The 111,557-nt window shown below is 59.4% G+C and carries 116 protein-coding genes and 1 riboswitch (2 of these 117 only partly in view); of the genes, 70 read left to right on the top strand and 46 right to left on the bottom strand.

What is annotated here, in order from left to right; translation table 11 throughout:
* The 5 genes from rplA to rpoC all read left to right on the top strand — a co-directional run.
* Positions 1-600: the 3' portion of a 50S ribosomal protein L1 gene (gene rplA / locus V6S97_RS05095; RefSeq protein WP_003507704.1), read on the top strand. 96 nt of this gene lie to the left of the window's left edge; the window shows 600 of its 696 coding nt (coding positions 97-696); its start codon lies beyond the left edge, outside the window; its stop codon occupies positions 598-600.
* A 355-nt stretch (positions 601-955) separates the two neighbouring features.
* Positions 956-1,474, top strand: coding sequence for a 50S ribosomal protein L10 (gene rplJ, locus V6S97_RS05090; protein ID WP_003519348.1), 519 nt, complete (start codon positions 956-958; stop codon positions 1,472-1,474).
* A gap of 59 nt (positions 1,475-1,533) precedes the next feature.
* Complete coding sequence (gene rplL, locus V6S97_RS05085) at positions 1,534-1,911, top strand: 50S ribosomal protein L7/L12 (RefSeq protein WP_003507708.1); 378 nt, start codon at positions 1,534-1,536, stop codon at positions 1,909-1,911.
* A 263-nt stretch (positions 1,912-2,174) separates the two neighbouring features.
* On the top strand, positions 2,175-6,311 hold the full coding sequence (gene rpoB / locus V6S97_RS05080; protein WP_003507718.1) for a DNA-directed RNA polymerase subunit beta: 4,137 nt from the start codon (positions 2,175-2,177) through the stop codon (positions 6,309-6,311).
* A 181-nt stretch (positions 6,312-6,492) separates the two neighbouring features.
* Positions 6,493-10,701, top strand: coding sequence for a DNA-directed RNA polymerase subunit beta' (gene rpoC, locus V6S97_RS05075; protein WP_003507719.1), 4,209 nt, complete (start codon positions 6,493-6,495; stop codon positions 10,699-10,701).
* Between the two features lie 154 nt (positions 10,702-10,855).
* On the opposite strand, the gene V6S97_RS05070 is transcribed toward rpoC, so the two are convergent.
* The 3 genes from V6S97_RS05070 to V6S97_RS05060 form a co-directional block, all read right to left on the bottom strand.
* Positions 10,856-11,941, bottom strand: a complete 1,086-nt coding sequence (locus V6S97_RS05070) for a helix-turn-helix transcriptional regulator (RefSeq protein WP_080868446.1) — start codon at positions 11,939-11,941, stop codon at positions 10,856-10,858.
* Positions 11,942-12,039: 98 nt separating this feature from the next.
* A complete protein-coding gene (locus V6S97_RS05065) occupies positions 12,040-12,390 on the bottom strand; it encodes a VOC family protein (protein ID WP_003507721.1) in 351 nt (116 codons plus the stop codon).
* Positions 12,391-12,401: 11 nt separating this feature from the next.
* Entirely contained in the window at positions 12,402-12,695 is a 294-nt protein-coding gene (locus V6S97_RS05060) for a hypothetical protein (protein WP_003507722.1), read from the bottom strand.
* Between the two features lie 526 nt (positions 12,696-13,221).
* Here V6S97_RS05060 and rpsL point away from each other — a divergent pair.
* The 31 genes from rpsL to rplQ all read left to right on the top strand — a co-directional run bounded on the left by rpsL (position 13,222) and on the right by rplQ (position 32,898).
* Positions 13,222-13,593, top strand: a complete 372-nt coding sequence (gene rpsL / locus V6S97_RS05055; RefSeq protein ID WP_003507760.1) for a 30S ribosomal protein S12 — start codon at positions 13,222-13,224, stop codon at positions 13,591-13,593.
* Positions 13,594-13,670: 77 nt separating this feature from the next.
* Positions 13,671-14,141: a 30S ribosomal protein S7 gene (gene rpsG, locus V6S97_RS05050; protein ID WP_003507761.1), complete on the top strand. Its 471-nt coding sequence runs from the start codon at positions 13,671-13,673 to the stop codon at positions 14,139-14,141.
* Between the two features lie 34 nt (positions 14,142-14,175).
* Entirely contained in the window at positions 14,176-16,275 is a 2,100-nt protein-coding gene (gene fusA / locus V6S97_RS05045; RefSeq protein ID WP_003507762.1) for an elongation factor G, read from the top strand.
* Between the two features lie 65 nt (positions 16,276-16,340).
* Entirely contained in the window at positions 16,341-17,516 is a 1,176-nt protein-coding gene (gene tuf / locus V6S97_RS05040; RefSeq protein WP_003507684.1) for an elongation factor Tu, read from the top strand.
* Positions 17,517-17,827: 311 nt separating this feature from the next.
* Complete coding sequence (gene rpsJ, locus V6S97_RS05035) at positions 17,828-18,136, top strand: 30S ribosomal protein S10 (RefSeq protein WP_003507767.1); 309 nt, start codon at positions 17,828-17,830, stop codon at positions 18,134-18,136.
* Positions 18,137-18,340: 204 nt separating this feature from the next.
* The gene (gene rplC / locus V6S97_RS05030) at positions 18,341-18,982 is read left to right on the top strand and encodes a 50S ribosomal protein L3 (protein ID WP_003507769.1); all 642 of its coding nucleotides are present in this window, start codon (positions 18,341-18,343) and stop codon (positions 18,980-18,982) included.
* A gap of 12 nt (positions 18,983-18,994) precedes the next feature.
* Positions 18,995-19,615, top strand: coding sequence for a 50S ribosomal protein L4 (rplD, locus tag V6S97_RS05025; RefSeq protein WP_003495173.1), 621 nt, complete (start codon positions 18,995-18,997; stop codon positions 19,613-19,615).
* The gene (locus V6S97_RS05020) at positions 19,612-19,905 is read left to right on the top strand and encodes a 50S ribosomal protein L23 (RefSeq protein ID WP_003495178.1); all 294 of its coding nucleotides are present in this window, start codon (positions 19,612-19,614) and stop codon (positions 19,903-19,905) included. Before rplD ends, V6S97_RS05020 begins: the two co-directional genes overlap by 4 nt.
* 43 nt (positions 19,906-19,948) lie before the next feature.
* The gene (gene rplB / locus V6S97_RS05015) at positions 19,949-20,785 is read left to right on the top strand and encodes a 50S ribosomal protein L2 (protein WP_003507771.1); all 837 of its coding nucleotides are present in this window, start codon (positions 19,949-19,951) and stop codon (positions 20,783-20,785) included.
* Positions 20,786-20,800: 15 nt separating this feature from the next.
* On the top strand, positions 20,801-21,079 hold the full coding sequence (gene rpsS / locus V6S97_RS05010; protein WP_003507772.1) for a 30S ribosomal protein S19: 279 nt from the start codon (positions 20,801-20,803) through the stop codon (positions 21,077-21,079).
* Between the two features lie 2 nt (positions 21,080-21,081).
* Complete coding sequence (rplV, locus tag V6S97_RS05005; RefSeq protein ID WP_003495184.1) at positions 21,082-21,471, top strand: 50S ribosomal protein L22; 390 nt, start codon at positions 21,082-21,084, stop codon at positions 21,469-21,471.
* Entirely contained in the window at positions 21,471-22,202 is a 732-nt protein-coding gene (rpsC, locus tag V6S97_RS05000; RefSeq protein WP_003507773.1) for a 30S ribosomal protein S3, read from the top strand. The genes rplV and rpsC overlap by 1 nt, the downstream gene beginning before the upstream one ends.
* 38 nt (positions 22,203-22,240) lie before the next feature.
* Entirely contained in the window at positions 22,241-22,654 is a 414-nt protein-coding gene (rplP, locus tag V6S97_RS04995; protein ID WP_003507774.1) for a 50S ribosomal protein L16, read from the top strand.
* Positions 22,655-22,666: 12 nt separating this feature from the next.
* Positions 22,667-22,867 carry a 50S ribosomal protein L29 gene (rpmC, locus tag V6S97_RS04990; protein WP_003495193.1) on the top strand — a complete coding sequence of 67 codons (201 nt, stop codon included), beginning with the start codon at positions 22,667-22,669 and terminating at the stop codon, positions 22,865-22,867.
* A gap of 11 nt (positions 22,868-22,878) precedes the next feature.
* Positions 22,879-23,115: a 30S ribosomal protein S17 gene (gene rpsQ, locus V6S97_RS04985; protein WP_003495195.1), complete on the top strand. Its 237-nt coding sequence runs from the start codon at positions 22,879-22,881 to the stop codon at positions 23,113-23,115.
* Between the two features lie 235 nt (positions 23,116-23,350).
* A complete protein-coding gene (rplN, locus tag V6S97_RS04980; protein WP_003495199.1) occupies positions 23,351-23,719 on the top strand; it encodes a 50S ribosomal protein L14 in 369 nt (122 codons plus the stop codon).
* A gap of 12 nt (positions 23,720-23,731) precedes the next feature.
* The gene (gene rplX / locus V6S97_RS04975) at positions 23,732-24,040 is read left to right on the top strand and encodes a 50S ribosomal protein L24 (protein ID WP_003495200.1); all 309 of its coding nucleotides are present in this window, start codon (positions 23,732-23,734) and stop codon (positions 24,038-24,040) included.
* A complete protein-coding gene (gene rplE / locus V6S97_RS04970; protein ID WP_003507784.1) occupies positions 24,033-24,587 on the top strand; it encodes a 50S ribosomal protein L5 in 555 nt (184 codons plus the stop codon). The genes rplX and rplE overlap by 8 nt, the downstream gene beginning before the upstream one ends.
* 33 nt (positions 24,588-24,620) lie before the next feature.
* Complete coding sequence (gene rpsN / locus V6S97_RS04965) at positions 24,621-24,926, top strand: 30S ribosomal protein S14 (protein ID WP_003507785.1); 306 nt, start codon at positions 24,621-24,623, stop codon at positions 24,924-24,926.
* A gap of 12 nt (positions 24,927-24,938) precedes the next feature.
* Entirely contained in the window at positions 24,939-25,337 is a 399-nt protein-coding gene (rpsH, locus tag V6S97_RS04960; protein WP_003507786.1) for a 30S ribosomal protein S8, read from the top strand.
* A 43-nt stretch (positions 25,338-25,380) separates the two neighbouring features.
* The gene (gene rplF, locus V6S97_RS04955) at positions 25,381-25,914 is read left to right on the top strand and encodes a 50S ribosomal protein L6 (protein ID WP_003495204.1); all 534 of its coding nucleotides are present in this window, start codon (positions 25,381-25,383) and stop codon (positions 25,912-25,914) included.
* 12 nt (positions 25,915-25,926) lie between these two features.
* Entirely contained in the window at positions 25,927-26,289 is a 363-nt protein-coding gene (rplR, locus tag V6S97_RS04950) for a 50S ribosomal protein L18 (protein WP_003507787.1), read from the top strand.
* 119 nt (positions 26,290-26,408) lie between these two features.
* Positions 26,409-26,978: a 30S ribosomal protein S5 gene (gene rpsE, locus V6S97_RS04945; protein ID WP_003495208.1), complete on the top strand. Its 570-nt coding sequence runs from the start codon at positions 26,409-26,411 to the stop codon at positions 26,976-26,978.
* 11 nt (positions 26,979-26,989) lie between these two features.
* On the top strand, positions 26,990-27,196 hold the full coding sequence (rpmD, locus tag V6S97_RS04940) for a 50S ribosomal protein L30 (RefSeq protein WP_003495212.1): 207 nt from the start codon (positions 26,990-26,992) through the stop codon (positions 27,194-27,196).
* A 16-nt stretch (positions 27,197-27,212) separates the two neighbouring features.
* Positions 27,213-27,692: a 50S ribosomal protein L15 gene (rplO, locus tag V6S97_RS04935; protein WP_003507788.1), complete on the top strand. Its 480-nt coding sequence runs from the start codon at positions 27,213-27,215 to the stop codon at positions 27,690-27,692.
* A 331-nt stretch (positions 27,693-28,023) separates the two neighbouring features.
* A complete protein-coding gene (gene secY / locus V6S97_RS04930) occupies positions 28,024-29,364 on the top strand; it encodes a preprotein translocase subunit SecY (protein ID WP_003507789.1) in 1,341 nt (446 codons plus the stop codon).
* Positions 29,361-29,951, top strand: coding sequence for an adenylate kinase (locus V6S97_RS04925; RefSeq protein WP_003507790.1), 591 nt, complete (start codon positions 29,361-29,363; stop codon positions 29,949-29,951). Before secY ends, V6S97_RS04925 begins: the two co-directional genes overlap by 4 nt.
* 299 nt (positions 29,952-30,250) lie before the next feature.
* Positions 30,251-30,619 (top strand): 30S ribosomal protein S13, encoded by a 369-nt coding sequence (gene rpsM / locus V6S97_RS04920; protein WP_003507791.1) that lies wholly within the window; start codon positions 30,251-30,253, stop codon positions 30,617-30,619.
* A gap of 138 nt (positions 30,620-30,757) precedes the next feature.
* Positions 30,758-31,147, top strand: a complete 390-nt coding sequence (gene rpsK, locus V6S97_RS04915; protein ID WP_003495225.1) for a 30S ribosomal protein S11 — start codon at positions 30,758-30,760, stop codon at positions 31,145-31,147.
* A 195-nt stretch (positions 31,148-31,342) separates the two neighbouring features.
* Positions 31,343-32,353, top strand: a complete 1,011-nt coding sequence (locus tag V6S97_RS04910; RefSeq protein ID WP_003495228.1) for a DNA-directed RNA polymerase subunit alpha — start codon at positions 31,343-31,345, stop codon at positions 32,351-32,353.
* A gap of 119 nt (positions 32,354-32,472) precedes the next feature.
* Entirely contained in the window at positions 32,473-32,898 is a 426-nt protein-coding gene (gene rplQ / locus V6S97_RS04905; RefSeq protein ID WP_003495230.1) for a 50S ribosomal protein L17, read from the top strand.
* 152 nt (positions 32,899-33,050) lie between these two features.
* On the opposite strand, the gene V6S97_RS04900 is transcribed toward rplQ, so the two are convergent.
* Positions 33,051-33,569 carry a hypothetical protein gene (locus V6S97_RS04900; protein WP_087744484.1) on the bottom strand — a complete coding sequence of 173 codons (519 nt, stop codon included), beginning with the start codon at positions 33,567-33,569 and terminating at the stop codon, positions 33,051-33,053.
* 5 nt (positions 33,570-33,574) lie between these two features.
* Positions 33,575-34,447 carry a DUF817 domain-containing protein gene (locus tag V6S97_RS04895; protein ID WP_223567985.1) on the bottom strand — a complete coding sequence of 291 codons (873 nt, stop codon included), beginning with the start codon at positions 34,445-34,447 and terminating at the stop codon, positions 33,575-33,577.
* 55 nt (positions 34,448-34,502) lie between these two features.
* Between V6S97_RS04895 and V6S97_RS04890 the strand changes: the two genes are divergently transcribed.
* A complete protein-coding gene (locus V6S97_RS04890; protein WP_060726358.1) occupies positions 34,503-34,931 on the top strand; it encodes a ribosomal maturation YjgA family protein in 429 nt (142 codons plus the stop codon).
* Here V6S97_RS04890 and msrQ read toward each other — a convergent pair.
* Positions 34,885-35,532, bottom strand: a complete 648-nt coding sequence (gene msrQ / locus V6S97_RS04885) for a protein-methionine-sulfoxide reductase heme-binding subunit MsrQ (RefSeq protein WP_099085236.1) — start codon at positions 35,530-35,532, stop codon at positions 34,885-34,887. The two genes, V6S97_RS04890 and msrQ, sit on opposite strands and share 47 nt — an antisense overlap.
* Before the next feature lie 2 nt (positions 35,533-35,534).
* Positions 35,535-36,476: a protein-methionine-sulfoxide reductase catalytic subunit MsrP gene (msrP, locus tag V6S97_RS04880; RefSeq protein WP_334426177.1), complete on the bottom strand. Its 942-nt coding sequence runs from the start codon at positions 36,474-36,476 to the stop codon at positions 35,535-35,537.
* A 312-nt stretch (positions 36,477-36,788) separates the two neighbouring features.
* Here msrP and ilvD point away from each other — a divergent pair, with 312 nt between their 5' ends.
* Positions 36,789-38,624 carry a dihydroxy-acid dehydratase gene (gene ilvD, locus V6S97_RS04875; protein ID WP_003507800.1) on the top strand — a complete coding sequence of 612 codons (1,836 nt, stop codon included), beginning with the start codon at positions 36,789-36,791 and terminating at the stop codon, positions 38,622-38,624.
* A 61-nt stretch (positions 38,625-38,685) separates the two neighbouring features.
* Here ilvD and V6S97_RS04870 read toward each other — a convergent pair whose 3' ends face one another.
* Positions 38,686-39,168: a GNAT family N-acetyltransferase gene (locus V6S97_RS04870; RefSeq protein ID WP_111794216.1), complete on the bottom strand. Its 483-nt coding sequence runs from the start codon at positions 39,166-39,168 to the stop codon at positions 38,686-38,688.
* Between the two features lie 229 nt (positions 39,169-39,397).
* Here V6S97_RS04870 and V6S97_RS04865 point away from each other — a divergent pair, with 229 nt between their 5' ends.
* Entirely contained in the window at positions 39,398-40,399 is a 1,002-nt protein-coding gene (locus tag V6S97_RS04865) for a serine hydrolase domain-containing protein (protein WP_111794215.1), read from the top strand.
* 16 nt (positions 40,400-40,415) lie between these two features.
* On the opposite strand, the gene V6S97_RS04860 is transcribed toward V6S97_RS04865, so the two are convergent.
* Positions 40,416-40,766 (bottom strand): lysozyme inhibitor LprI family protein, encoded by a 351-nt coding sequence (locus V6S97_RS04860; protein ID WP_003507804.1) that lies wholly within the window; start codon positions 40,764-40,766, stop codon positions 40,416-40,418.
* A 186-nt stretch (positions 40,767-40,952) separates the two neighbouring features.
* On the opposite strand from V6S97_RS04860, the gene V6S97_RS04855 reads away from it, so the two are divergent.
* Together V6S97_RS04855 and V6S97_RS04850 are read left to right on the top strand one after the other, a co-directional pair.
* On the top strand, positions 40,953-42,359 hold the full coding sequence (locus tag V6S97_RS04855) for a DegQ family serine endoprotease (RefSeq protein ID WP_060726354.1): 1,407 nt from the start codon (positions 40,953-40,955) through the stop codon (positions 42,357-42,359).
* On the top strand, positions 42,356-43,672 hold the full coding sequence (locus V6S97_RS04850) for a replication-associated recombination protein A (RefSeq protein ID WP_060726353.1): 1,317 nt from the start codon (positions 42,356-42,358) through the stop codon (positions 43,670-43,672). The genes V6S97_RS04855 and V6S97_RS04850 overlap by 4 nt, the downstream gene beginning before the upstream one ends.
* A gap of 112 nt (positions 43,673-43,784) precedes the next feature.
* Here V6S97_RS04850 and V6S97_RS04845 read toward each other — a convergent pair whose 3' ends face one another.
* Complete coding sequence (locus V6S97_RS04845; protein ID WP_060723301.1) at positions 43,785-44,099, bottom strand: DUF1883 domain-containing protein; 315 nt, start codon at positions 44,097-44,099, stop codon at positions 43,785-43,787.
* 242 nt (positions 44,100-44,341) lie between these two features.
* Here V6S97_RS04845 and V6S97_RS04840 point away from each other — a divergent pair, with 242 nt between their 5' ends.
* From V6S97_RS04840 to V6S97_RS04820, 5 genes are all read left to right on the top strand, one after another.
* On the top strand, positions 44,342-46,156 hold the full coding sequence (locus tag V6S97_RS04840; RefSeq protein WP_060723300.1) for a methyl-accepting chemotaxis protein: 1,815 nt from the start codon (positions 44,342-44,344) through the stop codon (positions 46,154-46,156).
* A gap of 339 nt (positions 46,157-46,495) precedes the next feature.
* The gene (locus V6S97_RS04835; protein WP_003507821.1) at positions 46,496-47,779 is read left to right on the top strand and encodes an extensin-like domain-containing protein; all 1,284 of its coding nucleotides are present in this window, start codon (positions 46,496-46,498) and stop codon (positions 47,777-47,779) included.
* Between the two features lie 480 nt (positions 47,780-48,259).
* Complete coding sequence (locus V6S97_RS04830) at positions 48,260-49,081, top strand: sulfite exporter TauE/SafE family protein (RefSeq protein WP_003507823.1); 822 nt, start codon at positions 48,260-48,262, stop codon at positions 49,079-49,081.
* A gap of 105 nt (positions 49,082-49,186) precedes the next feature.
* On the top strand, positions 49,187-50,113 hold the full coding sequence (locus V6S97_RS04825; RefSeq protein WP_060726423.1) for an ABC transporter ATP-binding protein: 927 nt from the start codon (positions 49,187-49,189) through the stop codon (positions 50,111-50,113).
* On the top strand, positions 50,110-50,871 hold the full coding sequence (locus V6S97_RS04820) for an ABC transporter permease (protein WP_003507827.1): 762 nt from the start codon (positions 50,110-50,112) through the stop codon (positions 50,869-50,871). The genes V6S97_RS04825 and V6S97_RS04820 overlap by 4 nt, the downstream gene beginning before the upstream one ends.
* Positions 50,872-50,946: 75 nt before the next feature.
* Here the strand turns inward: V6S97_RS04820 and ribB are convergent, their stop codons facing one another.
* From ribB to V6S97_RS04800, 4 genes are all read right to left on the bottom strand, one after another.
* A complete protein-coding gene (gene ribB / locus V6S97_RS04815) occupies positions 50,947-51,588 on the bottom strand; it encodes a 3,4-dihydroxy-2-butanone-4-phosphate synthase (RefSeq protein ID WP_060726349.1) in 642 nt (213 codons plus the stop codon).
* Positions 51,589-51,708: 120 nt separating this feature from the next.
* Positions 51,709-51,859, bottom strand: a riboswitch (FMN riboswitch).
* A 159-nt stretch (positions 51,860-52,018) separates the two neighbouring features.
* Complete coding sequence (locus tag V6S97_RS04810) at positions 52,019-52,726, bottom strand: TIGR02281 family clan AA aspartic protease (RefSeq protein WP_080866257.1); 708 nt, start codon at positions 52,724-52,726, stop codon at positions 52,019-52,021.
* Entirely contained in the window at positions 52,723-52,914 is a 192-nt protein-coding gene (locus tag V6S97_RS04805; protein ID WP_003507833.1) for a DUF1289 domain-containing protein, read from the bottom strand. The genes V6S97_RS04810 and V6S97_RS04805 overlap by 4 nt, the downstream gene beginning before the upstream one ends.
* Before the next feature lie 19 nt (positions 52,915-52,933).
* Positions 52,934-53,719, bottom strand: a complete 786-nt coding sequence (locus V6S97_RS04800) for an adenosylcobinamide-GDP ribazoletransferase (protein WP_080570344.1) — start codon at positions 53,717-53,719, stop codon at positions 52,934-52,936.
* Between the two features lie 152 nt (positions 53,720-53,871).
* Here V6S97_RS04800 and cobT point away from each other — a divergent pair, with 152 nt between their 5' ends.
* A complete protein-coding gene (gene cobT, locus V6S97_RS04795; protein WP_020012887.1) occupies positions 53,872-54,906 on the top strand; it encodes a nicotinate-nucleotide--dimethylbenzimidazole phosphoribosyltransferase in 1,035 nt (344 codons plus the stop codon).
* Positions 54,907-54,914: 8 nt separating this feature from the next.
* A complete protein-coding gene (locus tag V6S97_RS04790) occupies positions 54,915-55,319 on the top strand; it encodes a diacylglycerol kinase (RefSeq protein WP_003507839.1) in 405 nt (134 codons plus the stop codon).
* 39 nt (positions 55,320-55,358) lie between these two features.
* Here V6S97_RS04790 and pdhS2 read toward each other — a convergent pair whose 3' ends face one another.
* The gene (gene pdhS2, locus V6S97_RS04785; RefSeq protein ID WP_080866256.1) at positions 55,359-56,894 is read right to left on the bottom strand and encodes a two-component system sensor histidine kinase PdhS2; all 1,536 of its coding nucleotides are present in this window, start codon (positions 56,892-56,894) and stop codon (positions 55,359-55,361) included.
* Between the two features lie 107 nt (positions 56,895-57,001).
* Between pdhS2 and V6S97_RS04780 the strand changes: the two genes are divergently transcribed.
* The 4 genes from V6S97_RS04780 (at position 57,002) to V6S97_RS04765 (ending at position 60,035) form a co-directional block, all read left to right on the top strand.
* Positions 57,002-57,595: a thermonuclease family protein gene (locus V6S97_RS04780; RefSeq protein WP_003507843.1), complete on the top strand. Its 594-nt coding sequence runs from the start codon at positions 57,002-57,004 to the stop codon at positions 57,593-57,595.
* Positions 57,588-58,232, top strand: coding sequence for a uracil-DNA glycosylase family protein (locus V6S97_RS04775; protein ID WP_334426169.1), 645 nt, complete (start codon positions 57,588-57,590; stop codon positions 58,230-58,232). The genes V6S97_RS04780 and V6S97_RS04775 overlap by 8 nt, the downstream gene beginning before the upstream one ends.
* Before the next feature lie 70 nt (positions 58,233-58,302).
* A complete protein-coding gene (locus tag V6S97_RS04770) occupies positions 58,303-58,791 on the top strand; it encodes an Lrp/AsnC family transcriptional regulator (RefSeq protein ID WP_003507846.1) in 489 nt (162 codons plus the stop codon).
* 278 nt (positions 58,792-59,069) lie between these two features.
* The gene (locus V6S97_RS04765) at positions 59,070-60,035 is read left to right on the top strand and encodes an aliphatic sulfonate ABC transporter substrate-binding protein (protein WP_111781116.1); all 966 of its coding nucleotides are present in this window, start codon (positions 59,070-59,072) and stop codon (positions 60,033-60,035) included.
* 172 nt (positions 60,036-60,207) lie between these two features.
* On the opposite strand, the gene V6S97_RS04760 is transcribed toward V6S97_RS04765, so the two are convergent.
* The 5 genes from V6S97_RS04760 to V6S97_RS04740 all read right to left on the bottom strand — a co-directional run bounded on the left by V6S97_RS04760 (position 60,208) and on the right by V6S97_RS04740 (position 64,069).
* Entirely contained in the window at positions 60,208-61,032 is an 825-nt protein-coding gene (locus V6S97_RS04760) for a class I SAM-dependent DNA methyltransferase (RefSeq protein WP_111785015.1), read from the bottom strand.
* 84 nt (positions 61,033-61,116) lie between these two features.
* Entirely contained in the window at positions 61,117-61,383 is a 267-nt protein-coding gene (locus V6S97_RS04755) for an usg protein (RefSeq protein WP_060723297.1), read from the bottom strand.
* Positions 61,384-61,552: 169 nt separating this feature from the next.
* Positions 61,553-62,383, bottom strand: a complete 831-nt coding sequence (locus V6S97_RS04750) for an ABC transporter permease (protein ID WP_003507864.1) — start codon at positions 62,381-62,383, stop codon at positions 61,553-61,555.
* Complete coding sequence (locus V6S97_RS04745; protein ID WP_003507866.1) at positions 62,380-63,183, bottom strand: ABC transporter permease; 804 nt, start codon at positions 63,181-63,183, stop codon at positions 62,380-62,382. Before V6S97_RS04745 ends, V6S97_RS04750 begins: the two co-directional genes overlap by 4 nt.
* Positions 63,184-63,295: 112 nt before the next feature.
* On the bottom strand, positions 63,296-64,069 hold the full coding sequence (locus V6S97_RS04740) for an ABC transporter substrate-binding protein (RefSeq protein ID WP_003507867.1): 774 nt from the start codon (positions 64,067-64,069) through the stop codon (positions 63,296-63,298).
* 341 nt (positions 64,070-64,410) lie between these two features.
* On the opposite strand from V6S97_RS04740, the gene V6S97_RS04735 reads away from it, so the two are divergent.
* Positions 64,411-66,702, top strand: a complete 2,292-nt coding sequence (locus tag V6S97_RS04735) for an OmpA family protein (protein ID WP_334426167.1) — start codon at positions 64,411-64,413, stop codon at positions 66,700-66,702.
* 184 nt (positions 66,703-66,886) lie between these two features.
* Here the strand turns inward: V6S97_RS04735 and V6S97_RS04730 are convergent, their stop codons facing one another.
* Both V6S97_RS04730 and V6S97_RS04725 read right to left on the bottom strand, forming a co-directional pair.
* Positions 66,887-67,810 (bottom strand): pseudouridine-5'-phosphate glycosidase, encoded by a 924-nt coding sequence (locus V6S97_RS04730; RefSeq protein WP_060723296.1) that lies wholly within the window; start codon positions 67,808-67,810, stop codon positions 66,887-66,889.
* Between the two features lie 29 nt (positions 67,811-67,839).
* Positions 67,840-68,781 (bottom strand): carbohydrate kinase family protein, encoded by a 942-nt coding sequence (locus V6S97_RS04725; RefSeq protein WP_111794211.1) that lies wholly within the window; start codon positions 68,779-68,781, stop codon positions 67,840-67,842.
* A gap of 246 nt (positions 68,782-69,027) precedes the next feature.
* On the opposite strand from V6S97_RS04725, the gene recA reads away from it, so the two are divergent.
* Positions 69,028-70,119, top strand: coding sequence for a recombinase RecA (gene recA, locus V6S97_RS04720; protein ID WP_020012874.1), 1,092 nt, complete (start codon positions 69,028-69,030; stop codon positions 70,117-70,119).
* Positions 70,120-70,349: 230 nt separating this feature from the next.
* A complete protein-coding gene (gene alaS, locus V6S97_RS04715; protein ID WP_003507879.1) occupies positions 70,350-73,013 on the top strand; it encodes an alanine--tRNA ligase in 2,664 nt (887 codons plus the stop codon).
* Between the two features lie 88 nt (positions 73,014-73,101).
* Here alaS and V6S97_RS04710 read toward each other — a convergent pair whose 3' ends face one another.
* A complete protein-coding gene (locus V6S97_RS04710) occupies positions 73,102-73,728 on the bottom strand; it encodes a glutathione S-transferase family protein (protein WP_003507880.1) in 627 nt (208 codons plus the stop codon).
* 350 nt (positions 73,729-74,078) lie between these two features.
* Complete coding sequence (locus V6S97_RS04705) at positions 74,079-75,293, bottom strand: NADP-dependent isocitrate dehydrogenase (protein WP_003507881.1); 1,215 nt, start codon at positions 75,291-75,293, stop codon at positions 74,079-74,081.
* A gap of 215 nt (positions 75,294-75,508) precedes the next feature.
* Between V6S97_RS04705 and V6S97_RS04700 the strand changes: the two genes are divergently transcribed.
* The 7 genes from V6S97_RS04700 (at position 75,509) to V6S97_RS04670 (ending at position 81,830) form a co-directional block, all read left to right on the top strand.
* Complete coding sequence (locus tag V6S97_RS04700; protein WP_003507882.1) at positions 75,509-76,039, top strand: hypothetical protein; 531 nt, start codon at positions 75,509-75,511, stop codon at positions 76,037-76,039.
* A gap of 116 nt (positions 76,040-76,155) precedes the next feature.
* Complete coding sequence (locus tag V6S97_RS04695; protein WP_003507883.1) at positions 76,156-76,998, top strand: RNA methyltransferase; 843 nt, start codon at positions 76,156-76,158, stop codon at positions 76,996-76,998.
* Positions 76,982-77,803: a glutamate racemase gene (gene murI, locus V6S97_RS04690; protein WP_080866253.1), complete on the top strand. Its 822-nt coding sequence runs from the start codon at positions 76,982-76,984 to the stop codon at positions 77,801-77,803. The genes V6S97_RS04695 and murI overlap by 17 nt, the downstream gene beginning before the upstream one ends.
* 392 nt (positions 77,804-78,195) lie before the next feature.
* The gene (locus V6S97_RS04685; protein ID WP_003507887.1) at positions 78,196-78,435 is read left to right on the top strand and encodes a hypothetical protein; all 240 of its coding nucleotides are present in this window, start codon (positions 78,196-78,198) and stop codon (positions 78,433-78,435) included.
* A gap of 187 nt (positions 78,436-78,622) precedes the next feature.
* Positions 78,623-79,261 (top strand): LysE family translocator, encoded by a 639-nt coding sequence (locus V6S97_RS04680; RefSeq protein ID WP_003507888.1) that lies wholly within the window; start codon positions 78,623-78,625, stop codon positions 79,259-79,261.
* 37 nt (positions 79,262-79,298) lie between these two features.
* On the top strand, positions 79,299-80,186 hold the full coding sequence (locus V6S97_RS04675) for an EamA family transporter (RefSeq protein ID WP_060723274.1): 888 nt from the start codon (positions 79,299-79,301) through the stop codon (positions 80,184-80,186).
* 126 nt (positions 80,187-80,312) lie between these two features.
* Positions 80,313-81,830, top strand: coding sequence for an ATP-binding protein (locus V6S97_RS04670; protein WP_003507892.1), 1,518 nt, complete (start codon positions 80,313-80,315; stop codon positions 81,828-81,830).
* A gap of 39 nt (positions 81,831-81,869) precedes the next feature.
* On the opposite strand, the gene V6S97_RS04665 is transcribed toward V6S97_RS04670, so the two are convergent.
* Positions 81,870-82,853, bottom strand: a complete 984-nt coding sequence (locus V6S97_RS04665; protein ID WP_187772418.1) for a TerC family protein — start codon at positions 82,851-82,853, stop codon at positions 81,870-81,872.
* Positions 82,854-83,305: 452 nt separating this feature from the next.
* Between V6S97_RS04665 and rpsD the strand changes: the two genes are divergently transcribed.
* From rpsD to V6S97_RS04640, 5 genes are all read left to right on the top strand, one after another.
* Positions 83,306-83,923, top strand: a complete 618-nt coding sequence (gene rpsD / locus V6S97_RS04660; protein WP_003507896.1) for a 30S ribosomal protein S4 — start codon at positions 83,306-83,308, stop codon at positions 83,921-83,923.
* Positions 83,924-83,992: 69 nt separating this feature from the next.
* The gene (locus V6S97_RS04655; protein ID WP_003507897.1) at positions 83,993-84,922 is read left to right on the top strand and encodes a glutaminase; all 930 of its coding nucleotides are present in this window, start codon (positions 83,993-83,995) and stop codon (positions 84,920-84,922) included.
* Positions 84,923-84,983: 61 nt separating this feature from the next.
* Complete coding sequence (gene ttcA / locus V6S97_RS04650; protein WP_442886007.1) at positions 84,984-85,910, top strand: tRNA 2-thiocytidine(32) synthetase TtcA; 927 nt, start codon at positions 84,984-84,986, stop codon at positions 85,908-85,910.
* Positions 85,911-85,926: 16 nt separating this feature from the next.
* Positions 85,927-86,754: an inositol monophosphatase family protein gene (locus tag V6S97_RS04645; protein WP_003507900.1), complete on the top strand. Its 828-nt coding sequence runs from the start codon at positions 85,927-85,929 to the stop codon at positions 86,752-86,754.
* Between the two features lie 30 nt (positions 86,755-86,784).
* The gene (locus V6S97_RS04640; RefSeq protein ID WP_060723272.1) at positions 86,785-87,609 is read left to right on the top strand and encodes an inositol monophosphatase family protein; all 825 of its coding nucleotides are present in this window, start codon (positions 86,785-86,787) and stop codon (positions 87,607-87,609) included.
* A 75-nt stretch (positions 87,610-87,684) separates the two neighbouring features.
* On the opposite strand, the gene V6S97_RS04635 is transcribed toward V6S97_RS04640, so the two are convergent.
* The 4 genes from V6S97_RS04635 to V6S97_RS04620 all read right to left on the bottom strand — a co-directional run bounded on the left by V6S97_RS04635 (position 87,685) and on the right by V6S97_RS04620 (position 90,197).
* The gene (locus V6S97_RS04635; RefSeq protein WP_087744188.1) at positions 87,685-88,893 is read right to left on the bottom strand and encodes a multidrug effflux MFS transporter; all 1,209 of its coding nucleotides are present in this window, start codon (positions 88,891-88,893) and stop codon (positions 87,685-87,687) included.
* Between the two features lie 137 nt (positions 88,894-89,030).
* Complete coding sequence (gene grxD / locus V6S97_RS04630) at positions 89,031-89,366, bottom strand: Grx4 family monothiol glutaredoxin (RefSeq protein WP_003507904.1); 336 nt, start codon at positions 89,364-89,366, stop codon at positions 89,031-89,033.
* 154 nt (positions 89,367-89,520) lie between these two features.
* Positions 89,521-89,952 (bottom strand): hypothetical protein, encoded by a 432-nt coding sequence (locus V6S97_RS04625; RefSeq protein WP_003507905.1) that lies wholly within the window; start codon positions 89,950-89,952, stop codon positions 89,521-89,523.
* Entirely contained in the window at positions 89,949-90,197 is a 249-nt protein-coding gene (locus V6S97_RS04620) for a hypothetical protein (protein WP_003507906.1), read from the bottom strand. Before V6S97_RS04620 ends, V6S97_RS04625 begins: the two co-directional genes overlap by 4 nt.
* Before the next feature lie 110 nt (positions 90,198-90,307).
* Between V6S97_RS04620 and V6S97_RS04615 the strand changes: the two genes are divergently transcribed.
* Entirely contained in the window at positions 90,308-91,456 is a 1,149-nt protein-coding gene (locus tag V6S97_RS04615; RefSeq protein ID WP_003507908.1) for a hypothetical protein, read from the top strand.
* A 138-nt stretch (positions 91,457-91,594) separates the two neighbouring features.
* Here V6S97_RS04615 and V6S97_RS04610 read toward each other — a convergent pair whose 3' ends face one another.
* The 3 genes from V6S97_RS04610 to V6S97_RS04600 form a co-directional block, all read right to left on the bottom strand.
* Positions 91,595-91,828 (bottom strand): BolA/IbaG family iron-sulfur metabolism protein, encoded by a 234-nt coding sequence (locus tag V6S97_RS04610; RefSeq protein ID WP_003507909.1) that lies wholly within the window; start codon positions 91,826-91,828, stop codon positions 91,595-91,597.
* Positions 91,829-91,844: 16 nt separating this feature from the next.
* Entirely contained in the window at positions 91,845-94,079 is a 2,235-nt protein-coding gene (purL, locus tag V6S97_RS04605; RefSeq protein ID WP_003507910.1) for a phosphoribosylformylglycinamidine synthase subunit PurL, read from the bottom strand.
* Positions 94,080-94,232: 153 nt separating this feature from the next.
* Entirely contained in the window at positions 94,233-95,651 is a 1,419-nt protein-coding gene (locus tag V6S97_RS04600) for an aminotransferase-like domain-containing protein (protein ID WP_003507913.1), read from the bottom strand.
* A gap of 93 nt (positions 95,652-95,744) precedes the next feature.
* Here V6S97_RS04600 and V6S97_RS04595 point away from each other — a divergent pair, with 93 nt between their 5' ends.
* Positions 95,745-96,050 (top strand): DUF1127 domain-containing protein, encoded by a 306-nt coding sequence (locus V6S97_RS04595; RefSeq protein WP_080866250.1) that lies wholly within the window; start codon positions 95,745-95,747, stop codon positions 96,048-96,050.
* Between the two features lie 358 nt (positions 96,051-96,408).
* Here V6S97_RS04595 and V6S97_RS04590 read toward each other — a convergent pair whose 3' ends face one another.
* The 14 genes from V6S97_RS04590 to bcp all read right to left on the bottom strand — a co-directional run bounded on the left by V6S97_RS04590 (position 96,409) and on the right by bcp (position 109,050).
* Positions 96,409-96,858, bottom strand: a complete 450-nt coding sequence (locus tag V6S97_RS04590; protein WP_003507916.1) for a hypothetical protein — start codon at positions 96,856-96,858, stop codon at positions 96,409-96,411.
* A gap of 33 nt (positions 96,859-96,891) precedes the next feature.
* The gene (purQ, locus tag V6S97_RS04585; protein ID WP_003507917.1) at positions 96,892-97,563 is read right to left on the bottom strand and encodes a phosphoribosylformylglycinamidine synthase subunit PurQ; all 672 of its coding nucleotides are present in this window, start codon (positions 97,561-97,563) and stop codon (positions 96,892-96,894) included.
* 20 nt (positions 97,564-97,583) lie between these two features.
* Entirely contained in the window at positions 97,584-97,826 is a 243-nt protein-coding gene (purS, locus tag V6S97_RS04580; RefSeq protein WP_003507918.1) for a phosphoribosylformylglycinamidine synthase subunit PurS, read from the bottom strand.
* A 36-nt stretch (positions 97,827-97,862) separates the two neighbouring features.
* Positions 97,863-98,627, bottom strand: a complete 765-nt coding sequence (gene purC, locus V6S97_RS04575) for a phosphoribosylaminoimidazolesuccinocarboxamide synthase (RefSeq protein ID WP_003507919.1) — start codon at positions 98,625-98,627, stop codon at positions 97,863-97,865.
* Positions 98,628-98,830: 203 nt separating this feature from the next.
* Positions 98,831-99,394, bottom strand: coding sequence for an alpha/beta hydrolase (locus tag V6S97_RS04570; RefSeq protein ID WP_003507920.1), 564 nt, complete (start codon positions 99,392-99,394; stop codon positions 98,831-98,833).
* An 81-nt stretch (positions 99,395-99,475) separates the two neighbouring features.
* On the bottom strand, positions 99,476-100,783 hold the full coding sequence (gene purB, locus V6S97_RS04565) for an adenylosuccinate lyase (protein ID WP_003507924.1): 1,308 nt from the start codon (positions 100,781-100,783) through the stop codon (positions 99,476-99,478).
* Positions 100,784-100,864: 81 nt separating this feature from the next.
* Positions 100,865-101,371: a hypothetical protein gene (locus tag V6S97_RS04560; protein WP_003507926.1), complete on the bottom strand. Its 507-nt coding sequence runs from the start codon at positions 101,369-101,371 to the stop codon at positions 100,865-100,867.
* A 61-nt stretch (positions 101,372-101,432) separates the two neighbouring features.
* Positions 101,433-102,110, bottom strand: a complete 678-nt coding sequence (gene rpe / locus V6S97_RS04555) for a ribulose-phosphate 3-epimerase (protein ID WP_003507931.1) — start codon at positions 102,108-102,110, stop codon at positions 101,433-101,435.
* Positions 102,111-102,241: 131 nt separating this feature from the next.
* Positions 102,242-103,423: an ABC transporter substrate-binding protein gene (locus V6S97_RS04550; RefSeq protein WP_003507932.1), complete on the bottom strand. Its 1,182-nt coding sequence runs from the start codon at positions 103,421-103,423 to the stop codon at positions 102,242-102,244.
* Positions 103,424-104,196: 773 nt separating this feature from the next.
* Positions 104,197-104,622 (bottom strand): NUDIX domain-containing protein, encoded by a 426-nt coding sequence (locus V6S97_RS04545; RefSeq protein ID WP_003507933.1) that lies wholly within the window; start codon positions 104,620-104,622, stop codon positions 104,197-104,199.
* Positions 104,623-104,630: 8 nt separating this feature from the next.
* On the bottom strand, positions 104,631-106,136 hold the full coding sequence (locus tag V6S97_RS04540; RefSeq protein WP_003507934.1) for a DEAD/DEAH box helicase: 1,506 nt from the start codon (positions 106,134-106,136) through the stop codon (positions 104,631-104,633).
* Between the two features lie 219 nt (positions 106,137-106,355).
* Positions 106,356-107,654, bottom strand: a complete 1,299-nt coding sequence (locus V6S97_RS04535) for a M23 family metallopeptidase (RefSeq protein ID WP_334426156.1) — start codon at positions 107,652-107,654, stop codon at positions 106,356-106,358.
* Positions 107,655-107,740: 86 nt separating this feature from the next.
* Complete coding sequence (locus V6S97_RS04530) at positions 107,741-108,568, bottom strand: ferritin-like domain-containing protein (protein WP_334426155.1); 828 nt, start codon at positions 108,566-108,568, stop codon at positions 107,741-107,743.
* A gap of 14 nt (positions 108,569-108,582) precedes the next feature.
* Positions 108,583-109,050: a thioredoxin-dependent thiol peroxidase gene (gene bcp / locus V6S97_RS04525; protein ID WP_003507937.1), complete on the bottom strand. Its 468-nt coding sequence runs from the start codon at positions 109,048-109,050 to the stop codon at positions 108,583-108,585.
* Positions 109,051-109,284: 234 nt separating this feature from the next.
* On the opposite strand from bcp, the gene V6S97_RS04520 reads away from it, so the two are divergent.
* On the top strand, positions 109,285-111,557 hold the 5' portion of the coding sequence (locus tag V6S97_RS04520) for a YhdP family protein (RefSeq protein ID WP_080866246.1). Its footprint extends 1,111 nt past the window's final position; only the first 2,273 of its 3,384 coding nucleotides appear in the window; the start codon lies at positions 109,285-109,287; its stop codon lies off the right edge, out of view.

The raw sequence follows: 111,557 nt of genomic DNA, 5'->3' as shown, positions 1-111,557 counted from the left end.
CGTGCTGTCGCCAAGTTCGATGAAACCGTTGAAGTTTCGATGAACCTCGGCGTTGACCCGCGCCACGCGGACCAGATGGTTCGTGGCGTTGTCAACCTGCCGAACGGCACGGGCCGTGACGTTCGCGTCGCCGTCTTCGCACGCGGCGCCAAGGCTGATGAAGCCACGGCTGCTGGCGCTGACGTTGTTGGTGCAGAAGAACTGGTTGAAATCGTTCAGGGCGGCAAGATCGACTTCGATCGTTGCATCGCGACCCCGGACATGATGCCGCTCGTCGGCCGTCTCGGCAAGGTACTCGGCCCGCGTGGCATGATGCCGAACCCGAAGGTCGGTACGGTGACCATGGATGTTGCCGGCGCCGTCAAGGCGTCCAAGGGCGGCGCTGTCGAGTTCCGCGTCGAAAAGGCCGGTATCGTACACGCTGGCGTTGGCAAGGCTTCGTTCGACGCCAAGGCTCTTGAGGAAAACATCAAGGCTTTCGCCGATGCCGTCATCAAGGCAAAGCCGGCTGGCGCCAAGGGCAACTATGTCAAGCGCGTCGCCATTTCCTCGACCATGGGTCCGGGCGTCAAGATCGACCCTTCGTCGGTTACGGCTTAATCAATTCTCGCGCTTCCCAAGGGAAGTGTGAATAAAAGAATTTCCGGCTCCCAGGAGCCGGAGATTTCCGGGGAAACCCGGAACTCCTGTCCGAGATTGCGGGTGGCCATTTCCTTCGGGGCCTGGCCTTAATCATTCAACCTGCATGAGACGGGTGAGGCTGGATTTGAGGCATCTGCTGATGCCTGACTGTCCGGTTCGAACCTGGTGTGCCTGTGCCTGAAGCCGTTTGCGGCGACAGAGCGGGGGACAGGATCCTCGAGCGTCGCTCGGGATCTTTGTAAAAAGGTCCCTTGGGGCAAAGGCAAACCCGACGGGTTCACAATCATGTGGTCCCGTCTACTGGAGACAGACAGTGGAAAGAGCGGAAAAACGCGAATTCGTCACGGAGCTGAACGAAGTCTTCAAGGCTTCCGGTTCGGTTGTCGTGGCCCACTATGCTGGTGTCACCGTTGCGCAGATGAACGACTTCCGTTCGAAGATGCGCGCTGCCGGAGGCACCGTCAAGGTCGCGAAGAACCGCCTGGCCAAGATCGCTCTTCAGGGCACGGAGTCGGAAGGGATGACAGATCTCTTCAAGGGCCAGACGCTGATTGCATACAGCGTCGACCCTATGATCGCTCCGAAAGTCGTCATGGATTTCGCAAAGACCAACGACAAGGTCGTTGTTCTCGGTGGTTCCATGGGTGCAACCACGCTCAACGCCGAAGCAGTCAAGTCGCTTGCGACCCTGCCTTCGCTGGACGAGCTGCGCGCAAAGCTGCTGGGCCTTCTCAATGCCCCGGCAACTCGCGTCGCTACGGTTGTCGCCGCACCTGCAAGCCAGCTGGCACGGGTGTTCTCGGCTTACGCCAAGAAGGACGAAGCCGCTTAAGGCGGTTTTTCGCTGTAAATATTCAAACTGGTTCGAACTGAACAAAAGGAACTATCAAAATGGCTGATCTCGCAAAGATCGTAGAAGACCTCTCCACCCTGACCGTTCTGGAAGCTGCAGAACTGTCCAAGCTTCTCGAAGAAAAGTGGGGCGTTTCCGCCGCTGCTCCGGTAGCTGTTGCTGCTGCTGGCGGTGCTGGCGTTGCTGCTGCTGTTGAAGAAGAAAAGACTGAATTCGACGTGATCCTGGTTGACGCTGGCGCCAACAAGATCAACGTCATCAAGGAAGTCCGCGCTATCACGGGCCTCGGCCTGAAGGAAGCCAAGGACCTCGTTGAAGGCGCTCCGAAGGCTGTCAAGGAAGCTGTTTCCAAGGCTGAAGCTGCTGATCTCAAGAAGAAGCTTGAAGAAGCCGGCGCTAAGGTCGACGTTAAGTAATCTTGCGATTGCTGGCGGGAAGGGGCTTCATGCCCCTTTCCGTCGTCATCGTTTTTAAAACTCATTACCCAAAAGCCGCGTGAAAATGGCTTTTGGGTAATGGGTTCTTCAAGAGAATGGTTCCGAACCGGCTCATCTAGGCAATCCGGCCTGATCGATCCGGGATGTGGAACGAGATTGATGACACCCATTGCTTGACGGGATCGACTGGCCATCGGTTCCCGTCCGTTGCAGGCCCGGATGCAATTTTTAAAGGAGCGACGATGGCTCAGACCCTTTCGTTTAACGGTCGCAGGCGCGTACGCAAGTTTTTCGGCAAAATTCCAGAAGTAGCGGAAATGCCGAACCTCATCGAGGTTCAGAAGGCTTCGTACGACCAGTTTCTCATGGTTGACGAGCCCAAGGGTGGCCGTCCCGACGAGGGATTGAATGCCGTATTCAAGTCCGTATTCCCGATCACCGATTTTTCCGGCGCCTCCATGCTCGAATTCGTGTCCTACGAATTCGAAGCGCCGAAGTTCGACGTAGAGGAATGCCGTCAGCGCGATCTGACCTATGCAGCGCCGCTGAAGGTGACGCTGCGCCTCATCGTGTTCGATATCGATGAAGATACGGGCGCGAAGTCCATCAAGGACATCAAGGAACAGTCCGTCTACATGGGCGACATGCCGCTCATGACCAATAACGGTACGTTCATCGTCAACGGCACCGAGCGCGTCATCGTTTCGCAGATGCACCGTTCGCCGGGCGTGTTCTTCGATCACGACAAGGGCAAGAGCCATTCTTCCGGCAAGCTGCTTTTCGCTGCCCGCGTTATCCCGTATCGCGGTTCCTGGCTCGACATCGAATTCGACGCCAAGGACATCGTCTATGCGCGTATCGACCGTCGCCGCAAGCTGCCCGTGACCTCGCTCCTGATGGCGCTCGGCATGGACGGCGAAGAAATCCTGTCGACCTTCTATACCAAGGCTACCTACGAGCGCGCCGGTGACGGCTGGCGTATCCCGTTCCAGCCTGACGCGCTGAAGAATGCCAAGGTCATCACCGACATGATCGACGCCGACACCGGCGAAGTTGTTGTCGAGGGTGGCAAGAAGCTGACCCCGCGCCTTATCCGCCAGCTCGTCGACAAGGGCCTGAAGGCGCTTAAGGCGACTGACGAAGACCTCTACGGCAACTTCCTGGCCGAAGACATCGTCAACTACGAGACGGGTGAAATCTATCTCGAGGCCGGCGACGAAATCGACGAGAAGACGCTTGGCCTGATCCTTCAGTCCGGCTTCGATGAGATTCCGGTTCTCAACATCGACCACGTCAATGTTGGCGCCTACATCCGTAACACGCTCTCCGTTGACAAGAACCAGAACCGCCAGGAAGCGCTGTTCGACATCTACCGCGTCATGCGTCCGGGCGAACCGCCGACCATGGACTCCGCGGAAGCGATGTTCAACTCGCTGTTCTTCGATGCAGAGCGTTACGATCTCTCGGCTGTTGGCCGCGTGAAGATGAACATGCGTCTCGACCTCGATGCGGAAGACACCGTGCGCACGCTGCGCAAGGAAGACATCCTCGCCGTCGTCAAGATGCTGGTCGAACTGCGCGACGGCAAGGGCGAAATCGACGACATCGACAACCTCGGCAACCGCCGTGTTCGTTCGGTCGGCGAGCTGATGGAAAACCAGTATCGTCTGGGCCTTCTGCGCATGGAACGTGCGATCAAGGAACGTATGTCCTCGATCGAAATCGACACCGTGATGCCGCAGGACCTGATCAACGCGAAGCCGGCAGCTGCCGCCGTTCGCGAATTCTTCGGTTCCTCGCAGCTGTCGCAGTTCATGGACCAGGTGAACCCGCTTTCGGAAATCACCCACAAGCGTCGTCTTTCGGCTCTTGGACCGGGTGGTCTGACCCGCGAGCGCGCCGGCTTCGAAGTCCGCGACGTTCACCCGACCCACTACGGCCGTATTTGCCCGATCGAAACGCCGGAAGGCCCGAACATCGGTCTGATCAACTCGCTTGCCACCTTTGCCCGCGTCAACAAGTACGGCTTCATCGAAAGCCCGTACCGCAAGATCATCGACGGCAAGGTGACGACCGACGTTATCTACCTCTCCGCCATGGAAGAGGCCAAGTACTACGTCGCACAGGCCAATGCCGAACTCGATGGCGAAGGCGCCTTCACTGAAGAGTTCGTCGTCTGCCGTCACTCGGGCGAAGTTATGCTCGCACCGCGCGACAACATCAACCTGATGGACGTTTCGCCGAAGCAGCTCGTTTCGGTCGCGGCGGCTCTCATTCCGTTCCTGGAAAACGACGACGCCAACCGCGCTCTCATGGGCTCGAACATGCAGCGTCAGGCCGTTCCGCTTCTGCGGGCGGAAGCGCCGTTCGTCGGCACAGGCATGGAACCGATCGTCGCCCGTGACTCCGGCGCTGCCATCGCAGCTCGCCGCGGCGGTGTCGTCGACCAGGTCGATGCGACGCGTATCGTTATCCGCGCTACGGAAGAACTCGATGCCGGCAAGTCGGGCGTTGATATCTACCGTCTGCAGAAGTTCCAGCGTTCGAACCAGAACACCTGCGTCAACCAGCGTCCGCTGGTCGCCGTCGGCGATCTCATCTCCAAGGGTGACATCATCGCGGACGGTCCGTCGACCGACCTCGGTGACCTGGCGCTCGGCCGTAACGCGCTCGTCGCGTTCATGCCCTGGAACGGCTACAACTACGAAGACTCGATCCTGATGTCGGAACGTATCGTTTCCGACGACGTGTTCACCTCCATCCACATCGAAGAATTCGAAGTGATGGCGCGTGACACGAAGCTTGGTCCGGAAGAAATCACGCGCGACATTCCGAACGTTTCGGAAGAAGCGCTGAAGAACCTCGACGAAGCCGGTATCGTTTACATCGGTGCGGAAGTTCAGCCGGGCGACATCCTCGTCGGCAAGATCACGCCGAAGGGCGAAAGCCCGATGACGCCGGAAGAAAAGCTTCTGCGCGCCATCTTCGGTGAAAAGGCTTCCGACGTTCGCGACACCTCCATGCGCATGCCTCCGGGCACGTTTGGTACCGTTGTGGAAGTCCGCGTCTTCAACCGTCACGGTGTGGAGAAGGACGAGCGCGCGATGGCAATCGAGCGCGAAGAGATCGAACGTCTGGCGAAGGACCGCGACGACGAACAGGCAATCCTTGACCGTAACGTCTACGGCCGCCTGATCGACATGCTGCGTGGCCACGTTTCCATCGCTGGTCCGAAGGGCTTCAAGAAGGGCGTCGAGCTTTCCAACGCCGTCGTCTCCGAATATCCCCGCTCGCAGTGGTGGATGTTTGCAGTCGAAGACGAGAAGGCCCAGTCCGAACTGGAAGCGCTTCGCGGCCAGTACGACGAATCCAAGTCGCGCCTTGAACAGCGCTTCATGGACAAGGTCGAAAAGGTCCAGCGCGGCGATGAAATGCCTCCGGGCGTCATGAAGATGGTCAAGGTCTTCGTTGCTGTGAAGCGCAAGATCCAGCCGGGCGACAAGATGGCCGGCCGTCACGGTAACAAGGGCGTCGTCTCGCGTATCGTTCCTGTCGAGGACATGCCGTTCCTCGAAGACGGCACGCATGTCGACATCTGCTTGAACCCGCTCGGCGTGCCTTCGCGCATGAACGTCGGCCAGATCCTCGAAACCCACCTCGCATGGGCATGCGCAGGTATGGGCAAGAAGATCGGCGAGATGCTCGAAGAGTATCGCAAGACGATGGACATCAGCGAGCTTCGCACCGAGCTCACCGAAATCTATGCGAGTGAATCGCATGATGAGGTGCAGCGCTTTGATGACGAATCGCTGGTCAAGCTTGCCGAAGAAGCCAAGCGCGGTGTTTCCATCGCGACGCCGGTCTTCGACGGTGCGCATGAGCCTGACGTCGCCGCGATGCTGAAGAAGGCAGGTCTGCATGAATCCGGCCAGTCCGTCCTTTATGACGGTCGTACCGGTGAGCCGTTCGACCGCAAGGTCACCGTCGGCTACATGTACATGATCAAGCTGAACCACCTTGTTGACGACAAGATCCACGCTCGCTCGATCGGTCCTTACTCGCTCGTTACCCAGCAGCCGCTGGGCGGCAAGGCGCAGTTCGGCGGACAGCGCTTCGGGGAAATGGAAGTCTGGGCTCTGGAAGCATACGGCGCGGCTTACACGCTGCAGGAAATGCTCACCGTCAAGTCGGACGACGTGGCGGGCCGCACCAAGGTCTACGAGGCGATCGTCCGTGGTGACGACACGTTCGAGGCCGGCATTCCGGAGAGCTTCAACGTTCTCGTCAAGGAAATGCGGTCGCTCGGCCTTTCGGTCGAACTGGAGAACTCGAAGGTCGAGAACCAGTCCGAGGATCAGCTGCCCGACGCAGCGGAATAAAATTGAGAGAGGTGGGCGCCTTTTAGGCGCCTGCCGGTCCCTCCGGCAGCCTGCGGTTGCCGAGGGACACTTTCGCCGCATTGTGCGGTTAATCCGTATTTAAAGCTCTGGACGGTGACCCGGGAAGAAGCCGGTCCAGATGCAAACAGGGGCAGCAGCTAGCCTCTCAAGGAGACAAGGCATGAACCAAGAGGTCATGAATCTTTTCAATCCTCAGGTGCCTGCGCAGCATTTCGATTCCATCCGGATTTCGATCGCTTCGCCGGAAAAAATCCTGTCGTGGTCCTACGGCGAGATCAAGAAGCCGGAAACCATCAACTACCGTACGTTCAAGCCGGAACGCGACGGTCTTTTCTGCGCGCGCATTTTCGGACCGATCAAGGACTACGAATGCCTGTGCGGCAAGTACAAGCGCATGAAGTACAAGGGCATCATCTGCGAAAAGTGCGGCGTTGAAGTGACGCTGTCGCGCGTTCGCCGTGAGCGCATGGGCCATATCGAGCTCGCAGCGCCCGTTGCCCATATCTGGTTCCTGAAGTCGCTTCCCTCGCGTATCTCGACCTTGCTCGACATGACGCTGAAGGATGTCGAACGCGTTCTCTATTTCGAGAACTACATCGTCACCGAACCGGGCCTCACCTCGATGAAGCAGAACCAGCTTCTGTCCGAGGAAGAGTACATGATTGCCGTTGACGAATTCGGCGAAGACCAGTTCACCGCCATGATCGGCGCTGAAGCCATCTACGAGATGCTGGCTTCGATGAACCTCGAAAAGATCGCCGGCGACCTGCGTGCGGAACTTGCTGAGACCACGTCTGATCTCAAGCAGAAGAAGCTGATGAAGCGCCTGAAGATCGTCGAGAACTTCATGGAGAGCGGCAACCGTCCGGAATGGATGATCATGAAGGTCGTTCCGGTCATTCCGCCGGACCTGCGTCCGCTGGTTCCGCTGGATGGCGGTCGTTTCGCGACGTCCGACCTTAACGATCTCTATCGCCGCGTCATCAACCGTAACAACCGTCTGAAGCGCCTGATCGAGCTTCGTGCGCCTGGCATCATCATCCGCAACGAAAAGCGTATGTTGCAGGAATCCGTCGATGCGCTGTTCGACAACGGCCGTCGCGGCCGCGTCATCACGGGTGCCAACAAGCGTCCGCTGAAGTCGCTCTCCGACATGCTCAAGGGCAAGCAGGGCCGCTTCCGCCAGAACCTTCTCGGCAAGCGCGTCGACTATTCCGGTCGTTCGGTCATCGTGACCGGTCCGGAGCTGAAGCTGCACCAGTGCGGCCTGCCGAAGAAGATGGCGCTCGAACTGTTCAAGCCGTTCATCTACGCCCGCCTCGACGCCAAGGGTTACTCCTCGACCGTCAAGCAGGCCAAGAAGCTGGTTGAAAAGGAAAAGCCTGAAGTTTGGGATATCCTCGACGAGGTCATCCGCGAACATCCGGTTCTCCTGAACCGCGCACCGACGCTGCACCGTCTGGGTATCCAGGCTTTCGAACCCATGCTGGTCGAAGGCAAGGCCATCCAGCTGCACCCGCTCGTCTGCACGGCCTTCAACGCCGACTTCGACGGTGACCAGATGGCTGTTCACGTTCCGCTTTCGCTGGAAGCCCAGCTGGAAGCGCGCGTGTTGATGATGTCGACCAACAACATCCTGCATCCGGCAAACGGCCACCCGATCATCGTTCCTTCGCAGGACATGGTTCTCGGCCTGTATTACCTGTCGATCATGAACCAGAACGAGCCGGGCGAAGGCATGGCCTTCTCGGATATCGGCGAACTGCATCACGCGCTTGAAAACAAGGTCGTGACGCTGCATGCCAAGATCCGTGGTCGCTTCAAGACCGTGGATGCCGACGGCAAGCCGGTTTCCAAGATCCATGAAACGACCCCTGGCCGTATGCTGATTGGCGAACTTCTGCCGAAGAACGTCAACGTGCCTTTCGACGTCTGCAACCAGGAAATGACCAAGAAGAACATCTCCAAGATGATCGACACGGTCTACCGTCATTGCGGCCAGAAAGACACGGTCATCTTCTGCGACCGCATCATGCAGCTCGGCTTTGCCCATGCCTGCCGCGCCGGCATTTCGTTCGGCAAGGACGACATGGTCATTCCGGACAGCAAGGTGAAGATCGTCGGTGACACCGAAGCTCTCGTGAAGGAATACGAACAGCAGTATAATGATGGTCTCATCACCCAGGGCGAAAAGTACAACAAGGTTGTCGACGCCTGGGGCAAGGCTACCGAAAAGGTCGCCGAAGAAATGATGGCACGCATCAAGGCTGTCGAGTTCGATCCGGAAACGGGCCGCCAGAAGCCGATGAACTCCATCTACATGATGTCCCACTCGGGCGCCCGTGGTTCTCCGAACCAGATGCGTCAGCTTGGCGGCATGCGCGGCCTGATGGCGAAGCCGTCGGGTGAAATCATCGAGACGCCGATCATCTCGAACTTCAAGGAAGGCCTGACCGTTAACGAGTACTTCAACTCGACCCACGGTGCCCGTAAGGGTCTCGCAGACACCGCCTTGAAGACCGCGAACTCGGGTTATCTTACCCGTCGTCTCGTCGACGTCGCGCAGGATTGCATCGTCAACTCCGTGGATTGCGGTACCGACAAGGGCCTCACCATGACCGCCATCGTCGATGCCGGTCAGGTTGTTGCCTCGCTTGGCGCACGTATCCTCGGCCGTACGGCTCTGGACGATATCGATCATCCGGTTTCCGGCGAGAACATCGTCAAGGCCGGCACGCTTATCGATGAGGCCGATGTGGCCGCCATCGAAAAGGCGGGCATCCAGTCCGTTCGCATCCGCTCTGCTTTGACCTGCGAAGTGCAGATCGGCGTTTGCGGCGTCTGCTACGGTCGTGACCTTGCACGCGGTACGCCTGTCAACATGGGCGAAGCCGTTGGCGTCATCGCCGCACAGTCGATCGGTGAACCGGGCACGCAGCTCACCATGCGTACGTTCCACCTTGGTGGTACGGCGAACGTGGTCGACCAGTCGTTCCTCGAAGCGTCGTATGAAGGCACGATCCAGATCAAGAACCGCAACATCCTGCGGAATTCGGAAGGCGTTCTCATCGCCATGGGCCGTAACATGTCCGTTACGATCCTTGATGAGCGCGGCGCGGAACGTTCCTCGCAGCGTGTCGCTTACGGTTCGAAGATCTTCGTGGATGATGGCGACAAGGTTAAGCGTGGCCAGCGTCTTGCAGAGTGGGACCCCTACACCCGTCCGATGATGACGGAAGTGGAAGGTACCGTTCACTTCGAAGACCTCGTCGACGGTCTCTCCGTTCTGGAAGCGACCGACGAATCCACCGGCATCACCAAGCGTCAGGTCATTGACTGGCGTTCGACGCCGCGCGGTTCGGACTTGAAGCCCGCGATCATCATCAAGGACGCTTCCGGCGCTGTGGCGAAGCTTAGCCGTGGTGGCGAAGCCCGCTTCCATCTGTCCGTGGACGCGATCCTGTCGGTCGAGCCGGGTTCCAAGGTCTCCCAGGGTGACGTGCTTGCACGTTCGCCGCTGGAAAGCGCCAAGACGAAGGACATCACCGGTGGTCTGCCGCGCGTTGCCGAACTGTTCGAAGCACGTCGTCCGAAGGATCACGCCATCATCGCCGAGATCGATGGTACGATCCGCCTCGGCCGCGACTACAAGAACAAGCGTCGCGTGATGATCGAGCCTGCGGAAGACGGCGTCGAGCCGGTCGAATACCTGATCCCGAAGGGCAAGCCCTTCCATCTTCAGGAAGGCGACTACATCGAGAAGGGTGAATACATTCTCGACGGCAATCCGGCACCGCACGACATTCTGGCAATCAAGGGCGTAGAGGCTCTGGCTTCCTACCTCGTGAACGAAATCCAGGAAGTCTACCGACTGCAGGGCGTTGTGATCAACGACAAGCACATCGAGGTGATCGTTCGCCAGATGCTGCAGAAGGTTGAAATCACCGATGCTGGCGACAGCCAGTACATCGTTGGCGACAACGTCGATCGCATCGAGCTTGACGACAACAACGACCGCCTGATCGAAGAAGGCAAGAAGCCTGCCTATGGCGAGCCGGTTCTGCTCGGCATCACCAAGGCTTCGCTGCAGACGCCGTCCTTCATCTCGGCCGCATCCTTCCAGGAAACCACCAAGGTTCTCACGGAAGCTGCGATCGCCGGCAAGACGGACACGCTGCAGGGCCTCAAGGAAAACGTCATCGTCGGCCGTCTCATCCCGGCCGGTACCGGCGGCACCATGACGCAGATCCGCCGCATCGCCACCTCGCGCGACGACCTCATCCTCGAGGAACGCCGCAAGGGTACGGGTGCAGGCTCTGCGAACCAGATGCTGCAGGACATGACGGACCAGGCTCCGGCCGCCGAATAAGGTCAGACAGGGCAGGGGCTTTACGAAGCCCCGCCAAAGGTTCAATGGAAACGCCCGGAGCAATCCGGGCGTTTTTGTTTGTGTGGAAGCCACCGGCGAGTCAGCGCGATTTTACGATTTGTCTTTGAGATTATCTTCAGCCGCGCGGCGAGGGTCAGCTCTGTTCGCGGATGTTATAGCGGGTGAGAACGGAGAGCCGGCGAACGAGATCAGTTTGGCCGGTGCTGCCAGTCTTCGCATAGATCGACTTGGCGTTGCTGCGCACCGTTTCATGGGAAATCTGCAATTGCTTCGCCACGGCGGGAAGCGAGAGCCCCTTCATGATTTCCAGAGCCACGCGGGCCTCGCCCTTGGTGAGATCGTATAGCCCTTTTAACAGTGACGTTGCATCGGTGATGGTGCCCATGGGTTGCGATATCAGCACGATGGCGGAACCTTTCGGGGACAAATCCAGTGCGTTCCTGCGCAACGGTATGACGTGGAGGATGCAGGACCGATCTTCGCCGGTCGGGAGGGGGAAAGAGCCGACATTATCTCCGGCGAGCGCCTTATAGAGCAGCCGGTTTACTCTTTCGTCTGACACCACGATCCTGTCGCGGGCACGGGTGGAAATACATTTCCTGAGAGAGAGAAACATGTCGTTTGCGGAGAGGATACGCCCGCTCGCCTGTAGCACCGCCGCTGGCGCGCCTATGGCGTTCAGCCCGAGCGTCATGGCGTCGGCCTTCTGTCGCTGCAGCCGGGTTGCGAGGGTGAGGCTGCGGGCAATGTGTGGCCTCAGCCGGCCCAGCGCCGCCATGGTTTCCGGCCCGATGACGCCGCTATCGAGTTTGCGTTCGAAAAGCACTGTCATTTCCGGATGATCCGGTGGCGCGATCTGCGTTGCCGCGCCATATCCCAATCCGCGCGGCATCAGGAAGTCACGCACGATCGGCAATCCGGCCCATTCGTCATGGGTGAAGACGTCAAAATCCTGTACGAAGGAAAACTGTCCTTCGCGGATTGCGCGGGTTAGGCGATCGTTGCGCCTGTTCCAGCCGCCTTCCATGAAGGCCTGCATCACGTCCTGCAGATTGGGGGTAAAGAGCCATGCCTCTTCCTCACCCTTGCCCCAGGTAAGCGCACCGCCCCAGAAATCCAGGCGGTTACCGATTGTCTCTATGACCTCAGCCCAGCGATCAGGGAAAAGTGCCGCCTCGTAAATGTCATCGATAATGTCTGCTGAAGATATATTATCCAACCCGCCACCGGAATTTTGCGCCGGTACTATTGTAAGCTCATATTTTGGTATTGTTCAACGGATAAAGAAATAATACTATTGTATTAAAAGTATATAATCTATGAGTGACTTAATATATTGATAAGTTTGCCGAAGGGGTCGCGCACGAAAAGGCGGCGTACGCCCCATGCCTCGACGGCGGGGCCGTATTCGATGGGCAGCCCGGCCTTCAGGATTCTGGCGTGGACCTCCTCGAAATCATCAACCTCGATCGAAAGGTCCGGCACATCATTGCCGGAGCCGCCTTCACTTGCGAAGCTGACCTGTGCTCTTGCTTCGAGCGGGCTGGCATGGGTGACGATCCAGCCGTGATCCATGGCGACGGGCATGCCGAGAATATCGCAATAAAACGCCTTCGCCCGCGCTGGGTCGGGCGTTTCTATATTGGCGACGACCCGTCTTACCGCCATGGATTTGCGCCTCAGGCGAAACGGATGATGGCGACTTCGCCTTCGAGCGCGCCCTGATAGGCGGAAGCGTGCGGCTCTTCATCGGGAACTTCGGTCAGCATGCCGATCTGGTCGAGGTCCGCTTCGATGAAGCCTTCCTCGGAAAGCGCGTTCAGCGTTTCGCGCACGGCGGTATCGTCGTCCGGCGCCCGCAAAATGACGTGGATGTCGATGCCTTCGGAATTGTCGTGCTCATAGGCCTTGCCGATGACGATGAAGACCATCGGCTCTTCGCGTCCGTTGTCGTTGTCGGGGAGGGTGCTCATGACGCGGTTCCTTGATCATTCGTTGCTGTAATGGGGGCCGATGGAATCGGTTCCGCCCGTGGCGGCGCTGCTCCGGCTCGCCACAGGGAATCAATAGACGGATTTTATGAAAAGCCAAAGCGTGGAGGTCGAAATCGCAACCTTCTGCGCCGACTTATGTTAAAGCTGGCTGGAAATGGCCCGGACGCGGGCTTCGTGGCCGCGGGCGCGCGGGCAAAATGCGGATTCGCCCTTGACGAAAGCTGGCTAAAACAGTAGTACGCCCGCCATCGGAGCCTCTGTGGGTGCTGGCCGTTCGGAAAGCTTTTTCCCGAACATCATCTCAAACGGGTCTCCATTGCACGTAGAAGACACGAATGTTGCACGCAAGACGCCTCATCCGGTGTCCTCTGCTCTTGGTGGTCCATCCGTGAAACCGGATCGGGCCACGTTTTGCGCATGAGGATATATGCGTGCATCGTCGCCGGCAACGGCATAGCCGCCACCCGTGAGGGTGGCTTAAGTAGTTTTTGCAAGGGATGGTTATATGCCTACCGTAAACCAGCTGATCCGCAAGCCTCGCCAGGCACAGGTAAAGCGCAACAAGGTTCCTGCTCTTCAGGAAAACCCGCAGAAGCGTGGTGTTTGCACCCGCGTTTACACGACGACCCCGAAGAAGCCGAACTCGGCTCTGCGTAAGGTTGCCAAGATCCGCCTCACCAACGGCTTCGAAGTCATCGGTTACATTCCGGGCGAAGGTCACAACCTTCAGGAACACTCCGTGGTCATGATCCGCGGCGGCCGCGTAAAGGACTTGCCGGGTGTGCGTTACCACATCATCCGCGGTGTTCTCGATACCCAGGGCGTCAAGAACCGCAAGCAGCGCCGCTCCAAGTACGGTGCGAAGCGTCCGAAGTAATTCGGGTTTAACAAATTCCGGCGCTGCGCGAGGTTCTCCGCGTGGTAAAGCGTCAATAACATTGAGAGACAAAAAATATGTCCCGTCGCCATAGTGCAGAAAAGCGTGAGATCAACCCGGACCCGAAGTTCGGCGATCTGGTCGTCACCAAGTTCATGAACGCCATCATGCTTCACGGCAAGAAGTCGGTCGCAGAAAGCATCGTTTACGGCGCGTTCGACGTCGTTCAGGGCAAGACGAAGCAGGAGCCGCTCGGCGTGTTCCACTCCGCCCTCGACAACGTTGCTCCGCACGTTGAAGTGCGTTCGCGCCGCGTTGGTGGTGCCACCTATCAGGTTCCCGTCGACGTTCGCCCCGAGCGCCGTCAGGCTCTCGCTATTCGCTGGCTGATCACGGCTGCCCGCAAGCGCAACGAAACGACCATGGTCGATCGCCTTTCCGGCGAACTCATGGACGCTGCGAACAACCGCGGTTCTGCTGTCAAGAAGCGCGAAGACACGCACAAGATGGCCGACGCCAACCGCGCATTCTCGCATTACCGCTGGTAATCTTAACCGGTCGCATATCGAAAGGCAGTCCATTATGGCTCGCGAATATAAAATCGAAGACTACCGCAATTTCGGTATCATGGCGCATATCGACGCCGGCAAGACGACGACCACCGAGCGTATCCTTTATTACACCGGTAAGTCGCACAAGATCGGTGAAGTTCACGATGGCGCAGCCACGATGGACTGGATGGAACAGGAGCAGGAGCGTGGTATCACCATCACCTCCGCTGCCACCACGACCTTCTGGAAGGGTCGCGACGGCAAGATGCGCCGCTTCAACATCATCGACACCCCCGGCCACGTCGACTTCACCATTGAAGTTGAGCGTTCGCTGCGCGTTCTCGACGGCGCCATCGCGCTGCTTGACGCCAACGCCGGTGTTGAGCCGCAGACGGAAACCGTCTGGCGCCAGGCCGAGAAGTATCATGTTCCGCGCATGATCTTCTGCAACAAGATGGACAAGACCGGCGCTGACTTCTACCGCTCGGTAGAAATGATCAAGACCCGTCTCGGCGCCATCGCCGTTGTCATGCAGCTGCCGATCGGCGCTGAGACCGAGTTCAAGGGCGTTATCGACCTGATCGAGATGAACGCACTCATCTGGCGCGACGAATCGCTCGGCGCTCAGTGGGACGTCGTCGAAATTCCTGAAGACATGAAGGCCAAGGCTGACGAATATCGCGAAAAGCTGATCGAGACCGTTGTCGAGATCGACGAAGAAGCGATGGAAGACTACCTGAACGGCATCATGCCCGACAACGAAAAGATCCGTGCGCTCGTTCGCCGCGGCACCATCGACGTGAAGTTCCACCCGATGTTCTGCGGTACCGCGTTCAAGAACAAGGGCGTTCAGCCGCTTCTCGACGCCGTCGTCGACTACCTGCCTTCGCCGCTGGACATTCCGGCGATCAAGGGCATCGACTTCAAGACCGAAGCCGAAATCGAGCGTCATGCCGATGACAGCGAGCCGCTTTCCATGCTCGCGTTCAAGATCATGAACGACCCCTTCGTCGGTTCGCTGACCTTCGCCCGCATCTACTCCGGCAAGCTCGAAAAGGGCACGTCGGTCATCAACACGGTCAAGGACAAGCGCGAGCGCGTCGGCCGTATGCTGCAGATGCATTCCAACAGCCGTGAAGACATCGAAGAAGCCTTTGCCGGCGACATCGTTGCTCTGGCTGGCCTCAAGGAAACCACCACTGGCGATACGCTCTGCGATCCGCTGAAGCCGGTTATCCTCGAGCGCATGGAATTCCCCGAGCCGGTCATCCAGATCGCGATCGAGCCGAAGACCAAGGGCGACCAGGAAAAGATGGGCCTCGCGCTCAACCGTCTGGCTGCTGAAGATCCTTCGTTCCGCGTCAAGACGGATGAAGAATCCGGTCAGACGATCATCGCAGGCATGGGCGAACTTCACCTCGACATTCTCGTTGACCGTATGCGTCGCGAGTTCAAGGTTGAAGCTACCGTCGGCGCTCCGCAGGTTGCCTACCGCGAAACCATCACGCGTCAGCACGAAGAAGACTACACGCACAAGAAGCAGTCCGGTGGTACCGGTCAGTTCGCTCGCGTGAAGATCATCTTCGAACCGAACCCCGAAGGCGAAGACTTCAAGTTCGAATCGAAGATCGTCGGTGGTGCTGTTCCGAAGGAATACATCCCGGGCGTTCAGAAGGGTATCGAAAGCGTTCTGTCTTCCGGTCCGCTGGCTGGCTTCCCGATGCTCGGCGTCAAGGCGACGCTGGTCGACGGTGCATTCCACGATGTTGACTCGTCGGTTCTCGCCTTCGAAATCGCATCGCGTGCCTGCTTCCGTGAAGCAGCGAAGAAGGCTGGCGCACAGCTTCTCGAGCCGATGATGAAGGTCGAAGTCGTAACGCCGGAAGACTATGTCGGTGACGTTATCGGCGATCTGAACTCCCGTCGTGGTCAGATCCAGGGCCAGGAAAGCCGTGGTATCGCCGTCGTCATCAACGCGCATGTTCCGCTCGCGAACATGTTCAAGTACGTCGACAACCTGCGCTCCATGTCGCAGGGCCGTGCACAGTACTCGATGACGTTCGACCACTATTCGCCGGTTCCGTCGAACGTGGCGCAGGAAATCCAGGCAAAGTACTCCGGTCAGAAGTGATCGGGGTACGCCCCACCGAATTTTGAAGATTATTCCCGTCAAGGGACAAGAATGGAGAGCCACTAATGGCAAAGAGCAAGTTCGAGCGCAATAAGCCGCACGTCAACATTGGCACGATCGGTCACGTTGACCATGGCAAGACGTCGCTGACGGCAGCAATCACGAAGTTCTTCGGCGAGTTCAAGGCGTATGACCAGATCGACGCGGCTCCGGAAGAAAAGGCTCGTGGTATCACGATCTCGACGGCACACGTTGAATACGAGACGCCTGCCCGTCACTACGCGCACGTCGACTGCCCCGGCCACGCCGACTACGTGAAGAACATGATCACCGGTGCTGCCCAGATGGACGGCGCGATCCTGGTTTGCTCTGCAGCTGACGGCCCGATGCCGCAGACGCGCGAGCACATCCTGCTCGCCCGTCAGGTTGGCGTTCCGGCGATCGTCGTGTTCCTCAACAAGGTCGACCAGGTTGACGACGCCGAGCTTCTCGAGCTCGTCGAGCTTGAAGTTCGCGAACTTCTGTCGTCCTACGACTTCCCGGGCGACGACATTCCGATCATCAAGGGTTCGGCACTTGCCGCTCTTGAAGATTCTGACAAGAAGATCGGTGAAGACGCGATCCGCGAGCTGATGGCTGCTGTTGACGCCTACATCCCGACGCCTGAGCGTCCGATCGACCAGCCGTTCCTGATGCCGATCGAAGACGTGTTCTCGATCTCTGGCCGTGGTACGGTTGTGACGGGTCGCGTAGAGCGCGGTATCGTCAAGGTTGGTGAAGAAGTCGAAATCGTCGGCATCCGTCCGACGTCGAAGACGACGGTTACCGGCGTTGAAATGTTCCGCAAGCTGCTCGACCAGGGCCAGGCTGGCGACAACATCGGTGCACTCGTTCGCGGTGTTACCCGTGACGGCGTTGAGCGTGGTCAGATCCTGTGCAAGCCGGGTTCGGTCAAGCCGCACAAGAAGTTCATGGCAGAAGCCTACATCCTGACGAAGGAAGAAGGCGGCCGTCATACGCCGTTCTTCACGAACTACCGTCCGCAGTTCTACTTCCGTACGACTGACGTGACCGGCATCGTGTCGCTTCCGGAAGGCACGGAAATGGTTATGCCTGGCGACAACGTCACCGTTGAAGTCGAGCTGATCGTTCCGATCGCGATGGAAGAAAAGCTGCGCTTTGCTATCCGCGAAGGCGGCCGTACGGTCGGCGCCGGCATCGTGGCTTCGATCGTCGAGTAATTTCGACCATTGAAATTCTGACTGGCGGCGGTGTGAACAACACCGCCGCCGGCCTTTTAGTAAAAAGCCTGGCGGCGTTGCATTTTTAGTGCTTGAAAAATTCGGTGAAAGCGCGTAAACGCGCACTCACAATCACCGCTGGATTCGCAAGCGATTGCGGAGCGCGGTGTTTTTAGCAATACAGACTACCGAAATGATTGGGGTGTAACGCTCATCCCTCTCGATTTTTGAAAATCTGCGGCGCCACGATCAATAGAAGTTCATGTGTTTCCGCGTGCGGAAACGAATAACAAAGAACAAGGACAAGACGAATGAACGGCCAGAATATCCGTATCCGCCTCAAGGCGTTCGATCACCGGATCCTCGATGCCTCTACCCGTGAAATCGTGTCGACCGCAAAGCGCACCGGCGCCAGCGTTCGCGGCCCGGTTCCGCTCCCCACCCGCATCGAAAAGTTTACCGTCAACCGCTCTCCCCACGTTGATAAGAAGAGCCGTGAACAGTTCGAAATGCGGACGCACAAGCGTCTTCTCGATATCGTTGACCCCACCCCGCAGACTGTCGATGCTTTGATGAAGCTCGACCTCGCTGCTGGCGTTGACGTGGAAATCAAGCTCTAAGACCCGGCCCGATCCATCCAAGGTGAGGGCTGAAGTAACAAGGCCGGGCTTCACCCTCGGGTGAAGGCCAATAACAAGGAAGGTACGTGGAGAAATCCAACGACTTCCAAACCGGAGACCGGAAACATCGTGAGATGTCGAAGGGCACTCCTTAACAAAGGCCAGAGAGGGTTTTCCCTTCAAGGCTCGCAAGAGGATGAACCAATGCGTTCAGGTGTGATTGCACAGAAAGTGGGTATGACACGCGTCTATAACGACGCAGGTGAACATATCCCTGTAACAGTATTGCGACTGGATAACGTACAAGTCGTTGCCCAGCGCACGGAAGACAAGAATGGCTACACCGCAGTTCAGCTCGGTGCCGGCCAGTCCAAGGTCAAGAACACGACGAAGGCGCTTCGCGGTCATTTTGCCGCTGCCAACGTCGAGCCGAAAGCCAAGCTCGTCGAGTTCCGGGTTTCCCCCGAGAACCTGATCGACATCGGTGCAACACTGACCGCAAATCATTTTCAGTCCGGCCAGCTGGTCGACGTCACTGGAACCACGATCGGTAAAGGTTTTGCCGGTGCTATGAAGCGTCACAACTTCGGTGGTGGCCGCGCTTCGCACGGTAACTCCGTATCGCACCGTGCACACGGTTCGACCGGTAACAACCAGGATCCGGGCCGCGTCTGGAAGGGCAAGCGCATGGCTGGTCATATGGGCCAGACGCGCGTTACGACCCAGAACCTCGAAGTCGTTTCGACCGATGAAGACCGTGGCCTCATCCTCGTGAAGGGTGCAGTTCCCGGCTCGAAGGGTTCCTGGATCATCGTCCGCGACGCCGTCAAGTCGGCTGCGAAGTAAGGGAGCCTTATCATGGAATTGAACGTCAAAACCCTCGAGGGAAAAGACGCCGGCAAGGTTTCTCTGTCGGATGAGATCTTCGGCCTCGACCCCCGCCAGGACATCCTGGCCCGTATGGTTCGCTGGCAGCTTGCAAAGAAGCAGCAGGGAACCCACAAGTCCAAGAACCGGTCGGAAGTTTCCCGCACCGGCGCGAAGATGTACAAGCAGAAGGGTACGGGCCGCGCTCGTCACCATTCGGCTCGCGCACCGCAGTTCCGCGGCGGCGGCAAGGCCCACGGCCCGGTCGTTCGCAGCCACGCACATGACCTTCCCAAGAAGGTTCGTGCGCTTGCTCTGCGTCACGCCCTGTCTGCAAAGCTGAAGGCTGAAGAACTGATCATCGTCGATCAGCTGGTCGCGTCCGAAGCAAAGACCAAGGCTCTGCTGGGCAGCTTCGCTTCGCTTGGCCTGACCAACGCTCTCGTCATCGGCGGCGCCGAACTTGATGGCAACTTCAAGCTCGCTGCTCAGAACATCCCGAATGTGGACGTTCTGCCGGTACAGGGCATCAATGTTTACGACATCCTGCGCCGTGGCAAGCTGGTGCTTTCCAAGGCTGCTGTAGAGGCTCTGGAGGAGCGGTTCAAATGACGGATCTTCGCCACTACGATGTGATCGTATCTCCTTCGATCACGGAAAAGTCGACGCTGGTATCCGAACAGAACCAGGTCGTATTCAACGTCGCCAAAAGCGCTTCCAAGCCTGAAATCAAGGCTGCCGTGGAAGCTCTCTTCGGCGTCAAAGTCACGGCTGTGAACACGCTTATCCGCAAGGGTAAGACCCGTCGTTTCCGTGGGTTCGCCGGTAAGCTGAAGGACGTCAAGAAAGCCGTCGTTACGCTCGCCGAAGGTCAATCCATCGACGTGTCCACCGGACTCTAAAGGTTAGGCCCAAGCGGGCAAAGACCCAAAAGGGAACAAGAATATGGCATTGAAAAGTTTCAATCCGACCACGCCGAGCCAGCGTCAGCTGGTTATCGTGGACCGCGCTTCGCTCTACAAGGGCAAGCCGGTAAAGGCTCTCACCCAGGGCCTCAGCTCCAAGGGTGGCCGTAACAACCAGGGCCGGATCACCGTCCGTTTCCAGGGTGGCGGTCACAAGCGGACCTACCGTCTGGTTGACTTCAAGCGTCGCAAGTTCGACGTTGAAGGCACCGTTGAACGTTTGGAATACGACCCCAACCGCACCGCGTTCATCGCGCTGGTTACGTATACCGACGGCGAACAGGCTTACATTCTCGCGCCACAGCGTCTCGCTGCCGGTGACAAGGTGATCGCCTCCGACAAGGCAGTGGACGTGAAGCCCGGCAACACCATGCCGCTTCAGTACATTCCTGTTGGTTCGATCATCCACAACGTCGAGATGAAGCCGGGCAAGGGCGGTCAGATCGCTCGCTCCGCCGGTACGTATGTCCAGCTCGTCGGCCGCGATGCCGGTATGGCCATCCTGCGTCTCAACTCGGGCGAACAGCGTCTGGTGCACGGCTCCTGCCTCGCATCGATCGGCGCTGTTTCGAACTCGGATCACGGCAACATCAACGACGGTAAAGCCGGTCGTTCGCGTTGGCGTGGCAAGCGTCCGCACGTTCGCGGCGTCGTCATGAACCCGGTCGACCACCCGCACGGTGGTGGTGAAGGTCGCACGTCGGGTGGTCGCCACCCGGTTACTCCGTGGGGTAAACCCACGAAGGGCAAGCGCACCCGTTCGAACAAGTCGACCGACAAGTTCATCATGCGCTCGCGCCATCAGCGTAAGAAGTAAGAGAGGTAGTCACTAATGGCTCGTTCAGTATGGAAAGGTCCGTTTGTTGACGGCTATCTTCTCACCAAGGCTGAGAAGGTGCGCGAGAGCGGACGTAACGAAGTAATCAAGATCTGGAGCCGTCGCTCCACGATCCTGCCGCAGTTCGTTGGTCTGACGTTCGGCGTCTACAACGGCAGCAAGCATGTGCCCGTCTCCGTCAACGAAGACATGGTCGGACACAAGTTCGGTGAATTCTCTCCGACCCGTACCTATTACGGTCACGGCGCGGACAAGAAGGCAAAGAGGAAGTAATCATGGCGAAGGCTAAGACCGAACGCCGGCTGAAGGACAATGAGGCTCAGGCCATTGCCCGTACGCTCCGCGTCAGCCCCCAGAAACTGAACCTGGTTGCCGCTCTTATCCGTGGCAAGAAGGTTGATCGCGCTCTCGCCGAGCTCGAATTCTCCCGCAAGCGCATTGCAGGCACCGTCAAGAAGACGCTCGAATCTGCAATTGCCAATGCGGAAAACAACCATGACCTCGACGTCGACGCTCTCGTCGTCGCCGAGGCCTATGTTGGCAAGTCCATCACCATGAAGCGTTTCCACGCCCGTGGCCGTGGTCGTGCTTCCCGCATTGAAAAGCCGTTCTCTCACCTCACGATCGTTGTTCGTGAAGTTGAGGAAAAAGGGGAGGCCGCATAATGGGTCAGAAAATCAATCCGATCGGCTTCCGCCTCGGCATCAACCGTACCTGGGACAGCCGCTGGTACGCTGACACCGCAGAATACGGCAAGCTTCTGCATGAAGACCTGAAGATCCGGGCTTACCTGATCAAGGAACTCAAGCAGGCCGGTATCGCCAAGGTCGTCATTGAGCGTCCGCACAAGAAGTGCCGCGTCACGATCCACTCGGCTCGTCCGGGTCTGATCATCGGCAAGAAGGGTGCAGACATCGAGAAGCTTCGCAAGAAGCTTTCCGAAATGACCAACTCCGAAACGCACCTCAACATCGTTGAAGTGCGCAAGCCGGAAATCGACGCGACGCTGGTTGCCCAGTCGATCGCTCAGCAGCTCGAGCGCCGCGTGGCTTTCCGCCGTGCGATGAAGCGTGCTGTTCAGTCCGCAATGCGTCTTGGCGCCGAAGGCATCAAGATCACCTGCGGCGGCCGTCTCGGTGGTGCAGAAATCGCTCGTACCGAATGGTACCGCGAAGGTCGCGTTCCGTTGCACACGCTGCGTGCGGACATTGACTACGGCACAGCCGAAGCTGAAACCGCATTCGGCATCTGCGGCATCAAGGTCTGGATCTTCAAGGGCGAAATCCTTGAGCACGATCCGATGGCTTCTGAGCGTCGCGGTCTCGAAGGCGACGCACAGGGCCCTGCAAGCCGTGAGCGTGGCGATCGTTCCGATCGTCGTCGCGAAAACGCTTGATTGACGCTGGCGAAAGATAAGCTCGGAGAAGTAAGAAAATGTTGCAGCCAAAGCGTACTAAGTACCGTAAGCAGTTCAAGGGACGCATCAAAGGCGTCGCCAAGGGCGGCTTTGACCTGGCATTCGGTGAATTCGGCTTGAAGTCGCAGGAACCGAACCGCGTGAATGCACGCGAGATCGAAGCGGCCCGCCGCGCGATCACGCGTTACATGAAGCGCGCAGGTCGTGTGTGGATCCGCGTATTCCCCGACGTTCCGGTTACGGCCAAGCCGACCGAAGTTCGTATGGGTAAGGGCAAGGGTTCGGTCGATTACTGGGCATGCAAGGTCAAGCCCGGTCGTATGATGTTCGAGATCGACGGTGTTACCGAGGAGATCGCCCGTGAGGCGCTTCGTCTCGGCGCTGCCAAGCTCTCGGTCAAGACGCGCTTCGTACAGCGCATCGCAGAGTAAGGAGCAAGGCACATGAAAGCCGATGAAGTTCGCGGCCTCAGCGCCGACCAGCTCAAGGACAAGCTCGCCGATCTGAAGAAGGAGCAGTTCAACCTGCGCTTCCAGAAGGCGACTGGTCAGCTGGAGAAGTCCTCGCGCATCAACGAAGTCCGCAAGGATATCGCCCGCGTTAAAACCATTGCCCGCCAGAAGGCGGCAGAAGCCAAGGCCTAAGGAAAAATAATATGCCGAAACGCATTCTGCAGGGCGTCGTTGTGTCCGACAAGAACGAGAAGACTGTCGTAGTTCGTGTTGAGCGTCGATTCGCTCACCCGCTGCTTCAGAAGACCGTTCGTCGTTCGAAGAAGTACAAGGCACACGACGAGAACAATCAGTATAAGGTCGGCGATGTCGTTTCCATCGAGGAATGCGCACCGATCTCCAAGGACAAGCGCTGGACGGTCGTATCCGCCCAGGCTTAATTTCATCAGAATCGCGCCAGGTCTCTTGAACTTGGCGCGAATTCCTGTATGAAGCACCGCAAGGACGCTCGTGAATCGAGCGTCTTTTGCTTTGATGCGCACGGAAGGTCCTTCGGGAAACCACCCTGTCACGACATTTCCGCGCAAGACGAAGATATATTCATAAGCTGGGGCAGGGGGCTCGCTCGGGAGAGTTTGCCCAACCGTTCCGGTAACAACAAGAAGGCGACCTGACATGATTCAGATGCAAACAAACCTCGACGTGGCGGATAATTCCGGCGCACGTCGTGTCATGTGCATCAAGGTGCTGGGCGGCTCGAAGCGCAAATATGCTTCTGTTGGCGACATTATTGTCGTTTCCATCAAGGAAGCTATTCCGCGCGGCCGCGTCAAGAAGGGCGACGTGATGAAGGCGGTTGTCGTTCGCACCGCCAAGGACATCCGCCGCGCTGACGGCAGCGTCATCCGTTTCGATAACAACGCAGCCGTTCTTATCGACAACAAGAAAGAGCCGATCGGCACCCGTATCTTCGGACCGGTTCCGCGTGAACTTCGCGCCAAGAACCACATGAAGATCATCTCGCTGGCTCCAGAAGTGCTGTAAGGAGCTATAGCGATGCAGAAAATTCGTAAAGGCGACAAGGTTGTCGTATTGACCGGTAAGGACAAGGGCCGTACCGGCGAAGTAATCCAGGTGATGCCGAAAGAAGACCGTGCCGTTGTGCGTGGCGTAAACATGGTGAAGCGTCACCAGCGCCAGACCCAGGCACAGGAAGCCGGCATCATCAACAAGGAAGCATCCTTGCACATCTCCAACATCGCCATCGTCGACAAGGATGGCAAGCCGACCCGCGTTGGCTTCTCTGTTGTGGATGGCAAGAAGGTCCGCGTGGCCAAGCGTTCGGGAGAAGTGATCGATGGCTGATAAGTACGAGCCGCGTCTCAAGACGGAATACGTTTCCCGTATCCGTGGCGCCATGCAGGAGAAGTTCTCCTACGCCAACGTGATGATGATCCCGAAGCTTGAAAAGATCGTGATCAACATGGGTGTTGGCGAGGCAACTGCCGACTCCAAGAAGCCCACGATTGCTGCCGCCGATCTGGCTGCAATTGCCGGCCAGAAGCCGGTCGTTACCCGCGCTCGCAACTCGATCGCTGGTTTCAAGGTTCGCGAAGGCATGCCGATCGGTGCGAAGGTTACCCTTCGTGGCGCACGCATGTACGAATTCCTTGATCGTCTGGTCAACATCGCGCTGCCGCGCGTTCGCGACTTCCGGGGCCTGAACCCGAAGAGCTTTGACGGCCGTGGCAACTTCGCCATGGGCATCAAGGAACACATTGTGTTCCCTGAGATCAACTACGATAAGGTTGATCAGATGTGGGGCATGGACATCATCGTTTGCACGACGGCGACGTCGGACGACGAAGCTCGGGCTCTGCTGACAGAGTTCAACTTCCCGTTCCGTCACTAACCGTAACGACGAGCGTAGAAAAGGAACTCCGATATGGCGAAAACAAGCGCAGTTGAAAAGAACAAGCGCCGCCGCAAGTCGGTCGCCCAGCAGGCCGCCAAGCGCGCTGCACTGAAGGCGATCGTGATGAACCAGTCCCTTCCGATCGAAGACCGGTTCAAGGCCACTCTGAAGCTCGCTTCGCTGCCGCGTGACGGCTCGAAGACGCGTATCCGCAACCGCTGCGAAGTAACGGGCCGTCCGCGCGCGTTCTATCGCAAGCTCAAGATGTCGCGTATCGCGCTTCGTGAGCTGGGCAATTCCGGCAAGGTGCCGGGCATTGTCAAGTCGAGCTGGTAAGGAGACGGGCACATGACCATGACTGATCCTTTGGGTGATATGCTCACCCGCATCCGCAATGGTGCCGCTCGCCGCAAGTCTGCGGTAAGCACGCCTGCTTCCAGCCTCCGCGCACGCGTTCTCGACGTGCTGCAGGCTGAAGGCTACATTCGCGGTTATTCCAAGGTCGATTTCGAAAACGGCAAGTCCGAATTCACGATCGAGCTGAAGTACTACGAAGGCGCGTCCGTGATCCGTGAGATCGGCCGCGTTTCCAAGCCGGGCCGCCGGGTTTATGTCTCGGTAAAGTCCATTCCGCAGGTCGCGAACGGCCTCGGCATCACCATCCTTTCGACCCCGAAGGGCGTGATGGCCGATCACCAGGCTCGCGAACAGAACGTTGGTGGCGAGGTTCTTTGCTCGGTCTTCTAAGACCCGAGCAAGGATCTCCATAACGAACAGACAGGATTGAATAATGTCTCGTATCGGTAAAAAGCCCGTTCCGGTTCCCGCAGGTGTGACGGCCAATGTCGACGGCCAGAAGGTCACTGCGAAGGGCCCGAAGGGTGAACTGTTTTTCGTCGCTAACGACGACATTCAGCTGAAGCTCGAAGATAACGGCGTTTCCGTAACGCCGGCTAACGGCACCAAGGAAGCTCGTTCGAAGTGGGGCATGTCCCGCACGATGATCGAGAACATCTTCAAGGGTGTTAAGGACGGTTACGAGCGCAAGCTCGAAATCAACGGCGTCGGTTACCGTGCCGCCATGCAGGGCAAGAACCTGCAGCTGGCTCTCGGCTTTTCCCACGACGTGGTTTACGAGCCGCCGGTCGGCATCACCATTGCCGTTCCGAAGCCGACGGAAATCATCGTTTCCGGCATCAACAAGCAGCAGGTTGGCCAGGTAGCCGCGGAAATCCGCGAATACCGCGGTCCCGAGCCCTACAAGGGTAAGGGCGTGAAGTACGCTGAAGAGCGTATTGTCCGCAAAGAAGGCAAGAAGAAGTAAGGATCACGCGAAATGGCTAGCAGGAAAGAAGCACTTGCACGTCGCGCGAGCCGTGTGCGCCGCCAGATCAAGGCGGTTGCCAACGGCCGCCCGCGCCTGTCGGTTCATCGCTCGTCGAAGAACATCTACGCCCAGATCATCGATGACGTTGCTGGCAAGACGCTTGCGTCTGCCTCCACGCTCGAAGCAGATCTGCGCGGCTCGCTCAAGACCGGCGCCGACGTTGCAGCAGCAGCTGTCGTAGGCAAGCTGGTTGCCGAGCGTGGCGTCAAGGCTGGCGTCAAGGATGTCGTATTCGATCGTGGCGCGTTCATCTATCACGGCCGCATCAAGGCCCTGGCAGACGCTGCCCGCGAAAGCGGTCTGAACTTCTGATTTTTTTCCGCCCGGACAACGATCCGGGCGGAATTTCACCGGGCCATGCGGGTCTCTTTATCGAGGCCGGTGGTCTTTTCGTTTGCCGTTCCACCCGTAAAAGAAAAAGGACAAGGACAATGGCACAGGAAAAAAGAGGTTCTCGCGACGATCGCCAGAACCGTGAAGAGCGCGATAGCGAATTCGTCGACAAGCTGGTCGCGATCAACCGCGTTGCAAAGGTTGTTAAGGGTGGCCGTCGCTTCGGCTTCGCCGCTCTCGTCGTCGTTGGCGACCAGAAGGGCCGCGTTGGCTTCGGTCACGGCAAGGCTCGCGAAGTTCCGGAAGCCATCCGTAAGGCTACCGAGAGCGCAAAGCGCGATCTGATCTTCGTTCCGCTGCGCGATGGCCGCACTCTGCATCATGACGTCAATGGCCGTCACGGCGCTGGCAAGGTTCTGCTGCGTTCGGCCAAGGCCGGTACCGGTATCATCGCCGGTGGCCCGATGCGCGCTGTTTTTGAAACGCTGGGTGTTCACGACGTTGTTGCCAAGTCGACCGGTTCTTCGAACCCGTACAACATGGTTCGCGCAACGTTCGACGCTCTGAAGCATCAGGTTCATCCGAAGGACATCGCTGCACAGCGCGGTCTCAAGTATGCGACCCTTCAGGCTCGCCGTGCCGCGTCCGGCAACGCTTCTGAAGAATAAGGAGCTGGATCATGGCCAAGAAGACTACTGAAGCCAAGAAGACTGTTACGGTCGAACAGATCGGCAGCCCTATTCGCCGCCCGGCAATCCAGCGTCAGACGCTGGTCGGTCTGGGTCTCAACAAGATGCATCGTCAGCGCACCCTGGAAGATACTCCTGCGGTTCGCGGCATGATCCGTGCGGTCCAGCATCTCGTTCGCGTCGTTGACGAGAAGTGAGACGGAGTAACCTATCATGAAACTCAATGAAATCAGAGACAACGAAGGCTCCTCCAAGGACCGTATCCGCGTAGGTCGCGGTATCGGTTCTGGCAAGGGCAAGACCGGTGGTCGCGGTGTGAAGGGTCAGAAGGCTCGTTCGGGCGTCGCCATCAACGGTTTTGAAGGCGGTCAGATGCCAATCTACCGTCGTCTGCCGAAGCGCGGTTTCAACAACATCTTCGCTTCCGAATATGTTGTCGTATCGCTCGGCCGCATTCAGACCGCCATCGACGCCAAGAAGCTTGACGCTTCCGCAACGATCGATGCTGCAGCTCTCAAGGCTGCCGGCATCATCCGTCGCGCCAAGGACGGCGTTCGCATTCTCGCCGACGGCGAGCTGAAGGCAAAGGTCGCTTTCGAAGTTGCCGGCGCTTCCAAGCCTGCAATCGAAAAGATCGAAAAGGCCGGCGGCTCGATCAAGCTTCTCGCTGTTGCAGTAGAAGCTTCCGAGTAATATATACACTTCAGACGCCCGGGGCGCATAGTCGCTCCGGGCGTTTGCGCTCCCTGGCCTATGGTGCTTTCGATCTAAATCGATTTATAGAGCATCAGGGCAATCTCTTCGCGGTGTGCTTCCTTGGCCCCGCTTGCGGCAGAAAGTGCTGCAGGGAGAGCCTCACAGTTCTTGAACTTCCGTAGGGGAGGGGATAGGACATAAAAAACAGGGTGAGGCATGATGGCGGTCGAGAGCCGCATTTGTCCGAAGCCCGGTTTTGACCAGTATCTTTTAGACCTTTCCGCATCGGCCGGTTGCGCTGGCTGGCAAGGGTCATTCGGAGAAATTTATGGCTTCAGCAGCGGAACAACTGGCTTCGAACCTGAATTTTTCGACCTTCGCTAAGGCGGAGGATCTGAAAAAGCGTCTCTGGTTTACTCTTGCCGCACTTCTCGTCTACCGTCTCGGCACCCATATTCCGCTTCCGGGCCTGAACCCCGAAGCCTATGCGCAGGCCTTCCGTGGCCAGGCCAACGGTATTCTCGGTCTTTTCAACATGTTTGCGGGTGGCGCTGTCGAGCGCATGGCGATCTTCGCCCTCGGCATCATGCCTTACATCTCCGCTTCGATCATCGTGCAGCTCATGACGTCGGTCGTGCCGTCGCTCGAAGCGTTGAAGAAGGAAGGCGAAGCCGGCCGCAAGATCATCAACCAGTACACCCGCTACGGCACGGTGCTGCTCGGCACGCTGCAGGCCTATGGTATTGCGGTCGGCCTTGAAAGCGGCAACGGCCTTGTGGTCGATCCCGGCTGGTTCTTCCGCGTTTCCACCGTCATCACGCTGCTCGGCGGCACGATGTTCCTGATGTGGCTCGGTGAGCAGATCACTTCGCGTGGTATCGGCAACGGTATTTCGCTGATCATCTTCGCGGGTATTGCCGCAGGCCTGCCCAAGGCGCTCGCCGGCACGCTGGAACTCGGCCGCACCGGTGCGCTTTCGACCCCGCTCATCCTGATGGTTGTCGTGGTCGCCATCGGTGTCATCGCTCTTATCGTCTTCGTGGAGCGCGCCCAGCGCCGTCTGCTCATTCAATATCCGAAGCGACAGGTCGGCAACCGGATGTTCCAGGGCGATACTTCGCATCTGCCGCTGAAGCTCAACACGGCCGGCGTCATTCCCGCGATCTTCGCATCTTCGCTGCTGCTTCTGCCGGCAACGGCTGCTGGTTTTGCCGGCAACACCAACCTGCCGGCCTGGGCGACTTCGATCATCGCGTCGCTGCAGCACGGACAGCCGCTGTTCATGGCGCTCTATGGCCTGCTGATCGCGTTCTTCGCGTTTTTCTATACGGCGATAGTCTTCAATCCGAAGGACACCGCAGATAACCTCAAGAAGCATGGCGGCTTCATTCCGGGCATTCGTCCGGGCGAGCGCACCGCGGAGTACATTGATTACGTCCTGACCCGTATCACCGTGGTCGGCGCGATTTATCTGGTCTTCGTGTGTATCCTTCCTGAGACACTTATCGCACGCACGGGCATTCCATTAGCCCTTGGTGGTACTTCGCTTTTGATCGTTGTCAGTGTAACTCTGGATACGGTTGCGCAGATTCAGGGCCACCTGATCGCGCAGCAATATGAAGGGCTGATCAAGAAGTCGAAGTTGCGTGGAGGAAAGAGGGGACGATGAGACTGATATTTTTGGGTCCGCCGGGTGCGGGCAAGGGAACCCAGGCCAAGCGCCTGACTGATAAGTACGGGATCCCGCAGCTTTCCACCGGTGACATGCTTCGCGCTGCGGTCAGCGCGGGCACCGAAATCGGCAAACGCGCCAAGGCCGTCATGGACGCCGGCGGGCTTGTTTCCGACGATATCGTCAATCAGATCGTTTCCGAACGCATCGAAGCACCGGACTGTGCCAAGGGCTTTATTCTGGACGGCTATCCGCGCACCGTTCCGCAGGCCAAGGCGCTTGCAGACAACATGCGCAAGAAGAATCTGGTCCTAGATGCCGTTATCGAACTCAAGGTCGACGAAGAGGCGTTGATTCGCCGAATCGAAAACCGTGTGGCTGAAACCATTGCCGCCGGCGGCACGGTTCGCTCGGATGACAATCCGGAAGCGTTCCGCAAGCGCCTGACGGAATATCGCGAGAAGACCGCGCCGCTGTCTGCCTATTACAGCGAACAGGGCGAACTCGTAACGCTTGACGGTATGGCTGACGTCGATGCTGTCACCGAGGCCATCGAGCGCGTTCTCGAGAAAGCCTCCGCCTGATCATGGAGCGGATGGGCGAGGCTGTTGTGTTCTTGCCCATATCTCGCTTCCGCATGGCGACTGATCCTTTGGATCACAAAAGAATCTTGGCGGAGCCGGTTGCTTTTTTGCGCTGATTCCGTTAAACACCGCGCCAACTCGCGACATCCCAAGCGACTGGCGCGGATTTCCCTAAGGGAAGGGAGATCCGGGTTCGGTCGTTTTGACTTGTCACGGACATCAATTTTGAACTGGCGGTCTCGGCCGCTCGAATGGAATCACCACTTGCCGGATGGCAACTGGAACCAAGGAGAAAAGACGTGGCACGTATCGCTGGCGTCAACATCCCGACTGCAAAGCGCGTTGTTATTGCGCTGACCTACATTCACGGGATTGGTCCGAAATTCGCGCAGGAAATCATGGACAAGGTCGGTCTTCCGGCTGACAAGCGCGTTCATCAGCTGACGGATGCTGAAGTTCTTCAGATCCGCGAAGCCATCGACCGCGACTACCAGGTCGAAGGCGACCTGCGTCGCGACACGTCGATGAACATCAAGCGTTTGATGGACCTCGGTTGCTACCGCGGCCTGCGTCACCGTCGTGGCCTTCCGGTCCGCGGTCAGCGCACGCACACCAACGCCCGCACCCGTAAGGGTCCGGCGAAGGCTATCGCTGGTAAGAAGAAGTAATTTTCCGGTTCTCCGGAAAGGGGAGGCTGGTGCAGTCCGCGCCAGCCTTTCTGAGTTTGGCGTGAAGCTCGGAGACGGGTCGATCGCCGGTGTAGCCGCTGGTGTTACGGCGGTGAAGAGATCAATGAAAGGTATAAAATGGCCAAGGAAGCCGCACGCGTTCGCCGTCGCGAACGTAAAAATATCACGTCGGGCGTCGCGCACGTCAACTCGACCTTCAACAACACGATGATCACCATCACCGACGCACAGGGCAATGCTATTGCCTGGTCGTCTGCTGGTGCCAAGGGCTTCAAGGGTTCGCGTAAGTCGACCCCGTTCGCTGCCCAGATCGCTGCTGAAGATTGCGCGAAGAAGGCTCAGGAACACGGCATGAAGTCGCTTGAAGTTGAAGTTTGCGGTCCGGGTTCCGGTCGTGAATCGGCACTTCGCGCTCTGCAGGCTGCCGGTTTCATGATCACCTCCATTCGCGACGTGACGCCGATCCCGCACAACGGTTGCCGTCCGCGCAAGAAGCGCCGCGTCTGACGCGACCGTGGTTCGGAAATTCCGCCTTTCCCCAGGTCAGGCGGAATTTTCGTGTATCTGGCGTGTGCGCGTCGATTTCGATCGACGGACTTGCGCTCAAGAACCCACCGATGAACCACTGAATTAGGTTCCTCTCGGTGTTTTCATGCTCGGTCCGTCACGATTGGATGGTGGCGGCGAACGGAAGGTTTAAAGATGATTCAGAAGAACTGGCAGGAACTTATCAAGCCGAACAAGGTCGAGTTCACCTCGTCCAGCCGCACCAAGGCAACGCTCGTTGCCGAGCCGCTGGAACGTGGTTTCGGCCTCACCCTCGGCAACGCGCTGCGTCGCGTTCTGTTGTCTTCTCTGCGCGGCGCCGCTGTTACGGCCGTGCAGATCGACGGTGTCCTGCACGAATTCTCCTCCATCCCCGGCGTTCGGGAAGATGTGACGGATATCGTGCTCAACATCAAGGAAATCGCCATCAAGATGGATGGTGACGATTCCAAGCGCATGGTCGTGCGCAAGCAGGGCCCAGGTGCCGTAACCGCTGGTGACATCCAGACGGTTGGCGACATCGAAATCCTGAACCCCGACCACGTGATCTGCACGCTTGATGATGGCGCTGAAATCCGCATGGAATTCACCGTCAACAACGGCAAGGGTTACGTACCGGCTGAGCGCAACCGCGCGGAAGATGCCCCGATTGGCCTCATTCCGGTGGACAGCCTCTATTCTCCGGTCAAGAAAGTGTCCTACAAGGTGGAAAACACCCGTGAAGGCCAGGTTCTCGACTATGACAAGCTGATCATGACGATCGAGACCAACGGTTCGGTTTCCGGCGAAGACGCCGTTGCCTTCGCCGCTCGTATTCTTCAGGACCAGCTCGGCGTCTTCGTCAACTTCGACGAGCCGCAGAAGGAAGCAGAAGAAGAATCGGTTACCGAACTCGCGTTCAACCCGGCGCTTCTCAAGAAGGTCGACGAGCTGGAGCTGTCGGTTCGTTCGGCTAACTGCCTGAAGAACGACAACATCGTCTATATCGGCGACCTGATCCAGAAGACCGAAGCCGAAATGCTTCGCACGCCGAACTTTGGTCGCAAGTCGCTGAACGAAATCAAGGAAGTTCTCGCTTCCATGGGTCTGCACCTCGGTATGGAAGTACCGGCATGGCCGCCTGAGAACATCGAAGATCTCGCCAAGCGTTACGAAGACCAGTACTAACAATCAAAAAGGCAGACCCTTTAAAGACTGCCTTTCCCCGTCAAACAGCAGGTAAGTCACCTGCATGTGCCAGGAAACGGCAGGTCCGGATAGGAAGCCTGCACTAAAGGAGAATAGCAATGCGCCACGGAAATTCAGGCCGCAAGCTCAATAGAACCGCCAGCCACCGCAAGGCAATGTTTGCCAACATGGCTGCTTCGCTCATCACCCATGAGCAGATCGTAACCACCCTTCCGAAGGCGAAAGAAATCCGTCCGATCGTCGAGCGTCTCGTGACCCTCGGCAAGCGCGGCGACCTGCACGCTCGTCGTCAGGCGATCTCGCAGATCAAGGATCAGGACGCCGTTCGCAAGCTGTTCGACGCGATCGCTTCGCGTTACGCAACCCGCAACGGCGGCTACCTGCGTATCATGAAGGCCGGCTTCCGCCAGGGCGACAACGCGGCTCTCGCCGTCGTTGAATTCGTCGAGCGCGACGTTGATGCCAAGGGCGCAGCCGACAAGGCTCGCGTTGCTGCGGAAGCTGCTGCTGCCGAAGCCGCATAAGTTCTGACGCCTTCAGGGCGTCGTGAGTTAAAAAGCCGGGTGAGAGATCACCCGGCTTTTTTGCGTTCAGATATCAACCGACAGAATGATTAAGGTTTGCGTCGCGGCGAAATGTTGGAGTGGGATAGTTAAATCCATACTTAGCGATGCAGCTACTCGTATCCGCCAACCATCATTAAACCCTCATCAGGCGCGATTAGGGTTGTCGAGTTTGTAAGCTGAACTTGAAAATAGCCGCCGTTGGCTGATGCTCGCTCAAAGAGCGTTTGCAGCTTCTTGTCTTCGATACAGTCCAAACTACTTACAAAATCAGCGACCCAGCGATCCATGGCGTAGTTCGCCCCCAGTACCGGCGCCTCAGCCCAAGGCGCGGATGTTGCTTTGTTTAGAGAAAGCAATCCGTTCCGACGGACCTCATCCATGAAAACGGAGTCGAGCTTGTAAATGGCGACAGCGCATTCAAACCATCTGGTATTGTAGTAGACCGTCTCACCAGCGGGGATGCCGTCCGGGATATCGCTGCGCAAACGATCAGGTGAATCTACACCACAACCGGCCAAAGCGATTATTAGGAATGCGAATATAGGGCCGCCAGTTCTATTGTTGGATTTCAGGCCCACGCGCTTAGTTGTAAAACTTGCGGGACTTGAAAATGCCTTGGAGTAATTCATCTTTCTCACTCCGGAATATGAATACGGGCCTTGATGTGTTTGAGGTGGGCGACGATGGTGAAGGTCATGATGACCAGCAGTGACCATGAACTCCATTTGCCGATATGCACGACGGACCAGGCACCGATCTGATCGGGATATTTCCAGATACCGAAGAAGGTGGAGATGTTTTCCGCCAGCCAGACAAAAAAGCCGATCAGGACGAAGGAGAGAAGCAGAGGCATCTTGCGGTCGCGATCATAGGGGCGGTAAACGACTGTTGCGCGGGAATAGAGGCCGATGGCGCAGGCGGCGATGTACCAGCGGTAATCGCCGATGAAGTGATGGGTGAAGAAGTTGGCGTAGATGGCGATACCGATCAGGGTCGCCATCCAGTAGGCGGGATAGTGGCGAATGCGCACATCCAGCAACCGCCATGCCTGAATGATGTAGCTGCCGACGGCGGCATACATGAAACCGGAAAAGAGCGGTACGCCTAGCACTTTGGTGTAGGCGAAATCCGGATAAGCCCATGACTGGATGGCGCTCGACGTCTTGAACACTTCCAGTGCGAAGCCGACGATATGGAACAGCAGGATGGCCTTGGCCTCGTCAAGCGTTTCGAGCCTGCTCCAGATCATGAAGAACTGGATGCCGAGCGCAATGATCAGCAGCACGTCATATCGGGGAATGCCGAGCACGCCGCCATGCGGCACCACGAAGATGGAGACGAAGAACAAGCCCGCGAACATGCAGGCCCGTGCCTCCTTGATGCCGAAATACAGAAACTCGACGATAAAACGCCTGATGCCCTTGAGTTCGCCCCAGGGATAGGTATCGCAGAGCAGATTGTCCAAGACGGAGAGGCGGCTTGCGGCCGGGCTTGTTGCTGTGCTCATTTCCGTCCCCGATCTCAGTTCGTTACCTTTCATACGAAAACCCGAAGGAAGCCGTATGGGCCTGCCGCGCGTATCCCCATCTTATTTAGCCCGCATCCGGTTTCTGGCGGCGGCGATGGCGGTGATCGTCTGCGGCCTTTGCCTGCGCACCTTCGGTTACGATGTGGGACTGCCGTTCGTGGCGGTAAAATATGGCGGATCAGTGCTCTGGGGTGCGATGGTTTATCTGTTGCTGGCGACCGTCTTTCCCTACCGTTGGCGTGGCTATGAGGTCCATGCCGCCATTATTGCGGCTATCCTCGTGGAACTCGTCCGGCTTGTTCATTTCCCGGCGCTGGATGGGTTTCGCGCAACGACCTCCGGCGCTTTGCTGCTCGGCCGTGTTTTTTCGCTTTGGAATATAGTCTGTTATATCGCGGGAATTGGGGCCGCCGCCATTATGGCCGGACGGGTCTGGCGCGTTTCGCCCTCTTCATCGACATGATCGAGGGCCGTACCAGCCGATAGCCGAGCAGGATCACCATCGTGCTGATATAAAACACAGGCTCCAGCGTGATCGATTTTCGCGCCAGCACGAAATGCAGCACGCCGACGATGAGCACGAGATAGACGAGTTTGTGCAGCGTGTTCCAGCGGTTGCCGAGCTTGCGGATGGACCAGCGGTTGGAGGTGAGCGCGAGGGGCAGGAGCATGGTAAGCCCCGCCATGCCGAGCATGATATAGGGCCGCTTCAGAATATCGCCGGCGATGGAGCTGATGATCAGGCCGCGGTCCAGCACCAGATAGACCGTGAAATGCGCCAGCACGTAATAAAAGGCGATCAGCCCCACCGCCCGGCGATAGGCGATGAGGTTGATGTTGAACAGGTCTCGCAGCGGCGTCACCAGAAGCCCAACGCAGAGGAAGCGTAACGCCCAGATGCCGAGCAGGTGCTCGAAATCCTTGACCGGATTGAAGCCGAGGCCACCGGTAGCGGCGAGGTAAAAATACCAGACGCCCGGACAGAGGCCGATCGCATAAAGCGACCAGATAGCCGCTGGCTGGTAACGCTTCGGCAGCGACGGAAGCGAAAAGGCGAGGGCCATGGTCAGTAATTCGCTTTCAGGTCCATGCCGGTATAGAGGCCTGCTATCTCGTCATAACCGTTGAACATCAGGGTAGGGCGGTTCTGGGTGCCGAAAAAGCCGCCTTCGCCGATGCGCTGCTCAGTCGCCTGGCTCCAGCGCGGATGGTCCACATGCGGATTGACGTTGGAGTAGAAGCCATATTCGCGGGCGTTGGAGTTTTTCCACGTCGTTTCCGGCTGTTTCTCGGTCAGCGAAATCCGGACGATGGATTTGATGCCCTTGAAACCGTATTTCCAGGGAACGACGAGCCGGATGGGCGCACCGTTCTGGTTCGGCAGCGTTTCTCCGTATAGGCCGACGGCCAGAATGGTCAGCGGGTGGCGTGCCTCATCGAGGCGCAAACCCTCGACATAGGGCCAGGACAAAGGCTGGAACAGGCCGCTCTGGCCGGGCATTTCATCCGGCCGCACCACGGTTTCGAAGGAGACGTATTTGGCGCTGCCAAGCGGCTCCACCTTGTCGAGAAGGGCAGCCAAGGGGAAACCGATCCATGGAATGACCATCGACCAGCCCTCGACACAACGCATGCGATAGGTACGCTCTTCGAGCTGATATTTCATCAGCTCTTCGATGCCGAATTCTTGCGGTTTGGAGACAAGGCCATCCACCTTCACGGTCCATGGGGTGGGCTTGAACTTGCCGGAATTTTCCTTAGGGTCGGATTTTCCGACGCCGAATTCGTAAAAATTATTGTAGCTGGTGACGGCGTCGAGCGGGGTGAGCTTTTCATCCAGCTTGTAGGCGCCTGGTTTCGCCGTAAGCGGAGCGGCAATTGCCTCGCGGCCGCCAAGCCCGATTGCCGCAAATCCTGCCGCCGTACCGAGGAAGCCGCGTCGGGACAGGTAGATATTCTTCGGCGTGATTTCTGTAGCCGCGATCAGGGGCGGACGATAGGCGGGCATTTCAACCTCCACAAAAGCCGGGTGCATCGGCGATAAATCGATTATGATAGGCTATACGGCTGCTGCACAGATATGTTTCAGCGCGTCGTGCAAAAACAACGGCCGGGCGGCGGAAATCGCGCATTTGTGATAAGTGGTCGCGTGAATTGCTGCATCGGGAAGCGGCGTACCGTACCGAACCGTACTGTTTTGCCTGAAGGTGACAGTGACAGGGCTTGCGGTTTGCGCTAGAAAAACCGCAAAATTGGGCAGGAGCTATTTTTACCGCCTTTGCGGCAATGCGCTCTTCGCCATGAGATCGAGGAAAACACCATGCCAGCCTATCGCTCAAGAACGACAACCCACGGCCGCAACATGGCGGGCGCGCGCGGCCTTTGGCGCGCCACCGGCATGAAGGACAGCGATTTCGGCAAGCCGATCATCGCTGTCGTCAATTCCTTCACGCAGTTCGTGCCGGGCCATGTGCATCTGAAGGATCTTGGCCAGCTCGTTGCCCGTGAAATCGAGGCGGCAGGCGGCGTCGCCAAGGAATTCAACACCATCGCGGTTGATGACGGCATCGCCATGGGCCATGACGGCATGCTCTATTCGCTGCCGTCGCGCGAAATCATTGCGGATTCCGTGGAATATATGGTCAATGCCCATTGCGCCGATGCGATGGTGTGCATTTCCAACTGCGACAAGATCACGCCCGGCATGCTGAATGCGGCGATGCGCCTCAACATTCCCGCCGTTTTCGTTTCCGGCGGCCCCATGGAAGCGGGCAAGGTCGTTCTGCACGGCAAGACGGTCGCGCTTGATCTGGTCGACGCCATGGTTGCGGCAGCAGATGACAAGATTTCCGACGAGGACGTGAAGGTCATCGAGCGTTCGGCCTGCCCGACCTGCGGTTCCTGCTCCGGCATGTTCACCGCCAATTCGATGAACTGTCTGACCGAGGCTCTGGGTCTGTCATTGCCCGGCAACGGTTCGACACTCGCCACCCATTCGGATCGCCGGCGGCTGTTCGTCGAGGCCGGTCACCTGATCGTTGATCTGGCGCGCCGTTATTACGAGCAGGACGACGAGACCGTTCTGCCGCGCACGATTGCCAACAAGGCGGCGTTCGAAAACGCCATGTCGCTGGATATCGCCATGGGCGGCTCCACCAATACGGTGCTGCATATTCTCGCAGCAGCCCATGAGGGCGGTGTCGATTTCGGCATGGAAGACATCGACCGTCTTTCCCGCAAGGTTCCCTGCCTTTCCAAGGTCGCGCCTGCCAAGCAGGACGTGCACATGGAAGACGTTCACCGTGCGGGTGGCATCATGCGTATTCTCGGTGAGCTGGAACGCGGCGGCCTCATCAACCGCGATACCTATACGGTGCACGAAGCGACGCTTGGCGATGCTATCGACCGCTGGGACATCACTCGCACCAACAGCGAGACGGTGCGTGAATTCTTCAAGGCTGCCCCCGGCGGCGTGCCGACACAGGTGGCTTTCAGCCAGTCCTCGCGTTGGGACGATCTGGATACCGATAGCGACAACGGCGTCATCCGCTCGGTCGAAAAGCCCTTCTCCAAGGATGGCGGTCTGGCCGTGCTTTACGGCAACATCGCGCTCGACGGCTGCATCGTGAAGACGGCAGGCGTTGACGAATCCATCCTGAAATTCACTGGCCCGGCGGTCGTTTACGAAAGCCAGGACGCAGCGGTGAAGGGCATTCTCGGCAACGAGGTCAAGGCGGGCGACGTCGTCGTCATCCGTTATGAAGGACCGAAGGGCGGCCCGGGCATGCAGGAAATGCTCTATCCGACCAGCTACCTGAAATCCAAGGGCCTCGGCAAAGCCTGCGCGCTCATCACCGACGGTCGTTTTTCGGGCGGCACTTCTGGCCTTTCCATCGGCCATGCCTCGCCGGAAGCGGCGCAGGGCGGCGCAATCGGCCTCGTGCGTCAGGGCGACCTGATCGAGATCGATATTCCGAACCGCACCATCAATCTCAGGGTAGCGGATTCGGAACTGGCCTCGCGCCGCGCTGAGCAGGAAGAGCTGGGCTGGAAGCCGGAAGCACCGCGCAAGCGCAATGTCACGACGGCGCTGAAGGCCTATGCGGCCTTTGCGTCCAGCGCGGACAAGGGCGCGGTGCGGATTCTGCCGGAGTAATTTCCGCATTTGTGGTATGCTTTAAAGCCGCCGTTGATTAACGGCGGCTTTTTTGTGCCGATCACTCTTTATCGAGCCGATAAGGTCGAAGCGGCACAACTTTTCTCCGTTGCCTGCAAAGGGCAGTTGCACGGCCGGTCGCAACAAAACCCAGCTTGTCCATCAGACGGTGCGACGCCCTGTTGTCAAATAGGGGATTGGCATGCAGGGTCTTGATGCCCATGTGCTGAAAGGCATAATCGATGACGAGGCGTCCGGCTTCTTCTCCGTAGCCCTTTCCCCAAACACGGTGATCAAGCCAAAGACCGAATTCGCCTGAAAGGCCGATGAGACCGACCAGCCTGCCGTCATCCACCGCCCATACCGGGAGCCGGCGCTCAGCAATGCGCCTGATCAGACGCCGTGCATCATCGGGTTCGAAAGGGTAGGTCGTGCGCAGCAGATTGCGCAATATGAGCGGGTCGTTCGTCAGCCGGGCGAGCGGCGGCGAGTCCGTCATCTTAAAAGGTCGGAGGACAAGGCGTGATGATTTTAAGTGCGGCATCGTTTCCCGTCTTTTGCATTTGTGGCAGGATGATAGTCCTCAAGATCAGAAACTGATTCAAGCGCTTCGCATCTCGATTCCGGAATGCATGGCAACGCCTTGTTTTCATGAAGGTTCCGGAGGGCTATCAAGTTGCGGTATGAAAATCCGGTACTTGAAATGCGGTCACATTGGAGTGATTGGCGGAGTTGCCTCTTTTCATCGCCGTATGGCTTACTAGCTCAGTGACATGAAAAGACGAACCGCACTCGCCCTCATTGCGTCCCTGCCTTTTGCTGAACTTGCCCGCGCGCAAAGCTCCAGCAATGGCATCCGTTTTGATCCGTTACTGAGGGAGGCGGACGCGCTTTCCAGCCTCAGGACGGTCCTAGTCAGCATTGACGGCGAGGAGGTCGCAAGCCGCGCCTATCATGGGGCCAGCGTGAATGGCTCCACCAATATCAAGTCGGCCTCGAAATCGATCATTTCGGCGCTGGTCGGCATGGCGATTGATCGCAAGATCATCGAGAGTGCAGACCAGCCGATTTCGACAGTTCTGCGCGGCGATTTTCCGCCAAGTCCCGATCCCCGGCTGGAACGGATCACCATCGGCAACCTGTTGTCCATGCAGTCAGGTCTGGAGCGCATGTCCGGGCCGAATTACGGCCGCTGGGTCGCCAGCCGCAACTGGGTTCGGATGGCGCTGGGTTCCGGTTTTGCCGGAGAACCGGGCGGCGGCATGCTTTATTCCACCGCCTCCACCCATCTGCTCTCGGCGATATTGACCAGGGCCTCCGGCCGTTCGACGCTTGCTCTGGCACGTGACTGGTTTCGTCCGCTCAAGGGATTTGCGATCGGCGGCTGGGAGCGTGATCCGCAGGGTGTCTATCTCGGCGGTAACCAGATGGCGATGACGGCGCGGTCACTGCTGGCCTTCGGCGAGCTTTATCGGCGTGGCGGGACGACACCGGAGGGCGAGCGACTGATTTCGCAAGGCTGGATCAACCAGTCCTGGCAGCAGCGCACCAATTCGGTCTTTAACGGCGACGGATATGGCTATTGCTGGTTCATCAAGGAGATGGCGGGCGAAACGGTCTATTACGCCTGGGGTTATGGCGGGCAGATGCTCTATATCGTTCCCGCGAGGCGGCTATCCGTCGTGATGACCTCTCGTGAGGATGCACCTTCCGCCAGAACCGGTTATCGCGATCAGTTGCATGGCCTCATGGAAGTCATCATCCGTGCGGTGTAAGGGCAGGCGATAATGGTCAGAGCGGCCTGTTGATGCTCTGGAACGCCTCTCCGAGACGTTTCATGCGCTCCTCATAGGCGGCTGTCAGGCAGGCAACGTCGGCTGAACACTCCTGACGTTTCTTCAGCCATTTGCTCTGTTCGTCGCGCAGCGTGTCGCGTGCACCCATGGCCATCAGCTGGGTGAGGATGTCGAAGGTGGTGGCCATCTTCACATCCTGATCGTTGAGGGCACGGTTGTCGCAGATCGCCTTTTCATCTGCGGCCAGATCGGTCTTTGCGCAGTCGAAGCTTGCAGCAGCGGCCGGCGAAACGAGGGAGGAGGCGAGGAGCAGGCCGCAGGCGAGGAGGGGCTTTTTCAAATCCATGACGTGTCTCTTTGAGAAATGCTGTTGCGGATGAAACCGGAAAGGCGGCTTGCTGGTTCCATTTCGCTGTTGCCATGATTTGGGAAAAGGCGCGACTTGGGAAAAGGATAGCCATCATCTTGCCGCTCTTTGCTTTACAGGCTTTGGCGTTATAACTCCATCATATTGATGACGATGAGGAATCACATGCGAAGCGTGTTGAAGTATCTGTCCACCGGCTTTCTCGCCGCGCTCATTCTCCTGCCCGTGGGCGCTGGCGCACAGGACAACAGGACCGTGCCCTCAAGCCACACGGAAATGCAGCTTTCCTTTGCGCCGCTGGTCAAGCGCACCGCAGGCGCTGTCGTGAATGTCTATGCCGAGCGCGTCGTGCAGCGGCGTCTGTCGCCCTTTGCCGGCGATCCTTTCTTCGAGCAGTTCTTCGGCCAGCAGATGCCGAACCGCACGGAAAAACAGTCGTCGCTTGGCTCCGGCGTGATTGTGACCGCCGGCGGCCTCGTGGTGACCAACAATCACGTCATCGACGGTGCTGATGACATCAAGGTGGCGCTGGCGGATGGGCGTGAGTTCTCCTCCAAGGTGCTGCTGAAAGATGACCGGGTCGATCTCGCCGTTCTGCAGATCGATGCGAAAGAACAGTTCCCGGTGCTGTCGCTTGGCAATTCCGATGCGATTGAAGTTGGTGATCTGGTGCTTGCCATCGGCAACCCCTTCGGTGTCGGCCAGACGGTGACGAGCGGCATTGTCTCGGGTCTCGCCCGCAACCAGGTAACGCAGGGTGATTTCGGCTTCTTCATCCAGACCGACGCCTCCATCAACCCCGGCAATTCCGGCGGCGCGCTGATGAACATGGCGGGTGAGCTGATCGGCATCAATACGGCGATCTTCTCCAAGGGCGGCGGATCGAACGGTATCGGTTTCGCCATCCCCGCCAATCTCGTCCGGGTTTTCGTCGCTGCTGCTGAACGCGGTGACGCGAGCTTCGAGCGTCCCTATATCGGCGCCACCTTCGATCCCGTGACATCAGACGTTGCTGAAGCGCTTGGCCTGCACCGGGCCCGCGGCGCGCTTGTCGTCAGCGTCGTCAAGGGTGGACCGGCCGAAAAGGCGGGCATCGAGCCCGGCGAGGTCGTTACCGCCGTCAATGGCTTCGAGGTGGAGCATCCGGATGCGCTGGGATATCGCGTGACCACCGCCGGTATCGGCAAATCCGCCGAACTAACGGTGGTGGAAAAGGGCAAAGAGAAGAAAGTTACGATTGCGCTCGACACCGCGCCGGAAACCGCGCCGCGTGATGAGCGCCTGATCGAGGGCCGCAATCCCTTTGCCGGCGCGACAGTCGCCAATCTCTCGCCGAAGCTTGCCGATGAATTGCGGATGCCGTCACAGGTGACGGGTGTTGTGATCACCGATGTGAAGCGCGGTTCGCCGGCCTATCGTGTCGGTTTCCAGCCGAAGGATGTGATCCTGTCGCTGAACGGTGCAGACATCGCCTCCACCGCTGCGGTCGAAAAGGCGCTGGATGACAATCCCGGCTTCTGGCGCGTGGAAATCCTGCGTGACGGGCAACGCATTCGGCAGTTCCTGCGATGAGCGACGATCTTTTCGCCCCGCAAGTGCCCGTGGAGGTCGCCAACCGGCGGCCTCTTGCCGATCGCCTGCGTCCGAAGACGCTGGCGGAGGTGACCGGGCAGCCGCATCTGACGGGCGAGGAGGGCGTTCTGCGCCGCATGATCGATAGCGGGTCGTTGGGATCGATGATCTTCTGGGGCCCGCCCGGCACCGGCAAGACCACCGTTGCGCGGCTGCTTTCCGGCGAGGCGGGGTTGGCCTTTGAGCAGATTTCGGCGATCTTTTCCGGTGTCGCCGATCTCAAGAAGGTTTTCGAGGCAGCGCGCACACGTCGGATGAATGGCCGGCAGACGCTGCTTTTCGTTGACGAAATCCATCGTTTCAACCGCGCCCAGCAGGACAGTTTCCTGCCGGTGATGGAAGACGGCACCATCATTCTGGTGGGCGCCACCACCGAAAACCCGTCCTTTGAGCTGAATGCCGCTCTGTTGTCGCGTGCGCGCGTGCTGACGTTCGGCTCGCATGACGAGGAGAGCCTGAGCGAATTATTAAAACGCGCCGAGGAGGCGGAGGGCAAGCCCCTGCCGCTCACCGAGGATGCGCGTGCAAGCCTCATCCGGATGGCCGATGGCGATGGCCGCGCCGTGCTGACGCTTGCCGAAGAGGTCTGGCGCGCGGCGCGCAAGGATGAGACCTTCGATACCGCGGGGCTGACGCGCATCGTGCAGCGTCGCGCCCCGGTTTATGACAAAAGCCAGGACGGCCACTATAATCTCATTTCGGCGCTGCATAAGTCCGTGCGGGGTTCGGACCCGGATGCGGCGCTTTATTATCTCGCCCGCATGTTCGATGCCGGCGAAGACCCGCTCTATCTCGGGCGGCGGCTGGTGCGCATGGCGGTTGAGGATATCGGCCTTGCCGATCCGCAGGCGCTCGTCGTCTGCAATGCCGCCAAGGACGCCTATGATTATCTGGGCTCACCGGAAGGCGAGCTCGCATTGGCTCAGGCTTGCGTCTATCTCGCCACCGCGCCGAAATCGAACGCCGTCTATACGGCTTTCAAGTCGGCGATGCGGGCGGCCAAGGAAAACGGCTCGCTGGTGCCGCCGAAACATATTCTGAACGCGCCGACCAAGCTCATGAAGGGCGAAGGTTACGGCGATGGCTATCGCTACGACCATGACGAGCCGGATGCCTTTTCCGGGCAGGATTATTTCCCGGAGAAAATGGGGCGCACGACCTTTTACGATCCGCCGGACCGGGGTTTCGAAAGGGAAATCCGCAAGCGTCTGGACTGGTGGGCGAAGCTGCGCCGCGAGCGGGGATCGCGTTAGGTTTTTGCGCGGTTTGAGCCGAAACCGTATGGCGGTCGATCTTGAGAAAAAGATTCAGGCCGTTGGCAAAAAGAGTCGCAAAACCGCGGCAACTCACTGTTTTTAAAGAAGATCAGGATGCTTTGCGATGTGGTGCTGCCTGCGGCTGCGCGGGCAGCATCTTGACCGAGGATTCGGCGAGGCCGCTATGGCCTTCGGCGTCGATGACCAGATGCCAGTGTAACGTCTCTGGAATGGCGAGGCGGATCGGCGATTTTTTCGCGACGCCGCCGAGATATTTGAAGTCGAGCAATTCGGTAAAACGCTGGAAATTCGCCCCCGTCATCAGCCGGACATTGTTGACGGCCGACAGGGATACTTCAATGACCGTGCCGGCCCGAAGTTCCTTCAGGTCATAATGCGTATAGCGAAAATTGGGCCGTGCCATCGCGCGCCTCCCTGCAGTGTAATTTCGGTCAAGGAGGATAGGGGTGGCAGGGTTAACGCTGTCTTTAAATGCCGCCGGCCGGTTTGAAAATTCACGCTTTTTGTACCGGTTTGGAATGGCGGTGCGAATTAATGTGAGCATATAAGAATAATACCAACGTATAATATGTGTATTTAATAATAATAAATTTTTTGCCTTTAACATCGGCTGGTCGAAGTGCATCAGCGACGTTGAGGGGGAACATGAAAAACGTAACAATATCTATGCGCCTGTATGCGCTCGTCGCATTGTTTCTGGCAATACTGGCCGCGGCTCTCACATTCAGCCTGTTTGAAAGCTACCACGAAATGGAGCGCGAACGGAAAGCCGGGCTTGCGGCAATGAACGAAACCGCTGTTGCCATTCTCGATCAATATTACCGGCTGGAGCAGGGCGGAAGCCTGACGCGGGAGGCGGCGCAACAGCAGGCCAAGACGACCATTGCGGCAATGCGCTACGGCAATGGCAGCGGCTATTTCTGGATCAACGACATGCATCCGAAAATGGTGATGCATCCGATCAAGCCCGAGATGAACGGCACGGACCTTACCGCCAACAAGGACCCGAACGGCAAGGCGCTGTTCGTCGAGTTCGTGAACACGGTCAAGGCAGGCGGCAAGGGCTTTGTCGATTATTACTGGCCGAAGCCCGGTGCGCCGGAACCGGTCGAGAAATTCTCCCATGTCGCCGGTTTCGCCCCCTGGGGATGGATTGTCGGCACCGGTGTTTATGTTGACGATCTTGAAGCGGTGTTCTGGCGCGACGTCTATTTTAATGGCGGTCTTTGTGTCGTGGCCGGCCTTCTGGTTGTCGGCGTGGCCGCAGCCGTCGTGCGCAGCGTGACCCGGCCGATCGATCTCATCCGCCAGAGCATGCGGCGCATCGCCGATGGTGACGGCGCGGCGGATATCCAGTTCGCCGACCGTCGCAATGAAATCGGCGCGATTGCCAAGACGCTGCTGGTACTGCGCGACAGCGTCAATGAGCGCAGCGCGCTGCAGGCCCGCGAGGCCGACCAGCAACGGGCGCTGGAAGAAGCGCGGCACGGCAACGAGATGGTGCTTCGTTCCGCATCCGAGCGGCAGGCCCATGCCATGGAGCAACTGGGCAATGCGCTCGAAGCGCTTGCCAATGGCGATCTGACCGTTTCGCTTACCGATATCGGCACGGACTATGAAAAGCTGCGCATGGACTTCAACCGTGCCGTCGGCGCATTGCACGGTGCGATCGAGGCCATTGCCAGGACCGGCCATGTCGTCAATGACAGTGCCTCTGATATCAGCGGCGCGACCGGCAATCTTTCCCGCCGGACCGAACAGCAGGCGGCGGCGCTGGAGGAGACGGCAGCCGCTCTCGACGAAATCACCGCCACGGTGCGCACCGCTTCCGAGCGGGCCAACGAGGCCCGGCAGATGGTGCAGGACACGAAAACCAGCGCCGGCCGCTCGGGCGAGATCGTGCGTAATGCCGTCGACGCCATGGGCCGCATCGAGGACTCTTCCAAGCGCATCGGGCAGATCATCTCTGTTATCGACGAGATCGCTTTCCAGACCAATCTTCTGGCGCTGAATGCCGGTGTGGAAGCGGCGCGTGCGGGCGAGGCCGGGCGTGGTTTTGCCGTGGTGGCGCAGGAAGTTCGCGAACTGGCGCAACGTTCTGCCAATGCAGCCAAGGAGATCAAGACCCTCATCAACCGTTCGGCGGAGGAGGTCGGCGGCGGCGTCGCACTCGTGCGCTCGACAGGTGATGCGCTGGAGGAGATCTTGGCGCTGGTCAACCGTGTCGATGGCCATGTCAACTCCATCGCCACGGCCGCGCGCGAACAGGCGACCGGCCTGCAGGAGATCAACACCTCCGTCAACCACATGGACCAGATGACCCAGCAGAACGCCGCCATGGTGGAAGAAACGACGGCGGCCAGCCAGACGCTCGCCGAGGAAAGCCGCCAGCTGCGCTCGCTGCTGTCGCGTTTCGAACTTGGAAATGGGGTTGCGCGCGAGGTTTCACGGGCCGCGTGACATATGCGTTTGGGTAAAGTGGAGGGCGCGGCCATGGCTGCGCCCTTAGATGAATGAGAAGCTTTTCCAGCACTCGACGTCATCCTCGGGCTTGACCCGAGGATTCATTCCTCGTGCGGCTCTTGATCCTCGGGTCAAGCCCGAGGATGTCGGAGGAGAGGTTTCAGCGTTTATGTCGTGACCTTCGACGCGATTTCGGTCGTGCCTTCTTCATTTGCAGCGTCATGCAACAACCAGGTTCGTTATTTCCCGTAACCAATAAGGTTTCGTTTACCTCATTTCTTTAAAATTTATCCTGTATTGCCGCGAATAGCGGCCGCTGAAGGTACAGGTTCTCGTATGGCGTATGTTTCCCTTCCGCGTCGTCTTGTGACGTTGCTGATGATTTCCACGGTCATGGTGTCGTGTTCGGCGGAGGGCCTCGTGCCACCGGCGGAAGTGGACGGCACCACGCGCGTCAGCGCTATCCGCTCCTCGCGGCAGCAGGGTTACAGCGCGCCGGCGGGTGCCGTGTATCAGGCGGAGCGGGTCGGGCAGGGCGGTGACTATCCCGCGGCCGTTTCTCAGCCAATGCCGGAACCTTACGCCTCGCAGGATCCCCTGCTGCAATCGCCGCAGGGCGGGCAGGGTTATTCGACACTCGATTCCCAACATCAGGCGCGCATGGCGGCCAGCGGACATACCACTGTGCCGGCGCAGACCATGCAGAGCCAGACCATGCCCGCGCAGCAGATGACCGGCAACCAGATTGCTGAAGGCGAAGGCGGCGTGAACATGGATTCCATGCTGGGTGTGGAGCCGGTCCGCGGACTTGCCGAAGAACAGGATGCGGAGATTGCCGAGGGTGCTTCCGCGCAGCCGGTGGTGGATGGCATCGGCACGGATAATCCCATGGCCGTGCCTCCGGCTCGTCAGCCGCAACGGGCCAGCCAATCGCGGCTCATCCCGCCGCCGCCGCTCGGCTCCTCCTCGCGCCGCCAGCCGGTGGAGGAAGTCGCCATGCTCATGCCTGATAATCCGATGGCGGGCGGCGGGCCGCAAAGCAACCGCTCGATGCCACCAGGCGTCATGCCATCTTCCGAAGTTGCCTGCCGCTCCGAACTGCGCCGCCTCGGCGTTGCTTTCCGGGACGTTGCGCGCATTGCCGATGGTCCGACCTGCGGTATCGATTATCCGATCGAACTCAGCGGTCTCGCCAGCGGCGTCGCCATCCGCCCGGCCGTGAAGCTCAATTGCCAGGTCACGCTTGCCTTTGCCAAATGGGTGAAGTTCGAACTCGTGCCATCCTCGCGCTTCCGTTATCTCTCCGGCGTTGGTCGCATCACGCCGATGGGCGGCTATTCCTGCCGCAAGATGAATTCGCGTTCCAGCAATCCCTGGTCGGAACATGCGCGCGGTAACGCCATCGACATCGGCACCATCACGCTGAAGAACGGCAAGGAAATCGACGTGCGCAGCAAGAGCTTCTTCGCCTTCCGCGAAAAGGCGCTGCTGAAGGCGGTGAGGTCCGACAGCTGCAAATATTTCTCGACCGTTCTCGGACCGGGCAGCGATCCCAACCACTGGAACCATTTTCACTTCGACCTGCGCACGCGCAAGTCAGGTTACAGGCATTGTGACTAGGAGACGCGAAAGGCGTGATTGGGCGGGGCGATAGTCGGGCGGCGTTTTAGACGCTCGCTATAATGCGTCATGTTTGCAACTTCCGTCATTCCGGCCTTGAACCGGAATCCAGCCAGCTGAAGTCCTTGAGCTGAAAGGAGCCTTGCCGTCGCGCCGACGCGCGTCGGCTGGATTCCGGCTCAAGGCCGGAATGACGGAAGTGTGGATTCACTTTCCGGAATTCCAACTCTTCTGTCACATTCCCACAAAAAAAGACCGGCCCGAAGGCCGGTTGAAGAAGACAGCCTTATCGGGGGGATATCGGCGTCTTTGCAAGGGCATGCAATGGGAAAACGATCCCATGGAGTGGTCCATTCGGCGCGGATATGCGGCAAAAGACATCGCGCCGTACTGACCTGCGGCCAACATGGCTTGCCGCGCTCTTCTGATACGCTATGAGGGTCACATGTTTGTGACAACGGCCTTCGGGAGCCTGCCTTTATGCCCCCTGTTTCAGAGCTGATGGTCTTTGCGGCGGCGCTTGCGGTAGCGGGTGTGGTCGCCGGTCTTCTGGCCGGCCTGTTCGGCATCGGCGGCGGCGCGGTGCTGGTGCCCGTCTTCTACCAGGTCTTCGGGCTTCTGGATGTGCCGGAGGCGGTGCGCATGCATCTCTCGCTCGGCACCTCGCTTGCCATCATCGTGCCCACCTCCATCCGTTCGTTTCTCACGCATCGTCAGAAAGGCGCTGTTGATATCGATCTGCTGAAGGGCTGGATCGTTGCCGTACCGCTCGGCACCATCCTCGCATCCGTGGTTGCCGCCTATGCCTCCAGCGTTGCACTGCGGCTGATCTTCGCTTTCATCGCGCTCGCGCTCGCCTTCCGGATGATCTTCAACCGGGCGAGCTGGCATCTCGGTTCCGACCTGCCGCAAAACCCGGGCCGCTTTCTTGTTGGCACCGGCATCGGGCTCTTTTCCGGCCTGATGGGCGTGGGCGGCGGGGTGATGAACAACACCTTCATGACGCTCTATGGACGCACGATCCATCAGGCGGTGGCCACCTCTTCCGGTGTCGGCGTGCTGATTTCGCTGCCGGGTCTTCTGGGCTACATCTGGGCCGGCTGGGGGCATTCGGGCTTGCCGCCGTTTTCCACCGGCTTCATCAACTGGATCGCCGTGGTGCTGCTGATCCCCATCACGCTTGTCGTTGCGCCCTATGGCGCTCGGCTCGCCCATGCGCTCAGCAAGAAGCAGCTGGAGCGGGCCTTCGGGGTGTTTCTGGTCTTCGTCGCAGCGCAGTTTTTCTATAGCGTCTACGGCTGATTTTCCGTCTCTGCCGAACGCAGTGTTCGGTCCGCTGGGGTGGCATTTGCAACCTCTGCGGTCTATATGGCGTTCATCTTACTCGGTTTTTCGAAAGAATTCGCCATGAATGCCATTGTTTCGATACGGAATCTGACAAAATCCTACGCAAACGGCTTTCAGGCGCTCAAAGGTGTCAGCCTCGATATCAGGGAGGGTGAAATCCTTGCCCTTCTCGGCCCGAACGGCGCCGGCAAGACGACGCTGATCTCGATTGTCTGCGGCCTCGTCAATCCGGGTGAAGGTTCGGTGCTTGTCGGCGGGCATGATGTGGTGAAGGATTTTCGCCAGACCCGCGCCCTGATCGGCCTCGTGCCGCAGGAACTGACGACCGACCAGTTCGAGACGGTGTGGAACACCGTCAGCTTCTCGCGCGGCCTGCACGGGCAGAAGAAGAACCCGGAACTGATCGAGCGCATCCTGAAATCCCTGTCGCTCTGGAACAAGAAGGACAACATGCTGCGCGAGCTTTCCGGCGGCATGAAGCGCCGTGTGCTGATCGCCAAGGCGCTGGCGCATGAGCCGAAGGTTCTGTTCCTCGACGAGCCGACCGCCGGCGTTGATGTGGCGCTCCGCCGTGACATGTGGAACGTCGTGTCCGAGCTGCGGGCCAAGGGTGTCACCATCATCCTCACCACGCATTACATCGAGGAGGCGGAAGAAATCGCCGACCGGGTGGGCGTCATCAATGGCGGCGAATTGCTGCTGGTGGAAGAAAAGACGGCGCTGATGAAGAAACTCGGCCGCAAGCAGCTTTTCCTAGAACTCGCCCAGCCGGTGGAGCAATTGCCCGAAAGCCTCGCGTCCTTCGGTCTGACGCTTTCTGAAGACGGTTGCACCGTCACCTATGAAATCGAGGATAATGGCGAGCAGGGCCGTATTGCCGATGTTCTGAGCGCCCTTTCCGCCGCCAACATCCATTTCAAGGATATTTCAACGCGACAGAGCTCGCTTGAGGATATCTTCGTTTCGCTGGTGGGAGGCCAGAAATGAATTTCGAAGCCATCAAGGCCATCTATCTGTTCGAAATGGCACGCACGCGGCGCACCCTGCTGCAGAGCGTGGTCTCGCCAGTCATCTCCACCTCGCTTTATTTCATCGTCTTCGGAACCGCGATCGGTTCGCGGATTCAGGAGGTTGGCGGGGTTTCCTACGGCGCGTTCATAACGCCCGGCCTCATCATGCTGACGCTGCTGACGCAATGTATCGGCAACGGCTCCTTCGGCATTTATTTTCCGAAATTCACCGGCACGGTCTATGAGATATTGTCCGCGCCCGTATCGATGACGGAAATTGTCGCCGGCTATGTCGGGGCGGCGGCGACCAAGGGCCTGATGATCGGGACGATCATCCTGATAACAGCCACCTTCTTCGTGGATATCACCATCGCTCATCCGTTCATGATGGTGCTGTTCTTCGTGCTAACGGCTGTCAGTTTCAGCCTGTTCGGCTTCATCATCGGCATATGGGCGACGAATTTCGAGCAGCTGAACCTCATCCCCATGCTGGTGGTGCCGCCTTTGACCTTCCTTGGCGGCAGCTTCTATTCCATCGACATGCTGCCGCCCTTCTGGCAGACGGTCAGCCACTTCAATCCGGTGCTTTATCTCATCAGCGGTTTCCGCTGGAGCTTCTATGAGATCGCCGACGTCAATCCGATCATCAGTCTGGCGATGATCACGCTGTTTCTGGCGCTCTGCCTCGGTGTTGTCAGCTGGATGTTCAAGACGGGGTATCGGTTGCGGAACTGATCGGAAAAGCTTTTTTTAAAATTTAACGCCCGGTTTGCACCGGGCGTTTTCGTATTCACAACAAAGAAGCGCAGATCAGGCGACCTGCTTCTGCACCACGTCCTCGACAACCTCGCCCTTGAGGTAAGAAACGAGATCCTTGATCGTCACGACGAGCAGGCCGTGGCGTTCGGCAAAGACTTCGAGCTGGGGCAGGCGGGCCATGGTGCCGTCGTCATTGGCGACTTCGCAGATGGTGCCGCAGGGGAATTTGCCCGCAAGACGGCAAAGATCGACGGCCGCTTCGGTATGACCGGTGCGGCCGAGAACGCCTTGCGGGTTGGCGCGCAGCGGGAAGATATGGCCGGGGCGGGCGAAGTCTTCGGGGCGTGAATCCTCCGATACCAGCGCGCGCACGGTCTTTGCCCGGTCGGCGGCGGAAATGCCTGTCGTGGTGCCCGGAATATAGTCCACCGAGACGGTGAACGCTGTCTTGAGGGATTCGGTATTGCGCGACACCATCAAGGGAATGTCGAGGGCATCCAGTCGCTCGCCCGGCATGGCGACGCAGATCAGCCCGCGCGCATGGTTCATCATGAAGGCGATCTGCTGCGGGGTAATGCTGTCGGAGGCGGCGATGACATCGCCTTCGTTTTCGCGGTCTTCGTCGTCAACGACAATCACCATCTCGCCACGGGAAATGGCTTCGATGGCGTCTTCAATTCTAGCAATGGTCATTTTCTTTCAAGCCTTTCAAGGGTTATGCCGTTTTGCGGCATTTTCGCGCTTCAAGAAGCGCCAAATATCCCTTGGGCGAACAATGCAATGCGAAGCCAGCTTACGCGCCAGCGTCCTATGCCTTGTCCTCTTCCATCCGGACTATACCGTCGGCTCCGGCCTCTCACCGGATCTGCTGACCTTCCGGCTTTGGAGACCGGAAGCGCTCGCGGGCTCCGGGAAAAATCCCGATACCGCCGGTGGGGAATTGCACCCCGCCCTGAGAACAAGGCCAACATAAATTATCAAATGGGAAGGAATCAAGGGGCAATGGTCCGTCCGTGGCCCCTATGCGCGAAAAGAATATCCCCGTTGCGGTCGCATTGGGGTATTTCCTTTCCGGGGCCAATGGCTCGGGAAAACCGCAGAATGAACCGCAAAGGGCAGGGGGTTACCGGTCGCGCAGCCGCAGTTCATCGGTCTGCATCTGCAGCGAACCGAGCGTCGACAGGAAGCTCATGCCGAGCAGGCTCTGGCCCAATTGGCCATCCTGGGCGACGAGGGCCGGGATGTTGCGCCGCACGATCGGGCCAATGCTGATTTCCGACAGGGTGACGGGAGCTGCCGCCGTGCGGCCATTCGCAGTCATGACCGGTACGGTATAGCGGAGGTTTGTGGTGTCGATGCCGATTGCGGCGGCATCCGCATTGGCGAGCACCACCGAGCTTGCGCCGGTATCGACCAGCATGTGGATCGTCTTGCCTTCGAGACCGACATTCGCCTCGAAATGGCCGCTCATCGATTTATGCAGCACGATTTCCTGCTCACCGCCCGATGTGGTGACCACTACGGCGCGGCCGGGTATGAGGCCGCCCAGCAGTCGATCGCCGAAGGTTTGCAGATCGTAGCGATAGAGATAAAGCGAGACGAGGCCGAGAATGATGACAAGCCAGACGGCGAGCTGGCGGATGACGGTGCCGAAACTGCCGCGGCTTCCGGCCAATATGCCGGCGGACAGGAGAGCGGCAATGGGCAGAAGATAGAGAACATGGGCGAATTGATCATTATCGATGCCGAGTGTTCGCCCACCGTCATGATTGATGAGCAGCAGGCCAAGGCCGACGGCCAGCAGAAGGAGAACGATGGTCAGCCTGTTCATGCGGTATGCGTCTCCTTGGCGGTCTTGGGCAGGTTTGCCAGTCTTTGCGGCAGCAACCGCATGATCTCGCGGCGCTTCTCGTCGCTATACCCTGCCCAGCCGCCAATTTCATCCAGCATTCGCCCACAGCCGATGCAGAGGCTGCTGGTTTCATCGAGGCGACAGATGTGGATGCAGGGTGTTTCCATGATGATTTATATCAGGCCGTCATGCTGCAAGGGCAAGGGCGACAAGAATCACGATCTCCGTGATCTGCTGGCAGGCGCCGATGGTGTCGCCGGTATGGCCGCCGATCTTCCTGTCGCAGAGCCTGCCGAAAAGCATGGCCGCCAGAAAGGCTGCCGCCAGCACAAGGGCAATCGACAGGAGCGGCAGGGCGTGCAGCGTAAATAGTATGAAAAGCAGCAACCCGATCAAAAGCGCGATGTTGCGCTCGCTTGTGCCCGGCTGACCGGCGCTGGCGGCGATGCCGGAGGTTTTGGCGGCGGGCAGGGACTGCCAGTGCCAAACCATCAGGGCGCGGCTCATGACAAGCACAGCGATCAGGGCGGCGGCGGCGGTTTTTGCCGGCAGCGTCTCAATGAGCGAGGCGAGCGCGGTGGCGCGAAGCGCAAAGGACAGGATCATGGCGATGGCGCCATAGCTGCCGATGCGGCTGTCCTTCATGATCTCAAGCATTCGCGCCTTGTCCTTGCCGCTGCCGAAACCGTCGGCCATGTCGGCCAGGCCGTCTTCGTGCAGCGCCCCTGTCACGAGCGCCGTCAAGCCGATGACAAGCCAGCCGGTGAGCTGGGGAGAGGCGTCGAAGGCCGCAAAAACCACAACGAGGAAAGCGGCGGGCAGGGCGATCAGCAGACCGGCGGCGGGAAAGGCGCGGGCAGTGCGGCGCATCGACACACTGTCGGCATCATCAAAAAAACGCGAGGGAACGGGCAGGCGGCTCAGAAAGGCGAGGGAATGCATGACATCTGTTATAAAATCCCCGGCCTTCATGCTCTCTCCGTTGCAGTTGCTGCATTTCCGGTTGTTCCGCGGCGCATCCGCGATTATGAGAGGCGCAACAAAGACCGATTTGCCGGAAAACACAAGTTCCGGACGCATGAGCCGATGCGACAGCCAACCCGACGACGAGAAAGACAGATATCATGAGCATGAGCGGATTGCCCTTCGACGATTTCCGCGCGCTGCTGCGCGAGCTTCCCGGCCCGGACACGCACGCGCTTGTGGCGGCCAAGGAGCGCAATGCGCAGCTGACCAAGCCTGCCGGTTCGCTCGGACGTCTCGAAGAAATCGCCATGTGGCTGGCTGCCTGGTCCGGCCGTTCTCCGGCCGTCACCCGTCCGCTGGTGGCGATCTTCGCCGGCAATCACGGTGTTACCCGGCACGGCGTTACGCCTTATCCGACATCCGTGACCCAGCAGATGGTGGAAAATTTCGCGGCAGGCGGTGCGGCGATCAACCAGATCTGTGTCGCCAATGATCTTGGCCTGAAAATCTTCGATCTGGCGCTCGATTACCCGACCGGCGACATTACCTGCGAACCTGCGCTCTCGGAGCGCGACTGCGCCGCGACCATGGCCTTCGGTATGGAGGCGATTGCCGGCGGCACCGATCTTCTCTGCGTCGGCGAAATGGGCATCGGCAACACCACCATTGCGGCGGCGATCAATCTCGCGCTTTATGGCGGCACGGCAGAAGAGTGGACCGGTCCGGGCACCGGCTCGGAAGGTGAGGTCATGGCCCGCAAGATCGCGGCGGTGAAAGCTGCCGTGGAATTCCACAAGGACCACCTGTCCGATCCGCTGGAAATCATGCGCCGTCTTGGCGGACGCGAGATCGCGGCGATTGCCGGCGCCATCCTCGCCGCCCGCGTGCAGCGTATTCCCGTGCTGATTGACGGTTATGTGGCGACGGCCGCTGCCGCTCTTCTCAAGGCCGCCAATCCTTCGGCGCTCGATCATTGCCTGATCGGCCATGTCTCGGGCGAGCCCGGCCATCTGGCCGCCATTGAAAAGCTCGGCAAGACGCCGCTGCTGGCGCTTGGCATGCGGCTTGGCGAAGGGACGGGGGCAGCACTTGCCGCCGGCATCGTCAAGGCCGCTGCCGCCTGCCATTCCGGCATGGCGACGTTCGAAGCGGCGGGTGTGGACACCCGCATCAGTTCCCGCACCGATCATTGAGGCTGAAGATGGACGTGACGCCGCAAAAGAAGCAACCGGAACCCGTCTTTCGCAAGGAAAAAGGCTGGCGGCATCTTTTGGCCGCCGCCCGCTATTCCGTGCAGGGGCTTGGCCGGCTGTGGCAGGAAGCAGCGTTCCGGCATGAGGTTCTTGCCTTCGGCGTCGGGCTCGCCCTGCTTCTGGTCGTGGGCGCGCCGTTTGCGCATCTTCTCGTCTTTACGGTGCTGATGCTGCTTCTTTTCTCGGTGGAGGCGCTGAATACCGCCATCGAAGAGTTGGTGGATCGCATTTCGCCGGAAATCTCCTCGGTCGGGCGGCATGCCAAGGACCTCGGTTCCTTTGCCGTCTTCTGCCTGTTGATGGCGAACGGATTTTTCGTGCTGTATTCGCTGGTGACGACGCTGTTCCTCTAAGCGGAGCGCCTCCGCTTTTTTGGCTAATGCTCAGGGTTTTCAGGCGAAGGACCGCCGGCGCGGCTGGATGGCGTGGGTTTCCTCCACGGCCGGCAGGCTCTGCAGCACGCGTTTTGCCGGCAGGATGGCGATGCCTTCGGTGCCCTCGCGCAGTTTCGATTTCAGGATGAACTGGCCGTCATGCTTGGCGAGAATGGCCTGAACGATGGGCAGGCCAAGACCGGTTCCCTGTTCGGCGCTCTTGATCGCGATCGAGCCCTGACCGAAGGCCGACAGCACCACGGGAATTTCATCTTCGGGTATGCCGGGGCCATTATCCCTGATCGACACATATTGGCCGCCGCCCGCGGTCCAGCCGGCTTTCACGAGGATTTCGCCGCCCTGCGGCGTGAATTTCACGGCGTTGGAAAGCAGGTTGAGGATGACCTGGCGAATGGATTTTTCATCGGCCCAGACCTGCGGCAGGCTGTTTTCGAACTGCTGGGAAATCCTGATATTCTTGGCGCGGGCGCGAAGCTGGATCATGCCGATGCAATCCTCGGCGATTTCCAGCATCGAGATCGCTTCTTCGTTGAGGTCATAGCGGCCGGCCTCGATGCGCGAGAGGTCGAGGATTTCGTTGATGAGATCGAGCAGGTGCTGGCCGGAGCGGTGGATATCTCCGGAATATTCCTTGTAGAGCGGGTTGTTGAGCGGGCCGAGCACTTCTGACGCCATGACCTCGGAGAAGCCGAGAATGGCGTTGAGCGGGGTGCGCAGCTCATGCGACATGGAAGCGAGAAAACGTGATTTGGCCAGATTGGCCTCTTCGGCGCGGCGTCGCGCCTCATCCGAAACCGAGTTGGCGACTTCGAGCTCGGCGATAAGGTCGTCCTTTTCCGTCTGGGACGACAGGAGCTTGACGCTGGTCTGGTAGAGCCGGCTGGTGATGCGATGACAAAAGAGGATCGCCATGCCGAACATCAATGCAAGGCCGACATCGAATGGATCACGAGAGATGGCCGAGGTGACGCACAGCGCCGCCATAACCGGCAGGAATGTCATGAAAGTCGCCCGCCGCAGCATGAAATTGGCCATGGCGGTCAGCGAAAGCGCGATCAGCAGCGTTGCGCCCTTGAAGAAGAGAACAAGCGTCGGGTCGTTGCGCACCGGTTCGGCCAGTGCGAACATGGCCCATGCGCAGCCGATGAGGATCTGCATGCCGAGGAACAGATTTTTCCAGTGCTGGAGGTTTTCGGCGGTGATCTCCTGTTTCGCCGCTTTCTTGGCCAGCACCAGAGCGATGGCGTGGAAGCTGAGCGCAATCAGCGACCAGATGATCAGCCCGATGTCGCGGGTGATATAAAGACCGATGACGGAGGCGAGCACGATGAAAAGCGGCATGAACATCGCGCCCTGAAGGGTTTCGGCGATGTGCATGGTCAGCATTTCGCGTTCATAGGCTTCGGTTCCGCCAGCACCCTGTTGCAGGCGTTCACGTGTCGTCTTCACCGTGTCGAAGACCGCCTTGTTGCGATGCTTTTTCGACCGGTCGACGATGATCTTGTCGGTGGACGTGCTGACGCTTTTACTCATTGTTACAACGCGGGTGACATGAACCCTTGCAGACTACGCGCAAAATCTTAAGAAGATGCTGCCGTTAAAGGATTTGTTTGCCATTTCTGACAAGGGTTTGTTGTTACATGAGACGAAATGGAGGCAAAAGCAGGCGTTTTTCGGCATTTCGCGATGGCGGGCTTTTTCTCGCCACGGTTTTTCTCGGTATTCTGATCGCGGCCAAGCTCGATCAGATCAACAGCGAAACCTATAGCGGCCGCTTCTTCGTGATCGATGGCGATACGCTGTCAAAGGGTGAGGAACGTTTCCGGCTGCTCGGTATCGATGCGCCGGAGCTTGCGCAGACATGTCTGCGCGGCAGCGAAAGCTGGCCGTGCGGCGAGGAGGCGCGCCGTGTCCTGCAACGGCTGGCCCAGCCGGCGGATTTTTCCTGTTCCGGCAGTTCCAGAGACCGTTACGGGCGGCTGCTCGTCTATTGTTCCGCAGACGGCAGGGATGTCTCATCGGAAATGGTGTCGGCGGGTTTTGCGGTCGCATCAGGTTATTTCCAGTTCTCAAGCGAGCAGTCGGCGGCGCGCAGGGAGGCGCGCGGCATCTGGGCGGGAGAATTCGAGAAACCATCGCAATGGCGGCGGGAACACCGTGCCGCGGATCTGGAAACGCCGCCGGCGGGTTTCCTCACCATTATCCGCCATCTTCTGGGATGGGACCATGGTTGAGCTAGCGCTGGTGCGTGATGATGGGCTGGACGGGTTGCGCGGCGAAATCGCCCGCTGTCGTCTCTGTCGCGATATGCCGCTCAACGGAATGGCTGATCGCCTGCCGCACGAACCCCGGCCGGTGGTCGTCATGTCGACCAAGGCGCGTATCCTGATTGCCGGGCAGGCGCCGGGGCTTCGTGTGCACGAAACGGGGTTGCCCTTCAACGATGCCTCGGGTGACAGGCTGCGCCAGTGGCTGAACGTCGATCGGGAGACATTCTATGACCCGGATCGTTTCGCCATCGTGCCCATGGGCTTCTGTTTTCCCGGTTATGACGACAAGGGCAGCGACCTGCCGCCCCGGCGCGAATGTGCGCCGCACTGGCGCGAGCGGGTAATGGTGGCAATGCCGCAGGTGGAGCTGATCCTCGCCATCGGCCAATATGCACAGGCTTTTCACCTGGGTGAAAGGCGGGGCAAAACCATGACCGAAACGGTGCAAAACTGGCGCAGCTATCTCCATGCCAATTCCGATCCCGGCATTTTTCCCCTGCCGCATCCGAGCTGGCGCAACACCGGCTGGCTGAAAAAGAACCCATGGTTCGCGGAGGAGCTGCTGCCGGTTCTGCGACAACATGTGGAAATGCGGCTTTAGTGAAACAATTTTCTGTTTTTCTGCGAAAATTAGTGTATTGAAAGGAAATTAATTCAGGAGGGTAGACGCATTGGATCGCCTAGACCGTAAGATTTTGCGCATTCTGCAAGAGGATTCCACGCTGGCCGTTGCCGATCTGGCGAAAAAGGTCGGCCTTTCCACGACGCCCTGTTGGCGGCGTATTCAGAAGATGGAAGAAGACGGCGTCATCCGCCGGCGCGTGGCGCTGCTCGATCCGGTCAAGGTCAACACCAAGGTCACGGTTTTCGTTTCCATCCGCACCGCTTCCCATTCCATCGAATGGCTGAAGCGCTTCTCCGAGGTGGTTTCCGAGTTTCCGGAAGTCGTCGAATTTTATCGCATGAGCGGTGACGTCGATTACCTGCTGCGGGTCGTCGTGCCTGACATTGCGGCCTATGACGCTTTCTACAAGCGCATGATCGCCAAGATCGAAATTCGCGACGTGTCCTCCGCGTTTGCGATGGAGCAGATCAAATATACGACCGAACTGCCGCTCGATTACATGCTGCTGGATAATCCGAAATCCGGCGAGGAGTGATCCGCCCCCGGTTATGGTTTTTGATCAATGCCCTTTCCGGCTGCCGGGGAGGGCATTTTTATTGGCGGGTTGCCTTTCCTGCCCTGCCAGGGGTTGATCCTGCCGGAAGGGCCATCCGATAGCCGCCGCCCGGCCACGACAATCTTATTCCGCCCATAACGGCAAATTCGCACATTCAATTCTCTCGGCGCTGTCTCCGCGCAAACTGGGATTTTGATAAAATCTCTCGAATATCTACGCTTTTGCTGTCGAAGGATGGAATAGCGAGGGATATCCATATGCTCACACGACGCGGAACATTGGGACTGATTGCAGGTGCGACCGGGGCGGCGTTTCTGCCGCATATCCGGCGGGCAAGCGCTGCAACCACAACATTGCGGATTGGCTGGCAGAAGAATGGCGTGATAGCGCTCGCGAAAAGCCAGGGCGCGCTCGAAGCGCTGCTGAAAGATCGCGGCATCGAGGTCAAATGGTCGGAGTTTTCCTCCGGGCCGCCGCTTCTCGAAGCGCTTGGCGCAGGCGCGCTGGATATCGGCCCGACTGGCGATGTGCCGCCGCTTTTTGCGCAGGCCGCCGGCGGCAATCTGCGTTACGTCGGCACCTACAAGGCTGCGGCCGGTGGGTCGGCCATCCTCGTGCAGAAGGATTCGCCGCTGAAGGCGCTCGAAGACCTGAAAGGCAAGAAGGTTGCCTTCAAGCGCGGCTCCAGCGCCCACAACGTCACGGTCAAGGCGCTGCGAAAGGCCGGATTGACCTTGAACGACATTACCCCAGTCGATCTTGCGCCGCCGGATGCGGCCGCCGCCTTCCGCAGCGGCAGCATCGACGCCTGGTCGATCTGGGATCCCTATTTCGCGGTGGCGGAAAAAGAGCCGACAACACGGGTTCTCTCGACCGCCGAAGGCATCGTCGATCCGTGGAGCTACTTCCTCGCCAACGGCGATTTCGTCGAGACCAATCCCGATCTCGTGCCGCTGATCCTCAAGGAACTGGCGAATGTGGGTGCGAAGGCGCAGGCCAATATCGATGCAACGGCAAAATCGCTGGCGTCGATCACCGGCGTTCCCGAGGATGTCACCAAGGTCTCGCTGACACGGCCGGGAGCCGATCTCGGACGGGTCTCGCTGGTTCCGGATGAAGCCATTGCCTATCAGCAGGCACTTGCAGACGAATTCTATGATCTGAAGATCGTGCCGAAGAAACTCAAGGTGGCGGATATCGTCTGGCGTCCGAAGGCGAGTTGAGAGGGCGGGAAAGTTGAGTCTCTTCAACCCGCTGGCGGATGTTGCTGAGAGCTTGATTCAGGCAGGAGCCGTGTTCGCCATATATAGGGCGAGCGCGTGCTGCTTGTTTCTTCTCCCCGCCGGGGAGAAGAAAGGTGCCGAGATGTCGGGGGCATAAGCCTCCGATGTCGCATCAGCCCTTGAGCTTCGCAATCACCAGATGACCGGGCGTCGGATTGCCGTCCTGCATGCGCACGTTGATGTCGGTCACTTCGAGAACCTCGAAACCGGTCGCGGCCAGTCTTTCGCGGACATAAGTTTCCGCATGGGCGAAACGCTGGTGCGGGCCGACCATATAGGGGCGTCCGGCGAGCGTCGCTTCGGGCAGAGTTTCCGACGAGAAGATCAGCAGGCCGCCGGCATTGAGGTTTTCGGCAGCGCCGAAAAACAGTGGCTCCAGCGCGCCGAGATAGGGCAGCACGTCGGTGGCGGTGATGATGTCGAAGGGCTCGTCGTCATTGTCCTCGAGAAAATCCTCGGCTTCGGCGACATAGAGCGTCTCGTAAAGGTCCTTCTCATGGGCGATCTCGACCATGTTTTCGGAAATATCAATGCCGGTGATATCGTCGGCCATATCGCGCAGCGCTTCGCCGGTGAGGCCGGTGCCGCAGCCGAGATCGAGCAGGCGCTTGAAGGGGCCGAGGTTGAGGGTCTGCAGCCGCTGGCGCACCATCATCGGCACGGCGTAACCGAGCTGCTCGACAAGAATATCCTCGAAAGCTTCGGCATGCTGGTCGAACAGGGTTTCGACATAGGCATCAGGTGCTTTCGATGGTTGTTCGCCCCGGCCCATGGCGGCGATGCGAACGGCCGCGCCGCCGTGATCCTCCGGATCGATGGCGAGAACTTCTTCATAGGCCTTCACCGCCGCATCCACATCGCCTGATTTTTCAAGCGCGAGTGCGCGGTTATAGGCCTCGGCAAGCGCCTCTTCGTCGATTTTCTGGTTCTTCGTCATCGTGCCTTATCCGTCAGCGTCTTCAGTTGAAGTTTGCTGTAAGCCGCATCGGAGGCGGGCGCAATGTTTATGTGGCGCGATGGCTCAGTGGAGGATGAACTCCCCTTTGAGCGCGCGCCATTCCTGCGCCGAGATCACCTGCCGGTGCACGTAGCGGACGGAGTGCAAAGGCCCGTCGAGCTTTTCTTGCCAGAATTTGAGGAACCCGTGCATTTCGGGGAAATCAGGGGCCAGATCATAGTCCTGCCAGACATAGGTCTGGAGAACCAGCGGATGGTCCGGCAGGCGATAAAAAATCTGGGCGGTGGTGAGGCCGTAGCCTCTCAGCATCATTTCCATGTCCTTGTTCATGACGGCGGTTCCCGTTTCCATGATTGCCGATCACAGCATTGCCGCTGTATCGAATATGGGAACACGACATGGTTAATCCAAGCTTGCCAGGGACATGGATTGTCATAAAATAGTTATATTTTTCAAAATGTTAGCAGCCTTCCTTGATGAGTGCTGCCAACGCCTCCGCTTAGCGCTTGAGATGGCGCGTCAGGCGGGCCTCCAGCCATGCCCAGACATGTCTCAGCGTTTCGACGATCGTCAGGTAGAAGATCGCCGCCCAGAGATAGGCCTGATAATCGAAGGTGCGGGAAAAGGCGTAACGCGTCTGCCCCATCAGGTCGAAGACCGTGACGATGGAGACCACCGCCGAACCCTTGATCATCAGGATGATCTCGTTGCCATAGGGACGCAGCGCCACGATGAGCGCCTGCGGCAGGATGACCTTGCGGAAGGTGATGAGTTTCGACAGGCCGAGCGAGGCGGCCCCCTCGTGCTGGCCGCGCGGCACGCTGCGGATCGCGCCGCGCAGGATTTCGGCCTGATAGGCGGCGGTGTTGAGAGTGAGCGACAGGAGGCCACAATACCAGGCCTCGCGGAAGAACCACCACAGGCCGACGGTCTCCAGCCCCTGGCGGAAGCTGCCGAGGCCGTAATAGATCAGGAAAAGCTGCGCCAGAAGCGGTGTGCTGCGAAAGACATAGACATAGGCATAGGCGAGTGCGCCGATGACGCGGTTTTCCGACATGCGGCCGAAGGCGATCGGCACGGAAAGAATGGCGCCGAGAATGATCGAGCTGCCGACCAGCGTGATGGTGGTGATGAGACCATCGATGTAACGCGGCCCGTAACGCCCGAATTTATCCCAGTCCCAGCCTTCGATCATGGCGAAGATCAGCCCGGCGGCGAGCAGCAGCCAGAGCGTGATGACGGCGATGCCGACGATGCGGGAAATATTGAGCGGCTTGTCCGCTACCGCCGGGGCAGGGCGCGCGGGAATGAGTTCCTGAACATGGCTCATCGGCTTACCTCCGACTTGCGCGACCAGCGATCGATGAAACCGATGCCGATGGACGAAAGCAGCGCGAGAATGAGATAGAGCAGGCAGGCGATGCTGTAAAAGAAGAAGGCTTCCTTGCTGACGCGGGCGGCGATGCCGGTCTGGCGGATGATATCGGCAAGGCCGATGATCGAGACGTAGGACGTGTCTTTCAGGAGGATGACCCAGAGATTGGTCATGCCGGGCAGGGCGATGCGGACGAGTTGCGGAATGATGATGAGCACCATGGTGCGGCCCCGCGAAAGACCAAGTGCGGCACCTGCCTCATATTGCCCCCTGGGTATGGCCTTGAAGGCGGAGAGCAACACTTCGGAAGCATAGGACGAGAACACCACCGACAGCGCCACCATGCCCGCCACGAAAGCGTTGATCTCGACCGGGCCGGTGATGCCGATATAACCGGCCACCGATTGCAGCAGCATCTGGATGCCGTAATAGACGATGAAGAGCGTCAGGAGTTCCGGCAGACCTCGGAAGATGGTGGTGTAGATACCGGTCGCCAGCCGCAGCGATTTTTCTTCCGATTGTGCAGCGAGCGCGATGAGAAAACCGATCAGCAGTCCGACGGGCAGGGTGGCAAGCGCCAGCGAGATCGTGACCTTGACGCCGAAAGCGATCTCATCGCCCCAGCCAGCATCGCCGCAGGCGACCAGGGTGCCGTTTCCGAAAAGCGAGAAGAGACCGACCGGCCCGCAGAAGGGATCGAGAAGTGTCGAGACATAGGTCCAGAACGCACCTATGGCGGAAAATGCTCCGCTCATGCCAGTTTTCCCCTGCGGTCTTAAGCCGCCGTGATTGTTATCGTGACGTTTTCAAACAAAAATGGCGGAAGGGCAAGCCTTCCGCCACGAGATTTCAACAGATCGAACAGGCTTACTCGCCGTAAACGTCGAAATCGAAGTATTTTTTGTTGATCTCCTGATACTTGCCGCTGGCGCGGATGCCGGCGATGGCGGCGGTGAACTTGTCGGCGAGCGCCGTGTCACCCTTGCGCACGGCAACGCCCGCGCCATTGCCGTTGATCTCGACGTCGACCTTGAGCGGCGTCAGGATCTTGCAGCAGGCGCCGGCATCCGTCTTCAGCCATTCCGAAAGCACGACGATGTCGTCGATGACGGCGTCGATGCGGCCATTGGCGATGTCGAGCTTATATTCGTCGGCGGTCGGATACATCTTCACGTCGGCATCCGGGAAATGCTTTTCGGCATAGTTGGAGTGGGTGGTGGAACCCTGCGCGCCGAGCGACTTGCCCTTGAGATCATCGAGGGACTTGATCGGCGAATCCTTCGGTACGGCGATAGCCGGCGGGGTGTTGTAATATTTCTTGGAGAAGTCGACCTTCTGGAGACGTTCCGGCGTGATCGACATGGACGCGATGATGGCGTCGAACTTCTTGGCCTGCAGGGCGGGGATGATGCCGTCCCAGTCATTGGTGACGAAGGTGCACTCGGCCTTCATTTGTTCGCACAGCGCCTTGGCGATGTCGATGTCGAAGCCGGTCAGCGTGCCGTCGGCTTCGAGATTGTTGAAGGGCGGATAGGCGCCTTCGGTGCCGATGACGATCTTGTCCTGCGCGAGGGCTGCGCCCGACAACAGCGAGATGGCGGCAATCGATACGGCTGCGAGCAGACGGGTGGAAATAGGCATTTCGATCCTCTCTTTTGGTCGTTCATCCGCAGTCTGTTGTTGTTTTCAGTGCGGACGCCATGGGCGCTGGGCGCGGCAGGACGGAGGATACCGCCTGTGGCCTTCAGCGCGGATGCAATTATTCATCCGGTTGGTCAAAAAATGCAACTGCAATATTAGCCATCGCGTTTGTGCCGCAGAGCCTCCACGAAAAGGCCTTGATCTGTTCATTTCCGGTACAGAACGCTTTGTTCATCATGGGAACCGAAGTGTGTGCCGGGCGTTGACCAGCGCCTGCACGCGCAGCCGGAATCACGATGTCGCAAGACTGGCGACCAATAATGGCAGATGAGGAAACACCGATGCTGAAGAAGAACACATTGCTGACGGGGGTGGTTTTCCCCCTCATGTCGCTGGCGATTGCGGTGGAGCCGGCCGCGGCCGGTTTTGCCGGTGCCGCGCGGGCGCAGACGCTTCCCGGACAGGCGACGACCGGTCAGGTGATTCTGGCGCAGGCACAGCCGGAAGAGCCGAACCCGGAAGAAGAACTGCGCAAGCGGCGCAAGCAGGCCGAAGAGGCGCAGCCGCAGGCGGAGCCGCAACGCCAGGAGCGTGCACAGGAGCGTGCACAGGAGCGTGCACAGGAGCCGCCGCGTGAGCCGGAGCCCAAACGCGAAGCCGCGCCCGCCGAACCGCGCCCAGAACCGCAGAGGGAACCCCAGCGTGAGCCGCAGCCCGAACCCCAGCGGGAACCGCAGCAGCAGCGCGAGGCCCGCCCGGAGCCCGCGCCGGCCGAACAGCCGCAGGAGCGTCCCCGCAAACCAGAACGCGCACAGGAGCCGCAGGGCGAGGGCGAACAGCGCCCGGCACGCCAGCGCGAGGCGGCACCCGAAGCCGCACCTGCCGAGGAGCAGCCGAAGGAACGTCCGCGCAAGCCCGAACGGGCCGAGCAGCCCGCAGGTGAGGGTGAGCAGCAGCGTCCCCGCAAGGAACGCGCGAAGGAACCCGCAGCCGAACAGGAGCCCGCAGCACGCCCTGAAAATGCCGAGCAGCCGACCAAGCCTCGCGAGCCGGCGCCTTCCAAAAAGCCGCAGGTAGAGGAAAAGGCCCCGGAACAGAAAGCCGAACCGGCTGAAAAAGCCGTTCCGGAGAAAAAGCCTGCCGCCCCGGAGCCGGCAGTGAAGGAAGCACCGGTTCCAACCGAAGCCCCGACGCCCGCACGTCCGCCGGCGCCCGAGGCCCAGCCCAATCCCGCACCGGGTCGTCAGCCTTCCGAACAGCCGCCGGTAGAGGGCCAGGGTAGAACTGAACCTGCAGCCCCGCTGCCAGGCGCGCCGACGCCTCCGCCGCCGAGCGGTACGACGACCGGACAGGCGCCGGCCGGCGAACCCGTGCCCAATCAGGTCGCTGTTCCGCAGACGGAAGCGCCGCCGATGACGAAGGAAGAGCTGGACAAGGCCAAGGCCATTGCCAAGGACCCGTCCAAGACCGCCGATACCGTCATTCTGCCGGTCGACAAGGGTGCCGCCGTTCTCGACAGCGACAAGGAAGTGGAACGCTCCGGCAACCGCCAGACCCGCGAGGAGCGCCGTCGTGAACGCGAGCAGGCCGGCGACGTGAAGGTTCCGACATCGGACGCCGAAGCGCAGCGCGCCGGCGCCGCCGAAGGCAAGGCTCCGCCACCGCCCGTCAAGATGGAGGCGATCACCTCCCAGCAGGGCGAACGTGTCGATCGTCGTCCGCAATATGAGCGGCCGGAAGGTGTGCGCGAATGGCAGCCGCGCGAAGGCCGCCCGCGCGATCGGGATCGTGACGGCGATGCGCCGATCATCCTGCAATTCGGCGACCGTGTCGTGGTGCGCGGCGATGATAACCAGCGCTTCATCCGCGATGGTGGTGAGCCCTACTACGAGCGCTTGGGCGGCGGCCGTGTCCGCGAAACCGTGGAGCGCCGCGATGGAACGCAGGTGGTTACGATCCGCAACCGTTATGGCGACGTGATCCAGCGCTCGCGCATCGACGATCGCGGCCGCGAATATGTGCTGTTCTATGCACCGGAGCTGATGGAAGATCCGGACCGTGATTATGTCTATCGCGATCCCGGCCTCGACCTGCCACCGATGCGCCTGCGCATTCCCGTGACCGATTACATCATCGACACGTCGAGCGATCCGGACCGCGATTATTATCGCTTCCTGGAACAGCCGCCCGTCGAACCGGTGGAGCGGGTCTATTCGCTGGATGAAGTGCGTTATTCGGCCCGTATCCGCGACAAGGTGCGCCGTATCGACCTCGATACGATTACCTTCGCCACAGGCAGCGCGGAAATTCCGATGGCGCAGGCACGCTCCCTGCGCAAGGTGGCTGATGCCATCAACAAGGCGCTCAACAAGAACCCGGGGGAAACCTTCCTGATCGAAGGCCATACCGATGCCGTCGGTTCGGATGAAAGCAACCTCGTTCTCTCGGACGAGCGCGCCGCTTCCGTCGCCAATGTGCTGACCGATGTTTACGGTATTCCGCCGGAAAACCTCGCGACTCAAGGCTATGGCGAGCGTTACCTGAAGGTTCAGACACTTGGCCCGGAACAGCAGAACCGCCGCGTCACCATCCGCCGCGTGACGCCGCTGGTGAAGCCGGTCGCCCAGAACTGATCAGGTTCAGGAACTGAAAAGAAAAAGGCCCGGAAAGCGCAAGCTTTCCGGGCCTTTTTTGTTGGTTGCGAGGCCTTCTGCTTTCACACCGTCATCCTCGCCCTTGAGGCGAGGATCCATTCCTGCGAGCGCATCGTGGATCCTCGGATCAAGCCTGAGGATGACTGAGAAGACGATTTTTTCTTCAGTTCAGCGCCACGGCGATCTCAGCAGCAAGCTGCGCATTGTTGCGCACCAGCGCAATATTGGTCTCCAGGCTGCGGCCATCTGTGAGGCGGAAAATATCGCCGAGCAGGTAGGGGGTGACTTCCTTGCCGGTGACTTCGTCGCGCTCGGCGTGCGAGATGGCGCGGTTGATGTAGATTTCCATCTCCTCGCGCGGAATTTCGTCTGCTTCCGGCACGGGATTGGCCACCAGCATGCCGCCGTCGATGCCCAGCTGTTCGCGGGTTGCCTGGAAATTGGCAATCGCCGCCGGGCTATTGAGCGAAAGCGGGCTCGACAGGCCGGAAGAGCGGGACCAGAAGGCCGGGAATTCTTCCGACCCGAAGGTGACGACAGGCACGCCGTTGGTTTCGAGAACCTCCAGCGTCTTCGGAATATCGAGAATGGCTTTCGCGCCGGCGCAGACGACGATCACGCCGGTCTTGGCAAGCTCGGTCAGATCGGCGGAGATGTCGAAGGTCTCTTCCGCGCCCTTGTGCACGCCGCCGATACCGCCTGTCGCAAAAACGCGGATGTCGGCGCGGGCGGCGGCGATCATGGTGGCTGCAACCGTGGTCGCGCCCGTGCGGCGCTCGGCGATGGCAAAGGCGATATCGGCGCGCGAGACCTTCATGGCGTCGGTTGTCTGGGCAAGCGCCTCAAGCTGGTCCTTCTCAAGACCGATATGCAGCGTGCCGTGAATGACGGCGATGGTGGCCGGAACCGCACCCTGATCGCGGATGATCTGTTCGACGCTTTCGGCCATCTCGATGTTGCCGGGATAGGGCATGCCATGGGTGATGATGGTCGATTCAAGCGCCACGATCGGCGCGCCGCGCTGCTTGGCTGCGGCGACTTCCTGAGAATAGACGATGGGCAGGAGCGGGGAGATGGGGCGGGTCATGGCATCTGTTCCAGTTTTCAAAAGCGGGTTCATGCCAGCATTTCAGCCTGGGGAACAAGCCCCAACATGGCTTCGACACTGTCTTTTGATAGTTCATGCGAGGTGGCGAAGGGGGACTGCACGGTGATGGCCGCCGCGGCCGCCCCCTGTCGCAAGGCCTCCGCAATCGTCTTTCCCTCGGCGATGGCGGCGAGATAACCAGAGGCCATGGCGTCGCCCGCACCGGTGACATCCTTCACCTCGCGGATGAGAGGCGGGTGGAGGATTGCTTTTTCCGTTCCATTGAAGGCAACGACTTCGCTTGCGCCGCGGGTAACGACGCCGCCGCAAAGCCCGGCCTTGCGCAGAATATCCGGCCAGTCGCGGACATTGGCCGCCGTCTCGCCGGTCAGCGCGCGGGCTTCCGCCTCGTTCATGAAGAGGACGTCGATATCGCCGAGCGCCGCTTTCAGCTTCACCGCCTTGGCGGGCGATATGGCAATGGCCGCCAGCGGTTTTTCGCAGGCGCGGGCAACGAGGCCGAGCGCCGTCAGCGTATCATCAGGCAGATTGGCGTCGCAAAGCAGGATATCGCTCGCAGTGATCGCCTCCCGCACGGCGCGTATCTTCAGGCGGCGCGGGGTGAAGAGCTTGTAGAGGTCCATATCCGCAAGCGCGATGACGAGGTTGCCGTCACGCTCCAGAATGGCGGTGTAGCTCGGCGTGCGGCGGTCGAGGAAGGTGAAGGGCGTGTCTTCAACGCCCGCCTGCTTCGCAGCCTCCGCCACCGCTTCGCCTGTCACGTCACCGCCGCGCGGAGCAATGATGCGGACCTGAAAACCGAGGCGGGAGAGATTGCGCGCGGCGTTGAAACCGCCGCCGCCCGCCTCTTCCATCCAGGAGCCGGGGTTGCTCGCGCCGGGCGCCGTCTCAGTCTCGATCATGCCGCGCCGGTCAATATGCGCGCCGCCCAGAACGAGTATTTTCTTCACGCTTGCGTTTCCCTCTTTGGCGGATGGAAAGACCGGACGATTCGGCCTAAACTGACGTCTTCCTGACCTCGCATCCGGTTTGCGGCGATGGGCCGGGCACGGAAAAACGAAAGCAGAACAAACTACTTATCGCTATTTGTTTTCAATATGCTGGCTCAGCCTTGCGAAATGAGAACAAATAGAGTACATACCGTTTCCATACTGCTTCATTGCCTGTGCGGCTTCAATAACCTAAAGGTGGTTCGGATGGCACAAAATTCTTTGCGTCTCGTAGAGGATAAATCGGTGGATAAAAGCAAGGCACTGGAAGCGGCGCTCTCCCAGATCGAACGGTCGTTCGGCAAGGGATCGATTATGAAGCTCGGTTCCAATGAAAATGTGGTTGAGGTGGAGACCGTTTCGACGGGTTCTCTCAGCCTGGATATCGCGCTCGGCATCGGCGGTTTGCCGAAGGGGCGCATCGTTGAAATTTATGGCCCGGAAAGCTCGGGTAAGACGACGCTGGCGCTGCAGACGATTGCGGAAGCCCAGAAGAAGGGCGGCATCTGCGCCTTCGTGGATGCCGAGCACGCGCTCGATCCGGTCTATGCCCGCAAGCTTGGTGTGGATTTGCAGGGCCTTCTGATCTCGCAGCCGGATACGGGCGAGCAGGCACTTGAGATCACCGATACGCTGGTGCGTTCCGGTGCGGTTGATGTCCTGGTGGTCGACTCCGTTGCGGCGCTGACGCCGCGGGCGGAAATCGAAGGTGAGATGGGCGACAGCCTGCCGGGTCTTCAGGCCCGCCTGATGAGCCAGGCGCTGCGCAAGCTGACCGCTTCGATCTCCAAGTCGAAATGCATGGTCATCTTCATCAACCAGATCCGCATGAAGATCGGCGTCATGTTCGGTTCGCCGGAAACGACGACAGGCGGTAACGCTCTCAAGTTCTATGCGTCCGTTCGCCTCGACATCCGCCGTATCGGCGCCGTCAAGGAGCGCGAAGAGGTTGTCGGCAACCAGACCCGCGTCAAGGTCGTCAAGAACAAGATGGCTCCGCCCTTCAAGCAGGTGGAATTCGACATCATGTATGGCGAGGGTGTTTCCAAGACCGGTGAACTCGTCGACCTCGGCGTAAAGGCCGGTATCGTCGAAAAATCCGGTGCATGGTTCTCCTATAACAGCCAGCGTCTGGGGCAGGGGCGTGAAAACGCCAAGACCTTCCTGCGTGACAATCCGGAAACGGCAAATGAGATCGAACTGGCATTGCGCCAGAATGCCGGTCTGATCGCCGACCGCTTCCTGCAGAATGGCGGCCCGGATGCCGGTGAAGGCGACGACGGCAGCGACGAGGGCTGATGCATTCCGCGAAGGTCCTGATGTCGCCGTCCGGAGACTTCGTCGAACTGGTATAGATCAAAAGGGTCGTGCGATTTTTCTTCGCGCGGCCCTTTTTCTTTGCCTATATGTCTTGCTTCGCCTCCATGGCTGGACAGGGCAGGATGCGGACGATAAAAGCCAGTGATTTTGCAATATAGCCATCGTTTCCGGTGGCGGTGATGGACTCCAGCTGTGAGCGGTGTGTGGGCATGAGCGGTGTGAATGAAATTCGGTCGACCTTTCTCGACTACTTCAAGAAGAACGGACATGAGATCGTGCCCTCCAGCCCGCTGGTGCCGCGCAACGATCCGACACTGATGTTCACCAATGCCGGCATGGTGCAGTTCAAGAACGTCTTCACCGGTCTTGAAAGCCGTCCTTATTCCACGGCCGCTTCGGCGCAGAAATGCGTGCGCGCCGGCGGCAAGCATAACGACCTCGACAATGTCGGTTATACCGCCCGCCACCACACCTTCTTCGAAATGCTCGGCAATTTCTCCTTCGGCGATTATTTCAAGGAAGAAGCGATCACCCATGCCTGGAACCTGATCACCAGGGAATTCGGCATCGACCGCAACCGTCTGCTGGTGACTGTCTATCACACCGACGACGAGGCCTTTAACCTCTGGAAGAAGATTGCCGGTTTCTCCGACGACCGTATCATCCGCATTGCGACCAGCGACAATTTTTGGGCAATGGGCGATACCGGTCCCTGCGGTCCCTGTTCGGAAATTTTCTATGACCACGGCGATCATATCTGGGGCGGCCCGCCCGGCTCGCCGGAAGAGGATGGCGACCGTTTCATCGAAATCTGGAACCTCGTCTTCATGCAATATGAGCAGCTGACGAAGGAAGAGCGCATCGACCTGCCGCGTCCGTCGATCGACACGGGCATGGGTCTTGAGCGTATTTCCGCGCTGCTGCAGGGCAAGCACGACAATTACGATACGGATCTGTTCCGCGCGCTGATTGCTGCTTCCGTGGAAGCGACCGGTGTTCCGGCCGAAGGTGAAAAGCGCGCCAGCCACCGGGTCATCGCCGACCATCTGCGCTCTTCCGCTTTCCTGATCGCCGATGGCGTCCTGCCGTCCAATGAAGGCCGCGGTTATGTCCTGCGCCGCATCATGCGTCGCGCCATGCGCCATGCCGAACTTCTCGGCGCGCGCGAGCCGCTGATCTACAAGCTGCTGCCAGCGCTGGTACAGCAGATGGGCCGCGCCTATCCGGAACTGGTTCGCGCCGAGGCGCTGATTTCCGAAACGCTGAAGCTTGAGGAAACCCGTTTCCGCAAGACCCTGGAGCGCGGCCTGTCGCTTCTCTCCGACGCCACCTCGACCCTGCACAAGGGCGACATGCTGGACGGCGAAACGGCTTTCAAGCTTTACGACACCTATGGTTTCCCGCTCGATCTGACGCAGGATGCGTTGCGCGCCCGCGAAATCGGCGTCGATATTTCCGGCTTCACGGACGCCATGCAGCGTCAGAAGGCGGAAGCCCGCTCGCACTGGGCCGGCTCCGGGGACAAGGCGACCGAAACCGTCTGGTTCGAACTGAAGGAAAAGTTCGGCGCGACCGAATTCCTCGGTTACGATACGGAAACCGCCGAAGGCGTCATTCAGGCGATCGTCAAGGACGGCAAGTCGGTGGACAGCGCCGCCGAGGGCGAGACGGTCCAGATCGTCGTCAACCAGACACCGTTTTATGGCGAGTCCGGTGGCCAGATGGGCGATACCGGCGTGATCTCCGGCGACAATGGCGCCTTTGCCGTTTCCGACACCCAGAAAAAGGGCGAAGGCCTGTTCGTGCATACCGGCACCGTTTCCAAGGGCGGATTGAAGCTCGACGAAGCCGTGCAGCTGACGGTCGATCATGACCGTCGTTCGCGTCTGCGCGCCAACCACTCCGCCACCCACTTGCTGCACGAGGCGCTGCGCGAGGTGCTTGGTACGCACGTTGCTCAGAAGGGTTCGCTGGTCGCACCCGAGCGTCTGCGCTTCGACGTTTCGCATCCGAAGCCGATGTCGGCCGAGGAGCTGAAGGTCGTCGAGGAAATGGCAAACGAGATCGTCTTGCAGAACTCGCCTGTCGTGACGCGTCTGATGAGCGTTGACGACGCCATCGCCGAGGGTGCTATGGCGCTGTTTGGCGAAAAATACGGCGATGAAGTCCGCGTGGTTTCCATGGGCACCGGCGTTCACGGTGCGAAGGCCAACCGTCCGTACTCGGTCGAGCTTTGCGGCGGCACCCATGTTGCCGCAACCGGCCAGATCGGCCTTATCCGCATTCTCGGCGAAAGTGCCGTCGGTGCGGGCGTGCGCCGTCTTGAGGCCGTAACGGGTCAGGGCGCGCTTGCATATCTCGCCGAGCAGGATGAGCGCGTAAAGGCATTGGCTTCGTCGCTGAAGGTTCAGCCGGGCGAGGTACTGTCGCGTGTCGAGGGACTTCTCGACGAGCGCAAGAAGCTGGAGCGCGAGCTTGCGGATGCCCGCAAGAAACTCGCAATGGGCGGCGGTTCGTCGGATGCCGGTGCAAACGACGTCCAGCAGGTCGCGGGCGTCAATTTCCTGGCGAAATCCCTCTCCGGCATCGATGCCAAGGACCTCAAGGGCCTTGCCGATGAGGCCAAGGCCAATCTCGGCTCGGGCGTCGTGCTTTTGATTGCCGTTTCCGAAGATGGCAAGGCAAGCGCTGTTGCGGCCGTGACGGAAGATCTGACGGCCCGTTTCAGCGCCGTTGATATCGTCCGCACCGCGTCTGCCGCACTTGGCGGCAAGGGCGGCGGCGGTCGCCCTGATATGGCGCAGGCCGGCGGCCCGGATGGCGCCAAGGCGCAGGATGCCATCGAAGCGGTGGCGGCGGCCCTGGCGGCCTAGTGAGAGCAAATTCAAAAAGGGCGGGGTTTTACCCCCGCCCTTTTGATTCCGGTTCAAGCCTCCGGCGCAGAACAGCGGTTCCCGTCTTTCAGCCTGTCGCCTGCAAGTCCTTTGCCGCTTCCTCATCGAGCTGGGCGGCCCGCTTGAAGGCCGGGCGTTCGGTGAGATGGGCCATGTAATCGAGAAAGGCCGGGCGTTTTTCGATCGTGCCGAAATGCAGCCCCCAGCCGATATGGGCACCGACATAGACATCCGCTGCGGTAAAGAGATCACCGGCGATAAAGCGGTTTTCGCTGACGGCCCGTTCAAGCGTATTCATCACATCCGCATAGCTGCCGCAGCCGGCCATGCGCAGCTTCTCCTTCGGCACTTCGAAACCCATCGCCTTCATGCTTGCCGCCATTTCCAGCGGGCCTGCGGCAAAGAACATCCAGCGATAATAAAGCCCACGTGCCTTGGGCGTGGGCGCAAGGTTCGCGCCGGGAAAGGCATCGGCGAGATAGGCGCAGATCGCTGCCGCCTCGGTGACGATCGTATCGCCGTGTTTGATGGCGGGCACCTTCGCCATCGGATTTATCAGCCGGTAGGCGGGCGATTTCATCGAGGTCTCGAAACCCAGTATTTCCGTTCGGTATGGAACGCCCACTTCCTCGAGCATCCACCGCGCGATGCGTCCGCGCGACATAGGGTTGGTGTAGAAGATCAATTCACTCATGCTTTTGCCTCCCCAAGCAAAATCCTCGAAGCATCCCGGGAAAACCGATGCGGATTTCGCGCCTGCGCTTCGCTTTTTTTAAGTCCGCAGCATCCTTCGCGTGTTCCCTAAGACCGCGCTGATGCTCCGATGAACGTTTGACTGTGCCGGGCAAGTTATGTGCAAGTAGATGCTATTTAAGTTTTGTCTTATTGTTGTACTGGCCGCAGCACGCGGAATCGAAGTCTGCGCCTAGTACAACAGCTAATCAAGATACTGTGAGCAAAAAAGAAACCAGACGTTTCAGCTCTACGGTACACATAAAAAACCCGGCGCTGAGGCCGGGTTTTGAAGTCGCTGGGAAAGCAGGCTTAAGCCGCCATCGCCTTCTTGAGGTTCTCGTCGATCTTGTCGAGGAAGGCGGTGGTGGAGAGCCAGGGCTGGTCCGGACCGATGAGGAGGGCCAGATCCTTGGTCATGAAGCCGCTTTCAACGGTGTCGACGCAGACGGTTTCGAGCGTCGTTGCGAACTTTGCGAGCTCGGCATTGTCGTCTAGCTTGGCGCGGTGGGCGAGGCCACGTGTCCAGGCGAAGATCGAGGCGATCGAGTTGGTCGAGGTTTCCTGACCCTTCTGGTGCTGGCGGTAGTGGCGCGTAACCGTGCCGTGCGCAGCTTCGGCTTCGACTGTGCGGCCGTCCGGTGACAGAAGAACTGAGGTCATCAGGCCGAGCGAGCCGAAGCCCTGCGCAACCGTGTCGGACTGCACGTCGCCGTCATAGTTCTTGCAGGCCCAGATGTAGCCGCCGGACCACTTCAGCGCGGAAGCGACCATGTCGTCGATCAGGCGGTGCTCATAGGTGATACCGGCTTCGTCGAACTGCGCCTTGAACTCGGTCTGGTAGACTTCTTCGAAGATATCCTTGAAGCGGCCGTCATAGGCCTTGAGGATGGTGTTCTTCGTGGAGAGGTAAACCGGCCACTTGCGCATCAGGCCATAATTCATGGAGGCGCGGGCGAATTCGCGGATGGATTCGTCGAGGTTGTACATGGCAAGAGCCACGCCAGCGCTCGGGGCATCGAAGACGTCCTTTTCGATGACCTGGCCGTCTTCACCGACGAACTTGATCGTCAGCTTGCCCTTGCCGGGGAACTTGAAGTCGGTTGCCTTGTACTGGTCGCCGAAAGCGTGACGGCCGACAACGATCGGCTTGGTCCAGCCGGGAACGAGGCGCGGAACGTTCTTGCAGATGATCGGCTCACGGAAGATGACGCCGCCCAGAATGTTGCGGATCGTGCCGTTAGGGCTCTTCCACATCTGCTTCAGGCCGAATTCCTCGACGCGGGCTTCATCCGGGGTGATGGTGGCGCACTTGATGCCGACGCCGTGCTTCTTGATGGCGTGCGCCGCGTCGACAGTGACCTGGTCGTTGGTGGCGTCGCGGTTTTCAACCGAGAGATCGTAATATTCGATGTCGAGATCGAGGTATGGCAGGATCAGCTTGTCCTTGATGAGCTGCCAGATGATACGGGTCATTTCGTCGCCGTCGAGATCGACGACCGGATTGGCTACCTTGATCTTTGCCATGAATTCCTCACCTTCGAAGCTGTGGCGTCTGATAACGCCGGTATTCGGAAAAATATCCGGTGCGGCTATAGCATTGCGAGCGTCTGAGGCAAAGCCATGGGGGGCGCTTTTTTGGCGCAGCGCAATAACGCTTTGCGCATTGCCAAACCATAATGCCGGAATACAGTCAGGCGAATCGCTTCGCCCGCTTGTCGGGCCTATCCCGGGATCACATCATGCGGAATATTCTGCTTCTGACTGCCGCCGTCCTCTCTTCCCACAGCGCCCTTGCTGCCGGGCCCACCGATCCCGTCCAGAAGGTGATGGATATCACCGTCAAGAACTGGTCCGGTGATGCCGAAAACTGGAAATACATCTTCGATGAGGACATGCTGACCAGCCTGTTCAGCAAGGATTTCGTCGCACAATATCACGAAGCGTCCAAGAAGCCGGCCTACGAGGCAGAAAGCGGGGAGAAGGGTGATCCCTTCGGCTACGATGTCGTGACCAACTCCCAGGATGGCTGCCCGCTGCAGGAAGTTTCAGTGACGGCCGGTGCGGTGAAGGACGGCGTGACTGACGTGACGGCGAAATTCAAGCTCTGGGCCTGCATGGACGAGGCGGAGATGAAGGCGACGGTTGACGAAGTGCATTTCGACGTCGTCGAGGAGGATGGCCGGCCGGTCATCAGCGATATTCATCGCGTTGGCGACGAGGGCAGGGATTCGCTGCGCGAAGAGATGGCGACGATCATTAAGGGGGAGTGAAGAGGACGCTCACACCCCTCCGCCTTTGATTTTAGCGCCGATCTGTGCCAGTGAGGCGCGCTTTAGCGTATCGGTTCGAAAATCGACGCGCCGCTTCAGAAAACGGACAAAAGACGATGGCAGGCACAAACAGCGAGCTTGAACTTGTGGCGGAAGGCCCGGCGATCATTCTGGTCGAACCGCAGCTCGGCGAAAATATCGGCATGGTGGCGCGGGCCATGGCCAATTTTGGCCTCGCCGAATTGCGTCTGGTCAACCCGCGGGACGGCTGGCCGAGCGAGAAGGCGCGCGCTGCCGCTTCCAAGGCCGACCATGTCATCGATGCAACGAAGGTGTTCGAGACGCTGGAAGAGGCGATCAAGGACCTGAACTTCGTTTATGCCACGACCGCGCGCGAGCGTTACGGTTTCAAGCCGGTGCGTGCGCCCGTCACCGCCGCCGAGACATTGCGTGCAAAATTCAAGACGGGCGAAAGAACCGGCATCCTGTTCGGGCGCGAGCGCTGGGGCCTTACCAACGAAGAGGTGGCGCTGGCCGACGAGATTGTGACCTTCCCGGTCAATCCCGCCTTTGCCTCGCTCAACATCGCGCAGGCCGTGCTTTTGATGTCCTATGAGTGGATGAAGTCAGGCATGGACGATCTGGGCGAAACGCTTTTCCAATCCGTCGAGCAGCGGCCCTCCACCAAGGAACAGGTTTTCGGCCTGTTCGAACATATCGAGGAAGCGCTGGACGCGCGTGGTTATTTCCATCCGCCCGAAAAAAAGCCGAAAATGGTCGACAATCTGCGCGCCGTGCTGTCGAGACGCGGTTTTTCCGAGCAGGAAATCAGTGTTTTCCGTGGCGTGATCAATTCGCTCGACCGTTTTCCCCGGCAATGGCCCAAGCAGGCAGGCCGGGCGGGAACGGCAGAGGGAATATTGGCGAAGGGAACCGGGGAGCATGCTGAAGACGAGTGAGGCGGCCGCCGATGTACTGAAACCGGTGCTGGTGTTCGATTCCGGCATTGGCGGGCTGACGGTTCTGCGCGAGGCGCGCGTGCTGATGCCTGAGCGCGGTTTCATCTATGTGGCCGACGATGCGGGTTTTCCCTATGGCGGCTGGGAGGAGGAGGCGCTGAAGGCGCGCATTCTCTCGCTCTTCGAAACGCTGCTGCAGGATTATAGCCCGGAAGTCTGCATCATCGCCTGCAACACGGCCTTCACGCTCGCGGGTGCCGATCTTCGCGCCCGCTTTCCGCAGATGACTTTTGTCGGCACCGTGCCCGCCATCAAACCGGCGGCGGAGCGCACCCGTTCGGGCCTCGTTTCCGTGCTGGCGACACCGGGCACCGTCAAGCGCGCTTATACGCGCGATCTCATCCAGTCCTTCGCCACCCAATGTCATGTCCGTCTCGTTGGCTCGGAAAATCTGGCACGCATGGCGGAAAGCTGGATCAGGGGCGAGCCGGTCTCGGACGAGGCGGTTCTGGCCGAAATAGAGCCCTGCTTCATCGACAGCGACGGCAAGCGCACAGACATCGTCGTTCTCGCCTGCACCCATTATCCCTTCATGGCCAATGTGTTTCGCCGGCTGGCCCCCTGGCCGGTGGACTGGCTGGACCCGGCCGAGGCGATCGCAAGGCGCGCCCGCCATCTGGTGCCGCTGCCACAGGATGCGGAGCACCCTGACGGTTTCGATTTTGCCGTCTTCACATCAGGCAAGCCGGATTTTGCCACCCGGCGGCTGATGCAGGGATTTGGTCTCAGCGTTTCGTTGACCTGAGTTTCGCTGCCCAGCCGCCTGTTGTATTTTTGCATCTGTTTTGCCCGTCTTTTGCAATTCGAGATTGCGGCCTCTTGTCGCGCCGGATTTCTTATGTAAGATGTTTCTCGTCTGTAACCGCTATGAATGGAGGCGTGGAATGACCAATGACATGAATATGCGCCTTAACGGCATGTCTGGCTTTTCCGGCATGGTCTTCGGTGGTTATGTGATGCGAGGCATCTCCCTCCGATAAGGCTTAAAGCCTGATTTCCCTGCCGTTAGGCATTTTCACTTCGTCCGACATGTGACTTGCGCGTCCGCATGGCATGACTGCTGCGCCCGCCGTTTCGGCATGTCGTTTTCCATCGATAAAGGACCTGGCCGCTTTGCCGCGCCGGGATGGATTTCCCATGCAGAAAAATCAACCATTGGTAGCATATGCGCTGCCGGATGCGGTCGATCGCTTGTTCGTCACATTCGGCGTCTGGAAAACTCTCAAAGCGGTTCTCACAGCCGCGCTGGTGCCGCGTGCGCCGCCGACTGATCCTGCCGATCTGCCTGAGCGCCTTTTGGTCGACATCGGCCTTGACCCCTCGCGCGTAAAGCGGCGGCGGGATTGGGAGGTTCCTCACTGGGCGCCCCGGTTTTGATGTGATGGCCTCTCCCGCGCAGACATGCGGGAGGGGCCGTATCGAACTTTGACCGCCGATGGCGGAGAAAATCCTGCACAGACGTTTTTTCGGGTTGTTACGAGAGAGCTGCACGGTTTGTAAAATCCGGCTTGAAGCGAAACATTTTCCGTGGCTTGCTCAAGACTCGGGATAAAGGAGACTCATTATGCCACTGGAGAACTGGCTGGCCTTCGTGGCCGCATCCGCCATCATGCTTGCCATTCCGGGACCGACGATCCTGCTGGTAATTTCTTACGCACTCGGCCACGGCCGCAAGGCGAGCACCGCGACGGTAACGGGCGTGGCGCTTGGGGATTTCACCGCCATGACGGCCTCGATGCTGGGGCTCGGGGCGCTGCTTGCAACATCGGCGGCGCTTTTCACTGGTCTGAAATGGATCGGTGCGGCTTACCTCATCTATCTCGGCATCAAGCTGTGGCGTTCGCCGGTTGGCGGAGAAGGTGCCGAGGGGACAGGCGTGACGGGCCGTGAAAGGCCGCTCAAAATCTTCCTGCATGCCTATATCGTCACGGCGCTGAACCCCAAGAGCATCGTGTTTTTCGTGGCCTTCCTGCCGCAGTTTCTGGTGCCGACGCTGCCCTTCTGGCCGCAGGTGCTGATTTTCGAAGCGACATTCCTGGTGCTTGCCACCTGCAATGCGGCGCTTTATGGACTGCTGGCAAGTGCCGCCCGCAATACGATCCGCAAGCCGAAGGTCCAGCGCATCGTCAACCGCACGGGCGGCGGTCTCCTGATCGGCGCCGGTCTTATCACCTTTGGCTGGAAGCGGGCGGTTTCGGCGTAAAGCGCGTCTCGATCACCTGAAATTCGGACATAACAAAATGGCACTGCCGCATATACTTCTCGCCCTGATCACCGTGTTTTTGTGGGGCTTCAACTTTGTCGTCATCAAGGTGGGCGTCGCTGATATGCCGCCTTTGTTTCTGACGGGGGTGCGTTATCTCTTTGCGGCGGTGCCTTTGGTGTTTTTCCTGCCAAAACCCAATGTGCCGTGGCGGCATATGATCGTTTACGGCATGGCGATGGGTTTCGTGCAGTTCGGCCTGCTTTATCCGGCCATCAAGCTCGGCCTGCCGGCGGGGCTTGCTTCGCTGGTTATGCAGTCGCAGGCCTTCTTCACGCTGGCGCTTGCCGTGGTGTTCCTCGGCGAGCGGCCGCTGCCTTCACAGATCCTCGGCGCGATCATCGCTTTTGGCGGGCTGGCGGTCATCGGCGTGGAGCGCATGACGGCCGCAGCGCTGATACCGCTCCTGATGGGGGTCGGCTCGGCAATTGCCTGGGCCTGCGGCAACATCGTCAATCGCCGTATCGGCCAGGTGAACGCGGTTTCCTTCGTTGCATGGACGAGCCTTGTACCCGTTCTGCCGTTGATCCTGCTTTCGCTGGTGGTGGAAGGACCCGATGCGATCGCGGAAGGCCTGCTCAATGCGACGTCGACGATGGCTTTCGTGGTGATCTACATGGCCTATGGAGCGACCATTGTCGGCGCGGGCATCTGGAGTTACCTGCTTCTGCGTTATCCGGCCGGAACGGTAGCGCCGTTTTCGCTGCTGGTGCCGATTGTCGGTTTCATCAGCGCCTATCTCGCTTTTGCGGAGCATATCACCGTCTTCGAAGTGGTCGGCGCCGCATTGGTCATCATCGGCCTGATGCTGAATGTGTTCGGCAGGCGGCTTTCATTTTTGCGGGTCTCGTCCGGGGCCGCGTAGATGCGGCGTAATTGCCTGTGCATTATCGGCATGGGGCAGACGCAACAGGCGATTTTTTGGTAAAGAGCATGTTCGGCCGCCGCCAAGGGAATCGGCCGGATGACATGCAGCACGAGGAATGGAACATTGCAGGTCGGCATCGACATGGGAACCCTATCGGGCGGGCAACAGGCCAAGCTCGATATTGAAGAATTGCTTGCGACACGTTTGCTGGTGCAGGGCAATTCCGGTTCCGGCAAGTCGCATCTCCTGCGCCGGCTGCTGGAGCAATCGGCGCAATGGGTGCAGCAGGTCATCATCGATCCCGAGGGCGATTTCGTCACGCTTTCCGATAAATTCGGACACGTGGTGGTGGATGGCGAGCGCACGGAAGCCGAGCTTGCGGGCATCGCCAACCGCATTCGCCAGCACCGCGTCTCCTGCGTGCTGACGCTCGAAGGCCTTGATATCGAGCAGCAGATGCGTGCCGCAGCCGCTTTCCTCAACGGCATGTTCGATGCGGATCGCGAATATTGGTATCCGGTGCTGGTCGTGGTGGATGAGGCGCAGATGTTTGCACCCTCCGTCGGCGGTGAGGTGACCGAGGATGCGCGCAAGGCGTCGCTCGGCGCGATGACCAATCTGATGTGCCGCGGCCGTAAACGCGGGCTTGCCGGCGTCATCGCCACGCAGCGGCTTGCCAAGCTCGCCAAGAACGTGGCGGCGGAAGCCTCGAACTTCCTGATGGGCCGCACCTTTCTCGATATCGACATGGCGCGCGCCGCCGACCTGCTCGGCATGGACCGGCGACAGGCGGAAATGTTCCGCGATCTGCAGCGCGGCAATTTCGTGGCGCTTGGACCTGCGCTGTCGCGCCGGCCGCTGCCCATCGTCATCGGGGCGGTGGAAACCTCGGCGCGCTCGTCCTCGCCGAAGCTGATGCCGCTGCCGGATGCGCCGCAGGATGTGGAAGACCTGATCTTCACGCCTGATCCGGAAGAGTTCACGCGCGCTGTCGTGCGCCGTACGCCGCCAGCACCACGTCCGACGACCGATATTCTCGCCGAGCTCTCCCGTTCCACGCCCGCCGCCGTCGGTCCTTCGCCGGAGCCATCGCCGCGTGCAGGTCAGCCGGAGCTGACGCCGGAGGAGCGAGAGGAGAAGATCGCCGCTGTGCTGGTCGAAATTCTCGACGATCCGCAATCGGCCTATCGCACCGACGCCGTGCTTTATCAGGATTTTCTGGTGCGCGCCCGCATGCGCCGCATTCCCGGCACGCCGATGACGCTGGCGGATTTCCGCCGGCAGGTGGCGATTGCACGCTCAGGCGTGGATGCGACGATGGCGGCAAGCGAAGGCTGGCAGAAGGCGCTGGAGTTGTCGATGTCGGTTTCCGACGATCTGCAGGGGGTTTTCCTGCTGTTGGTCAAGGCGGCGCTGGGGGAGGAGCCTTGCCCGTCCGACGCCCGTATCGCCCGCGCCTATGGCACCCATTCCGCCCGCCGCGCGCGCCGTCTTCTCGGTTATTTCGAGGAGAAGGAGCTTGTGGTGGTACATGCCGATTTCTCCGGCAAGCGCATCGTGGCTTTCCCTGATCTCGATGCAAAAACCGCACCCGGCGATGCGGATGCGGCGGAGGATGATGCGAGGCTTGCGGCGGAGTGAGGTTGCGGCAGGTTTCCCTGCCGCTTGCCGTTGAAGGCCTTATTCTACGGCCTTTGCTTCCTTGCGTGTCGCGATCAGCGAACCGATGATGCCGGTTGCGAGGATGGCGACGGTGACGCCGAGCGAGACGGCGGGCGGGATCTTGGCGATGCCGAGCATGTCGGCGACGAAAATCTTGGAACCAACGAAAACCAGAACCGCAGCCAGCGCATATTTCAGATAGGCAAATCGGTGGATCAGGGCGGCAAGCGCGAAGTAAAGGGCGCGCAGGCCGAGGATCGCGAAGATGTTCGAGGTATAGACGATAAACGGATCGGTGGTGATCGCGAAGATTGCCGGGATCGAATCGACCGCGAAGATAAGGTCGGCGATTTCGACCATGATGAGCGCCAGGAAGAGCGGCGTCACGAAGGTCTTCAGCTTGCCGGTGGTCGCATCCGTTTCCTTGACGAAGAACTTCTCGCCATGCAGCTTCTCCGTCACCGGAAGGCGGCTGCGCAGGAATTTCAGGATGCGGTTGTTGCCGATGTCCGATTCGTCATGGTCTGACGAGAACAGCATCTTGAGGCCGGTGAAGACGAGGAAGGCCGCAAAGAGATAAAGCACCCAGTGGAAGTTTTCGACAATGGCCGCGCCGCCGGCAATCATGATACCGCGCAGGATGATGACGCCGAGGATGCCCCAGAGCAGCACGCGGTGCTGATATTGGCGGGGAATGGCGAAATAGGAGAAGATCATGGCGATGATGAAGATATTGTCCATCGCCAGGCTTTTTTCGACCACGAAGCCGGTGACATATTCCATCGCCGACTGCTGGCCGGACTGGTACCAGATCCAGCCGCCAAAGGCCAAACCGATGGCGATATAGAAGCCTGACATCAGCAGGCTTTCACGGATGCCGATTTCCTTGGAGTTCTTGTGCAATACGCCAAGATCGAGCGCCAGGAGGCCAAGGACGAGAGAAATGAAGACCGCCCACATCCATGTGGGGGTACCGAGAAAATCGTTGAGGAGGAACTCCATCAGTCAACCTTTAGCCGGACGAGGTTGGCTTTGCGGATGGGGAACGTGCGTGAAGAATATGCGTGGGCCCCAACCTAAAGAAACTCGACATCACGTGTTGTCCGGTAACACGCCAGAGGGGCCCGAGTTCTGATCACGATGGAGAGATGGGTGGGCGCTCGGGCTTTTCAAGGGCAGGATCGAGAAAAAAAGCGGCGGGTGTTGTTTGACAAATTTGTAAAACATGTTTAGAAGCCGCCCCAACGCCGGGCAGTGATGTCCGGTGTGTTTTGTTGACTACCCTGCAGTTTAATAACTGACGTTCGGCGGTCAATATCACCGACATGTCCCGTGGTTTCTCCATTTGCATGTGAGAAGCCTGTCAGAGGCCCTGAAACGGGCTTCAGAGGAGGGCGTGTTTCCTTAAACCGGTTTGGTAACAGGCCGGCATAACCTATTGAGAAGGAAATACGATGAGCAAGCGCGAATCGGCTAAGTACAAAATTGACCGCCGCATGGGCGAAAACATCTGGGGCCGTCCGAAGTCCCCGGTAAACCGCCGCGAATACGGCCCGGGCCAGCACGGCCAGCGCCGCAAGGGCAAGATGAGCGACTTCGGCACGCAGCTGCGCGCCAAGCAGAAGCTCAAGGGCTACTACGGCGAACTGCGCGAAAAGCAGTTCCGCGCCACCTACGACGAAGCAAACCGTCGCAAGGGCGATACCTCCGAGAACCTGATCGGCCTGCTCGAGTCGCGTCTGGACGCCATCGTCTACCGCGCCAAGTTCGTTCCGACCGTTTTCGCATCGCGTCAGTTCATCAACCATGGCCACGTCACGGTTAACGGCGTTCGCGTCAACATCGGTTCTTACCGTTGCAAGCCGGGCGACGTTGTTGAAGTTCGCCAGAAGTCCAAGCAGCTGGTGACCGTTCTCGAAGCCGTTCAGCTCGCAGAGCGCGACGTTCCTGACTACATCGAAGTCGATCACAACAAGATGGTTGCGACCTATGCTCGCATCCCGGCTCTGTCTGACGTTCCGTACCCGGTCGTCATGGAACCGCATCTGGTCGTCGAATTCTACTCGCGTTAATCGACGCGTTTCAGTATTGAGAAAGCCGCCCCTCGGGGCGGCTTTTTTGTTTGCTGGGGAAGGCTTTGCATGCAGGACATTCAGGCGATCGTCGATTCCATTTACGACAGCATGGTGCCCAGGCTGGGTGAGGGGAAGGTCGCGGATTACATTCCGGAACTCGCCAAAGTCGATCCGAACCAGTTCGGTATCGCCATCACCACTGTCGACGGAACCACTTATACGGCCGGCAATGCGCTCACGCCGTTTTCGATCCAGAGCATCTCCAAGGTCTTCATGCTGACGCTGGCGCTCGGCAAGGCGGGGGAAACGGTGTGGAACCGGGTAGGGCGTGAGCCGTCGGGGTCGTCCTTCAACTCCATCGTCCAGCTGGAGCACGAGCACGGCATTCCGCGCAATCCCTTCGTGAATGCCGGCGCCATCGTGGTGACGGATATCGTTCTTTCCGGCCACCAGCCGCGAGAGGCGATCGGCGAACTCTTGCGTTTCGTGCGTTATCTCGCCGACGATGACACGATCAGCATTGACGACACGGTGGCGAAATCCGAGCAGGCGACTGGTTTCCGTAATTTCGCACTTGCCAATTTCATGCGGTCCTTCGGCAATCTGCATCATCCCGTAGAATATACGCTGGGCGTTTATTTTCACCAATGTGCGCTGTCCATGACCTGCGCGCAGCTCTCTCGCGCCGGGCTGTTCCTTGCCAATCGCGGCCGCAATCCGCTGACGGGCCACACGGTCGTTTCGGATCGGCGGGCGCGGCGCATCAATGCGCTGATGCTGACCTGCGGCCATTATGACGGATCGGGCGATTTCGCCTATCATGTCGGCCTGCCGGGCAAGAGCGGCGTCGGCGGCGGCATCATGGCGGTGGCACCTGGCAAGGCGTCGATTGCGGTCTGGTCGCCGGGTCTCAACAAGGTGGGCAATTCAGCACTCGGGTCACAGGCGCTGGAAATGCTGGCGACGAAAACCGGCTGGTCCGTATTCGGGGCTTGATATTGCCGGCGGATGGGGGCATTGCCTGCACTAAGAACGGCAGTCGTGCCGGAGCGAGCTGATGATGAACATTCTTACCAAGATCGATGACATCGCCGACAGGGTCGGGGCAGATCAGGACCCGTCCGAAGAAAACGGCAGCTCGCATCCCCTGTTCGACAATGCACCGCGCTCAGTCTCGTTCAACAAGCTGCGCAAGCGGCTTCTGCGCAATGTCCGTCAGGCCTTTGAAGATTTCGGCATGCTGAAGGGCCAGAAGCGTTGGCTTGTCGGCCTTTCCGGCGGCAAGGACAGCTATGGTCTTCTGGCGCTGCTGCTTGATCTCAAATGGCGCGGTCTGCTGCCGGTAGAGCTGATCGCCTGCAATCTCGATCAGGGCCAGCCGAATTTCCCGAAGCATGTGCTGCCGGAATATCTGGCGAAGATCGGCGTTGCCCATCGCATCGAATATCGCGACACCTATTCGGTGGTGAAGGAGAAGGTGCCCTCGGGCGGGACTTATTGTTCCCTCTGTTCGCGGCTCCGGCGCGGCAATCTTTACCGCATCGCGCGGGAAGAGGGTTGCGACGCATTGCTGCTCGGCCATCACCGCGAGGATATTCTCGAAACCTTCTTCATGAACTTCTTCCATGGTGGTCGCCTTGCAGGCATGCCGGCAAAGCTGATGAATGACGAGGGCGACCTGATGGTGCTGCGCCCGCTCGCCTATTGCGCCGAAGATGATATGGCGAAATTCGCGGCGGCGATGGAATTCCCGATCATTCCCTGCGACCTCTGCGGTTCGCAGGACGGGCTTCAGCGCAATGCCATGAAGGAGATGCTGGCAGACATCGAAAGGCGTATGCCCGGCCGCAAGGACGTGATGCTGCGGGCGCTTGCCCATGTCAATCCGTCGCACCTGCTCGATCAGAAGCTTTTTGATTTCTCGGCGCTTTCTGTCACCGGGGCGTCACCTGAAGAGCGTAGGGAGGCCAACTCCCCCTTATGAAGAAGTGCCCCGCCCGATGACCCTTTCCGATAAAGATATCGACTTTCTCATTTCCACCGTTGCCGCTGCCGGCGCGAACGAAATTCTTCCCCGCTTCCGAAACCTGAGCGCCGGCGCTATCTCGGAAAAAACCTCCGCCGTCGATCTCGTTACCGAGGCGGATGTTCTCGCTGAAAAAGCAATAACAGCCGCTCTGCTGCAGCGGTTCCCGAAGGCCCATATAGTCGGCGAAGAGACCTATGAGGCGGACCAATCCGTCATTCCGGCGCTTGCCGATGCGCCGCTTGCTTTCGTGATCGATCCCATCGACGGCACTTTCAATTATGCTTCAGGTTTTCCCGCTTTCGGCACGCTGCTTGCGGTTACAGTCAAGGGCGAGACGGTGGCGGGTTTCATTCATGATCCTGTCATGGGTGACACCATCGTCGCCCTGAAAGGCGAGGGCGCGTTTCTCAACCGCAGGAACGGTTCGCAGGCGAAGCTCAAGGTCGCCGATCCCGTGCCATTGTCCGAAATGGTCGGCATTTTCTCCTGGGGCCACAGCCATCAGGATCGCCGTCCGGTGATCGCCGCCAATATGGCGAAGATAAAGATGGCGCTTTCAATCAATTGCTCGGCACATGAATACTGGCTCGCCTCGGCCGGCAAGCTGCATTTCATCGGCCATGAGAAGCTGATGCCGTGGGATCATCTCGCCGGCGTGCTTGTTCATCAGGAGGCGGGTGGTTATACGGCCCGTTTCGACAATACGCCCTATCGGCCGGGACAAACGGAGGGTGGCATCCTGTCCGCTCCCGACAAGGAAAGCTGGAAGATGCTGCGACGGGAAATCGTCGCTTTATAGTCGTTACGCTCAGAAAGAAGGATATCGCCCATGGCTCTCGAACTCGACATCGCCTCTCTTGCCAACGCGCTTCAGGAGGCGGCGGCAGTGGAAATCCTGCCGCGGTTCCGCAATCTGGGCGAGGGCGATGTGCGGATAAAGAGCGAGGCGATCGACCTTGTGACCGAGGCCGACGAGGCTGCGGAGCGGCTTATCCGCGCCCGTGTACAGGAAATCATGCCTGATGCGCTGTTTATCGGCGAAGAGGCGGTCGCGGCGGATGCCTCGCTGCTTGGCAAGCTTGCCGACGCCGATCTCGCCGTGGTGGTCGACCCAATCGACGGCACCTATAATTTCGCCTCCGGCCTGCCGCTCTTCGGCGTGATGATGAGCGTTATCTCGAAGGGCGAGACCGTTGCCGGTCTTATTTTCGATCCGATGGGCAATGACTGGGCGATTGCCGAAAAGGGCTCCGGTGCATGGCTTTGCGCCGCCGATGGCTCGCAGACGCAGATGTCGGTCGTGCCGGCTCCTGTATTGTCGCAGATGGTTGGCATCGCCAATACCGGCTATTTTGATGTGGAGACACGCCGCAAGATTCTCATGAACCTTGCCGATGTGCGGTTGTTCACCAGCTATCGCTGTGCTGCGCATGAATACCGCGTGTTCTGCGGCGGCCATATGCACTTCCTGATGTATAACAAGCTGATGCCCTGGGACCATCTGGCCGGCACGCTGCTGTCGCAGGAAGCGGGCGCTTATGCCGCCCGTCTCGACGGCTCTCCCTATCTGCCGCGCCATCTGGATGGCGGCCTGCTGCTTGCTCCTGATCAGGAGACGTGGGAATTGCTGCGCGAGAAGATTTTTACGGTTTGAGGGAAGCGTCGCTGTAACCAACAAAAAAAGGGCGTGGAACCGAGTTCCGCGCCCTTTTTGTTTGTGTGCCTGAACTTACCGTGTCGGTTTGTTATGCGCTTGGAACAGCACGCCCTTTTCGCCGATCAGCACGAAGACGAGGCCGATGATGGAGACGACGAAGAAGCCGGCCACCATGGGCAGTGCGGTGCCGTCGAAAGCCTGGCCGATAGCGGCACCAATCAGCGAGCCGCCGACCGTTCCCATGAAACCGATAACGGACGAGGCCGTGCCGGCGACGTGGCCGAGCGGTTCCATGGCGAGCGAGTTGAAGTTCGAGCCGATCCAGCCGAACTGGAACATGGCGAGCGCGAAGAACACAATGAAGATCGCAAAGGGCATCGGTTCCGGGCCAAGCACCTGCACCACCAGCCAGATGAAGGTGATGGCGATGAAGCCCAGCAGGGATCCGTGCGACAGCTTGCGCATGCCGAACCGGCCGACAAGCCTTGCATTGATGAAGGACGAGAAGGCCATGAACAGCGCCACGCCCGCAAAGGCCGCTGCGAACCATGCACCCAGCCCATAAATGCCCTTGTAGACCTGTTCGGCCGAATTGATGAAGCCGAACAGCGCACCGAAGATAAAGGTGCTGGAGAGCGTGTAACAAAGCGCAATGCGGTTGGTGAGCACGATCTTGAAGCCGCCAAGGATAGAACGGGCGGTGAAGGGGCGGACATCGTCCGGATGCAGGGTTTCCGGCAGGCGGAAATACATCCAGGCCGTCACCACGGCGGCAATTCCCGCCATGAAGGCGAAGATCAGATGCCAGTTACCGAAAAACAGCACGATCTGACCGGTGCCGGGTGCGATGACCGGAACGACCATGAACACCATCATGATCAGCGACATGACTTCCGCCATCTGGCGGCCGCCATAGATGTCACGCACGATCGAGATGGTAATGACGCGTGTCGCCGCCGAGCCGATGCCCTGAATGAAGCGCAGGATCAGCAGGCCGGAGAATGACGGTACGAAGACTACGGCGAGGGCTGAAACGATATAGATCGCAAGTCCGACGAGCATTGGCTTGCGGCGTCCGAAACGGTCCGAGATCGGACCGTACAGAAGCTGCGCGACGCCGAAGCCCAGAAGATAGGTGGAAATGACATATTGGCGGTGGTTTTCATTGACGACGCCAAGCGATGCGCCGATTTCCTGAAGACCCGGCAGCATGATATCGATGGCAAGCGCGTTCAGCGCCATCAGCATCGCGGCAAGCGCGATGAATTCCGTGCGCCCCATCGAGCCTGCGCGCGAAGCGGTGGATTGTGAAAGTTCTGTCACAGGATTGCCCCAAAAAGAACGGCAAAGGCGTTGCATGAAGCAACGCCTGGCATAGTTTTCTGACAATCAGGGTGGGCCGGATGAACCGGCCGAAATCAGGCCGCGCCGCGGACGCTGATACCCTGTTCTTGGAAGTGGCTTTGCAGTTCGCCGGACTGGAACATCTCTCTTACGATGTCACAGCCGCCGACGAATTCGCCCTTGACGTAGAGCTGCGGGATTGTCGGCCAGTTGGAATAGTCCTTGATGCCCTGACGGATGTCGGCATCGGCAAGCACGTTGATGCCCTTGTAGTCGACGCCGAGATAATCGAGGATCTGTACCACCTGGCCGGAAAAACCGCACTGCGGAAATTGCGGGGTGCCCTTCATGAAAAGAACGATGTCGTTGCTCTTCACTTCGCTGTCGATCATGTCGTTAATGCCGCTCATAGGCCTATTCCTTTCACATGCGGTTCAAGGCCGCTGCTTTCCGTTTGTTCCTAGATAACATGTCGCGGCGCGATTTCCACCCGGGAAGCGTAAAAAACTGCGGGTGTGGCATCATTGGAGAGGGATCGAAATTTCGCGTCCACGTCGCAGCGGGTCAGGTGTCGGGATAGACCAGAAGTATTTTGCCGATCGTCTTTCGCGGTCTGGAGACGAGCGGGACTAATATGCCTGTCTCGTCAGCGAAAAGATCGAGTTCTTTCTGGTTCTGGAGTGTCATCACTGAGCGGCCGGTCGCTAGCGAACAATCTCGTTCGCAATCCACCTGCATTTCACTCACCAGTCGGTCGTTTTGGTGGTCGATTTTGAGATCGACAATTAATTTAGGCTCTTCCTGTTTAAGCAGACGGCAGGTTTGACCAATTTTGCAAAGCGCGGTGCCGGCTATCGGATCAGCATCATGAAGCAGCACGGCGAAGCCGATTTTGATCTCTTTGTTACTTCTGTCGTCGGTGAAGCCCATGCGTGTTGCGGAAAGAAACAGGAGGGCGCAGGCGAAAAACAGGCAAAGCCGCTCGTTGCGGATCATCGATATCTCTGTCGGCTGCGCGCAGCGGCCGTGCGTCTTTTGCTCACCTGCTTCTTGGCTGGCTTGGGTTTGACGGCTGCGTTGATCGCGGCTTCCAGGACCGAGCCGACGATGCCGCCGGCAAGGGAACCGGCGCTTTTCGTCCGGCGGGCCCTTCGGGTCTTGCGGATACCGGTCTTGGTCAGCACTTCGGCCAGAGCGCCCTTGACGACGCCGTTGAGCAATTGATCGACGATGCCAGACAAATTTCCCTCGCCAATAAATAAATCATATTTCGGTCGCGATTTTTACTATACGTGCATCGCCCACTGTATCAAGCGATCCTTTCGGGTGCCTCCAGCCCGAAGGTTTATGCATGCCGACCGTCAAGTCACGCCTTGTTCTTTATTTCCCCGGTTTCGATCCGCTCGATGCGGCGGCCCATCATCTGCGTTACCAGCGGGCGGCGGCGCTGGCCGGCAAGACTTGGGATGTCGACTATGCGGTGGGACCGCTCACGAACACGCCGGCGGGTGAAACATTCACGGTGGAGGCTTCGGCGGGCGACTGGCGGACGCGCTCCGACATTTTCGTTTACGATCATAATGCGGTGATATCGCAGTTACGGGATGCGCCGGTCCGGCAGCAGATCTGGCTTGGTTTCAAAGCCGGTGCAGGCATTATCGCCGAGGGCGGTGCGGCGCGCTACTTCCGCCATGCCTGGCGTTTTGGTCTGTTCTTCATCTTCCCGTTCCTGCTGATGCTGGTCGGCGGTGCTGTTGCTGCGGCTATTGCGCTCTCGCCTTCGCTGCTCGGTTTGCCTCTCTGGCTCTTCGCAATCAGCCTTCCCGCCGCCGCCCTGTTTTTCGTGAAGGCGTTTCTGCCTTTTGCGGAGCGGTTTCACACCCTGCATCTTTATGCGGACTGGCGCTTCGCGCTCGCTGTCGGCCGCGATGAAGCGATTGCCCGCGACTGGATCGAAGAGAGGGCCGCACTTGTTCTGACGGCGCTTGAGCAGCCCTCGGACGAGGTTCTGGTCATTTCGCACAGCATGGGCGCCAGTCTTGCGCTCGCCGTGATCGGCCGCGTGCTGGAACTCAGGCCGGATGCGCTGGATGGCCGGAAGCTGTCCTTTGCAACGCTGGGCGGCGCAGCGCTGCAATGTGCGTTCCTGTCGAGTGCGGACAGGCTGCGTGAGAGCGTCGGCGTGATTGCACGTCACCCTGAGGTGACATGGTTCGATATCCAGTGCCTGACCGATCCGATCCACCTCTACCGCTGCAACACGGTTGCGCTGACCGGCCATAAGGATGCGCCGCAGCCGAAAATCGTACCGATCCGTTTCAAGCATTCGCTGTCATCGGAACGCTATAAAAAGAACAAGCGCAACTTCCTGCGCATGCACCGGCAATATGTTCTGGGGCCGGATCGCAAATCCGGTTACGATTTTACCCTGCTGACGGCGGGGCCTTTGCCGGCCGCATCCTTCGCCGATCTGGATTCGCAGAGCCCGCCCGCTTTGTAAGCGGCGTTCGTGCATTCTGCCCAATATGAAAAGGCCCGCGTGAGAGCACGCGGGCCTTTGATTTAATCCGCAGTCTTCACGCTCTGCCGCAGATCGGACAGAGACGTGCTGTTGCCGACACCGCTTTCACGGGCGCAATCATTCGGGAGCCGAAGTCTGCAGGGCAAGGGCATGCAGAACGCCGCCCATATTGCCCTTCAGCGCATCATAGACCATCTGGTGCTGTTGCACGCGGGTCTTGCCCTTGAATGCTTCCGCAACGACTTCCGCCGCGTAGTGATCGCCGTCACCGGCCAGATCGCGGATCGTGACCTTTGCCCCGGGAATTCCCGCCTTAATCATGTCTTCAATGTCGCCGGGTTTCATGGGCATGGTGTTTCTCCTTAATTCATTCTGCGGCGAGCAAAGTTTCGCCGTCCATGAATTGAGGGAACCACGATTCATAGGCCAAGTGCAATTCTTTAATCTCGACAGCCCGCGCCGTGCCCAGCTTTACGCTTGCACCGCCGGTAACGCCGATTGCCGGGCAGGAAACGCCCGCCGCCTTCGCCGCTGCCTGCACCTTGTCGAGATCGGCCTTCTTCACCGTCAGAACGTAACGGCCCTGGTCTTCGCCATAGAAGGTGAGGATCGGATTATGGCCTTCGACCGCATCGATCGTGGCGCCAATGCCGGAAGAAATCGCCATTTCGGCAACCGCAAGCGCCAGACCGCCCGAAGAGCAATCGTGAACGGCTGTCGTAAGACCATCGGTGATCAGCGTGCGGACGAAATCGCCGTTCTTCTTCTCGGCAGCCAGATCGACATGCGGTGCCGGGCCATCGATGCGGCCATGAATGTCGCGCATGTAAACCGACTGGGCGATGTGGGTGCCGAGACCGGCAGGCGCGCCGATGAGCAGCACCACTTCGTCAGCGGCAGCAAAACGGATGCGCGCCATGCGGCCCCAATCCTTCAGCAGGCCAACGCCGCCGATGGTGGGGGTGGGCAGGATCGCCTGACCGTTGGTTTCGTTGTAGAGCGAGACGTTGCCGGAAACGATCGGGAATTCCAGCACGCGGCAGGCTTCGCCGATGCCCTTGATGGCATGGACCAACTGGCTCATGATCTCGGGCTTTTCCGGGTTGCCGAAATTGAGGTTGTCGGTGGCCGCGAGCGGCAGGGCGCCGGTTGCGGTGATGTTGCGCCAGCATTCGGCAACGGCCTGCTTGCCGCCTTCGAAGGGATCAGCCTCGACGTAACGCGGGGTCACGTCGGAGGAAAAGGCGAGCGCCTTCTTGTCATGGCCTTCGACACGGACCACGCCGGCATCGCCACCCGGCAGCTGCAGGGAGTTGCCCTGGATCAGCGTGTCGTACTGTTCGTAGACCCAGCGGCGCGAGGAGTTGTTGGCCGAACCGACCAGCGACACCAGCGCATCGGCAATATCGGCCGAAGGTACGTCGTTTTCCGAAAGCGGTGCCTGAACCTTGGCCGGCGTCCACGGGCGGTCATATTCCGGAGCCTGATCGCCGAGATCCTTGATCGGCAGGTTGGCGACTTCCTCGCCATTGTGCAGCACGCGGAAGCGCAGGTCGTCGGTGGTCTTGCCGACGATGGCGAAGTCCAGGCCCCATTTGACGAAGATCGCCTTGGCGACTTCTTCCTTGGAGGGCTCGAGAACCATGAGCATGCGCTCCTGGCTTTCCGACAGCATCATTTCGTAAGCCGTCATGCGCTCTTCGCGCACCGGCACGGCGTTGAGATCAAGTTCGATGCCGAGATCGCCCTTGGCGCCCATTTCAACGGCCGAGCAGGTGAGGCCGGCGGCCCCCATGTCCTGAATGGCGATGACCGCGCCTGTTTTCATCAGTTCGAGGCAGGCTTCCAGCAGGCACTTTTCGGTGAAGGGGTCGCCAACCTGAACGGTCGGGCGTTTTTCTTCGATCGACTCGTCGAATTCGGCAGACGCCATGGTCGCGCCGCCGACGCCGTCGCGACCGGTCTTTGCACCGAGATAAACGACCGGCAGGCCGACGCCCTTGGCTTCAGAGAGGAAGATCGCGTCGGACTTGGCAAGGCCGGCTGCAAAGGCGTTGACGAGGATGTTGCCGTTATAACGCGGATCGAATTCCACTTCGCCGCCAACCGTCGGCACGCCGAAGGAGTTGCCGTAACCGCCGACACCGGCGACGACGCCAGCCACGAGGTGGCGGGTCTTCGGATGATCGGGTGCGCCGAAACGCAGCGCGTTCATGGCCGCGATCGGGCGTGCGCCCATGGTGAAGACGTCACGCAGGATACCGCCGACGCCGGTTGCCGCACCCTGATAGGGCTCGATATAGGACGGGTGGTTGTGGCTTTCCATCTTGAAGACGACGCAGTCGCCATCATCGATATCGACAACGCCAGCGTTTTCGCCGGGGCCCTGAATGACGCGGGGGCCTGTTGTCGGCAGGGTCTTCAGCCACTTCTTGGAAGACTTGTAGGAGCAGTGCTCGTTCCACATGGCCGAGAAAATGCCAAGCTCGGTAAAGCTGGGCTCCCGTCCGATCAGGTCGAGGATACGCTGGTATTCGTCGGGCTTCAGCCCGTGGGATGCAACGAGTTCCGGGGTGATCTTGATGGAGTTTGAGATAGACATAGGTCTCACGCGGTTCGAGCCGAGGAAAGTTTCCGGTTCTTTAGCGCAAGAGGCTCAATGGCGCGACAGGAAAATGCGCTGTTTTGCCGGTTAATTGGCGGTTTATGCCGTTATTCGCTGCGGCGCACGGTCTGCGCGCCAACGCACATCGGGTCATGCCACGCTCTCATATCCGGCGGAGCCATTATCGAGCAGGTGGCGGAGGACGCCGAAGGCATGCGTCAGTTCCTCGCGGGTGGAGGGGCCTGAAAAGCTGATGCGGACGCGGTGGAAAACCTTGTCCGTCCGTCCGGCCTTGAACTCGTCCTCGTCGTCGATCAGCACGCCTTCCTTCATCGCCGCATTGCGGAAGGTGCCGGAAAGCCAGGGTTCGGGCAGTCTCAGCCACAGGAAGGCGATATCCGGCAGCGAATTGAAATCCAGTCCGGCAAAGGCCCGCCGGGCAATCGCTTCGCGTTGATTGATTTCTGCGATGCAGTCCTTGCGAATGTCATCGGCGTCGCCGCTATTGACGAGGCGCGCGTTCAACTCGGCCAGCATGAAGGGCAGGCCGCCCGTCAGCATCGAGTGGGAAATGCGGATACGAGAGGAATATTGCGCTGGACAGGCGACCCAGCCGCCGCGCACGCCGGCGGCGACGGATTTCGACAGGCCGCCGACCACGAAGGTGATATCGGGCGCAAATTCGGCGATCAGCGGGATCGCCTCGCGGGTCATCGCGCCGTAGAGATTGTCCTCGATGATCCACACGCCGTAACGGCGGGCAATATCGGCAATCGCGCGGCGGCGCTCTTCCGGCAGGGTGGCGCAGGTCGGGTTCTGGCCGGCCGACATCAGGAAGATCATCTTCGGATGCTGCTGGGCGCAGACGCGCTCGAAATCATCAGGGACAATGCCGTTCTCATCCGCTTCCACCAGCGTCACCCGCCGACCGGCAAGGGCGGCGCTGCGGCTGATGTGGGAATAGGTGACGGGTTCGAAGACGATACGGTCGCCCGGCGCGGTCATCGCCGTCACCACACTCATCACCGCCGCATGGGCGCCGAGCGTCGAGACGATGTTTTCCGGTTTCGGCGACCAGCCGTTCTGGGAAAGCCAGCGAACGCCCGCCATGCACCAGCTGTCGGGGAAGGAGCGGGCGTAATTGGTGATATCGTACGCATGCTCACGGGTGACGGCCTCGATGTGCCGGGCGATCAGCCCGCTCTGGCCGACATCCGGTGCCGCCGTCGTGTTCAGCCTGAATTCGGCGCTGCTGTCGATGGCGTGGCGTGTGCTGCCGAAGGCCGCCGCTGCCGGTTCCAGGGGCAATGAGGGGGCAGGGGTCTTGCGCTCATTGACATAGGTGCCGCGTCCGACCTCACCGCTGACGAGGCCACGTTCGTGGATGAGCGCATAGGCCCGGCTGATTGTACCGATTGTCACACCGAGATCGTAAGCAAGATTGCGCTGCGGCGGCAGTTTCGAGCCGGCCTGCAGGGTGCCGTCGGAAATCGCGCCTTCAATACTGTCGGCGAGGCGAAGATAAATCGGGCCGTCGCCCTCGGTGATGTCGGGAAGCCAATTTGTCATGGTGACAATTTATGCATTGTATCTGTCTGGAAGTCAATTGTATTTATTGTCTGCATTAATTGAGGATCAACGAACGGAGACAATAGGTGCAATATGCGCAAGATGGATCAATACCTTTCGACAGCGGATACACTCTATCCTGATGGCTACGAACGGGAACGCGTGTTCCGCGATGCCGGCGACATGGTCGCACCGGCGCCCTTTCCGGCCAAGATCGGTCACACGCTTATTGGTCGCCTGATTGCGGGCATGTTCAATTGGCACCGGAAACGGCAGGGACGGCTCGCTTTGCGGGAATTGTCCGACGATCTTCTGGAGGATATCGGCGTTACGCGGGATGAGGCCCTCAACGAGGCCGCAAAATCGCGACTTCTCTCCTGGCCCTCCCAGTCGCTTTGATTTTTTGTCGGAGAGCGGTGCCTTCTTTCCCCGGCGCCATCAAGCCATTCGGCAGCCCGCCACGCCACTCCCAACCGGCGCTGGCGGGTTTTTTTATTGGCTTGCCGAGAGCCTCTTTGCCAAATCGACAAGTACGTTACAGGGATTTCTTGCGCCGGGCACATCCGTGTCCCTCATTCCTGTGCTTGTCACTGGAATCCAGCCGATGCGCGTCTGCGCGGCGGAAGGACTCCCCTCAGCCCAGGGACTTGGGCTGGCTGGATCCCTGTGACAAGCACAGGGATGAGGATAGAAACGATGCATCCCAAGCTAAGAACTAACCGATGCGCCCGCCGCGGACCGTTTCCGCGCTTGTCGATCAGCAGCCCTTGCCGCCGTTCGCCCAGCGCTTGACGTCGGTTGCGATGCGGCCGGAAATGGCTTCGTTCATCACGGGTCCGAAAGCGTCGAGCTTTGCCGGATTGCCTTCGGCCTGAACCACCAGCATGGGGCGCGATTCCGGGCTGTTGCGCGGCACGAGCAGGATGCGCGGGCGGCCGGAGAAGGAGTTGAGTTCAGGGGCCAGACGATAGGCCTTGAAGGCCGCATCGCCCGACTTGAACCAGCAGGCATTCGCGCCAAGCGCGATCCGTTCCATGGTCGGCAGGGCCGCGCGGGAGACGGAGGCAGCCGGCTGCGGTTTCGGTTGGCACGCGGCGAGCGCCGCCGCGGCAAGGATCAATCCGGCGGCTTTATAGGCATTGTGTCGAAGAAGACGGGGCATCAGGTCATCCAGAAGAAAAGCCGAAACAGCGCCGAAAGCCGGCATCAAAAAAGGCGGGCCTGAAGCCCGCCCGGTCTATCAGGCTGCGATGACGCCGAGCGCCGAAGCGAAGAGGCCGCGGCCGTCATTGCCGCCATGGGCGGCTTCGATGAGGTTTTCCGGATGCGGCATCATGCCGAGAACATTGCCCTTGGCGTTGATGACGCCGGCAATGTCGTTCAGCGAGCCGTTGGGGTTGGTGTCCTCGGCATAACGGAACACCACCTGGCCGTTGCCTTCCAGCGCCTTCAGCTCTTCGGCTTCGACGAAATAGTTGCCGTCATGATGGGCGACTGGGCAGCGCAGGATCTGGCCCTTGTCGTAAGCGCGTGTGAAATCGGTGTCGTTGTTGGCGACTTCGAGCTTCACTTCACGGCAGACGAATTTCAGCGAGGCGTTGCGCATCAGCGCACCGGGCAGCATGCCTGCTTCGACCAGAATCTGGAAGCCGTTGCAGACGCCGAGAACCTTGACGCCTTTTTCGGCCTTTTCGCGGATGGCCTGCATGACCGGCATGCGCGCGGCGATGGCGCCGCAACGCAGGTAGTCACCATAGGAGAAGCCGCCCGGAATGACGATCAGGTCGACATCGGGAATATCCGTTTCCGTCTGCCAGATGGTGACGGGCGCGCTTCCGGAGATTTTCGTCAGCGCCGCGATCATGTCGCGGTCGCGGTTGAGGCCGGGAAGTTGGACGACAGCGGATTTCATGGACGGCGGCTCCTGCGGCTTCAGAGGATGGCGATAGCGTAGTTTTCGATGACCGTGTTGGCCAGGAGCTTTTCGCACATCGCCTTCAGGTCGGTCTCGGCCTTGGCCTTGTCGGCGCCTTCCAGCTCCAGGTCGAAGACCTTGCCCTGACGGACATGGCCGACGCCACCGAAACCGAGGCTGCCGAGCGCGCCTTCGATTGCCTTGCCCTGCGGATCGAGAACGCCGTTCTTCAGCGTAACAGTCACCCGTGCCTTGATCACCTGATCTTCTCCTGATTTTACCCTACGGGGCCAATATTACTTTACGAGGACCGGACCAGTGCCGCGGATCGGTTCGTTTTCATTGATGATGCCGAGACGGCGCGCCACTTCGGAATAGGCTTCCACAAGTCCGCCCATATCGCGGCGGAACAGGTCCTTGTCCATCTTTTTCTGGGTCTCGATGTCCCACAGGCGGCAGCTGTCTGGCGAAATCTCGTCGGCGAGGATGATGCGCATCATGTCGCCTTCGAAGAGCCGGCCGCATTCGATCTTGAAATCGACGAGCTGGATGCCGACGCCGAGGAACAGGCCGGACAGGAAGTCGTTGACGCGGATGGCGAGCGCCATGATGTCGTCAAGCTCGGCGGGATTGGCCCAGCCGAACGCCGTGATGTGTTCTTCCGAGACCATCGGGTCTTCCAGCTCATCCGACTTGTAATAGAACTCGATGATCGAGCGCGGCAGCACCACGCCTTCCTCGATGCCGAGGCGCTTGGAGAGAGAGCCGGCGGCGACATTGCGCACGACGATCTCAAGCGGGATCATCTCCACTTCCTTGATCAGCTGCTCGCGCATGTTGAGGCGGCGGATGAAGTGGGTGGGAATGCCGATCTTGTTCAGATGCGTGAAGACATATTCGCAGATACGGTTGTTCAGCACACCCTTGCCGTCGATGACTTCATGCTTCTTCTTGTTGAAGGCGGTCGCATCGTCCTTGAAGAACTGGATAAGCGTGCCTGGCTCCGGACCTTCGTAGAGGATCTTGGCCTTGCCTTCGTAAATACGGCGGCGACGGTTCATAATTGCAGGTCTCTTGGTTGACGCCGATTCTGGTGGCGTTGCGTTTGGTCTTTGAAGCGGTCCCATAAAGGAAAAGAGTGCATTCTACAATGCGGCTCGCATATTTCCCTTCAATTCTTGTGACAGGCCGGAGAAACCGCGGCACCCGGAAAATAGGCTTCCGGGGCAGATCGAAGGGGAGGCGGCCCGCACGGCCGCCGCCGTCAGGGCTCGACAGCCTTCAGCCTGCTCAGGAACTGGGCGAACACCATGCCGCCTTCCGGCCACGGACCATGGCCGGACTCGCTGTTGATATGGCCGGACATGCCGGCGTCGATCAGCAACGAACCCCAGGCGGCGGCAATGTCATCGGCGTGTTCATAGGAGCCGAAAGGATCGTTCCGGCTGGCGATGGTGATCGTCGGGAAAGGCAGCGGATCGCGCGGGTAAGGCCCGAAGGTCATCAGGTGCTTGGGCCGGATATCGGGATTGGCGACATCGGGCGGCGCAACGAACAGCGCACCGGACACCTTCTTGCCGATTTCCGGCAGGGCGTGGATGACGGTCGGCACGCCAAGGGAATGGGCGACGAGGACGATGGGCTTGGTGGAGGCGTTGACCTCTTCCACCAGCCGGGCGACCCAATCTTCCTTCACGGGTTTGGCCCATTCGGCCTGCTCGACGCGACGGGCGGTGGAAAGCTTGCGCTCCCAGCGGCTCTGCCAGTGGTCGGGGCCGGAATTGGTATAACCGGGGACGATCAGGATATCTGCTTCTGAAACTTTCATGCGCCCATATCTGTGTTGTGATGCCGCCGCGATCAAGGTCGCGGCGACATTAACTTCAAGGTCTCTTACTCAGCTCAAGTCTCAGGCGTTGCCGAAGACGCGGGTGAAGATCGTGTCGACATGCTTGGTGTGGTAACCGAGGTCGAACTTTTCGCGGATGACCTCTTCGGGAAGTGCGGCGCGCACTTCCTCGTCGCCCAGCAGTTCCTCAAGGAAGTCGGCGCCCTGTTCCCACACCTTCATGGCGTTGCGCTGGACGAGACGATAGGCGTCCTCGCGGGAAACGCCTGCCTGCGTCAGCGCCAGCAGAACGCGCTGCGAATGCACGAGGCCGCGGAACTTGTTCATGTTCTTCAGCATGTTGTCCGGGTAGATCACCAGCTTTTCGATGACGCCGGCCAGACGGTTCAGCGCGAAGTCGAGCGTGACGGTCGTGTCGGGGCCGATGGCGCGCTCGACCGAGGAGTGGCTGATATCGCGCTCGTGCCATAGTGCAACGTTTTCCATTGCCGGAACGACGGACATGCGCACCAGCCGGGCAAGGCCGGTGAGGTTTTCGGTCAGAACCGGGTTGCGCTTGTGCGGCATGGCGGACGAACCCTTCTGGCCCGGCGAGAAGAACTCTTCCGCTTCCAGAACCTCGGTGCGCTGCATGTGGCGGATTTCGATGGCGACGTTTTCGATCGACGAGGCGATGACGCCGAGGGTCGCGAAGAACATGGCGTGGCGGTCACGCGGGATGACCTGCGTGGAGACCGGCTCGGGGATGAGGCCGAGCTTTTCGCAGACATGTTCTTCGACGCGCGGATCGATATTGGCGAAGGTGCCGACGGCGCCGGAGATCGCGCCCGTGGCGATTTCGGCGCGGGCATTGACGAGGCGCTCGCGATTGCGGTGCATCTCGGCATAGAAGCGGGCAAAGGTCAGGCCCATGGTGGTCGGCTCGGCATGGATGCCGTGGCTGCGGCCGATGCGCACCGTGTTCTTGTGTTCGAAGGCGCGGGTCTTGAGCGCCGTCAGCACCCGGTCCATATCGGCGAGCAGCAGATCGGCGGCGCGCACGAGCTGGATGTTGAGCGTGGTGTCGAGCACGTCGGAAGAGGTCATGCCCTGATGCACGAAACGGCTGTCAGGGCCGACAAATTCGGCAAGATGGGTGAGGAAGGCGATGACGTCGTGCTTGGTGACGGCTTCGATTTCATCGATGCGGGCGACGTCGAAGGTGGCGCTGCCGCCTTTTTCCCAGATCGTCTGGGCAGCCGACTTGGGGATGACGCCGAGTTCGGCCAGCGCGTCACAGGCATGTGCCTCGATCTCGAACCAGATGCGGAACTTTGTTTCCGGCGACCAGATGGCGACCATTTCCGGCCGGGAGTAACGAGGGATCATGGCAATGACTTTCTTTGTGGAGGAATTTTGCTGCCCGTTTAGCAAAGTGTTCCGGTAATCTCAATCTATCAAGCCACATGCCTATGTTGCTCGTTGCGCACGTCGGCAAAGGAATGCACCCGCAGGCAGGAGTGGAACGGCGGCAAAGGGTAAATACAATCCAAGACCCAGAACGCAGAACTGGTAAATCGCGCCGAGCGATGTGAAGAGCTGCTGGAAAAACCAGATGCGGGAGAATGCCGGCGCGTGCCATTGCGCATAGAAAATCCGGTACTCGAAAGCGAAGAACGCCGCCGCGACAGCAAGCGTAAAAAAAGCGATGGCAAGACAGGCCGTCGCGAAACGCAGCGGCAGGGCGGTGGACGGGGGGAGGAAGTGCAACGCGGCCATGGCCAGCAGCCAGCCGAAAAGGCCGCCCGCGAAGAAAAGCGTGATTATGTCGGTGGCGTGGTCGGTTTCCAGCCGGTTCCTGACATAGAGGCCGATGGCGGCGGCCGCGGCTGAGCAGAGGGCCCAGACAAACGCGCCGAGCAGCGTAAATAGCGCTGCCGAAGCCGTGTCACGGAAACCCCGCCTGTCGCTTCCCATGAAAATCCCCCCAACGCCTTGCTGTGCCGTCTCCGGCCTGTCCGCATTCAGCGGTGGCGGGTTACGTCCGCCCGGCTTCCGCCGCCGCACGCAACTGAGCGACGGTCTTGCGGTAGTCGGCGACGCCATCGCCCTTGAAGACGGCCGAGCCGGCCACCAGCGCATTCGCACCGGCGGCAACGATTGCGCCCGCGGTTTCCGCCGTCACGCCGCCATCCACTTCCAGTTCGATCGGCCGGTCGCCGATCATTGCCTTTGCCGCGCGGATCTTGTCGAGCATGGCCGGAATGAATTTCTGTCCGCCGAAACCGGGATTGACGCTCATGATCAGGACGAGATCGACATCATCAAGCACGTTCTCGATAACCGAAAGCGGCGTGGCGGGGTTCAGCGTCACGCCGGCCTTCCTGCCGAGCCCGCGGATCGTCTGCAGCGAGCGGTGCAGGTGAGGCCCTGCTTCCGCATGCACGGTGATGCTGTCACAGCCGGCCTTGGCGAAGGCTTCGAGATAGGGATCAACGGGTGCGATCATCAGATGGCAGTCGAAGAACGCCATGCTGTGCGGGCGCAGCGCCTTGATGACATCAGGGCCGAAGGAAATATTGGGGACGAAATGGCCATCCATCACATCGAGATGGATCCAGTCCGCGCCTGCTTCCGTGACATCGGCGACTTCCTGTCCGAGCTTGGCGAAATTGGCGGCCAGAATGGAAGGGGCTATGCGGATGGGCAGGGACATGGGGCAAACTCCTCTCGACGCGTTGCGTAAGCTGCCTTTAACATCAAGTATCCGGGTTTGAAACGGCTGGCCGCGCGGTTGCCGGCGGTTTTCAGCCGCGTTTCATCGAATTTCCGTTGCTGCCGCGTTGCCTATTGTCTTTCCGCCTTGTCCGCCGGTTCGAAACGCTGGCCGTTCCAGCGCTGCAGGCGATAGGGATTGTCGGAAAGGTCGTGTGACGGGTTGAAGCCGAGATCGCCGATGACCGTTTTGAAGACGGTTCCGCCAGCCAATATTTCCGGCCCGGGTTTCGACTGCGCCTGCACTGCCTCTGCAAGGGCGGCGGTGAGTTCGGCCGCGGCATAAGCGGGCAGGATATAACCCTCAGGTTCGATGCCTGCGCCCCGCAATTCGCCGGCGATGGCTTGGGCGGAGGGTAGGGCGTCATAGGCCGGGCGCGTGACGGCCAGCACATTCGCGACCAGGGGCACCGGGTTGTTGGCGGCATTCATGGCGTCGCCGCCCATGATGGTCAAGGGAAGGTTTTCGGATGCGGCATCCCGGGCGATGATCGCGACGTCGTTGCGCTCTGCGCCCACGAAGACATGGGAGATGCCGGTGCGCGCCAGCCGGCGCACAAGCGCCACCTGCTGTTCCTGGTTGGGCCGCATCGTATCGGTGAAGGTGGGCTTGAGGCCGTTTTCCTCGAGCGCCGAGCGGATGCGGTCCACCAGCTCGCGGCTATAGATCGTGCCGTCATCCACAAGTCCGATGGAGTGTCCCTTCCAGTCGCGCAGGATGATTTCGGCGATCCTGTCCGATTCGGCCCGGTCAGATGGGGCGAGGCGGAAGAGCGGCCAGCCGTATTTCAGCGCATCTTCCATCAGGATCGGCGCGCGGCTGGAAAGCGTGATCGCGGGAATGGCGGCCGCTTTCAATGGCGGCAGAACGCCCTGAAGCGTCTCCGTGCATAAAAACCCGATCGCGGCGCTGACCTTGGCGGCCACGAGTCCATCGGCAATCGCGCCGCCGCTGCCGTCTTCGCAGCTCTCATGGATTTCGACGACATCAAGCCCGAGCTTGGCTGCCGCCGCCTTCGCCCCCTGCCGCACCTGCTGGCCCAGAAGCTCGTAAGGACCGTTCTGAGGGGCAACAATGCCAATCGATGCCGCGCTTGCTGAGCCCGCGAAGGCAAAACCGGCGATGATCGTTAGCAGGCGAAGTGAAAGCATGACGTGATAGAAATCCTGTTGTCCCGGCTTGATGTTTATCGGCAACAACCGGTTTTCCAAAGGAAAAATCGCTGCGGTTTCATCATAATCGCATATCGCCATCCGCAGGGCGGCGGTTTTGATCGGAAGTTACCCGATTCGAGGGCTCGTAGCAGTGAGACAACTTTTGATTGTTTTCGTTCGGTGCAATTGCGCGCGACCGGTCTCACGGCGCGGCTGTTCTTGCGGTGAAGTTGTTCCTCCTTTGCGCCGACTGGACGAGGAGGTATTTCGTGTTCCTGCCGTGAGTTGCGTTACTTCATAAATCTATTACATGTGCCGCGTATAAGCACAGTTTAGAAAAGACTGAGCTAGGTTTATGCTTTTCAGAGTGCAGCACAAAAACATGCACATTTTATTATCAATTGCATAATTTATTGATATATATGACGAATATATAATCCTTCCAATTATTCACCGCTTTTACGCCATGTTTTTTTCGCATTTGCGAGAAGATTTGCTTGACGGAAAGTAAATGATTAGCTTAGATGTAACTGTTTCAGGGGACGACTGAAATTGGCTGTAACAGGCCTCGGAAAGTGTTCCGATTATAAGCACTGCCAGACTATATTACATTCTATATTCTATTTTTTTCATTACGTATAAACCGCTTCAGGCAACTGGGGCGGTTTTTTACATGAAGCTAATTTAAGCAATTTTAAATTGAATTCTGAAAGCCTGGCGCAAAGACGTTCTTTCATTTTTGTATTTCTGGAAAAGATATAGCGCGGAGAGGGTAAATCCAACTCCGGCGTATAGATCGTATGACTGTGTGAAATTGCCCGTCGAACGCCCTTGTTGCCTGCAGGCGGGTCCGGTTGGCCGCTTGTGCGGCCTTATTTCAGGGCGGCCAGGGCGTCCCTGGCAAAGGCGGAGATGGGTTCGGGAAGTTCACCCGGATCGAACCAGCCGATAGCGGAAAGCTTGTCCGGTTCGGTCAATGCCGGCTCACCCTGCGCATCGCGGGTAACGAAGATCAGCGAAACCCAGTGGTGGCGGTCTTGCGTATCGATAAATTCGCTATGGCAGAGAAACTCGACGTCGCCGATCTCAAGGCCGGTTTCTTCTTCGGCCTCGCGGCGTGCTGCGGCGAGGGAAGTTTCAAGGTGATCGACCTTGCCGCCCGGAATACTCCAGTATCCGGGTTCCGGCGCCTTTAAGCGCCGGCACAAAAGTACGCGCTCGTCACGCAATATGACAAGGCCGACACCAACGCCCGGAAAATCGAGGCCGGGCTTGATGGTTGATGTCATATTGTCCATTGCGCTGGTCAAGCCTTAGCGTTGGCCACGATCAGCATGAAGGCGGGAATGTCGTCGCCGAAACCAACCGGTGTCGGGCCATCGTCATGGTCGCGATAATGGCGGCGGCGGTCGCGGTTGTCGTCATTGGCGTGCGGCTGGTTGCGGCTGTTGCGCTCGGAATTGCGCGGGGTCTTTTCCGGTCTGCGTTCTGCCTTCACCTTGTCTTCTCCGTGAGCCGCAATGTCCGTATCCACAGCGGACTGTGCATCCTGATTGATGTTTTCGACCGGCGATGCGGGTGCATCGCGACGGTTCCTGTCGCGACCTCTACCGCCACGTTCCTTGGGCCCTCGGCGGCTGGAATTGCTCTCGAAGCTTTCCATGGGCGCGGGGAGTGAGGACAGGTCACCGCTCAGCCACTCGATCTTCTCGGCGATCAGCTTTTCGATCGCGTCGAGATATTTCGCATCGCTCTTGGTGACGAGGGTGAAGGCCTTGCCCGAACGGCCCGCACGACCGGTACGGCCGATGCGGTGGACATAGTCTTCGGCATGAATGGGAACGTCGAAGTTGAAGACGTGGCTGACATCGGGAATATCCAGTCCGCGTGCAGCGACGTCGGAGGCGACCAGCAGCGACAGGTTTCCGTCGCGGAAGTTCTGCAGCATCGTGGTGCGCGAACGCTGGTCCATGTCGCCATGCAGCGCGCCGACGGAAAAGCCGTGGCGGTCGAGCGAGCGGAACAGATCGGCCACATCCTTCTTGCGGTTGCAGAAGATGATCGCGTTCTTGAGTTCGGCTTCCTCGGCACGGACGAGATCGCGCAGCACGGCGCGCTTCTCATAGTCCTTGTTGTGCGCGGCGACGATGCGCTGCGTCACGGTCTTTGCCGTGGAAGAAGGCTTGGCGACTTCGATACGGGTCGGGTTCTGAAGGAACCGGTCAGCCAGCTTCTGGATTTCCGGCGGCATGGTGGCCGAGAAGAACAGCGTCTGCCGGGTGAAGGGGATCATCTTGGCGATACGCTCGATATCGGGAATGAAGCCCATGTCGAGCATGCGGTCGGCTTCGTCGATGACGAGGATTTCCACGCCGGTCATCAGGAGCTTGCCGCGCTCGCAATGGTCGAGAAGGCGGCCGGGCGTGCAGATCAGCACATCGGCGCCGCGCTCCAGCTTGCGGTCCTGGTCTTCGAAGGAAACACCGCCGATGAGGAGGGCGACGTTCAGCTTGTGATTCTTGCCATATTTCTCGAAGTTCTCCGCCACCTGCGCTGCAAGCTCACGGGTCGGCTCGAGGATCAGGGTGCGCGGCATTCTGGCGCGCGCACGGCCCTTTTCGAGCAACGTCAGCATCGGCAGAACGAAGGACGCGGTTTTGCCCGTGCCGGTCTGTGCGATACCGCAGATATCACGCTTTTCCAGCGCCGGCGGAATGGCGCCAGCCTGAATGGGTGTCGGCGTCGTGTAGCCGGCATCTGCAATAGCGGAAAGAACTTTTTGGCTCAGGCCAAGATCAGAGAATGTTGTCAAAGGAAGAACTTTTTCCGTTCTGGTTCGGTAAGAACACCTGCGTGCCGCTGCGGCACTTGCAAAGACTTGGCGCGGGGATATGCCCAAATTGCCGGAAAGTCAAGGAAACAACGGGGAAAGCGCGCGAAACAGCGGGGTTCGGGCGGGGCTTCTGGGCCTTTGGTGCAGATTTCAGCGATTTATCGTGAAACGCGCAAAAAAAGCATTAAAATCGTGCTGCTATTTTAAATAGGTTTTGAGTTCCGTTCCAGCGATCAGGAACCGCATGGGATCAACAGGCGTATCGTTGCGGCGCACCTCATAATGCACATGCGGACCGGTGGAGCGACCGGTGCTGCCGGCACGGCCAATGACGTCGCCTGCTTCGACCTTGTCGCCGGCTTTCACCAGAATGGCGGAGAGATGGCCGAATCGCGTCGAAACCCCCTGACCGTGATCGATCTCAACCATATTGCCGTAGCCGCCTGAGTTTTCCGCCACCGTCACCTTGCCCGCGCCGGTGGATTTGACGTCAGCACCGGTCTCGGCGCGAAAATCGATGCCGGTATGCAGGGCCGGGCGGCCGAGAAACGGATCCATCCGGTTGCCGAATCGGCTTGTGATCGCCCGGCCGGGAGCAGGGTTGCCGAAGGGCAGGGCGGTTGCGGTTTCCTTGACGATGTCGAGCCTGTTCAGGGCATTGTCGAGATTGGTAAGCGACAGGTTGAAGGGATCGCCTTCACCGCGCTCGGGATCGGCATAGGGGCCGCCTATGTCGTTCGTGCCGCTTTCCTCGATTTTCAGGCCCGCCTGCCGGATGATGTCCTGCATCGCGTTCGCCTTGTCTTCGGCGTCGCTGGTCAGTCTGGCTATGCGCGATATCTGCTGGCGTTCGATATCCTTCAGCGACAGTGTCACCTTAGAGAACACCCGATCGGCCCGATCGGATGGCGTTTCGCCGGCTTCGGGTACATACGCGGGGCGTCTGTCTGATGTGGCGGGCTTTTCCGCCTGTGGCCTGCGTGGCGCCATCAGCTTTTCAATGGCCGAAAGGCCGCCGGAGAGGTCAGCGCGTTTTTCCGGCGCCATGGCGTTCGAAAGAGACGAGGGCGCGGCCGGGGAGGCGGCGATGCCGGAATTTTCGGCGCGCTCCAGCAATTCACTCATGCGGCCGTGCCGCGAGGTTAGCGCCGCCTGCTGTTCCAGCAGCTTTTCCACTTTCTTTTCAACAACCTGCTGATCGAGCAGCTGCCGGGAAGTGACACGGTCCACCTGTGCCCTCAGCGCCGCGATGCGGTCTTCATAGTCGTTCTGCATGCGGGTCTGGCGCGCCATGGTCGCGCCGATCAGGTCGTCACGCAAGATGAGATAGCTTGTGGCGCCAAGATAGCCGAGTGAAAACAGGCCGATCGTGCAGCCGGCAAGCGCCGCCATCCACGGCCGGATGGTCATGTGCCGCACCCTGTCGCCGCGCGCGAGAATGAGCACGTGCGGCTCACGCTTTTTGCCGAATACCCGGTTTTCCGCCGTATCAGTCACAATCTCTCTCCGGACTGGCCGATTTCTTAAGGGAAATCATAATTCGTTAAGGTTAACGAAGTTTTGCCGGAGGTGAGTTGCGGGTGTCAGCTATTGCTGACGGCGGTCAGCGAGCGGTAAAACGAAGGCGTAAGACCCGCCTCGGCTCGGGCAAGGTCGTTGAAGGGCGGTTTCAGCGGGCCGCGGAAATTGGCGCGCACCAGCTGCCTGAAAGTTGCGGCCGGATCCTTCTTCTCACGCGCGCGCAGGAACCGGAACCATTTCGCGCCGATGGCGACATGGCCCTTTTCATCATTATAGATGACGTCGAGAACGGCGGCGCTTTCGAGGTCGCCGGTCTCGCGCATCCTTGCCTGCAGGGAAGGGGTGACGTCCAGTCCACGCGCTTCCAGGATGAGCGGGACGACCGCCAGCCGTGCGGTGAGATCGTTGCGGGTGGAATGAGCTGCCTGCCAGAGCCCGTCATGGGCGGGCAGATCGCCGTAGTCGGCGCCGAGGCTTCTCAGGCGGTCGCGCACCAGCCGGAAATGTTTTGCCTCTTCGAAGGCGACCTGCATCCAGCCATCGAAAAAGGAATGCGGCACGGGCTCGCTGGCATATCGGGCGACGATGTCGAGTGCGAGATCGACGGCGTTGAGTTCGATATGGGCGATGGCATGCAGCAGCGCGATCCGTCCCTTGACGCTATGGAGCGAGCGGCGTTCCACGGCGGTTGGCGACACGAGTTCCGGCTTCTCGGGCCTGCCCGGACGTTCGGGCAGCGGCGGGTCGAGCGGGGAGCGCAGCGACAGGCGGCGCGCAAACCAGCGCGTCGCCGTTTCCTGCGCAAGCGCGGTTTTTCTGTCGAGATCGGCGCTCACGATGGCATCCGTCGCGCCGCCTCGGAGCGAAATGATCTTGAACGGGGGCGTCACGACGGATTGGTCCCTCAGAGCTTCTTCACGGCCTCAAGAACGGCCTGCGCGTGACCCGCGACCTTCACCTTGTTCCAGACTTCCGCGATTTTTCCATCCGGCGCGATGAGGAAGGTGGTGCGTTCGACACCCATGTATTTTTTGCCATACATGCTTTTTTCCTTCCAGACGCCGTAGGCTTCCACCACCTTCTTCTCCTCATCGGCGGCCAGCATGACGGAGAGCGCGTGTTTTGCCGCGAATTTGTCGTGGCTTTTGACGCTGTCGGGCGAAATGCCGATGACGACGGCGTTGGCGGCCTCGAATTCGCCGCCCAGCGCGCTGAAGTCGATGGCTTCGGCGGTGCAGCCTGATGTGTCGTCCTTCGGGTAGAAATAGAGGATGACGGCCTTGCCTTGCAGTTTGGACAATGTCACCGTCCCTTCACCGTTACGGGGCAAAGTAAAATCGGGAGCGGTGCCGCCAATCGTCAAGTCTGTCATAATCTACCTTTCTTTCGCCGGGATGTTGAGTGAAAGTCGCCACATTCGATATATAGCGAAACCGCGCGTCGTCCAGATCACGATTGAGATTTGAGGTCGAAACGATCTTAAATCTCAATCGTGATCTGGGCTAAAGAATTAGAGCGGGATTCCAGACGGAAACCGCTTATACTTTTCGCCATCCGCTCCGGTGTTGCGGCGAAACAAAAGCTATTCAAGGGCAAACAAGGGCGTATGGCTGAAGTCAGGGGTGAAAAGGTCAAGTTCGGCAGGCGTGATATCATTGCGCTGCATGATCTTCCTTCGGCGCAGGCCGAAGATCCCATCATCGTTCATTGCCCCGCGCCGCGCTCCATGGTGCGAGCCTTCGTCAAGATTTTCGCGGCGCTTTTCGTGCTGGCCTTCCTCTCCATCGGCGGCATCATTCTTTCCGTCGAGACCGGATCGATCGATGCGACGCTTTCCAGCCAGGCGCAGCAGGCACTGGAAAAGGCGCTCGGTCCACACTACAGCGCGCGGATCGGTTCTTCGGCGATCAGGTTTTCCACCGGGCTGCGCCTTGCGCTGGTGGCTGAGGACGTGGATATCGTTGAGAAGGAATCCGGCCAGCATCTGAGCCGGGCGCGGGCGATCGGCATGGCGCTCGATCCGCTTGCGCTTCTGACCGGCCGTGTCTCGGTGCAAAGCCTCGAAGCTGACGGGATGGAGCTCGATACCGCGCTTTTGCCCAAGGGTAACGGGTTCGATCTCACCAGCGTCAAGCTCGACGCCGTGCCGCAGCAATTGCAGGATGCCTTCGGACAGCTCGACAAGCTCGCCCAGGCTTTCCTGAGCAGCGGAACCGAGGAGATCGATATCTCCAGCGTTTCGGTTCACCTGCCGCCCGGCGAACTCGGCAAGTCGCGTACAATCGAAGTGCGCGAATTGTCGCTGACGCCGGATCAGCAGGGCGGCTATTCGCTTGATGGCGAAACGCTGTTTAACGGTGAAATTGCCAGCGTGTCGCTCAAAACCTCCGGCGCGGGCGGCGTGATCAACGGCTTCGAGGCCCGCATCGACGGTTTCGATATCGGCCCGTTCCTGGAAAAATACGATCCCGACGGCAATCTTCATGAAGGTCTGAACGTCAAGACAGGCGTCAACATTGTCGCTCGGCGGGCCACGCAGGGGCAGGAGCCGCGCCTGGACGTTTCCCTCGGCATGGGCAACGGCACGCTTCGGATTGGCGGCGAAGCCCAGACCTTCACGGCAGGCACCGTCAATGCGCATTATGACTTTGCAAAAAGCACCCTCGTCATCGACAATTCGCGGCTGGAGCTCGGCCGGACTATTATTCCGGTCGCCGGTGAAATCAGCGATACGGAAGACGGCTTCGGTCTTTCGTTGCGGATCGACAATGGCGTTGCTTCGTCCGAAGCTTCGGGGGAGGCCCCTGTTCCTTTCAGCCTGAAGGCGGACGGGCATTTTACGGCGGCGACGAAACAGCTCGATGTTCCCGCGCTTTATGTCACGGGCCCGCTCGGAGACATGGCGGGATCGCTGAAAATCCGGTTCGGCCAGGGGTCGCCGGAAATCAGTTTCGGCGGACAGATTCCGAAGATGGAGGCCACGGCGGTCAAGCAGCTCTGGCCGTTCTGGATGGCGCACAAACCACGCGACTGGGTGGTATCCAATCTTTACGGCGGCACCGTAACCAATGGTTCAATCGCGATCTTCATCCCGCAGGGACGGATGTGCGGCCCCGGCTGCCCTCTGGTGCTGGGCGAAAGCGAAATGCAGATCCGCTTCGATATCGATGATACGCGTCTCAATACCACCGGCGACATTCCACCGTTGCGCGATGTCGATGCGCATTTTGACCTTGTCGGCGGCAAGATGGCCGTCGATATCAAGCAGGGCACCACCTATTTCCCGTCGAACCGCTCGCTCGCGCTGGAGAACAGCCGCTTTCTCATTTCCGCTGTTTACGACAAGCCGCTGCTCGGAAATCTCGAGTTGAACGTTTCAGGTTCGGCCGATGCCGTGGCCGAGCTTGCGACACTCAAACCCATCAATGCGCTCAAGGACACGCAGTTCAAACCGGAAGATTTCACCGGCGATGTCAAAGCCCACGCGAATCTCACCGTTGGCCTGCTTTCCAGCCACAACCCGCCGCCGCCGGTCTGGACGGCCGATCTCGACCTGAAAAACCTGTCGCTGACGAAGCCCTTCGCCGGCCACAAGGTGACCGCTGTCGACGGCTTCATGACGTTGGACGACCGCCAGCTCAAACTGGAGGGCAAGGGCCGCGTGGACGACGTGCCGATGGACATCGTGATGACGGAGCCGGTGCGCAAGAAGAGCGATATCGCGCCGACACTGTCGCTGAAGGCAACCCTCAATGAGACGCAGGTCGCCAAGCTCGCCCCTGAACTGTCCACGGTCCTCGGCGGCACGACGGCGATCGAAATCGACGGCGCTGACCCCAAACGCCAGGACATCCGGCTTGATCTGACCAAGGCGTCGAT

It is taken from the genome of Agrobacterium sp. CCNWLW155, assembly GCF_036888815.1.
GTDB classification, from domain to species: Bacteria; Pseudomonadota; Alphaproteobacteria; order Rhizobiales; family Rhizobiaceae; genus Agrobacterium; species Agrobacterium radiobacter.
The sequence above is the reverse complement of the archived record's forward strand: the minus strand, read 5'-3'. Positions and strand labels throughout refer to the sequence as shown.

Bases quoted from the DNA above. Each gene is read 5' to 3' on its own strand.
- V6S97_RS04680 (WP_003507888.1), top strand. From the start codon at position 78,623: ATGCCACTGGAGAACTGGCTGGCCTTCGTGGCCGCATCCGCCATCATG.
- V6S97_RS04665 (WP_187772418.1), bottom strand. From the start codon at position 82,853: ATGGAGTTCCTCCTCAACGATTTTCTCGGTACCCCCACATGGATGTGG.
- rpsN (WP_003507785.1), top strand. From the start codon at position 24,621: ATGGCGAAAACAAGCGCAGTTGAAAAGAACAAGCGCCGCCGCAAGTCG.
- V6S97_RS04750 (WP_003507864.1), bottom strand. From the start codon at position 62,383: ATGAGCCATGTTCAGGAACTCATTCCCGCGCGCCCTGCCCCGGCGGTA.
- V6S97_RS04910 (WP_003495228.1), top strand. From the start codon at position 31,343: ATGATTCAGAAGAACTGGCAGGAACTTATCAAGCCGAACAAGGTCGAG.
- V6S97_RS04840 (WP_060723300.1), top strand. From the start codon at position 44,342: ATGAAAAACGTAACAATATCTATGCGCCTGTATGCGCTCGTCGCATTG.
- rpsJ (WP_003507767.1), top strand. From the start codon at position 17,828: ATGAACGGCCAGAATATCCGTATCCGCCTCAAGGCGTTCGATCACCGG.
- V6S97_RS04685 (WP_003507887.1), top strand. From the start codon at position 78,196: ATGCAGAAAAATCAACCATTGGTAGCATATGCGCTGCCGGATGCGGTC.
- rplO (WP_003507788.1), top strand. From the start codon at position 27,213: ATGAAACTCAATGAAATCAGAGACAACGAAGGCTCCTCCAAGGACCGT.
- V6S97_RS04710 (WP_003507880.1), bottom strand. From the start codon at position 73,728: ATGAGTGAATTGATCTTCTACACCAACCCTATGTCGCGCGGACGCATC.
- V6S97_RS04775 (WP_334426169.1), top strand. From the start codon at position 57,588: ATGGTTGAGCTAGCGCTGGTGCGTGATGATGGGCTGGACGGGTTGCGC.
- V6S97_RS04735 (WP_334426167.1), top strand. From the start codon at position 64,411: ATGCTGAAGAAGAACACATTGCTGACGGGGGTGGTTTTCCCCCTCATG.
- cobT (WP_020012887.1), top strand. From the start codon at position 53,872: ATGAGCATGAGCGGATTGCCCTTCGACGATTTCCGCGCGCTGCTGCGC.
- V6S97_RS04595 (WP_080866250.1), top strand. From the start codon at position 95,745: ATGCGCAAGATGGATCAATACCTTTCGACAGCGGATACACTCTATCCT.
- V6S97_RS04860 (WP_003507804.1), bottom strand. From the start codon at position 40,766: ATGGATTTGAAAAAGCCCCTCCTCGCCTGCGGCCTGCTCCTCGCCTCC.
- rpsQ (WP_003495195.1), top strand. From the start codon at position 22,879: ATGCCGAAACGCATTCTGCAGGGCGTCGTTGTGTCCGACAAGAACGAG.
- rpsC (WP_003507773.1), top strand. From the start codon at position 21,471: ATGGGTCAGAAAATCAATCCGATCGGCTTCCGCCTCGGCATCAACCGT.
- V6S97_RS04895 (WP_223567985.1), bottom strand. From the start codon at position 34,447: ATGAGCACAGCAACAAGCCCGGCCGCAAGCCGCCTCTCCGTCTTGGAC.
- V6S97_RS05020 (WP_003495178.1), top strand. From the start codon at position 19,612: ATGACGGATCTTCGCCACTACGATGTGATCGTATCTCCTTCGATCACG.
- rplQ (WP_003495230.1), top strand. From the start codon at position 32,473: ATGCGCCACGGAAATTCAGGCCGCAAGCTCAATAGAACCGCCAGCCAC.
- purB (WP_003507924.1), bottom strand. From the start codon at position 100,783: ATGATCCCTCGTTACTCCCGGCCGGAAATGGTCGCCATCTGGTCGCCG.
- rplE (WP_003507784.1), top strand. From the start codon at position 24,033: ATGGCTGATAAGTACGAGCCGCGTCTCAAGACGGAATACGTTTCCCGT.
- ttcA (WP_442886007.1), top strand. From the start codon at position 84,984: ATGATGAACATTCTTACCAAGATCGATGACATCGCCGACAGGGTCGGG.
- V6S97_RS04560 (WP_003507926.1), bottom strand. From the start codon at position 101,371: ATGGGAAGCGACAGGCGGGGTTTCCGTGACACGGCTTCGGCAGCGCTA.
- rplB (WP_003507771.1), top strand. From the start codon at position 19,949: ATGGCATTGAAAAGTTTCAATCCGACCACGCCGAGCCAGCGTCAGCTG.
- rplP (WP_003507774.1), top strand. From the start codon at position 22,241: ATGTTGCAGCCAAAGCGTACTAAGTACCGTAAGCAGTTCAAGGGACGC.
- V6S97_RS04570 (WP_003507920.1), bottom strand. From the start codon at position 99,394: ATGAAAGTTTCAGAAGCAGATATCCTGATCGTCCCCGGTTATACCAAT.
- V6S97_RS04835 (WP_003507821.1), top strand. From the start codon at position 46,496: ATGGCGTATGTTTCCCTTCCGCGTCGTCTTGTGACGTTGCTGATGATT.
- rpsE (WP_003495208.1), top strand. From the start codon at position 26,409: ATGGCACAGGAAAAAAGAGGTTCTCGCGACGATCGCCAGAACCGTGAA.
- V6S97_RS05065 (WP_003507721.1), bottom strand. From the start codon at position 12,390: ATGGCGGTAAGACGGGTCGTCGCCAATATAGAAACGCCCGACCCAGCG.
- rpsL (WP_003507760.1), top strand. From the start codon at position 13,222: ATGCCTACCGTAAACCAGCTGATCCGCAAGCCTCGCCAGGCACAGGTA.
- V6S97_RS04790 (WP_003507839.1), top strand. From the start codon at position 54,915: ATGGACGTGACGCCGCAAAAGAAGCAACCGGAACCCGTCTTTCGCAAG.
- alaS (WP_003507879.1), top strand. From the start codon at position 70,350: ATGAGCGGTGTGAATGAAATTCGGTCGACCTTTCTCGACTACTTCAAG.
- fusA (WP_003507762.1), top strand. From the start codon at position 14,176: ATGGCTCGCGAATATAAAATCGAAGACTACCGCAATTTCGGTATCATG.
- rplD (WP_003495173.1), top strand. From the start codon at position 18,995: ATGGAATTGAACGTCAAAACCCTCGAGGGAAAAGACGCCGGCAAGGTT.
- rplF (WP_003495204.1), top strand. From the start codon at position 25,381: ATGTCTCGTATCGGTAAAAAGCCCGTTCCGGTTCCCGCAGGTGTGACG.
- V6S97_RS04655 (WP_003507897.1), top strand. From the start codon at position 83,993: ATGCAGGACATTCAGGCGATCGTCGATTCCATTTACGACAGCATGGTG.
- V6S97_RS04805 (WP_003507833.1), bottom strand. From the start codon at position 52,914: ATGGAAACACCCTGCATCCACATCTGTCGCCTCGATGAAACCAGCAGC.
- V6S97_RS04800 (WP_080570344.1), bottom strand. From the start codon at position 53,719: ATGAAGGCCGGGGATTTTATAACAGATGTCATGCATTCCCTCGCCTTT.
- V6S97_RS04740 (WP_003507867.1), bottom strand. From the start codon at position 64,069: ATGCCTATTTCCACCCGTCTGCTCGCAGCCGTATCGATTGCCGCCATC.
- msrQ (WP_099085236.1), bottom strand. From the start codon at position 35,532: ATGGCCCTCGCCTTTTCGCTTCCGTCGCTGCCGAAGCGTTACCAGCCA.
- V6S97_RS04900 (WP_087744484.1), bottom strand. From the start codon at position 33,569: ATGAATTACTCCAAGGCATTTTCAAGTCCCGCAAGTTTTACAACTAAG.
- V6S97_RS04810 (WP_080866257.1), bottom strand. From the start codon at position 52,726: ATGAACAGGCTGACCATCGTTCTCCTTCTGCTGGCCGTCGGCCTTGGC.
- V6S97_RS04760 (WP_111785015.1), bottom strand. From the start codon at position 61,032: ATGACGAAGAACCAGAAAATCGACGAAGAGGCGCTTGCCGAGGCCTAT.
- purL (WP_003507910.1), bottom strand. From the start codon at position 94,079: ATGTCTATCTCAAACTCCATCAAGATCACCCCGGAACTCGTTGCATCC.
- rplV (WP_003495184.1), top strand. From the start codon at position 21,082: ATGGCGAAGGCTAAGACCGAACGCCGGCTGAAGGACAATGAGGCTCAG.
- rpsH (WP_003507786.1), top strand. From the start codon at position 24,939: ATGACCATGACTGATCCTTTGGGTGATATGCTCACCCGCATCCGCAAT.
- V6S97_RS04925 (WP_003507790.1), top strand. From the start codon at position 29,361: ATGAGACTGATATTTTTGGGTCCGCCGGGTGCGGGCAAGGGAACCCAG.
- rpsD (WP_003507896.1), top strand. From the start codon at position 83,306: ATGAGCAAGCGCGAATCGGCTAAGTACAAAATTGACCGCCGCATGGGC.
- murI (WP_080866253.1), top strand. From the start codon at position 76,982: ATGCTGAAGACGAGTGAGGCGGCCGCCGATGTACTGAAACCGGTGCTG.
- bcp (WP_003507937.1), bottom strand. From the start codon at position 109,050: ATGACAGACTTGACGATTGGCGGCACCGCTCCCGATTTTACTTTGCCC.
- rpsS (WP_003507772.1), top strand. From the start codon at position 20,801: ATGGCTCGTTCAGTATGGAAAGGTCCGTTTGTTGACGGCTATCTTCTC.
- ribB (WP_060726349.1), bottom strand. From the start codon at position 51,588: ATGACCATTGCTAGAATTGAAGACGCCATCGAAGCCATTTCCCGTGGC.
- rplN (WP_003495199.1), top strand. From the start codon at position 23,351: ATGATTCAGATGCAAACAAACCTCGACGTGGCGGATAATTCCGGCGCA.
- V6S97_RS04825 (WP_060726423.1), top strand. From the start codon at position 49,187: ATGAATGCCATTGTTTCGATACGGAATCTGACAAAATCCTACGCAAAC.
- V6S97_RS04890 (WP_060726358.1), top strand. From the start codon at position 34,503: ATGGGCCTGCCGCGCGTATCCCCATCTTATTTAGCCCGCATCCGGTTT.
- tuf (WP_003507684.1), top strand. From the start codon at position 16,341: ATGGCAAAGAGCAAGTTCGAGCGCAATAAGCCGCACGTCAACATTGGC.
- purQ (WP_003507917.1), bottom strand. From the start codon at position 97,563: ATGAAATCCGCTGTCGTCCAACTTCCCGGCCTCAACCGCGACCGCGAC.
- V6S97_RS04645 (WP_003507900.1), top strand. From the start codon at position 85,927: ATGACCCTTTCCGATAAAGATATCGACTTTCTCATTTCCACCGTTGCC.
- V6S97_RS04695 (WP_003507883.1), top strand. From the start codon at position 76,156: ATGGCAGGCACAAACAGCGAGCTTGAACTTGTGGCGGAAGGCCCGGCG.
- V6S97_RS04625 (WP_003507905.1), bottom strand. From the start codon at position 89,952: ATGATCCGCAACGAGCGGCTTTGCCTGTTTTTCGCCTGCGCCCTCCTG.
- V6S97_RS04765 (WP_111781116.1), top strand. From the start codon at position 59,070: ATGCTCACACGACGCGGAACATTGGGACTGATTGCAGGTGCGACCGGG.
- V6S97_RS04745 (WP_003507866.1), bottom strand. From the start codon at position 63,183: ATGAGCGGAGCATTTTCCGCCATAGGTGCGTTCTGGACCTATGTCTCG.
- msrP (WP_334426177.1), bottom strand. From the start codon at position 36,476: ATGCCCGCCTATCGTCCGCCCCTGATCGCGGCTACAGAAATCACGCCG.
- V6S97_RS04820 (WP_003507827.1), top strand. From the start codon at position 50,110: ATGAATTTCGAAGCCATCAAGGCCATCTATCTGTTCGAAATGGCACGC.
- V6S97_RS04850 (WP_060726353.1), top strand. From the start codon at position 42,356: ATGAGCGACGATCTTTTCGCCCCGCAAGTGCCCGTGGAGGTCGCCAAC.
- V6S97_RS04845 (WP_060723301.1), bottom strand. From the start codon at position 44,099: ATGGCACGGCCCAATTTTCGCTATACGCATTATGACCTGAAGGAACTT.
- purC (WP_003507919.1), bottom strand. From the start codon at position 98,627: ATGAACCGTCGCCGCCGTATTTACGAAGGCAAGGCCAAGATCCTCTAC.
- V6S97_RS04780 (WP_003507843.1), top strand. From the start codon at position 57,002: ATGAGACGAAATGGAGGCAAAAGCAGGCGTTTTTCGGCATTTCGCGAT.
- V6S97_RS04550 (WP_003507932.1), bottom strand. From the start codon at position 103,423: ATGGCGATATGCGATTATGATGAAACCGCAGCGATTTTTCCTTTGGAA.
- rpmC (WP_003495193.1), top strand. From the start codon at position 22,667: ATGAAAGCCGATGAAGTTCGCGGCCTCAGCGCCGACCAGCTCAAGGAC.
- rplR (WP_003507787.1), top strand. From the start codon at position 25,927: ATGGCTAGCAGGAAAGAAGCACTTGCACGTCGCGCGAGCCGTGTGCGC.
- secY (WP_003507789.1), top strand. From the start codon at position 28,024: ATGGCTTCAGCAGCGGAACAACTGGCTTCGAACCTGAATTTTTCGACC.
- ilvD (WP_003507800.1), top strand. From the start codon at position 36,789: ATGCCAGCCTATCGCTCAAGAACGACAACCCACGGCCGCAACATGGCG.
- rpsG (WP_003507761.1), top strand. From the start codon at position 13,671: ATGTCCCGTCGCCATAGTGCAGAAAAGCGTGAGATCAACCCGGACCCG.
- V6S97_RS04730 (WP_060723296.1), bottom strand. From the start codon at position 67,810: ATGACCCGCCCCATCTCCCCGCTCCTGCCCATCGTCTATTCTCAGGAA.
- recA (WP_020012874.1), top strand. From the start codon at position 69,028: ATGGCACAAAATTCTTTGCGTCTCGTAGAGGATAAATCGGTGGATAAA.
- V6S97_RS04705 (WP_003507881.1), bottom strand. From the start codon at position 75,293: ATGGCAAAGATCAAGGTAGCCAATCCGGTCGTCGATCTCGACGGCGAC.
- rplL (WP_003507708.1), top strand. From the start codon at position 1,534: ATGGCTGATCTCGCAAAGATCGTAGAAGACCTCTCCACCCTGACCGTT.
- V6S97_RS04640 (WP_060723272.1), top strand. From the start codon at position 86,785: ATGGCTCTCGAACTCGACATCGCCTCTCTTGCCAACGCGCTTCAGGAG.
- V6S97_RS05060 (WP_003507722.1), bottom strand. From the start codon at position 12,695: ATGAGCACCCTCCCCGACAACGACAACGGACGCGAAGAGCCGATGGTC.
- rpoB (WP_003507718.1), top strand. From the start codon at position 2,175: ATGGCTCAGACCCTTTCGTTTAACGGTCGCAGGCGCGTACGCAAGTTT.
- V6S97_RS04600 (WP_003507913.1), bottom strand. From the start codon at position 95,651: ATGACAAATTGGCTTCCCGACATCACCGAGGGCGACGGCCCGATTTAT.
- V6S97_RS04865 (WP_111794215.1), top strand. From the start codon at position 39,398: ATGAAAAGACGAACCGCACTCGCCCTCATTGCGTCCCTGCCTTTTGCT.
- rplX (WP_003495200.1), top strand. From the start codon at position 23,732: ATGCAGAAAATTCGTAAAGGCGACAAGGTTGTCGTATTGACCGGTAAG.
- V6S97_RS04700 (WP_003507882.1), top strand. From the start codon at position 75,509: ATGCGGAATATTCTGCTTCTGACTGCCGCCGTCCTCTCTTCCCACAGC.
- rpe (WP_003507931.1), bottom strand. From the start codon at position 102,110: ATGTCCCTGCCCATCCGCATAGCCCCTTCCATTCTGGCCGCCAATTTC.
- V6S97_RS04545 (WP_003507933.1), bottom strand. From the start codon at position 104,622: ATGGACAATATGACATCAACCATCAAGCCCGGCCTCGATTTTCCGGGC.
- V6S97_RS04830 (WP_003507823.1), top strand. From the start codon at position 48,260: ATGCCCCCTGTTTCAGAGCTGATGGTCTTTGCGGCGGCGCTTGCGGTA.
- grxD (WP_003507904.1), bottom strand. From the start codon at position 89,366: ATGAGCGGCATTAACGACATGATCGACAGCGAAGTGAAGAGCAACGAC.
- V6S97_RS04870 (WP_111794216.1), bottom strand. From the start codon at position 39,168: ATGCCGCACTTAAAATCATCACGCCTTGTCCTCCGACCTTTTAAGATG.
- rpsK (WP_003495225.1), top strand. From the start codon at position 30,758: ATGGCCAAGGAAGCCGCACGCGTTCGCCGTCGCGAACGTAAAAATATC.
- rplC (WP_003507769.1), top strand. From the start codon at position 18,341: ATGCGTTCAGGTGTGATTGCACAGAAAGTGGGTATGACACGCGTCTAT.
- V6S97_RS04590 (WP_003507916.1), bottom strand. From the start codon at position 96,858: ATGCCGGCTTTCGGCGCTGTTTCGGCTTTTCTTCTGGATGACCTGATG.
- V6S97_RS04855 (WP_060726354.1), top strand. From the start codon at position 40,953: ATGCGAAGCGTGTTGAAGTATCTGTCCACCGGCTTTCTCGCCGCGCTC.
- V6S97_RS04755 (WP_060723297.1), bottom strand. From the start codon at position 61,383: ATGAACAAGGACATGGAAATGATGCTGAGAGGCTACGGCCTCACCACC.
- pdhS2 (WP_080866256.1), bottom strand. From the start codon at position 56,894: ATGAGTAAAAGCGTCAGCACGTCCACCGACAAGATCATCGTCGACCGG.
- rpmD (WP_003495212.1), top strand. From the start codon at position 26,990: ATGGCCAAGAAGACTACTGAAGCCAAGAAGACTGTTACGGTCGAACAG.
- rpoC (WP_003507719.1), top strand. From the start codon at position 6,493: ATGAACCAAGAGGTCATGAATCTTTTCAATCCTCAGGTGCCTGCGCAG.
- V6S97_RS04635 (WP_087744188.1), bottom strand. From the start codon at position 88,893: ATGGGGCGCACGGAATTCATCGCGCTTGCCGCGATGCTGATGGCGCTG.
- V6S97_RS04675 (WP_060723274.1), top strand. From the start codon at position 79,299: ATGGCACTGCCGCATATACTTCTCGCCCTGATCACCGTGTTTTTGTGG.
- V6S97_RS04615 (WP_003507908.1), top strand. From the start codon at position 90,308: ATGCCGACCGTCAAGTCACGCCTTGTTCTTTATTTCCCCGGTTTCGAT.
- V6S97_RS04610 (WP_003507909.1), bottom strand. From the start codon at position 91,828: ATGCCCATGAAACCCGGCGACATTGAAGACATGATTAAGGCGGGAATT.